Annotated in this window: 87 protein-coding genes, 2 tRNA genes and 15 pseudogenes (2 of these 104 cut by a window edge); 54 read left to right on the forward strand and 50 right to left on the reverse strand. The window is 71.0% G+C overall.

Going from position 1 to position 115,343, the window contains the following annotated elements:
- A protein-coding gene (locus IPK24_19410) for a universal stress protein (protein ID MBK8077675.1) crosses the window boundary here: on the forward strand, window positions 1–72 show its final stretch. Its footprint begins 447 nt before the window's first position; the window shows 72 of its 519 coding nt (coding positions 448–519); its start codon lies off the left edge, out of view; the stop codon is at window positions 70–72.
- Window positions 73–80: 8 nt separating this feature from the next.
- Window positions 81–1,190: an extracellular solute-binding protein gene (locus tag IPK24_19415; protein ID MBK8077676.1), complete on the forward strand. Its 1,110-nt coding sequence runs from the start codon at window positions 81–83 to the stop codon at window positions 1,188–1,190.
- A 141-nt stretch (window positions 1,191–1,331) separates the two neighbouring features.
- Here IPK24_19415 and IPK24_19420 read toward each other — a convergent pair whose 3' ends face one another.
- From IPK24_19420 to rocD, 3 genes are all read right to left on the reverse strand, one after another.
- On the reverse strand, window positions 1,332–3,377 hold the full coding sequence (locus IPK24_19420; protein ID MBK8077677.1) for an NADH:flavin oxidoreductase: 2,046 nt from the start codon (window positions 3,375–3,377) through the stop codon (window positions 1,332–1,334).
- Complete coding sequence (locus tag IPK24_19425; GenBank protein ID MBK8077678.1) at window positions 3,374–4,624, reverse strand: aromatic ring-hydroxylating dioxygenase subunit alpha; 1,251 nt, start codon at window positions 4,622–4,624, stop codon at window positions 3,374–3,376. The genes IPK24_19420 and IPK24_19425 overlap by 4 nt, the downstream gene beginning before the upstream one ends.
- A 185-nt stretch (window positions 4,625–4,809) precedes the next feature.
- Complete coding sequence (rocD, locus tag IPK24_19430) at window positions 4,810–6,066, reverse strand: ornithine--oxo-acid transaminase (protein ID MBK8077679.1); 1,257 nt, start codon at window positions 6,064–6,066, stop codon at window positions 4,810–4,812.
- A 115-nt stretch (window positions 6,067–6,181) separates the two neighbouring features.
- On the opposite strand from rocD, the gene IPK24_19435 reads away from it, so the two are divergent.
- Window positions 6,182–7,795: a methyl-accepting chemotaxis protein gene (locus IPK24_19435; GenBank protein MBK8077680.1), complete on the forward strand. Its 1,614-nt coding sequence runs from the start codon at window positions 6,182–6,184 to the stop codon at window positions 7,793–7,795.
- Between the two features lie 42 nt (window positions 7,796–7,837).
- Here IPK24_19435 and IPK24_19440 read toward each other — a convergent pair whose 3' ends face one another.
- Window positions 7,838–9,658: an STAS domain-containing protein gene (locus IPK24_19440; protein ID MBK8077681.1), complete on the reverse strand. Its 1,821-nt coding sequence runs from the start codon at window positions 9,656–9,658 to the stop codon at window positions 7,838–7,840.
- A 182-nt stretch (window positions 9,659–9,840) separates the two neighbouring features.
- Between IPK24_19440 and IPK24_19445 the strand changes: the two genes are divergently transcribed.
- From IPK24_19445 to IPK24_19480, 8 genes are all read left to right on the forward strand, one after another.
- On the forward strand, window positions 9,841–10,968 hold the full coding sequence (locus IPK24_19445) for a GGDEF domain-containing protein (GenBank protein ID MBK8077682.1): 1,128 nt from the start codon (window positions 9,841–9,843) through the stop codon (window positions 10,966–10,968).
- 119 nt (window positions 10,969–11,087) lie between these two features.
- Window positions 11,088–11,768 (forward strand): UbiA family prenyltransferase, encoded by a 681-nt coding sequence (locus IPK24_19450; protein MBK8077683.1) that lies wholly within the window; start codon window positions 11,088–11,090, stop codon window positions 11,766–11,768.
- Between the two features lie 233 nt (window positions 11,769–12,001).
- Complete coding sequence (locus tag IPK24_19455; GenBank protein ID MBK8077684.1) at window positions 12,002–14,506, forward strand: leucine--tRNA ligase; 2,505 nt, start codon at window positions 12,002–12,004, stop codon at window positions 14,504–14,506.
- A gap of 7 nt (window positions 14,507–14,513) precedes the next feature.
- Window positions 14,514–15,428 (forward strand): DegV family protein, encoded by a 915-nt coding sequence (locus IPK24_19460; GenBank protein ID MBK8077685.1) that lies wholly within the window; start codon window positions 14,514–14,516, stop codon window positions 15,426–15,428.
- A gap of 307 nt (window positions 15,429–15,735) precedes the next feature.
- Complete coding sequence (locus IPK24_19465) at window positions 15,736–16,368, forward strand: helix-hairpin-helix domain-containing protein (protein MBK8077686.1); 633 nt, start codon at window positions 15,736–15,738, stop codon at window positions 16,366–16,368.
- Window positions 16,365–19,007: a ComEC/Rec2 family competence protein gene (locus tag IPK24_19470; protein MBK8077687.1), complete on the forward strand. Its 2,643-nt coding sequence runs from the start codon at window positions 16,365–16,367 to the stop codon at window positions 19,005–19,007. Before IPK24_19465 ends, IPK24_19470 begins: the two co-directional genes overlap by 4 nt.
- Window positions 19,008–19,126: 119 nt before the next feature.
- Window positions 19,127–19,687 (forward strand): SRPBCC family protein, encoded by a 561-nt coding sequence (locus IPK24_19475; GenBank protein MBK8077688.1) that lies wholly within the window; start codon window positions 19,127–19,129, stop codon window positions 19,685–19,687.
- Window positions 19,688–19,754: 67 nt separating this feature from the next.
- Window positions 19,755–20,735 carry a DNA polymerase III subunit delta gene (locus tag IPK24_19480; protein MBK8077689.1) on the forward strand — a complete coding sequence of 327 codons (981 nt, stop codon included), beginning with the start codon at window positions 19,755–19,757 and terminating at the stop codon, window positions 20,733–20,735.
- A 164-nt stretch (window positions 20,736–20,899) separates the two neighbouring features.
- Here the strand turns inward: IPK24_19480 and rpsT are convergent, their stop codons facing one another.
- Both rpsT and IPK24_19490 read right to left on the reverse strand, forming a co-directional pair.
- Complete coding sequence (gene rpsT / locus IPK24_19485; GenBank protein MBK8077690.1) at window positions 20,900–21,160, reverse strand: 30S ribosomal protein S20; 261 nt, start codon at window positions 21,158–21,160, stop codon at window positions 20,900–20,902.
- 75 nt (window positions 21,161–21,235) lie between these two features.
- Window positions 21,236–21,787: a type II toxin-antitoxin system PemK/MazF family toxin gene (locus tag IPK24_19490; protein MBK8077691.1), complete on the reverse strand. Its 552-nt coding sequence runs from the start codon at window positions 21,785–21,787 to the stop codon at window positions 21,236–21,238.
- 212 nt (window positions 21,788–21,999) lie between these two features.
- Here IPK24_19490 and IPK24_19495 point away from each other — a divergent pair, with 212 nt between their 5' ends.
- The 8 genes from IPK24_19495 (at window position 22,000) to IPK24_19530 (ending at window position 31,788) form a co-directional block, all read left to right on the forward strand.
- Window positions 22,000–23,574 carry a circularly permuted type 2 ATP-grasp protein gene (locus IPK24_19495; GenBank protein ID MBK8077692.1) on the forward strand — a complete coding sequence of 525 codons (1,575 nt, stop codon included), beginning with the start codon at window positions 22,000–22,002 and terminating at the stop codon, window positions 23,572–23,574.
- On the forward strand, window positions 23,568–24,497 hold the full coding sequence (locus IPK24_19500; GenBank protein ID MBK8077693.1) for an alpha-E domain-containing protein: 930 nt from the start codon (window positions 23,568–23,570) through the stop codon (window positions 24,495–24,497). The genes IPK24_19495 and IPK24_19500 overlap by 7 nt, the downstream gene beginning before the upstream one ends.
- Before the next feature lie 8 nt (window positions 24,498–24,505).
- Complete coding sequence (locus IPK24_19505) at window positions 24,506–25,381, forward strand: transglutaminase family protein (protein MBK8077694.1); 876 nt, start codon at window positions 24,506–24,508, stop codon at window positions 25,379–25,381.
- 252 nt (window positions 25,382–25,633) lie between these two features.
- The gene (locus tag IPK24_19510) at window positions 25,634–26,989 is read left to right on the forward strand and encodes an FAD-binding oxidoreductase (GenBank protein MBK8077695.1); all 1,356 of its coding nucleotides are present in this window, start codon (window positions 25,634–25,636) and stop codon (window positions 26,987–26,989) included.
- 31 nt (window positions 26,990–27,020) lie between these two features.
- Entirely contained in the window at window positions 27,021–29,531 is a 2,511-nt protein-coding gene (locus IPK24_19515; GenBank protein MBK8077696.1) for a GcvT family protein, read from the forward strand.
- Entirely contained in the window at window positions 29,521–30,984 is a 1,464-nt protein-coding gene (locus tag IPK24_19520) for a trimethylamine methyltransferase family protein (GenBank protein ID MBK8077697.1), read from the forward strand. The genes IPK24_19515 and IPK24_19520 overlap by 11 nt, the downstream gene beginning before the upstream one ends.
- Window positions 30,985–31,063: 79 nt before the next feature.
- Complete coding sequence (locus tag IPK24_19525) at window positions 31,064–31,354, forward strand: type II toxin-antitoxin system VapB family antitoxin (GenBank protein MBK8077698.1); 291 nt, start codon at window positions 31,064–31,066, stop codon at window positions 31,352–31,354.
- Between the two features lie 2 nt (window positions 31,355–31,356).
- Complete coding sequence (locus IPK24_19530) at window positions 31,357–31,788, forward strand: type II toxin-antitoxin system VapC family toxin (protein MBK8077699.1); 432 nt, start codon at window positions 31,357–31,359, stop codon at window positions 31,786–31,788.
- On the opposite strand, the gene IPK24_19535 is transcribed toward IPK24_19530, so the two are convergent.
- The 5 genes and pseudogenes from IPK24_19535 to IPK24_19555 all read right to left on the reverse strand — a co-directional run bounded on the left by IPK24_19535 (window position 31,789) and on the right by IPK24_19555 (window position 38,434).
- Window positions 31,789–32,568, reverse strand: coding sequence for an IclR family transcriptional regulator (locus tag IPK24_19535; protein MBK8077700.1), 780 nt, complete (start codon window positions 32,566–32,568; stop codon window positions 31,789–31,791).
- Between the two features lie 4 nt (window positions 32,569–32,572).
- Window positions 32,573–34,633 (reverse strand): ABC transporter ATP-binding protein, encoded by a 2,061-nt coding sequence (locus tag IPK24_19540; GenBank protein MBK8077701.1) that lies wholly within the window; start codon window positions 34,631–34,633, stop codon window positions 32,573–32,575.
- Window positions 34,630–35,494 (reverse strand): annotated as a pseudogene (locus IPK24_19545) (ABC transporter permease). Before IPK24_19545 ends, IPK24_19540 begins: the two are co-directional and overlap by 4 nt.
- Window positions 35,495–35,652: 158 nt before the next feature.
- The gene (locus tag IPK24_19550) at window positions 35,653–36,606 is read right to left on the reverse strand and encodes an ABC transporter permease (protein ID MBK8077702.1); all 954 of its coding nucleotides are present in this window, start codon (window positions 36,604–36,606) and stop codon (window positions 35,653–35,655) included.
- Window positions 36,607–36,730: 124 nt separating this feature from the next.
- Window positions 36,731–38,434 carry an ABC transporter substrate-binding protein gene (locus tag IPK24_19555; protein ID MBK8077703.1) on the reverse strand — a complete coding sequence of 568 codons (1,704 nt, stop codon included), beginning with the start codon at window positions 38,432–38,434 and terminating at the stop codon, window positions 36,731–36,733.
- 312 nt (window positions 38,435–38,746) lie between these two features.
- Here IPK24_19555 and IPK24_19560 point away from each other — a divergent pair, with 312 nt between their 5' ends.
- The gene (locus IPK24_19560; GenBank protein ID MBK8077704.1) at window positions 38,747–39,706 is read left to right on the forward strand and encodes a hypothetical protein; all 960 of its coding nucleotides are present in this window, start codon (window positions 38,747–38,749) and stop codon (window positions 39,704–39,706) included.
- Window positions 39,707–39,716: 10 nt separating this feature from the next.
- On the opposite strand, the gene IPK24_19565 is transcribed toward IPK24_19560, so the two are convergent.
- On the reverse strand, window positions 39,717–40,730 hold the full coding sequence (locus tag IPK24_19565) for a phosphotransferase (protein MBK8077705.1): 1,014 nt from the start codon (window positions 40,728–40,730) through the stop codon (window positions 39,717–39,719).
- A 285-nt stretch (window positions 40,731–41,015) separates the two neighbouring features.
- Here IPK24_19565 and lepA point away from each other — a divergent pair, with 285 nt between their 5' ends.
- Both lepA and IPK24_19575 read left to right on the forward strand, forming a co-directional pair.
- A complete protein-coding gene (gene lepA / locus IPK24_19570; protein MBK8077706.1) occupies window positions 41,016–42,866 on the forward strand; it encodes an elongation factor 4 in 1,851 nt (616 codons plus the stop codon).
- 8 nt (window positions 42,867–42,874) lie between these two features.
- Complete coding sequence (locus tag IPK24_19575; protein ID MBK8077707.1) at window positions 42,875–43,546, forward strand: MOSC domain-containing protein; 672 nt, start codon at window positions 42,875–42,877, stop codon at window positions 43,544–43,546.
- A 37-nt stretch (window positions 43,547–43,583) separates the two neighbouring features.
- On the opposite strand, the gene IPK24_19580 is transcribed toward IPK24_19575, so the two are convergent.
- Window positions 43,584–44,294 (reverse strand): hypothetical protein, encoded by a 711-nt coding sequence (locus IPK24_19580; protein ID MBK8077708.1) that lies wholly within the window; start codon window positions 44,292–44,294, stop codon window positions 43,584–43,586.
- Here IPK24_19580 and IPK24_19585 point away from each other — a divergent pair.
- Window positions 44,293–45,561 carry a coproporphyrinogen III oxidase gene (locus IPK24_19585; GenBank protein ID MBK8077709.1) on the forward strand — a complete coding sequence of 423 codons (1,269 nt, stop codon included), beginning with the start codon at window positions 44,293–44,295 and terminating at the stop codon, window positions 45,559–45,561. The two genes, IPK24_19580 and IPK24_19585, sit on opposite strands and share 2 nt — an antisense overlap.
- Before the next feature lie 19 nt (window positions 45,562–45,580).
- On the opposite strand, the gene IPK24_19590 is transcribed toward IPK24_19585, so the two are convergent.
- The 4 genes from IPK24_19590 to IPK24_19605 all read right to left on the reverse strand — a co-directional run bounded on the left by IPK24_19590 (window position 45,581) and on the right by IPK24_19605 (window position 47,613).
- Window positions 45,581–46,408 carry a serine hydrolase gene (locus IPK24_19590; GenBank protein ID MBK8077710.1) on the reverse strand — a complete coding sequence of 276 codons (828 nt, stop codon included), beginning with the start codon at window positions 46,406–46,408 and terminating at the stop codon, window positions 45,581–45,583.
- Window positions 46,409–46,444: 36 nt separating this feature from the next.
- Window positions 46,445–46,882 (reverse strand): type II toxin-antitoxin system VapC family toxin, encoded by a 438-nt coding sequence (locus tag IPK24_19595; GenBank protein ID MBK8077711.1) that lies wholly within the window; start codon window positions 46,880–46,882, stop codon window positions 46,445–46,447.
- A complete protein-coding gene (locus IPK24_19600) occupies window positions 46,883–47,125 on the reverse strand; it encodes a plasmid stabilization protein (GenBank protein MBK8077712.1) in 243 nt (80 codons plus the stop codon).
- 74 nt (window positions 47,126–47,199) lie between these two features.
- Window positions 47,200–47,613, reverse strand: a complete 414-nt coding sequence (locus IPK24_19605) for a DUF4870 domain-containing protein (protein ID MBK8077713.1) — start codon at window positions 47,611–47,613, stop codon at window positions 47,200–47,202.
- A gap of 453 nt (window positions 47,614–48,066) precedes the next feature.
- Between IPK24_19605 and IPK24_19610 the strand changes: the two genes are divergently transcribed.
- Complete coding sequence (locus tag IPK24_19610) at window positions 48,067–49,065, forward strand: NAD(P)-dependent glycerol-3-phosphate dehydrogenase (GenBank protein MBK8077714.1); 999 nt, start codon at window positions 48,067–48,069, stop codon at window positions 49,063–49,065.
- Window positions 49,066–49,081: 16 nt separating this feature from the next.
- Here IPK24_19610 and IPK24_19615 read toward each other — a convergent pair whose 3' ends face one another.
- Both IPK24_19615 and IPK24_19620 read right to left on the reverse strand, forming a co-directional pair.
- The gene (locus tag IPK24_19615) at window positions 49,082–49,804 is read right to left on the reverse strand and encodes a hypothetical protein (protein ID MBK8077715.1); all 723 of its coding nucleotides are present in this window, start codon (window positions 49,802–49,804) and stop codon (window positions 49,082–49,084) included.
- Window positions 49,804–50,631 carry a DUF3097 domain-containing protein gene (locus IPK24_19620; protein MBK8077716.1) on the reverse strand — a complete coding sequence of 276 codons (828 nt, stop codon included), beginning with the start codon at window positions 50,629–50,631 and terminating at the stop codon, window positions 49,804–49,806. Before IPK24_19620 ends, IPK24_19615 begins: the two co-directional genes overlap by 1 nt.
- Window positions 50,632–50,829: 198 nt before the next feature.
- Here IPK24_19620 and hrcA point away from each other — a divergent pair, with 198 nt between their 5' ends.
- From hrcA to IPK24_19635, 3 genes are all read left to right on the forward strand, one after another.
- The gene (hrcA, locus tag IPK24_19625) at window positions 50,830–51,849 is read left to right on the forward strand and encodes a heat-inducible transcriptional repressor HrcA (protein ID MBK8077717.1); all 1,020 of its coding nucleotides are present in this window, start codon (window positions 50,830–50,832) and stop codon (window positions 51,847–51,849) included.
- Window positions 51,850–51,931: 82 nt separating this feature from the next.
- Entirely contained in the window at window positions 51,932–53,053 is a 1,122-nt protein-coding gene (gene dnaJ / locus IPK24_19630) for a molecular chaperone DnaJ (protein MBK8077718.1), read from the forward strand.
- Between the two features lie 11 nt (window positions 53,054–53,064).
- Window positions 53,065–53,820 (forward strand): 16S rRNA (uracil(1498)-N(3))-methyltransferase, encoded by a 756-nt coding sequence (locus IPK24_19635; GenBank protein ID MBK8077719.1) that lies wholly within the window; start codon window positions 53,065–53,067, stop codon window positions 53,818–53,820.
- Window positions 53,821–53,835: 15 nt separating this feature from the next.
- On the opposite strand, the gene IPK24_19640 is transcribed toward IPK24_19635, so the two are convergent.
- Window positions 53,836–54,969, reverse strand: coding sequence for a hypothetical protein (locus tag IPK24_19640; GenBank protein MBK8077720.1), 1,134 nt, complete (start codon window positions 54,967–54,969; stop codon window positions 53,836–53,838).
- A complete protein-coding gene (locus IPK24_19645) occupies window positions 54,962–55,606 on the reverse strand; it encodes a SigE family RNA polymerase sigma factor (protein ID MBK8077721.1) in 645 nt (214 codons plus the stop codon). Before IPK24_19645 ends, IPK24_19640 begins: the two co-directional genes overlap by 8 nt.
- Here IPK24_19645 and IPK24_19650 point away from each other — a divergent pair.
- The 5 genes from IPK24_19650 to era are packed head-to-tail and all read left to right on the forward strand — an operon-like array spanning window position 55,605 to window position 59,721.
- Complete coding sequence (locus IPK24_19650; GenBank protein ID MBK8077722.1) at window positions 55,605–55,955, forward strand: HIT domain-containing protein; 351 nt, start codon at window positions 55,605–55,607, stop codon at window positions 55,953–55,955. The genes IPK24_19645 and IPK24_19650 overlap by 2 nt on opposite strands.
- Before the next feature lie 14 nt (window positions 55,956–55,969).
- On the forward strand, window positions 55,970–57,040 hold the full coding sequence (locus IPK24_19655; protein ID MBK8077723.1) for a PhoH family protein: 1,071 nt from the start codon (window positions 55,970–55,972) through the stop codon (window positions 57,038–57,040).
- Between the two features lie 10 nt (window positions 57,041–57,050).
- Window positions 57,051–57,512 (forward strand): rRNA maturation RNase YbeY, encoded by a 462-nt coding sequence (gene ybeY, locus IPK24_19660; protein MBK8077724.1) that lies wholly within the window; start codon window positions 57,051–57,053, stop codon window positions 57,510–57,512.
- Complete coding sequence (locus tag IPK24_19665) at window positions 57,509–58,798, forward strand: HlyC/CorC family transporter (protein MBK8077725.1); 1,290 nt, start codon at window positions 57,509–57,511, stop codon at window positions 58,796–58,798. Before ybeY ends, IPK24_19665 begins: the two co-directional genes overlap by 4 nt.
- Window positions 58,795–59,721, forward strand: a complete 927-nt coding sequence (gene era, locus IPK24_19670) for a GTPase Era (protein ID MBK8077726.1) — start codon at window positions 58,795–58,797, stop codon at window positions 59,719–59,721. Before IPK24_19665 ends, era begins: the two co-directional genes overlap by 4 nt.
- A 56-nt stretch (window positions 59,722–59,777) precedes the next feature.
- Here era and IPK24_19675 read toward each other — a convergent pair whose 3' ends face one another.
- From IPK24_19675 to IPK24_19685, 3 genes are all read right to left on the reverse strand, one after another.
- Window positions 59,778–60,746 carry a hypothetical protein gene (locus IPK24_19675; GenBank protein ID MBK8077727.1) on the reverse strand — a complete coding sequence of 323 codons (969 nt, stop codon included), beginning with the start codon at window positions 60,744–60,746 and terminating at the stop codon, window positions 59,778–59,780.
- Window positions 60,747–60,862: 116 nt separating this feature from the next.
- Window positions 60,863–62,305 carry an aspartate aminotransferase family protein gene (locus IPK24_19680; GenBank protein ID MBK8077728.1) on the reverse strand — a complete coding sequence of 481 codons (1,443 nt, stop codon included), beginning with the start codon at window positions 62,303–62,305 and terminating at the stop codon, window positions 60,863–60,865.
- Window positions 62,302–63,651 carry an MFS transporter gene (locus IPK24_19685; protein MBK8077729.1) on the reverse strand — a complete coding sequence of 450 codons (1,350 nt, stop codon included), beginning with the start codon at window positions 63,649–63,651 and terminating at the stop codon, window positions 62,302–62,304. The genes IPK24_19680 and IPK24_19685 overlap by 4 nt, the downstream gene beginning before the upstream one ends.
- A gap of 318 nt (window positions 63,652–63,969) precedes the next feature.
- Here IPK24_19685 and leuA point away from each other — a divergent pair.
- The 6 genes and pseudogenes from leuA (at window position 63,970) to IPK24_19715 (ending at window position 70,495) form a co-directional block, all read left to right on the forward strand.
- Window positions 63,970–65,725: pseudogene (gene leuA / locus IPK24_19690) on the forward strand (2-isopropylmalate synthase).
- Between the two features lie 175 nt (window positions 65,726–65,900).
- Window positions 65,901–66,605: a hypothetical protein gene (locus IPK24_19695; protein ID MBK8077730.1), complete on the forward strand. Its 705-nt coding sequence runs from the start codon at window positions 65,901–65,903 to the stop codon at window positions 66,603–66,605.
- A gap of 136 nt (window positions 66,606–66,741) precedes the next feature.
- Complete coding sequence (gene recO / locus IPK24_19700) at window positions 66,742–67,470, forward strand: DNA repair protein RecO (GenBank protein ID MBK8077731.1); 729 nt, start codon at window positions 66,742–66,744, stop codon at window positions 67,468–67,470.
- 224 nt (window positions 67,471–67,694) lie between these two features.
- Window positions 67,695–68,348 (forward strand): acetate uptake transporter, encoded by a 654-nt coding sequence (locus IPK24_19705; GenBank protein ID MBK8077732.1) that lies wholly within the window; start codon window positions 67,695–67,697, stop codon window positions 68,346–68,348.
- Window positions 68,349–68,370: 22 nt separating this feature from the next.
- A complete protein-coding gene (locus IPK24_19710) occupies window positions 68,371–69,216 on the forward strand; it encodes an isoprenyl transferase (protein MBK8077733.1) in 846 nt (281 codons plus the stop codon).
- Window positions 69,217–69,277: 61 nt separating this feature from the next.
- Window positions 69,278–70,495 (forward strand): YibE/F family protein, encoded by a 1,218-nt coding sequence (locus IPK24_19715; protein MBK8077734.1) that lies wholly within the window; start codon window positions 69,278–69,280, stop codon window positions 70,493–70,495.
- Here IPK24_19715 and IPK24_19720 read toward each other — a convergent pair.
- Genes IPK24_19720 through IPK24_19735 form a run of 4 tightly spaced genes read right to left on the reverse strand, consistent with a single transcriptional unit; the run spans window position 70,483 to window position 73,595 of the window.
- Window positions 70,483–70,890, reverse strand: a complete 408-nt coding sequence (locus tag IPK24_19720; GenBank protein MBK8077735.1) for a transcriptional repressor — start codon at window positions 70,888–70,890, stop codon at window positions 70,483–70,485. The two genes, IPK24_19715 and IPK24_19720, sit on opposite strands and share 13 nt — an antisense overlap.
- Window positions 70,877–71,809, reverse strand: coding sequence for a metal ABC transporter permease (locus IPK24_19725; GenBank protein ID MBK8077736.1), 933 nt, complete (start codon window positions 71,807–71,809; stop codon window positions 70,877–70,879). Before IPK24_19725 ends, IPK24_19720 begins: the two co-directional genes overlap by 14 nt.
- Before the next feature lie 26 nt (window positions 71,810–71,835).
- Window positions 71,836–72,618: a metal ABC transporter ATP-binding protein gene (locus IPK24_19730; GenBank protein ID MBK8077737.1), complete on the reverse strand. Its 783-nt coding sequence runs from the start codon at window positions 72,616–72,618 to the stop codon at window positions 71,836–71,838.
- Window positions 72,609–73,595: a zinc ABC transporter substrate-binding protein gene (locus IPK24_19735; GenBank protein ID MBK8077738.1), complete on the reverse strand. Its 987-nt coding sequence runs from the start codon at window positions 73,593–73,595 to the stop codon at window positions 72,609–72,611. The genes IPK24_19730 and IPK24_19735 overlap by 10 nt, the downstream gene beginning before the upstream one ends.
- Window positions 73,596–73,666: 71 nt before the next feature.
- Between IPK24_19735 and IPK24_19740 the strand changes: the two are divergent.
- The 3 genes and pseudogenes from IPK24_19740 (at window position 73,667) to IPK24_19750 (ending at window position 76,129) form a co-directional block, all read left to right on the forward strand.
- Window positions 73,667–73,933 (forward strand): annotated as a pseudogene (locus IPK24_19740) (antibiotic biosynthesis monooxygenase).
- A 200-nt stretch (window positions 73,934–74,133) separates the two neighbouring features.
- Window positions 74,134–75,528, forward strand: coding sequence for a glycine--tRNA ligase (locus IPK24_19745; GenBank protein MBK8077739.1), 1,395 nt, complete (start codon window positions 74,134–74,136; stop codon window positions 75,526–75,528).
- A 145-nt stretch (window positions 75,529–75,673) separates the two neighbouring features.
- Window positions 75,674–76,129: a hypothetical protein gene (locus IPK24_19750; GenBank protein MBK8077740.1), complete on the forward strand. Its 456-nt coding sequence runs from the start codon at window positions 75,674–75,676 to the stop codon at window positions 76,127–76,129.
- Here the strand turns inward: IPK24_19750 and IPK24_19755 are convergent.
- The 8 genes and pseudogenes from IPK24_19755 to IPK24_19790 all read right to left on the reverse strand — a co-directional run bounded on the left by IPK24_19755 (window position 76,087) and on the right by IPK24_19790 (window position 88,386).
- Window positions 76,087–76,524, reverse strand: coding sequence for a hypothetical protein (locus IPK24_19755; GenBank protein ID MBK8077741.1), 438 nt, complete (start codon window positions 76,522–76,524; stop codon window positions 76,087–76,089). The two genes, IPK24_19750 and IPK24_19755, sit on opposite strands and share 43 nt — an antisense overlap.
- A 37-nt stretch (window positions 76,525–76,561) precedes the next feature.
- Window positions 76,562–77,485, reverse strand: a complete 924-nt coding sequence (locus tag IPK24_19760) for a DUF692 domain-containing protein (protein MBK8077742.1) — start codon at window positions 77,483–77,485, stop codon at window positions 76,562–76,564.
- A complete protein-coding gene (locus IPK24_19765; protein MBK8077743.1) occupies window positions 77,421–78,371 on the reverse strand; it encodes a TIGR04222 domain-containing membrane protein in 951 nt (316 codons plus the stop codon). Before IPK24_19765 ends, IPK24_19760 begins: the two co-directional genes overlap by 65 nt.
- Before the next feature lie 102 nt (window positions 78,372–78,473).
- Window positions 78,474–79,784: a M1 family metallopeptidase gene (locus tag IPK24_19770; GenBank protein MBK8077744.1), complete on the reverse strand. Its 1,311-nt coding sequence runs from the start codon at window positions 79,782–79,784 to the stop codon at window positions 78,474–78,476.
- Window positions 79,771–81,081, reverse strand: coding sequence for an ATP-binding protein (locus IPK24_19775; protein ID MBK8077745.1), 1,311 nt, complete (start codon window positions 81,079–81,081; stop codon window positions 79,771–79,773). Before IPK24_19775 ends, IPK24_19770 begins: the two co-directional genes overlap by 14 nt.
- Before the next feature lie 109 nt (window positions 81,082–81,190).
- The gene (locus IPK24_19780) at window positions 81,191–84,361 is read right to left on the reverse strand and encodes a 50S ribosome-binding GTPase (GenBank protein MBK8077746.1); all 3,171 of its coding nucleotides are present in this window, start codon (window positions 84,359–84,361) and stop codon (window positions 81,191–81,193) included.
- 16 nt (window positions 84,362–84,377) lie between these two features.
- A complete protein-coding gene (locus tag IPK24_19785; protein ID MBK8077747.1) occupies window positions 84,378–84,548 on the reverse strand; it encodes a hypothetical protein in 171 nt (56 codons plus the stop codon).
- A 24-nt stretch (window positions 84,549–84,572) separates the two neighbouring features.
- Window positions 84,573–88,386 (reverse strand): annotated as a pseudogene (locus tag IPK24_19790) (AMP-binding protein).
- Window positions 88,387–88,398: 12 nt separating this feature from the next.
- Between IPK24_19790 and IPK24_19795 the strand changes: the two are divergent.
- The 9 genes and pseudogenes from IPK24_19795 to IPK24_19835 all read left to right on the forward strand — a co-directional run bounded on the left by IPK24_19795 (window position 88,399) and on the right by IPK24_19835 (window position 100,160).
- Window positions 88,399–89,243: pseudogene (locus IPK24_19795) on the forward strand (tRNA-dihydrouridine synthase).
- Between the two features lie 404 nt (window positions 89,244–89,647).
- Window positions 89,648–90,964 (forward strand): annotated as a pseudogene (locus tag IPK24_19800) (deoxyguanosinetriphosphate triphosphohydrolase).
- 661 nt (window positions 90,965–91,625) lie between these two features.
- Window positions 91,626–93,522: pseudogene (locus IPK24_19805) on the forward strand (DNA primase).
- 1,492 nt (window positions 93,523–95,014) lie between these two features.
- Window positions 95,015–95,087 (forward strand) — tRNA-Asn (locus tag IPK24_19810).
- A gap of 96 nt (window positions 95,088–95,183) precedes the next feature.
- A pseudogene (locus IPK24_19815) lies at window positions 95,184–96,569 on the forward strand (NAD-dependent malic enzyme).
- Window positions 96,570–96,695: 126 nt separating this feature from the next.
- Window positions 96,696–97,211: a phosphotransferase gene (locus tag IPK24_19820; GenBank protein ID MBK8077748.1), complete on the forward strand. Its 516-nt coding sequence runs from the start codon at window positions 96,696–96,698 to the stop codon at window positions 97,209–97,211.
- A gap of 325 nt (window positions 97,212–97,536) precedes the next feature.
- Window positions 97,537–97,980 carry a hypothetical protein gene (locus IPK24_19825; protein MBK8077749.1) on the forward strand — a complete coding sequence of 148 codons (444 nt, stop codon included), beginning with the start codon at window positions 97,537–97,539 and terminating at the stop codon, window positions 97,978–97,980.
- A gap of 130 nt (window positions 97,981–98,110) precedes the next feature.
- Entirely contained in the window at window positions 98,111–98,926 is an 816-nt protein-coding gene (locus tag IPK24_19830; protein ID MBK8077750.1) for a phosphotransferase, read from the forward strand.
- Window positions 98,832–100,160: an aminotransferase class III-fold pyridoxal phosphate-dependent enzyme gene (locus IPK24_19835; protein ID MBK8077751.1), complete on the forward strand. Its 1,329-nt coding sequence runs from the start codon at window positions 98,832–98,834 to the stop codon at window positions 100,158–100,160. The genes IPK24_19830 and IPK24_19835 overlap by 95 nt, the downstream gene beginning before the upstream one ends.
- A 43-nt stretch (window positions 100,161–100,203) precedes the next feature.
- Here the strand turns inward: IPK24_19835 and IPK24_19840 are convergent.
- From IPK24_19840 to IPK24_19850, 3 genes and pseudogenes are all read right to left on the reverse strand, one after another.
- Window positions 100,204–101,182: pseudogene (locus IPK24_19840) on the reverse strand (PIG-L family deacetylase).
- 63 nt (window positions 101,183–101,245) lie between these two features.
- Window positions 101,246–102,228 (reverse strand): annotated as a pseudogene (locus tag IPK24_19845) (pirin family protein).
- 57 nt (window positions 102,229–102,285) lie between these two features.
- Complete coding sequence (locus tag IPK24_19850; protein MBK8077752.1) at window positions 102,286–102,624, reverse strand: MerR family transcriptional regulator; 339 nt, start codon at window positions 102,622–102,624, stop codon at window positions 102,286–102,288.
- A 150-nt stretch (window positions 102,625–102,774) separates the two neighbouring features.
- Here IPK24_19850 and IPK24_19855 point away from each other — a divergent pair.
- A pseudogene (locus tag IPK24_19855) lies at window positions 102,775–103,380 on the forward strand (SDR family oxidoreductase).
- Between the two features lie 110 nt (window positions 103,381–103,490).
- On the opposite strand, the gene IPK24_19860 reads toward IPK24_19855, so the two are convergent.
- Window positions 103,491–103,564, reverse strand: a tRNA-Ile gene (locus tag IPK24_19860).
- Window positions 103,565–104,255: 691 nt separating this feature from the next.
- Between IPK24_19860 and IPK24_19865 the strand changes: the two genes are divergently transcribed.
- Window positions 104,256–104,723: a hypothetical protein gene (locus tag IPK24_19865; GenBank protein MBK8077753.1), complete on the forward strand. Its 468-nt coding sequence runs from the start codon at window positions 104,256–104,258 to the stop codon at window positions 104,721–104,723.
- Window positions 104,724–104,749: 26 nt separating this feature from the next.
- On the opposite strand, the pseudogene IPK24_19870 reads toward IPK24_19865, so the two are convergent.
- From IPK24_19870 to IPK24_19880, 3 genes and pseudogenes are all read right to left on the reverse strand, one after another.
- A pseudogene (locus IPK24_19870) lies at window positions 104,750–105,392 on the reverse strand (MBL fold metallo-hydrolase).
- A 5-nt stretch (window positions 105,393–105,397) separates the two neighbouring features.
- A pseudogene (locus tag IPK24_19875) lies at window positions 105,398–106,476 on the reverse strand (S-(hydroxymethyl)mycothiol dehydrogenase).
- Between the two features lie 132 nt (window positions 106,477–106,608).
- Window positions 106,609–106,821, reverse strand: coding sequence for a hypothetical protein (locus tag IPK24_19880; GenBank protein ID MBK8077754.1), 213 nt, complete (start codon window positions 106,819–106,821; stop codon window positions 106,609–106,611).
- 416 nt (window positions 106,822–107,237) lie between these two features.
- On the opposite strand from IPK24_19880, the gene IPK24_19885 reads away from it, so the two are divergent.
- Window positions 107,238–107,735 (forward strand): DUF3145 domain-containing protein, encoded by a 498-nt coding sequence (locus IPK24_19885; protein ID MBK8077755.1) that lies wholly within the window; start codon window positions 107,238–107,240, stop codon window positions 107,733–107,735.
- A gap of 171 nt (window positions 107,736–107,906) precedes the next feature.
- Here IPK24_19885 and fabF read toward each other — a convergent pair.
- The 6 genes and pseudogenes from fabF to ppk2 form a co-directional block, all read right to left on the reverse strand.
- A pseudogene (gene fabF / locus IPK24_19890) lies at window positions 107,907–109,158 on the reverse strand (beta-ketoacyl-ACP synthase II).
- A gap of 153 nt (window positions 109,159–109,311) precedes the next feature.
- Window positions 109,312–109,560 (reverse strand): acyl carrier protein, encoded by a 249-nt coding sequence (locus tag IPK24_19895; GenBank protein MBK8077756.1) that lies wholly within the window; start codon window positions 109,558–109,560, stop codon window positions 109,312–109,314.
- 81 nt (window positions 109,561–109,641) lie between these two features.
- Entirely contained in the window at window positions 109,642–110,598 is a 957-nt protein-coding gene (locus IPK24_19900; GenBank protein MBK8077757.1) for a ketoacyl-ACP synthase III, read from the reverse strand.
- A 44-nt stretch (window positions 110,599–110,642) separates the two neighbouring features.
- Window positions 110,643–111,632: an ACP S-malonyltransferase gene (locus IPK24_19905; GenBank protein ID MBK8077758.1), complete on the reverse strand. Its 990-nt coding sequence runs from the start codon at window positions 111,630–111,632 to the stop codon at window positions 110,643–110,645.
- Between the two features lie 28 nt (window positions 111,633–111,660).
- Window positions 111,661–112,809 (reverse strand): helix-turn-helix domain-containing protein, encoded by a 1,149-nt coding sequence (locus IPK24_19910; protein ID MBK8077759.1) that lies wholly within the window; start codon window positions 112,807–112,809, stop codon window positions 111,661–111,663.
- Window positions 112,810–112,931: 122 nt separating this feature from the next.
- Entirely contained in the window at window positions 112,932–113,903 is a 972-nt protein-coding gene (gene ppk2, locus IPK24_19915) for a polyphosphate kinase 2 (GenBank protein ID MBK8077760.1), read from the reverse strand.
- Window positions 113,904–114,111: 208 nt separating this feature from the next.
- On the opposite strand from ppk2, the gene IPK24_19920 reads away from it, so the two are divergent.
- Window positions 114,112–114,837, forward strand: a complete 726-nt coding sequence (locus IPK24_19920; protein ID MBK8077761.1) for a hypothetical protein — start codon at window positions 114,112–114,114, stop codon at window positions 114,835–114,837.
- A 69-nt stretch (window positions 114,838–114,906) separates the two neighbouring features.
- On the opposite strand, the pseudogene aceE reads toward IPK24_19920, so the two are convergent.
- Window positions 114,907–115,343 (reverse strand): annotated as a pseudogene (gene aceE, locus IPK24_19925) (pyruvate dehydrogenase (acetyl-transferring), homodimeric type); it runs 2,297 nt beyond the window's last position.

The raw sequence follows: 115,343 nt of genomic DNA on the forward strand, positions 1-115,343 counted from the left end.
GACATGTTGCACGGTGGGGTGTCGGACAAGGTGATCCGGCACTCGCCGGTGCCGGTTCTGGTGGTGGCGTGATGAATGGCATGACCAGGGTGACCGGGATCAGTCGCCGTTCCCTGCTGGGGGCCGGTGGTGCCGTCGGTGCGAGTTTGCTGCTCGGTGGACTCGCCGGATGCTCAACCACCACGGCTGCGGATACCCGGGTGAGCTTCCTCAACTGGCAGGACTACATCGACCCGACCATGCTGCGCGACTTCACCACGGCCACCGGGCTGCAGGTCGGGTACGAGACCTACGAGAGCAACGACGCTCTGGCGCAGCGGCTCGCGGCGGCGGACGTGACCCGCAAGGGTGGGCGCAAGACGACCAGTTTCGACCTGATCGTGCCCAGCTCGAACCTGTTCCGCCAGCTGCGGGACGCCGATGCGCTGCGCAAGCTCGACACCGAGATCGTCACCGAGGCGCTGCTGGGCAACCTCGATCCGGCGTTGCGCCGCCTCGACGTCGACCCGGGTAACGCCTACGCCGTCCCCTGGGCGACAGGGTTCACCGGCATCGGGTACGACAGCACCGTGTTCACCACCCCGCCCACCTGGGAGACGTTCGCCGACGCCACCCACAAGGGCAAGATGTCGCTGCTGCGTGAACGCCGGGAGGCCTTCGCTGCTGCCCTGTTCGCCCTGGGTAAGGACCCGAACGCCACCTCGGCCGCCGACATCACCGCGGCCCAGGAGAAACTGCGTGAGTTCACGGCCAACGCCTCGCTCAACTCGGCCACCTACCTGGACGATCTGGCCGAGGGACGATTGGTGATGGCGCAGGGGTTCAACACCGATGTGCTGCAGGCGCGCAAGCGCAACCCGAAGCTCGCCTTCACCGTTCCGAAGGAGGGTGGAACCCGCTGGGTCGACCTGTTGTGTGTGCCGGCCAGTGCACCGAACGCCGACGGGGCCAACCGGCTGATCGCCTACTACCTGGACCCCAAGGTCTCGGCGGCCAACGCGACCTACAACCTGGTCTCGACCGGCAACCAGGCGGCCAAGCAGTTCGTGCCCTCGCAGGTGCAGAGCGATCCGGCCGTCTACCCGCCCCAGGACGTGCAGGACTCACTGCCCACGCTGCGTGATCTGGGCGAGGTCGAGAAGCTCTACGACACGGCCTGGGAGGGTGTGCTGGCCGCGATCAAGAGCTGAGCCGCTGTGGCGGGTTCCCGCCCACCAACCTCGGTGATCGTGCACGGATTGCATGATCACCGCGGTTGTGGCTTCGCCGGAAACCGCGCCGCGCCAACCGGGGTGGTCAGCGCCGCCGTCCGGCGTGACCCGGTGCGCCCGTCACAGGTCCTTGCCCAGCCGTAGGGCGTCATAGACGGCGGCGTGGATGTTGCGGCCGGCCACGGCGTCCCCGATGCGGAACAGCTGATAACCGCCCTCCGGGTTACGCACCACCTGCTGGGGGCGCCCGGCCAGCAGCGCTGCCTGGTCGACGGCGCCGCCGTTGATCGAGCCGCCACGAAGCTCCTGGTACAGCTCGTCGTTGGTCTCGACACCGACGTCGGCGACCACGTGGTCGACGATCCGCTCGCTGCGGTGATCGCTGTGATCCGAGCCCAGGACGGCGCGCAGCCGGCCGCCGTCCTGCGGGTGGCGGTGCACGGCGAGCAGCCGTTGGTTCAGCGTGATCCGGGTGTCGGTCTCGTTGAAGGCCCGGGCATACGGCACGTGGTTCATGCCGCCCACCTCGACGCCGAGCATCCGTTCCGGGGTGACGAGCTCGAGGCGGGCGCCCGAGCGGGCCAGCAGCTCGGCGGCGGACAGCGCCGAGTGGGTGCCGAAGTCGTCGTAGAGCAGGACGTCGCCGCGCAGGTGGACCTCACCACCCAGCACCTGCCAACTGGTGACCGTGTGCTGCCCGCCGGTCTCGAGCTGGACGTCGGCGGCCAGCGCGCCGGTCGCCACGATCACCACCTCGGGGTCGAGGGCGAGCACGTCGTCCGGCTCGGCGAAGGTGTTGCACCGCACCGTCACCCCGAGCCGGGCCAGTTCGCTCACGCGCCAGTCGACGATGCCGATGAGGTCGGCGCGACGGCGATTGCGCACCGCCAGACGTAGCTGCCCACCCGGGGCATCCATCACCTCGAGCAGGGTGACCGTGTGCCCCCGTTCACCGGCGACCCGGGCCGCCTCCAGCCCGGCCGGCCCGGCACCGATGATCACGACCCGGCGCGAGCGCTCGGCGCGGGGGATCTCGTGTGGCATGGTGGCCTCGCGGCTGGTGGCCGCGTTGTGCACACACAGCGCCTCACCGGCCTCGTAGATCCGGTCCAGGCAGTAGGTCGCCCCGACGCAGGGACGGATCCGGCTCTCCTGCCCCGCGGCCACCTTGCGGGCGATGTGCGGGTCGGCCATGTGAGCCCGGGTCATGCCGACCAGGTCGAGTTTGCCGGCCTCGATGGCGTACCGGGCGGTGGAGATGTCGTCGATCTTCGCCGAGTGCAGCACCGGCAGCGCGGTGGCGGCCTTGACCTGGCCACAGAAGTCCAGGTTCGGCGCCGAGGGCATGCCGTGAATCGGGATCACGTGGGCCAACTCGGCATCGGTGGCGATGGTGCCCCGGATCACGTTCACGAAGTCGATCAGGCCCTCGACCTCGAGCGCCGCCAGGATGCGCAGGCCGGTGGCGGTGCCGAAACCGCCGGGGTGAACCTCGTCGATCGCCATTCGGATGCCGACGATGAACTCCGGTCCGACCTGCTTGCGGATGGCCCGCAACACGTTCTGGGCGAAGGCGATCCGGTTCTCCAGCGATCCGCCGTACTCGTCGGTGCGATGGTTGGTCAGCGGCGACCAGAACTGGTCGAGCAGGTGACCGTAGGCCTCGAGCTCGATGCCGTCCATGCCGCCGGCCTGCATCCGGGCCGCGGCGTCGGCGAAATCGGCGGTGATGCGTTCGACGTCCCAGTCCTCGATCGGCTTGGGGATCGCCCGGTGGGCCGGCTCGCGCAGCGGGGACGGCGCCACCACCGGCAGCCAGTCACCGGTGCCCCACCCGGTGCGCCGGCCCAGGTGGGTCAGTTGGATCATGCAGGCGGCGCCCCGCTCGTGCACGTCGTCGGTGAGGCGGCGGATCCACGCCACGATGGCATCGTCGTAGGCGTGCAGGTTGCCGAAGGCCGGGGGGCTGTCCCGCGAGACCACGGCGGAGCCTGCTGTCATCGTCAAACCGATTCCGCCGCGGGCCTTCTCGACGTGGTAGAGCCGGTAACGGTCCTTCGGCATGCCGTCCTCGGAATAGGCCGGCTCGTGGGCAGCCGAGAACAGCCGGTTGCGCAAGGTCAGGTGCCTCAAGCTGAACGGGCGCAGCAACGGGTCGTCGTTCACGGCGTCTCCTCGAGGCGGGTGGACAGCAACCGGCAGTACCAGTCGATGAACTGGATCACGCCTTCCTCTTCCACCGGGGCATACGGCCCCGGCCGATACGCGGGGGAGGTGACCCCGCGCTGGGTGCGCTCGACCAGGGCGGCGTCCTGCCCGTTGGTGGTCAGCCACACCTCGGTGAGCGTCGTGAGGTCGTAGTCCATCCCCTCGACGGCCTCGCCGGGCACCAGCCAGGTGGTGCGCAGCTCACTGGTCGTCGGCGTCAGGGGCAGCAGCCGGAACAGCACCGCGTGGTCGGCCTGCACGTGGTTCCAGGTGGAGGGGTAGTGGTAGAGCAGCAGGTCGCCGACGTCACCGTTCGGCACCAGTGAGGTTGCCGGGAACCGTTGGGCGACAGCCGGTTTGCCGTTCAGAGTCATGGCCGCCGCGCCGTCCAGCAGGGCCATGCGCATCACCCGGTAGGCGTTGTCGTCGCTGCTCAGGAATTCGCTCGGCAGCCCCGCCGCCTGGCACCGGGCCACGAGTTCCGCGGTGGCCCGGGCCTCCTCGGGTGAGCCGCCGCCGGAGTGCAAGGGGGCCTCGGGGAAGGTGCGGCAGAGTTCGGGGTGGCTGGCGCGGCAGTGGTAGCACTCCCGGTTGTTCTCCATCACCAGCTTCCAGTTGCCCTGTTCCACGATGGCCACGGAGTGGGCCACGCGCGCCGAGCCCAGGTCGAACGGTGCGAGGTACGGCTCGACCAGGGCACGCAACGGCGCGGCGTCCGGTGGCGTGTCCGCGACGCACACGAACACCAGCCCGCCGATGCTCACGCAGTGGGCCGAACCCAGGCTCAGCTCGCCGTCCGGATCGCCCGTGGGCAGGTCGGGGGGCATCGCCCGGGCGCGGTGCAGGGCGCCGTCCAGCCGGTAAGCCCACTGGTGGTACGGGCAGACCAGGGTGCGGGTGATCCGTCCGGCGGGCTCACTGCACAGCTGTGCCCCGCGGTGGCGACAGACGTTGTGCAGGGCGCGCAGCACGCCGTCCAGCCCGCGCACGACGATCAGCGGGTATCGGCCGACGGTCAGGGTCAGGAAGGCCCCCGGTGCGGCCAGTTCGGCCTCGGCGCCGGCCAGCACCCACTCGCGGTGCCAGATGTGATCCAGGTCGGCCTCGAAGGCCGCTTCGCCGGTATAGAACGGGCCGGGCAACGAGTACCCCGGACGGCGCGAGCTGAGCAGATCGGCCACGGATCCCGTGCTGGTCTGGCGCATGCACCCCTCCCGGGTCGCGGTCAGGCGCCCAGGCTACGGTCACCGCTGAGCGGACACCAGGGTTTGGTATCCGGTCATCCCATCACTCATCGCGGAGGGGCCTGCGGTGCGGTGAGCCCGGGCAGCAGGTCGACAAACGTGCACGGATTGCATGATCACGGGGGATATGTGCACGGATTGCATGATCACCGAGGGGTCGAGGGGGCAGGGCCGGTGATGACCTCGTGCAGGGCGCCGATGAGCAGGTCGACATCGGCCGGCGTGGCCACCAGGGGCGGGGCGAGGCGGATGGTCGAGCCATGGGCATCCTTGGCCAGTACCCCGCGCTCGAGCAGTGCCTCACAGACGGCACGTCCGGTCGAGAAGGCCGGGTCGATGTCGATGCCGGCCCACAATCCGCGCACCCGGACGGCGAGCACCCGGTCGGTGGGCAACTGCGCGAGGCCCTCGGCGAGCTGGGCGCCGAGCTCGCGCGCCCGGGCCTGGTACTCCCCGGTGGACAGCATGGCGACCACCTCGTGCCCGATCGCCGCGGCCAACGGGTTGCCGCCGAATGTCGACCCGTGCGAACCCGGTGTGATCACCTCGAGCACGTCGGCGTCGGTGGCGATCGCCGAGACGGGCACCAGGCCACCCCCCAACGCCTTGCCCAGCACGTACATGTCGGGCACGACGTCGTCCAGGTCGCAGGCGAACGTCGCGCCGGCGCGCCCCAGGCCCGACTGGATCTCGTCGGCGATCATCAGCGCGCCGTGGGCGCTGCACACTCGGCGAACTCCCGCCAGGTATCCCTCCGGGGGGATCACCACGCCACGCTCACCCTGGATCGGCTCCAGCAGCACCGCGACGGTGTCGTCGTCCATGGCGGCCTGCAGCGCCTCGAGGTCGCCGTAGGGCACCACCCTAAAGCCCGGGGTGAACGGTCCGTAGTGGCGCTTGGCCTCCTCGTCGGTGGTGAAACTGATGATCGTGGTCGTCCGGCCGTGGAAGTTGTGGGCCATCACGATGATGTTGGCCCGCTCGGGGTCGACCTTGTGCCGCTCCTGGCCGTAGCGACGGGCCACCTTGATGGCGGTCTCGACCGCCTCGGCGCCGGTGTTCATCGGCAGCACGGCGTCCTTGCCGGTCAGCGCGGCGAGGTCGCGGACGAACGGTCCGAGCTGATCGTTGTAGAACGCGCGGCTGGTCAGCGTGAGCCGGTCCAGCTGGGCATGGGCGCGGGCCAGCAGGCGCGGATGGCCGTGCCCGAAGTTGAGGGCCGAGTACCCGGCCAGGCAGTCCAGGTAACGCCGGCCGGCCACGTCGGTGACCCAGGCCCCCTCACCGTGCGCCAGTACCACCGGCAGTGGGTGGTAGTTGTGTGCCGCGAACCGCTCGGTGAGGGCGATGTGGGCGGCGGCGTCGAGGCTGGTCGGGGCCGGGGCGACGGGCGGCGTGGTCATGAGGGGGAGCTTCTCATGGAGTGCCTCAAGTGAGAGGGAGCGCGGGTCGACAAGCCAATCGAGGCGTCTCGGCTGTTCGGCCGAGAGGACGGACGACGGCAAGGGGCTCACCGCGATGACGACACCACCGGGGACAGGTCAGGGTGCGCGGCTGCGGATCGCCGACCTTCCGATACTGCTGAAGATCGTCATCGTGGCGCTCGTGGCAGCCGCCGCCGCAGGAATCGCCGCCGCTGTCGGATTGGTGGAACTCCGATCGACTGCGGCGGTCACCGAATCCCTCTACTCCGAGGATGTCGTTGCCCTGACCGCCTTGACTGAGATCGAGACCGGGGTGGGTCAGTCCTCGAGTCAACTGCTCACCCTGTTGATCGCCCAGGAACAGGATGAGCGCGACTCGGCGCTCGCGGGGCTGAAGGCCAGTACAGCGCAAGTCGACGCCGCACTCGGGGTGTTCGAGCCCCACGCCGCCGACCCGGCACTGCTGCGCGACTTCACTGCGCTGTGGAAGCAATACGTCGCGCTTCGTGACACCAAGCTGCTCCCGGCGGCCCTCGCGGGTGATATCGAGGCCTACGACCGAGAGCGCGACGCGTTCGTCGACCCTGTAACGGCCAAGCTGACAGCTTCCCTGGTGAAGGTCGAGGCCTCCGCGGACGACGACGCCAAGCGCCGGGTGGACACCGCGGCGGTTGCCTACCGCAGCTCGCAGATCCTGGTGTCGACGCTCCTGCTGGCGGGGGTGGTCGTGGCCTTCGTCATCGCGTTCCTCATCGCCCGCCAGATCCGCAACGCGCTCAGCCGGACGGCCGCCGTCGCACAGGGGCTGGCCCACAACGATCTGACCGTGCGCAGTGGTGTGGACAGCCGGGACGAAATCGGGCGCATGGCGGCCGACCTCGACGGCGCCGTCGAGGGCCTGCAGAACGTCGTGCGTTCGGTGAGTGCCACCGCGGACGCCGTCGCGGCGTCCAGCGAGGAACTGTCGGCCACCACGAACCAGATCGCCGTCGCTGCCGCCGATTCCTCGGAGAAGGCCTCGGTGATGGCCGCGGCCTCCACCGAGGTGACCGCCTCGGTCGCCAACGTGGCCGGTGCCGCCGAAGAGATGAGTGCCTCGATCCGCGAGATCGCCGACAACGCCTCTCAGGCGGCGACCACGGCGTCCTCGGCGGCGACCGAGGCCGAGGCCATCCAGGAGACGGTCCGGACCCTGGGGGAGTCCTCGCAGGAGATCGGCAAGGTGATCGCGTTGATCAACGCCATCGCCGAGCAGACCAACCTGCTCGCGCTGAACGCCACCATCGAGGCCGCTCGGGCCGGCGAGGCGGGTAAGGGCTTCGCGGTGGTGGCCGGCGAGGTCAAGGAGCTGGCCCAGCAGACGGCGAGTGCCACCAGCGACATCTCGTCGCGGGTCGAGGCGATCCAGGCCGAGACCCTCAAGGCCGTGACCGCGATCGATCAGATCACCGGCACCGTCGCCACCATCAGCTCGTTGCAGACCACGATCGCCGGCGCGGTGGAGGAACAGACCGCGACCACGGCCGAGATCTCTCGGTCGGTGCAGGAGGCCGCGGGCGGCTCGGAGCAGGTCAGTTCCGACGTCCAGCGCGTGTCCGACGCGGCGGACAGCACCCGCACCGGGGTGGCCGAGGCTCAGCAGGCGACCAACGAGCTGGCGCGGATGGCCGCCGAGCTGCGCCAGTTGACCGGGCAGTTCATCGTCTGAGGCCGTCCGCCCCATCGGTCATCAGCGAGGCCGCGGCCCGGGTCATTCTCGGGCCGCGGCCTCCTGTGCTGGCGGGGGGTGGGCGGCGGCCCAGGTCAGGTAGGCCTCCTCGGCCACCGGCAGCGTGGGGAACAGCCGGTCCTCGCCGATGAGTTCGACCAGCCCGGCACGTCCGAGCGGTTCCAGCATGTCCTTCTTCACCCGGGCCAGGGCCATGATCACCCCTCGTTCGGTCAGATCGCCGTGCAGGGCACGCAGACCGTCGGCCGCGGTGATGTCGATCTCGACGTTGGCCTCGACGTTGAGGATGAACCAGCGCACCGGATGGGCGGGGTCGGCCCGGTTCTCGAGGTCGACGGCCAACATGGCCCGACGACGCAGGTCACTCACGTTGGCGAAGAACAGCGGCGCGTCGTAGCGGTACACGACCAGGCCGGGCAACGTCGTGGCGTCCGGGTAGTCGTCCACGTCGTGCATGCCGGCCAAGCCCTCGACCCGACCCAGCACCCCTTCGTGCGGGCGGGCCAGCCGCTGGGCCATCTCGAGCAGGCTCAGCGCGATGGCGATGCCGACCCCGGCGAGGATGCCGAACACGACAGTGCCCACACAGGCCAGGGCGGCCAGGATCAGCTCCGCCGTGCGGAACCGGGCCAACCGCACGATGTCGTGCCACGAGACCAGCTTGCTCGCCGCGTAGATCACCACCGCGCCGAGGGCTGCCGAGGGCAGCTGAGCCAGCAGCGGCCCCGCCACGAACAGCACCGCCACGATGCACCCCGCAGCCACCAGGGAGTACATCTGGCTGCGCGCACCCGCCGCGATGGCCAGAGCCGTGCGCGAGCCGGACGAGGAGACCGGGAACCCACCGAACAGGCCGCTGGCCAGGTGCACTCCGCCCAGGGCGACCAACTCCTGCTGCGGATCGACGTCGGTGTTCTCGCGCGGCCGGCCCTCCTCCTGCTGGGGCCGGAACGCCCGCCCGATCAGGGTGTTGTCGCTGTAGGCCACGATGGCCACCCCGAGACCGGCCAGCACCAGGGCGGACAGATCGTCCAGGCTGAGCACCGGCAGGTGCAGACCGGGCAGGCCCGACGGCACCTCGCCGGTGGCCTTCACCCCCCGCGCCGGCAGGTCCAGCAGCGCGCTGGCCAGCGTTGCCGCGGCGACGGCGATGAGCGGCCCCGGCCAGTTCGGCCGCAGCAGGATGACGCCGAGCAACAGGGTCAGGGTGCCGGCGGCCACGGCCAGAGTGGCCCAGTGGGTGTTCGGGACGACGTCGAGGAACGAGCCGATCTGAGCCACGATCGACTCGCCGTCGACCGTGGTGCCGGTCACTCGACCCAGTTGGCCGACGACCATGAGTACCGCGCCCCCGGCCAGATAGCCCACGAGCAGCGGCTGGGACAACAGATCGGCGATCACGCCGAGGCGGGCGAACCGGGCGATCAGGCACCACGCGGCGACCACCAGGCACAGCCCCGAGGTCAGCGTGGCCACCCGGACGGGGTCGCCGTCAGCCATGGGGGCGACCGTGGCGCCGGCCAGGAGGGCGACGGTGGATTCCGGTCCCACCGAGAGCACCCGGGACCCACCCAGGACGGCGTAGACCAGGCAGGCGGCGAGCGCCGTCCACAAGCCGGCGACCGGCTGCACATCGACGATTGCGGCGTAGGCCATGACCTGCGGGACCAGGTAGGCGGCCACCGCGACCCCGGCGAACACATCCGCGCGCAGCCAGCGGCGAGGGTAGGCGCGCAGGACGCCCAGACCGGGCGCGAGGGTGGGCAGGGTCTGCCACAGGCTGCGCCGAGGCGGGACATCGAGGTCGTAGGTGGCAGCGGGACGTCGTCGGAGACGGTTCACTCTTCTGTCACCTCTGGGCCATGGGCGGTTAACGCCGGGAAGGTCATGCTTTCGGTGCCGGGGGCCAGCGTCAAGCAGGTGTCAAGGACCGGGCGCCGGCGACCGAGAACCAGACGGTGACCGGGTTCGCACGCAGGCGCATCGATCAGCCGTCCGCCCCTGAGATGACCGGGGACGGGGACGTGCCCACCTCGCCGACCGGGGGGGACGGCGTCCGGCGTGGTCTGGCCGTGACCGTGCTGGCCGTGCTCGCCGGGTGGACCGGGCTCCACGCGGTGCTCTCGCCGCTGCTGCTGTCCGGGCAGCAGCTCTCGATGACCATCGCGGTCGACGTCCTGGCGACGGCCTCGCTGACGACGGCCGTGCTGCTGGCGCGCCGTCCGGACCCGTGGTCGCTCACCCTGCCCTTGGCGCTCGCCCCGGCCCTGGCTGCCGGGCGGGCCGTCGCCTCGGGAGAGCCGCTGATCGGCCTGGATGCGGGGATGTGCCTGCTGGTGGCAGCGCTGCTGCTGCCCCGGTTGCACCTGGTGCTGGTCTCCGCCACGGCGGTGGCCGCCTGGGCGGGGGTCGGCGCGTACGGCATCGTGGTGCACCTGGTCTCGGGGTCGGTCGCCGGTGAGCCCTCGGGGCGCGTGGCCGGAGCCTGGGCCTATGCGATGGCGATGGTGGCCGGATCGGCCCTGGTGGCCCGGTCGGTGCAGGCTCTGGTGAGCCACCACTCGCCCGCCGAGGAGCCGCGGGAGGAGCCGGACGGCGCAGCTCACGACCCTCTGACCGGCCTGGCCAACCGCGCCGGGATCGAGCTCGCGGCGGCCCCCATGATCGAGCACGCCCGGCGCAGCGGTCAGGCCGTGCACTGCCTGTACATCGACGTCGACGGGTTGCGAGCGGTGAACGAGGCTGTCGGCCTGGCCGGTGGGGACGCCGTGCTGCGCGACGTCGCCGCCGTGGTGCACGGCTGCGTCCGTGGCACCGACGTGGTGTGTCGCTGGAACGGGGACGAGTTCGTGGTGCTCGGGCCGGGCACCGGGATGTCGCCGCTGGAGCTGGAACGACGCGTGCGAGCCCGCCTGATCACCGACCCACCCGTGCCGGTGGAGGTCTGGAATGGCCGGGTGAGCATCGGGTCGGCCACTCTGGTGCCGTGGGACGACGGGGACCTGGGCGCACTGGTGGCACGCGGCGAGATGGACATGCAGATGCGTCGCTCGCTGCGCCGCCAGAGCCAGGACCGTTTGGCGGGGCCCTTGGGTCCCCGGGCGAGCGGGACGCCGTCGGGCGAGAACACCGAGGGCACCCTGCGCGGCTGACCGCGCCGGGCCGGATCACGGCCCTGTTCGCGGCCTGTCATCCGCTGCCCTGCGCGGCGGTCACCCTCTTCGCCGCCGCCTGGGCTCTGGTCGTCGCGGACGCCGGACGCGCCGCGGCGGTGGCGTTGGCCGTCCTGCTCGGGCAACTGTCGATCGGCTGGGGCAACGATGCCCTGGACGCCGCCCGTGACACGACGGCCGGACGCCGCGACAAACCGGTGGCCTCGGGGCGCGTCGGCGTCCGGACCGTGGCGGCAGCAGCCGGGCTGGCCCTGGCGGCGTGCGTACCGGCATCCCTGGCGCTGGGGTGGCGGCCCGGGCTGCTGCACCTGATCGCGGTGGCGTCCGGATGGTCGTACAACCTGGCGCTCAAGCGGGGTCCGCTGTCGCCGCTGCCGTACGCCCTCTCGTTCGGGCTGTTGCCCTCGGTGGTCGCCCCGCCGCCGGTCGCGGTCGCCTCGGCGGCGGCGCTGTTGGGGGTGGCGGCGCACTTCGCCAACACCGTCGCCGACGTCGAGGCCGACGCACTCACCGGGGTGCGCGGCCTGCCGCAACGCCTCGGGCCGCGGCGCTCGCTGCACGCCGCAGCCGGATGTCTGGCCGCTGCAGCACTCTGCCTGCTGGCCACGCCGGGGGCGCCGGGGTGGGCCGTGGTGCGGGCCGTCGTCCTGGGGGCGGGCGCGGCCGTGGGGCTGGGCGTGGCGGCGGTGGGACCGAGACTGGGGCGACAGGCCTTCGTCGGAGTGCTGGTCGCGGTGGCACTGGTGATCGCGGGCTACCTGGCCTCGGCGCCCGCCTGAGGTGGTGGCGAGGCGCGATATCGAGTCCGGGCGCAGGGTCGTCGTCCGATACCCTGAACGGGTGCGTGGCGCGCTGCCGTCCGTGACCGGACTGCTCCTTACCGGGCCGCGCTGAGTGCGGGTCCCTTACCCGTCAGCTGCTCAGCGCGGCGCCCCGTCATGTGTTCGAACGCCGCCGGCCGAGGGCTGATGTGGCGACCGAGACCCGAAGGATTGCCCCGATCATGACCCAGATGGATGTCGCCGCCGAGAACGAGGCCGCGCGTTACGACGTCACCGCGATCCAGGACCGCTGGCAGGGCGTGTGGGACGAGCTGGCCCCGTTCCGCAGCGGCCGCCCGGACGACGCCCGCCCGTGCAAATACGTGCTGGACATGTTCCCCTACCCCTCCGGCGACCTGCACATGGGTCACGCCGAGGCCTACGCGCTGGGTGACGTCGTGGCGCGGTACTGGGTGCAGCGCGGCTACAACGTGATGCACCCGATCGGCTGGGACTCCTTCGGGCTGCCCGCCGAGAACGCCGCCATCAAGCGTGGCGCGGACCCGCGAGTGTGGACCTACGACAACATCGCGCAGCAACTGTGCTCGATGCGCCGGTACGCCTGCTCGTTCGACTGGGATCGGATCCTGCACACCTCCGACCCGGAGTACTACCGGTGGAACCAATGGCTGTTCAACAGGTTTCATGAGCGCGGCCTGGCCTACCGCCGGCCGAGCCTGGTCAACTGGTGTCCCAAGGACCAGACCGTGCTGGCCAACGAACAGGTCGTCGGCGGGCTGTGCGAGCGCTGCGACACCCCGGTCACCAAGAAGAAGCTGACCCAGTGGTACTTCAAGATCACTGACTATGCCGACCGGCTGCTGGACGACATGGCCCAGCTGGAGGGTGCCTGGCCCGACAAGGTGCTGAGCATGCAGCGCAACTGGATCGGGCGCTCGTCCGGCGCCGACGTGGTCTTCGCGATCGAGGGTCGCGAGCAGCCGGTCACGGTCTACACCACCCGGCCCGACACGCTGTTCGGGGCCACCTTCTTCGTGGTCGCGGTCGATTCCGAGCTGGCGGCCGAACTGGCCGCGATGGCCGACGAGGCCACGCAGACGGCGTTCGCCGCCTACCTGGACGACGTGCGTCGCGCCAGCGACATCGACCGGTTGGCCACCGACCGCCCCAAGACCGGGGTGTTCCTGGGCCGCCACGCGATCAACCCGGTCAACGGCGAGCAGATCCCGATCTACGCGGCGGACTACGTGCTGGCCGACTACGGCCACGGCGCGATCATGGCGGTGCCCGCGCACGACCAGCGTGACCTGGACTTCGCCAAGGCGTTCGACCTGCCGGTGCGCGTGGTGGTCGACGTCCGGGGCGAGGACGGCGCGCCGCTGCCGGACCCGGCGCTGACCTTCGAGGCCACCGCGGGTGACGGCGTCCTGGTGAACTCGGGCCCGCTGGACGGGCTGCGCAAGGCCGACGCGATCGAGCGGATCATCGAGATCCTGGGCGCCAAGGGGTTGGGGCGCCCGGCGACCAACTACCGGCTGCGCGACTGGCTGATCTCGCGGCAGCGCTACTGGGGCACGCCGATCCCGATCGTGCACTGCCCGGCCTGCGGTGAGGTACGGGTGCCGGACGAGCAGCTGCCGGTCGAGCTGCCGCCCGCCGCCGGGCTGGACCTGCGACCCAAGGGCACCTCGCCGCTGGGCGGGGCCAGCGACTGGGTGAACGTCGACTGCCCGAGCTGTGGCGGCCCGGCGCAGCGCGACACCGACACCATGGACACCTTCGTGGACTCGTCCTGGTACTACCTGCGGTACACCTCGATCGGTCGCGACGACGTGCCGTTCGACGTCGCCGAGGTCGAGAAGTGGGCGCCGATCGACCAGTACGTCGGCGGGGTCACCCACGCGATCCTGCACCTGTTGTACTCGCGGTTCTTCACCAAGGTGCTGCACGACATGGGCCTGGTGAGCTTCACCGAGCCGTTCACGCGTCTGCTGAACCAGGGCATGGTGCAGATGAACGGCTCGGCGATGAGCAAGTCTCGCGGCAATCTGGTGAAGCTGAGCGATCAGCTGGACGAGCACGGCGTGGACGCCGTCCGGCTGACCCTGGTCTTCGCCGGGCCGCCCGAGGACGACATCGACTGGGCCGACGTCTCGGCGGCCGGGTCCGCGCGGTTCCTGGCGCGCGCCTGGCGACTGTCCGGTGACGTGACCTCGCCTGTGGGCGTGGAGGTTTCGGGCGGGGATGCCGCGCTGCGGGCGCTGACCCACCGCACCGTTCACGAGGCCGGCCAGCTGATCGAGTCGTTCCGGTTCAACGTGGCCGTCGCCCGGGTGATGGAGCTGGTCAACGCCGTCCGCAAGGCGATCGACAGTGGGGTCGGTGGCGCCGACCCGGCCGTGCGTGAGGCCACCGAGGCGGTCGCGATCATGCTGTCGCTGTTCGCGCCCTACGCCGCCGAGGACATGTGGTCACGGCTGGGACACCAGCCGTGCGTGGCGCTGGCCGGTTGGCCGGCGGTCGAGGCCGCCCTGCTGGTGGAGGAGACGGTGACCTGCGTCGTCCAGGTGGCGGGCAAGGTGCGCGACCGGCTGGAGGTGGCGCCCGGCATCGGCGCCGACGAGCTGCGCGAGCTGGCCCTGGCTCGGCCGGCAGTTCAGAAGGCATTGGGCGAGAAGGGGATTCGTACGGTCGTGGTGCGTCAGCCGCGGCTGGTCAACGTGGTTCCGGCCTGAGCCGTCGATGGCGCGGGTTGTTGTCGTCACCGACTCCACGTCCTACCTGCCGGAGGGGTTGGCGGCGGCGCGCGACCTGATCGTCGTGCCATTGCAGGTGGTCCTGGGCGGACGGTCGCTGGCCGAGGGCGTCGAGGTCGACAGCGCGCAGGTCGCCGCGGAGTTGATCGCGGGGCGCTCGGTGACCACGTCGCGTCCCTCGCCGGCGCTGTTCGCCCAGACCTACCGGGACGCCGCCCGGGCGATCGGCGGGGACGTACGGATCGTGTCGGTGCACCTGTCGGCCGACCTGTCCGGCACCGTGGACGCCGCCCGCACCGCCGCCCGCGAGGTGGCCGGTGAGGGCCTCGAGGTGCTGGTCGTGGATTCGCGGAACCTGGCCCTGGGGCTGGGGTTCGCCGCCCTGGCCGCGGTGCGGGCCGCGGCGGCGGGGGAGCCCGCCGAGCGGGTGGCCGAGCTCGCGGCGCGGTGCGCCTATGGCACCGGCACCTGGCTGTACGTCGACACCCTGGACCACCTGCGCCGTGGCGGGCGGATCGGCGCCGCCGCCGCGGTGGTCGGCTCGGCGCTGTCGGTCAAGCCGTTGCTGCAGGTGGTGGACGGGCGGATCGAGCCGTTGGAGCGGGTGCGCACCACCTCGCGGGCACTGGCCCGGCTGGAGGAGATCGTGGTCGGTGCGGTCGGCGCACGCCAGGTGGACCTCGGCGTGCAGCACCTGGGTGCGGCCGATCGCGCGGCCGAGCTGGCGGACCGGTTGCGGGCGCGATTGCCCGGGCTCGGGACGCTGTACCTGGGTGAGGTCGGCGCGGTGATCGGGGCACATGCCGGGCCGGGCCTGGTGGGCGTGGTGGCGGCCCCCGCCGCCCTGGCCACCCACCCCACCCCGGCCACCCACCCCGGCCCGGCCACCCACCCCCGGTGATCATGTAATCCGTGCACAGTGCACACTTCACGTCCGGGCTCGCGAAGTCGGTCTCGTTGCGTCCCCAGGTGGCCGTGATCGTCCCATCGTCCACAGGCGCTGATCGTCGGGCGGTCAGCTCCGTTGCGGCCGCTTAGCGTCACCGGTCATGGCTGTCGCTCCCACCGATCCCCGTGCCCGTCTGGCCGCGCTCACGCGTGGGGGTGGGGGGTGGGTGCCCGAACCGGAACCGCCCACCGCGGCGCTACCCGTGCCGGATCCGGCGTTCGGACCCTCGACGACGGACGACGCCCCGCGTCGTCGGGGGATGCCGCCTCGGGTGATCATCGCCGCGCTGTTCGCCGCGGTGGTGGTCTGCGGTGGGTTGCTCGCCCGGGGCGTCCTCAGCGATGCCGGGGCCGCTGTCGAGACCATTCCGGCGGGGTCACGAACCCTGACCGCGGGCCGACAGGGTGCCGCGCCCACCGGCGCGCCTTACAGCGCGGCGGTCTCGGTGATGTCCCCGGGCGGCCGGGTGGTGGTGCACGTGGTGGGCCGAGTGCGGCGTCAGGGTGTGGTGACGTTGTCGGTGGGGGCCAGGGTCGGTGAGGCGATCACGGCAGCCGGCGGCGCGGCGTCCGGCGCGGCACCGCAGCGGCTCAATCTGGCCCGGCGGGTGGTGGACGGCGAACAGATCGTGGTGCCCGGCCCGCGAGACGCCGTGGCGGTCTCCGGTGCAGCGGCGGCGGGGGGAACTGGTGGCGAACCGGCGGCGCTCGACCTCAACACCGCCACCCAGGCCCAACTCGACGAACTGCCGGGCGTCGGGCCGGTCACCGCGGCAGCGATCATCGCCTGGCGGACCCAGCACCAGCGGTTCAGCCGTGTCGAGGAGCTGGCCGAGGTCGACGGCATCGGCCCCAAGACGCTGGAACGGTTGCGGTCCCGGGTGCGGGTATGACGACGACCGAGGACGGCGCGGCGAGCGCTACGGGGTCTGTGCGTCCGGATCTGCGACTGGTCCCCGCCGCCATCGTGTCGTGGGTGGTGGGTTGGTGGGCCACTGCCCAGGATTCCGGACGAGCCGGGGGCGTCGCCGCATGCTGCGCCCTGGTCGCGGCGGTGGTGGGCCTGCGTGCGTGCCGGGCTCGCTGGTCCCTGACCTCTGGCTCGTCCCGGGCTGTCCGGGCCGTCCGGGTGGTGCTGGCCGCCCAGGTGGTACTGGTGGCGTGTTGCGCCCTGGTGGTGCTCTGCTCGGCCGCGGTCGGCACCGCACTGCGCACCGCCGGGCCGTTCCCGGCCTGGATTGCCCAACGTGCCGTGGTGCAGGTGAGCGGCACCGTGGCGACCGATCCCCACGCGGTGCCCGCCGGGCCGTGGGATTCCCCGGGTGAGGGGGCCGCGGCAAGTCGGTGGGTGGTGCGGGTGGCAGCCGACGAGGTGGGTGCTCGGGGGGCGGTGCATCGGGTGCGCGCATCGGTGGTGGTGCTCGGGGGCGACGGCTGGCAGCGCCTGCACGTGGGCCAGCCGGTGCGGCTCGACGCGCGCGCGGCACCCACCGATCCCGGCGACGACGTGCTGGCGCTGCTCACCGCCCTCGGCCCACCTCGCGTCACGGGCGAGGGCCGATGGTGGTGGCGGGCCGCGCAGACGGTCCGGACGGCGCTGCGAGCCAGCGTGCAAGGCCTGCCCGAGGCTCCCGCCGGGCTGCTGCCCTCCCTGGTGCTGGGTGACACCTCCGCCCTGCCGCCCCAGGTCGAGGCCGATCTGCAGGCCAGCGGATTGACCCACCTGACCGCCGTCAGCGGAGCCAACGTCGCGATCCTGCTCGGCGCGGTGGCGGCCCTGGCAGCCTGGTGCCGCCTGCGGATGCGGCTGCGGGTGCTGGCCTGCGCCCTCACGCTGATCGCGTTCGTGATCCTGGCTCGGCCCGAACCCAGTGTCCTGCGCGCTGCCGTGATGGGAGCCGTCGGCCTGGCCGGGTTGGTGCTGGCTCGCCGCGGCCGAGGGGTGCCGATGCTCGCCGCAGCCGTGATCGTGCTGCTGGGCCTCGACCCGTATCTGGCGCGCAGCGCCGGGTTCGCCCTGTCGGTGGTCGCCACCGGCTCGTTGCTGCTGCTCGCGCCGCCCTGGGCTCGCCGGCTCGAACGGTGGTTGCCCCGTCCGGCGGCTCTCGCCCTGGCGGCCCCGGCCGCGGCGCAGGCCGCCTGCGGTCCGGTGATCGTGTTGCTGCAGCCGGCGGTGAGCACCGTGGCGGTTCCGGCCAACCTGCTGGCCGACCCGGCCGTGATGCCGGCGACGGTGATCGGGGTGCTGGCCGCGGTGGTGGCGCCGTTCTGGCCAGGCGGCGCGCACGCGCTCGCGGCCGTGGGGTGCCTGGCCACCTGGTGGATCACCCAGGTGGCGGCCCGGTTCGCCGAGCTGCCGGGCGCCAATCTGCCCTGGTTTCCCTCGGCCCGTCCGGTGGTGGCCGCGGTGGTACTCGTCGGGTGTACCGCGGTGGTGGTGGCGATGACCCTGGTGAGGCCGGCGGCCGGTAGAGCCTCCCGAGCCGGTCGGGATGATCAGGGCGATGAGGTCGGTCGGGCCGGTCGGACGGGCCGGGCCGGGCCGGGTCGTCGACGCTCACCGGTGGGCACGGCGGCGGCAGCGGCGATCCTGATCGTGCTGGTCGTGCTCGGCTGGTGGAGCCGGGCGTGGTGGCAGTCGGCGCTCGGCTTCCGTGGCCCGGCCCCACCGCCCGACTGGGCCGTGGCGCAATGCGACGTCGGCCAGGGCGATGCCCTCGTGGTCCGCAGCGGTGAGCGGCGTGCCCTCGTGATCGACACCGGCCCCGAGCCCGCCGCCATGGCCCGGTGCCTGGACGATCTCGGCGTGAGCGAGGTCGATCTCGTGATGCTCAGCCACTTTCACGCCGACCACGTCACCGGCTTGCCCGGGGTGCTGCGCGGCCGACGCGTGGCGCAGGTGCTGACCGGCCCGGTTGCCCGTCCCCGGCAGCGGGCCGAGGCAGTGGCCGGTGAGGTGGTGCGGGCGGGCTTGCGACTCACATCCCTGACGGGCGACCTCGCCGGCAGTCTCGGAGCCGACGGTTGGCAGGTGCAGTGGTATCTCGCCGTCCCGCCGCTGCCCCCGGGCGATCTCGGGGAGGACGCCCAGGTCAACGAGGCGAGTCTGGTGACATTCGCGGCGGTGCACACCCCGGATGGGGCACGGCTGCGACTGGCCGCCTTGGGCGACCTCGAAACCGGTGGCCAACAGTGGCTCGACGCGGCCCTGCACTCGGAGCTGGGACGGGCCGCAATCGAGGCGGGGGCACTCGATGTCAGCGGGCAGGTCGACGTGGTGAAGGTGGCCCACCATGGTTCGGCCAAACAGGATCCGCAGCTCTACAGCGACCTGGCCCCTCGGGTGGCGCTGATCGGGGTGGGGATCGACAACGATTACGGCCATCCTGCCCGGTCCGCTCTGAGCATGCTGGCTCGGCTGGGGGTGACGGTGTGCCGCACCGACACCGATCGCCGCGTGGTCGTGACCGCGGAACGGCCGGATCGTCCCGACGGCCAGAGCGCTTTGGGGGTGAGCCGGGGCCGAACCTGACGCACCGTCGTGACGTGGCAGCGGCCGTGTGGTGTACTGCGATGCCGCAGGCCACGTGGCCTGCGAGCCCGGTCTGGAGCCGGTGTGGTGTCGGTGCTCTGGCGACCCGAAGGACAAGGATGAAGATCACCCAGCAGTTCGAGGTCAAGCGGCCGGTGCAGGTCGTCTGGGATTTCTTCCAGGACATCCCCGAGGTGGCGCAGTGCCTGCCCGGCGCCGAGCTGATCTCGGATGACGGCAGCGGCACCTATACCGGTCGGGTTGCGGTCAAACTCGGCCCGATGTCGGCGACCTTCGACGGCTCGGCCACCGTGACCCCGGACGCCGCGGCACGCACCGGCCTGATCGACGGCAAGGGGGAGGACCGGCGCGGCAAGAGCCGGGGAGCAGTCAAGGTCACCTACGCCCTGGCGCCCTCGGCCGACGCGAAGTCCACCAGTGTGACGGTCGATGCCGACGTCACCCTGACCGGGGCTGCCGCTCAGTTCGGTCGTGGCGGCCTGATCACCGAGATGTCCAACCGGTTGATCGCTGAGTTCGTGCAGTGTTGCGAGGGCAAGCTGGCGGCCACCACCGTCGAGGAGCGAGCCGAGATCAAGGCCGCCGAGGTCAAGCCGCTGCAGCTGTTCTTCGCCAGCCTGATCGCATGGATCAAGAAGCTCTTCGGTGGCCGCGCGTAGCCGTCCTGCGGCCAAGTCCTCGGGCAGCGCGCGGTCGTCGTCCCGGGCGACGGTCGCGCCGTCCGAGCTGACCGCTGCGCCCGTCGTCCTGATCACCGGCGGCGAGGACCTGCTCGCCGAGCGGGCCGTGGCGGCGGTGACCGCCTCGGTACGCGCGATCGATCCCGACGCGAGTGTCGAGCGGGTCGAGGCACCAGGCTACGAACCCGGCCGCCTCGTCCAGCTGGCCAGCCCCTCGCTGTTCGGCGGCGGCGCGCTCATCGTGGCCTCGGGCATCGAGGCGGCCAACGACGCCTTCGTCGCCGACGCCACCGCCTACCTCGCCTCCGACCTGCCGGAAGGCGTGTGGCTGGTGCTGCGCCATGCCGGCGGCAACCGGGCCAAACCGTTGCTGGACGCCGCCCGCAAGGCCGGTGCGCCCGAGGCCGCCTGCCTGCCCATCACCAAGGACGAGGAGAAGGTGGACTTCGCCACCGGGGAGTTCACCCGGCTGGGACGGCGAGTCTCACCCCAGGCGGTCCGCGCTCTGGTGGACGCCGTCGGCAGTGACCTGCGTGAGCTCGCCGCGGCGTGCCATCAGCTCGCCGTCGACACTCCTGAGCAGGGCGCCGACGGCGCCCCGGCCCGGATCGAGGCCGATCTCGTCGAGCAGTGGTTCGGCGGTCGGATCGAGGTGACCGGATTCCGGGTCGCCGATGCGGCAGTGGCCGGACGCCCCGATCAGGCGCTCTCCCTGCTGCGGCACGCCCTCGCCACCGGAGCCGACCCGGTGCCGCTGGTGGCGGCCCTGGCGGCCAAGGTCCGCGCCATCGCCAAGGTCTCGGCCGCCGGGCGAGGCCGGTCGGTCGACCTGGCCGCGGCGCTCGGCATGGCCCCGTGGCAGGTGGACCGGGCACGCCGGGAGCTGGCGGGCTGGAGCGACGCCGGACTGGCCACGGCCGTGACTGCGCTGGCCGAGGCGGACTTCGCGGTCAAGGGCGGCGGACGCGACCCGGTCTACGCCGTCGAACGCGCCGTGATGACCATCGCGAACGCTCGCCGCACCTGACTGACCCTCATGATCACTGTCTCGATGCAGGTTTCGAGGGTTTTCGTACCGAATCCCGCATCAAGACAGTGATCATGGCCGGGCGCCAAACGCACGAAGCGCGCCGGGGCACTGCCCTGGCGCGCGACGCCGATCACGACCGGTGGGTCACCGGTCGATCAGGTTCAGAGGGTGGCGGCCTGCTGGGCCATCGCCGACTTGCGGTTGGCGGCCTGGTTCTTGTGGATGACGCCCTTGCTGGCCGCCTTGTCGAGCTTGCGCCCGGCAGCGGCGAGGGCGGCACCGGTCGCCGCGGCATCACCGGAAGCGGCGGCCTCGCGGAAGGCGCGCACGGCGGTCTTCAGCTCGGACTTGACCGACTTGTTGCGCAGGCGGCGCTTCTCGTTGGTCGTGTTGCGCTTGATCTGGGACTTGATGTTGGCCACGTGTCGTCTCTCTGCTGCGGGTGGGTGCACGTCTGCGCGGAGGCGCAAAAGCGATCCGCGTACCGGCCGATCAGATTACCAGCCGTGGCCGAGTGCCTTCGCCACCTGCTCGAAGAGCCCCCGCTCGAGTACGGCGCCTTCCCGCCGCACGGCGTCAGGGTCCAGCCTCAAGATCCGGTCGAGGCGGACTTCGCTGGGTCGGCCTCGCGGGTCCCAGGCGCCGGTGCCGATATCCATCCAGACCCGTCCGGCGCGGTCTCGACGCGCCTCGACCGTGGTGTCGTGATCGTGATCGGTGCTGGTGAGCATCAGGGCCAGTAACCACGCGCCGTCGTGCCCGATCACCAGCACCGGTCGGTCCTTGCCCTGGCGGTGGTCCTCCTCGTACGGCACCCAGGCCCACACGATCTCGCCGCCGTCCGGCCGACCGTCGGCGTGCGGCGCGTACTCGCATCGGACGTCGGTCACCTGGCCGGCGAAGTCCCCCGGATACCCCGGTCGGTTGCGGCCGGTGAGCAACCGGCCGGCCAACCTGGCCAGCCGGCGGCCGAATTCGACGGACGTCGCGCGGGGAATCACCCGTCGATGCTGACACATCGTCCCCGTCGACTCAGGCGTGCCGTTCATGGCCCCTGAGTGTCCGCCTCGGGGCACGACCCACAGTCGACACACGGGCGTAACAGGATGCACATAGCGTTCGGGGCATGGCGGACCTCTTCGACGGGTACAAGGACCTGGTCGACGGCGGGCAACCCGAACCCGTCGCCGACGGGCCGGTCGCGGCTGCTGCCCCCAACGGGCAGGCGGCCGTCCGGCCCACTGCGCGTGCCTGGGACGAGATGCTCTCGGTGACCTCGCGCCCCCGAAAGCCGTATCGCGCCGTCCATGCCACGCTGCGCGCGCTGGACGGTGACGATCTGGTCGAGCGCGCGGATGCGCTCGCCCGCACCTACCTCGACCAGGGTGTGACCTTCGACTTCGCCGGCGAGGAGCGGCCCTTTCCTCTGGACGTGGTGCCGCGCGTGGTCTCACCCGAGGAATGGCAGTTCGTCGAAGCCGGTGTGGCGCAGCGGGTTCGGGTGCTCGAGGCGTTCCTCGCCGACATCTACGGCGCGCGCGAGGTGGTCAAGGCCAAGGTGGTGCCGTGGCGGGTGATCGCCTCGGCCTCGGGGTTCCACCGGATCGCCCACGGGTTGCGCCCGGCCAACGGTGTCCGCATTCACGTCGCCGGTATCGACCTGATCCGCGATGAGGACGGCGCGTTCCGGGTGCTCGAGGACAACGTCCGGGTGCCGTCCGGGGTGAGTTACGTGATGGCCAATCGCCGGGCCATGGCGACGGTGTTCCCGGAGTCGTTCGCCACCCACCGCATCCGCCCGGTCGACGAGTACCCCCATCGGCTGCTGGCCGCCCTGCGCGCCGCGGCCCCGGACAAGTCGCGTGAGCCCACGGTGGTCGTGTTGACCCCCGGCATCTACAACAGCGCCTATTTCGAGCACACCTTGCTGGCCCGCACGATGGGCGTCGAGCTGGTCGAGGGGCGTGACCTGTACTGCTCGGGTGGGCGCGTGTTGATGCGTACCACCGACGGCCAGCAACAGGTCGACGTGATCTACCGCCGCGTCGACGACGACTTCCTCGACCCGGTGCAGTTCCGAGCCGACTCGAAGCTGGGCACGCCGGGGCTGGTGAACGCCGTCCGCGCAGGCAACGTCGCCATCGCCAACGCCATCGGCAATGGGGTGGCCGACGACAAGCTCATCTACACCTACGTGCCCGACCTGTGCCGGTTCTACCTCGGTGAGGAGATCCTGCTGCCGAACGTGCAGACGTATCGCCTCGCCGAGCCGGCCGATCTGGCGGCGGTGATCGATCGGCTCCACGAACTGGTGCTCAAACCGGTGGACGGCGCCGGGGGCAAGGGGCTGGTGATCGGTCCGGCAGCCACCCGCGAACAGCTGGTCACCCTGCGGGCCCAGATCGAGCACGACCCGCGCGGATGGATCGCGCAACCGGTGGTGCAGCTCTCGACCGTGCCGACGCTCATCGATGGCACGCTGCGTCCTCGGCACGTCGACCTGCGCCCGTTCGCGGTCAACGACGGCCGCTCGGTCTGGGTGCTGCCCGGCGGTCTGACCCGGGTGGCGCTGCCCGAGGGACAGTTGGTCGTGAACAGCAGCCAGGGCGGTGGTTCGAAGGACACCTGGGTGCTGTCCGGTGAGAAGGCGCCGCTGCAACTGCGCCGCCCCACGACCCCGTATCGGATCGTCACGATGCCCCACCCCGACCTCGGCCCCCACGAGGAGACCGGCGGCCTACAACAGCAGCAACAGCAGCAACAGCAGCAACAACAGCAGCAACAACAAACTGAATCGGGCCGGCAACAGCAGAGGGCGGGTGAGCCGACGTGCTGAGCCGTATCGCCGAGTCGTTGTTCTGGATCGGCCGCTACATGGAGCGCGCCGACGACACCGCGCGCATCCTCGACGTCCATCTGCAGATGTTGCTGGAGGATCCGGCGCTGCCCGAGTCCGAGGCATGTCGTGGCCTGCTCGCCGTCATGGGCATGGACCCCGCCGAGGACGAGGACGTCGACCGCACGATGGTGCTCGACCGGCTGGCCTACGACGCGGTCTACCCGAGCGCGATCGTGGGCGCCCTGAGCGCGGCGCGTGAGAACGCCCGCCGCGCCCGAGAGACCATCTCGACCGACTTGTGGCAGGCGTTGAACACCACCTGGATCGGCATCGACCGGGTGCGGCTGCAGGCGACCACCGCGCACGACTTCCTGGCCTACGTGCGCGAGCGGACGGCGCTGGTGGCCGGCATCGCCGAACAGACCATGAGTCGGGACGACGCGTGGCGCTTCCTGATCCTGGGCCGCAACCTCGAACGGGCGGACATGACCGCACGGCTCGTGGCGACGTCCACCATCTCGGCGGCGGTGCCCAGCTGGACGGCGCTGCTGCGCTCGTGCGGCGCCTACGAGAGCTACATGCGCACCTATCGCGGGGTGGCCAGCGACGCGCGGGCGGCCGAGTTCCTGTTGCTGGACCGGTTGTTCCCGCGGTCGGTGATCCATGCCCTGGTGACGGCCGAAGAGGTGCTGGAGGAGTTGGCGCCACCGCTGGAGCGGGTCGGGATCGCCGATCAGAGTCGTCGATTGCTCGGCCGCATCCGGACCAGCCTGGAGTACCGCGCCCTCGAGGAGGTGCTGGCCGACGTCCCGGGGGAGATGGGCCGGGTCCAGCGGGCGGTCTCGGCCGCCAGTGACGGGGTCGCCAAACGCTACTTCCCGCGGTCGATCACCACGGCCTGGGTGGAGGACGCATCATGATCATCCCGATGAACGCCATCCCGCTGAACCCCGATCCGGCGGCGCAACGGCTGCTGATCGTGCACACCACCGGGTACCGGTACGAGACCCCGGTCACCGCGTCGTACAACGAGGCCCGGATGACCCCGCTGAACACCTCGCGCCAGGCGTTGCTGGACGAGATGGTCGACGTCACCCCGGTCACCTGGACCCATCGCTACACCGACTACTGGGGTAGCCAGGTCACCGCGTTCGACGTCCTGGTGCCGCACACCGAGATGAGCGTGGTCAGCTCGGCGACCGTCGAGGTCTTCCACCTCGACGAGGGCGACGTGCCCGGGGTCAGGTGGGAGGATCTGCGCCGAGACCCGATCACCGACGAGTTCCGCGAGTTCCTGGTGCAGACCCCGCTGTCCGAACCCCCCGACGAGGTCGTCGACCTGGCTCGGGAGGCGGCTGCCGGGTTGTCGCCGGACGCCGCGGCCCGCGCGGTCTGTGAGGCCCTGATCGAGCCGATGACCTACGCCGGCGGGTTCACCTCGGTGCGCACCCCGGCCAGTGAGGTCTGGGCCGCCCGGCGCGGGGTCTGCCAGGACTTCGCCCATCTCGGTCTGGGGGCTCTGCGCGCCCTGGGCATACCCGCGCGTTATGTCTCGGGCTACCTGCACCCCGAACCGGACGCCGGCCTGGGCGACACCGTCAAGGCCGAGAGCCACGCCTGGCTGGAGTGGTGGGCCGGCGGCTGGTCGGCCTACGACCCCACCCACACCGGCACCGTCTCGACCGATCACGTCCTGGTGGCCCGCGGCCGCGACTACGCCGACGTCCCGCCCCTGAAGGGTGTCTACGCCGGTTCCCCCGCCTCCACCCTCTTCGTCAACGTCGAGATCACCCGCCTCCGCTGACCCCACCAAACCCGCTCATGCTCCGCAGGTGCCTCGTCATGCTCCGGTGAGACCGCTTGATAACGATGTCATCGGACGTCGAGCTGTCACCTGCGGAGCATGAGCAGGTTTGTGGGTGGTGGTGGGTCGATGACCATTTTTTGGCGGCGGATCACCATATATTGGTGGCACAGGGGTCTGGCCGCCGAGCATGCGGACTGATAGAAAGCGGCCAGCGGCCGAGCGGCCGGCTCGGCGAGCTTGGAGGCAGCCATGGGCGCAGCCACCGCGGACGTGGTCGTGATCGGGGCCGGGGTGATCGGCAGCTCGGTCGCCTACGCGCTGGCGTCGTCCGGCCGGTCGGTGATCGTGATCGAACGCCACGGGGCGCCCGGGCAGGGTTCGACCAGCGCATCGTCGGCGATCATCCGGTTCAACTACTCCACCTTCGCCGGGGTGGCCACCGCGTGGGAGGCCCACTACGACTGGCTGAACTGGGCCGACGTGCTCGAGGCGCCGGACGCCGATCGCGCGGCCGGCGTGGGGCGCCTCGCCTCGTTCGTGCCCACCGGCTCCCTCTGCCTGGACTGCCCCACGCACGACCCCGCCAAGGTGCTCACCCTGTTCGACCAGATCGGGGTGCCCTACGAACTCTGGGACGCCGCGACCATTCGCGCGCGGGTGCCCGCGCTCGACCCGGCTCGCTATTACCCACCCAAACCCGTTGCCAGCGAAGAGTTCTGGGCCGACGCGGACGGCGAGCTGGGCGGCTACTACACCCCTGACGCCGGTTTCATCGACGACCCGGGTCTGGCGGCGCAGAATCTCGCTGCCGCCGCCCAGCGCCGTGGGGCGCAGTTCCGGTTCCACACCACGGTCACGGCCATCACCACCGCAGCGGGTCGGGTGAGCGGGGTCGATGTGGTCACCGGCGGGGTGAGCGAGCACGTCAGCGCCCCGGTGGTGATCAACGTTGCCGGCCCCGCCTCGGGCCGCATCAACGCCCTCGCCGGGGTGGGGGAGGACTTCGCCATCGGCACCCGCCCGATGCGCGCCGAGGTGAACACCGTGCCCGCGCCGTCCGGCTACAACGCTCCCGGGGAGGTGGGCCGGCCCAGCAATCCCGGCCCCCTGGTCGCCGACCTCGACCTGGGGACCTACTTCCGCGGCACGCTCGCCGGCGAGCTCCTGGTCGGCGGCGCCGAGCCGGCCTGCGACCCCTTGCACTGGCTGGAGGACCCCGAGGTCTACGAGCCCGGGCCCACCGCCGAGCTCTACACCGCCCAGCTCTACCGGGCGGCCCGCCGGATGCCCGACCTCACCGTGCCCAACCGCCCGGTCGGCATCGGGGCCGTCTACGACGTCGCCGACGACTGGATCCCGATCTACGACCGGACGGCGCTGCCCGGCTTCTACGTCGCCATCGGCACCAGCGGCAACCAGTTCAAGAACGCCCCGCTCGCCGGTCGCTACCTGGTGGCGATCATCGAGGCCTGTGAGGGCGGCACCGACCACGACGAGCACCCGGTGCAGTTCCCGTTGCCGCACACCGGGTCGAGCGTCGACCTGTCGGCCTTCAGCCGGCGCCGGCAGGTTCACGCCGGCAGTAGTTTCACCGTCATGGGTTGAGGCGGCGTCCACCCGAGCGAAGGAGCTCATCATCGACACCCATTACCGGGCCGTGGTCATCGGCGGCGGCGTCGTCGGCGTCAGCGTGCTCTACCACCTGGCCAAACTCGGCTGGACCGACGTCGCCCTGATCGAGCGGTCGGAGCTGACCGCCGGCTCGACCTGGCATGCCGCAGCCGGCTTCCACGCCCTCAATGCCGACCCCAATGTGGCTGCGTTGCAGGCGTACACGATCAACCTGTACTCCGAGCTCGAGGCCGAGACCGGGCGCTCGTGCGGGCTGCACCTGCCCGGCGGAGTCAGTATCGCCAGCACGCCGGAGCGCTGGGAATGGCTGCAGGCGCAGTGGGCGATCTACCAGACCATCGGCATCGACACCGTCCGGCTGATCACGCCGGACGAGGTCGAGGCGCTGTGCCCGGTGATCGATCCCAAGGGCATCGTCGGCGCGATGTACGACAGCATCGAGGGTCACCTGGATGCCTCGGGCACCACGCACGCCTACGCCGCCGCGGCCAAGCAGCGAGGCGCGACCATCGTGTTGCACAACCGGGTGCTCGAGCTGCGCCCGATCCCGGCGGGGTCGTCGCCGTCCGGTGGCGGTTGGAAGGTGGTCACCGAGCAGGGCACCATCACCTGCGATCACGTCGTCAACGCCGCGGGCCTGTGGGCCAAGCAGGTCGGGCGCATGGCCGGTATCGATCTGCCGGTGACCCCGATGGAGCACCACTACCTGGTCACCGACGCCCTGCCCGAGGTGGCTGCGCTGACCCGTGAGCTGCCGATGATGATGGACCTGGAGGGCTTCACCTACGCCCGCCAAGAAGGCCAGGGCATGCTGCTCGGGGTCTACGAACTCGACCCCCGGCACTGGAACACCGACGGTGTCTCGTGGGACTACGGTCTCGAGCTGATCCCGCCGGACGTCGAGCGCATCGCCCCGCAGCTCGAGGTCGGCTTCGCCCGCTACCCCTGCCTGGACGGCGCCGGCATCAAGACCTGGGTGAACGGCGCCTTCACCTTCACCCCCGACGGCAACCCACTGGTCGGCCCGGTGCGCGGCCTGCCCGGGTACTGGACGGCGTGTGGCGTGATGGCCGGCTTCAGCCAGGGCGGTGGCGTCGGCCTGGCCCTGGCCGAGTGGATGGTCCACGGTGAGCCCGGGCGCGACGTGTTCGGTATGGATGTCGCCCGCTACGGCGAGTTCGCCTCGGCGCGAGGGTATCTGCAGGACACGACCCGGCAGTTCTATCAGCGCCGGTTCGTGATGACCTACCCCAACGAACAGCTGCCGGCGGGCCGCCCGTTGAAGACCTCGGCGCTGCACGCCGATCTGGACGCCGCGGGCGCCCGGTGGGGCACCTCGTGGGGTCTGGAGGTGCCGCTGTACTTCGTGGGTGAATCCGATGGGGGAGCGGCGTTCACCGAGACTCCGACCCTGCGCCGCAGCAACGCCTTCGACCTGGTGGGCCGCGAGATCCGCGCCACCCGGGACGGGGTCGGCCTGCTCGACACCACGTCGTTCTCCCGCTATCTGATCACCGGTCCGGGTGCCCGCGACTGGCTGGATCGCCTTCTGGCGTCGCGCATCCCGGGCCCGGGCCGGGTGCGCCTGGCGCCGATGCTGAGCGAGTCGGGCCGGTTGCTGGGTGACCTCACCGTGACCTGCTGGGGTGAGGGCTCGGCGGGCGAGGAATTCTGGCTGATGGGCTCGTACTACCTACGCGAGTGGCACCTGCGTCACTTCACGACCCACCTACCTGCCGACGGATCAGTGGTGGTGCAGGACATCTCGGACGCGATGGCCGGGGTGAGCCTGTCCGGCCCGGCCTCGCGTGACCTGCTGGCCTCGGTGACCGAGGACGACATCGGCGCGATCGGCTTCCTACAGGCCACCACCGCCGACCTCGGCCCGGTGCGCGCCCGAGTCGCCCGGCTGTCGGTGACCGGCGAGCTCGGCTACGAGCTCAACGTTCCCGCCACCCAGTTGGCGGCGCTCTACCGCACGCTCGGTGAGGCGGGCAGATCCCTTGCCGCCCAAGGGATTCCGGTGGTCGACCTGGGCTACAACGCGCTCAACTCGTTGCGGCTCGAGAAGTCCTACGGCGTCTGGTCGAAGGAGTTCACCTGGGCCTACACCCCGGGCATGAACGCCCTGGCGGACTTCGTCGCCCACGACAAGCCCGCCGCCTTCATCGGCAGGGACGCGGCGCTGCGCGAACGTGACAACCCGCCGTCCCAGACGCTGGTCACGCTCGACGTGGGCGTCGAGGACGACGCTCCCGCCGATGCCGGCCCGTTCGAGCCGGTCTGGGACGGGCCACGCCGGGTCGGGTTCGTCACCTCCGGCGGCTACGGGCACGCCGTCCGGGCGAGCCTGGCGCTGGCCTACCTCGACCGCACGCACGCTGCCGTCGGAACCGAGCTGGAGGTGACCGTCGTCGGACGGCGCCGGCCGGCGACCGTGATCGCCGACAGCCCCTACGACCCGCAGGGGCAACGGCCGCGAGGCCAGAAGGTGGAGGCGCACCGTGTTCCGTAACCGGATGCCGCACTACGAGATCCTCTCGGCGGCAGACCTGGAGGTGATCGAGAAGGGCTGGCAGCGCATCGCCCACGAGATCGGCATCCAGTTCGACCACCCCGAGGCGTTGCGGCTGTTCGAGGCAGCCGGGCAGCGGGTCGAGGGCGACATCGTGCACCTCGACCCCGACTTCATGATGGCCCAGCTCGCCTTGGCCCCCAGCGAGTTCCACCTGCGGGCCCGCAACCCCGAGCACTCGGTGATCCTCGGCGGTGACCACATGGTCTTCACCCCGGTCTCCGGTCCGCCGTTCGTGCGGATCGGCGACGAGCGCCGGGACGGCACCCTGGCCGACTACGAGCTGTTCGCCAAGCTGACCCAGCACTTCGAGCAGCTCGACATCCCGACCATGCCGATGATCGAGGCCAACGACCGTCCCCTCGACTCGCGCCACCTGGACATGCTGTTCGCGGCGTTCACCCTCACCGACAAGCCGGTGTTCACCTCGGCGCTGTCGACCGCCAACGCCGAGGACAGCGTGCGCATGGCGGAGATCGTCTTCAGCGGCACCCCGATCGCCGCGCCACCGGACGCCGACGGCCGGCCGACCTGCTCGATCATGTCGATCGTCAACGTGAACTCCCCGCTGCGCTACGACACCCGGATGCTCGAGGCGTTGCTGGTCTACGCCGCCGCCGGGCAGGCCGTCGTGGTCACCCCGTTCCTGCTGATGGGCGCGATGGCCCCGGTGAGCACGGTGGCGGCCCTGGCCCAGCAAACCGCCGAGGCCTTGGCCGGCATCGTGCTGATGCAACTGGTGCGCCCGGGTACCCCGGCGGTGATGGGGTCGTTCCTGTCCACCATCGACATGCAGTCCGGCTCCCCGGCGTTCGGCGGACCCGAATCGGCGCAGGGCCTCTACGCCTCCGGTCAGCTGGCGCGGCGCTACAAGCTGCCGTGGCGGGCCGGCGGCGGCAGCCTGACGTCGTCCCAGACCGTCGACGCGCAGGCGGCGGCCGAGTCGTTCAACACCCTGAAGGCGGCGTTCCTGGCCGGGGCGAACCTCGTCGTCCAGGCCGCGGGCTGGCTGGAGTCGGGGCTGGTCAGCTGCCCCGAGAAGCTCGTGGTCGACGTCGAGGCGCTGCGGGTGCTGCGACAGCAGTTCACCCCGCTGGTCGTCGACGAGGAGTCGCTGGCGTTCGAGGCGCACGACGAGGTGCGTCACGGTGGGCACTTCCTGGGCGCCGAGCACACCATGACCCGGTTCCGCACCTGCTTCTACCGGCCGTTGGTGTCCTCGACGGAGAACTACGAACGCTGGGTCTCGAAGGGATCGCGGGACGCCGCGACCCGCGCCGGTGAGATCTGGCGCGCGGCCGTCGACGCGTACGCCGAGCCGACCCTGGACGACGCCAGACGCGCCGAGCTGCTCGGTTTCGTCGATCGGCGCCGCACCGAACTGGGGGACTGAGCCGCCGCGGCCGCGATCCCCGTTCCCGGGGCGACTCATCGGGGATGCAGATATCTGCATCGGCACGTATGCTGATCTGATGCGGACCACGTTGAACCTGGACGACGAGCTCATGCGGCTGGTCAAGCAACGGGCGGCGTCCGAGGGTCGAACGGTGACCAGCCTGATCGAGGAGGGCCTGCGCGCGCTGCTGGCCGCCCAGGGTGCTTCCGAGCCTTACCGTGTGGAGCTGCCGACCTTCTGGGGCGACGGCCCGGCCCCTGGGGTAGATCTCGGTGATCCCGAGCAGCTCAAGGAGCTGCTGTATGCCGAAGAGGACGCCGACCATCGGTCTCGGGCGGCCGGACCGTCTCGCGCCCCGCGGGAGTGACAGTGCTCGTCCCGGACGTCAACCTGCTGCTGTATGCCCACCGCGGCGAAGCCTCTGACCATGAGCGCTACCGCGGCTGGCTTCAGGACCTGGTGACCGGCTCGACGCCCTTCGGCATGAGCGAGTTGGTGCTGAGTGGGTTCCTGCGGATCACCACCAACACGAGGGTCTTCCGCACGCCGTCCACCAGCGACTCGGCCCTGGCTTTCGTCGCGGCGATCGTCGAGTCACCCCGCTGCGTCCGGCTGCGTCCCGGCCCCCGCAACCTGCAGATCTTCACCGATCTCTGCCGCACGGTACAGGCCACCGGCAACGTGGTGCCCGATGCCTACCACGCGGCCTTGGCGATCGAGCACGGGTGCACCTGGATCACCGCCGATCGAGGCTTCGCCCGATTCCCCGGGCTGCGCTGGTCCAGTCCGTTCGCAGACTGATCAGCCACGAACTCCCAGACGCTCGGCCACGGTCGCGCAGGCCTTCCGCAACAGCGGCAGCGCCGCGGCGCGGGCCTCGGGGGTGAACCGCGTTCCCGGGCCCGAGACGTTCAGCGAGCCCACCAGGGCGTCGTCCACCAGGATCCCCATCGAGATCGAGGCCAGCCCGTCCTCGACCTCGTCCTCGATCTGTGACCACCCGGCCGCGCGGACGGCGTCCAGCTCGGCCCGCAACCGGCTCGGGTCGGTGATCGTGCGGCTCGCGATCTTCTCCAACGGTTGGCGGAGCACCGCCTCGATCCGAGCCGAATCAGCATACGCCAGAGCGAGTTTGCCGCTGCTCGAGGCGTGCAATGGCACCGGGCGGCCGACCCAGTTGGTCAACCCGAGCATGTGCGGTCCATCGACCTGGCGGGCCAGTGACAGCGACCCATCGGGCATGACCACCGTCAAGGTGGCCGACTCGCGAGTGTGCTCGGCCAGCTGCTCCAGGACCCCGTGGCCGGCGTGCACCAGCAGTTCGGTCAGGTCCGCCGTCCGGGCCAGTCGGTGCAGCCCCGGCCCGATCACGATCCGGTCATCCGGCAGTCGAGCCAGCAGTCGCTCGGCGATCAGCGACTCGATCATGCGCAACGCCGTGGCCCGGGGCAGCTCGGCGGTGCGGGCCAGCGCCGACACCGTGGCCCCGGCGCCGTGCTCGGCCGCGGCGCGCAACAACGCCGCGGCCTTGCGCACGGACTGGTTCTCGCGAGAGGCCGAACCCGCACCGGACAGGGGCATGGGTTCAGGCAGCGCCGGGTTCGGACTGCTGGAGCTGCCGCAGTTCCGCGACCGGGATGTGACAGGCCATCTGATGCCCCGGCTCGACCTCCACCAGGGGTGGCACCGTGCTCTCGCAGATGCTGCCCAGCTTGCGGGGGCACCGAGTCTGGAACACACATCCGGACGGCGGGTTGGCGGCGCTGGGGATCTCGCCCTCCAAGCGGATGCGCGACTCCGGGGCGCCGTCGACGCTCGGCACCGCCGACAGCAGGGCCTCGGTGTAGGGGTGGTGCGGGCCGTTGAAGACCACCTCGGCCGGCCCCACCTCCATCAGACGACCCAGGTAGAGCACCGCGATCCGATCGGACAGGTAGCGCACCACGCCCAGGTCGTGCGAGATGAACACGTAGCTGGACCGTTCGTTGCGTTGCAGGTCGGCCAGCAGGTTGAGGATCGCCGCCTGGACCGAGACGTCCAGAGCGCTCGTCGGTTCGTCGCAGACCACGATGCGGGGGCCGCCGGCGAACGCTCGCCCGATCGCCACGCGCTGCTTCAAACCACCGGACAGCTGACGGGGTTTCAGGTCGAGGTGGCGCGGGGTGAGCCGGACGTGGGTGATCAGCTGATCGAGGCGGTCCTCGGCGTCCCAGCCGGTGATGCCGGCCAACTTCGCCAATGCCCGGCCGAGGATGTTGCGCACCGAATGCCCTCGGTTGAGCGCCGAATCGGGGTTCTGGAACACGATCTGGATCGCGCGCCGCGCCAACTGGGAGCGGCCCTTGGTCGAGGGCTCGAGCACGGTGCCGTCCAGGATCACCTGGCTGCCCGGATCGGCCGGCTGGATGCCGAGGATGGCCTTGGCCATCGTGGTCTTGCCCGAACCGGATTCGCCGACCAGGCCCAGGGTCTCACCACTGCGCAGGTCGAGGTCGATGCCCACCAGGGCATGGATGTCCTTGCGGTTCTGATGGAAGGTCACGTTGACGTCGCGCAACTGCAGGATGATCTCGGGTGAGATCGCCGTGGCCTGCCCGCTGCCGTGCGAGCCCGCGGCCGCGGTCAGTTCGGCCACCCGGTCGGTGTGGTGACAGTAGACGTAACCCGTTGTGTCACCGGTGCCGACCTCGACCTGGGGCGGGACCGTCGTCCGGCAGATCTCGGTGGCCAGCGGGCACCGCTCGACGAACACGCAGGCCGGTAGCTCCTCGCCGATCTGGGGCAGGAAGCCAGGGATGGTCTCGAGTCGGCGGTGGGCCTTGCGGGCGCCGTGACGCGGTAGTGCGCGCAGCATGCCGACGGTGTAGGGGTGCGACGGGTGATCGAAGACCTCACTGGCCGAACCCTGCTCGACCACCTTGCCGGCGTACATCACGCCCACGCGGTCGCACATGCGCCGGATCACGCCCAGGTTGTGGGCGATCAGCAGGACGGCGGCACCGGTGTCGGCACGCAGTGTCTCGACCAGGTCGAGCACCTCGGCCTCGACGGTGGCGTCCAGGCCCGTGGTCGGCTCGTCCAGGACCAGGAGTTTGGGGTCGTTGGCCAGCGCCATGGCGATCACTACGCGTTGCTGCATGCCGCCGGAGAGCTGGTGCGGGTAGCGGTCCATCACTCCGCGGGGGTCGGAGATCCGCACCCGGCGCAGTGCCTCGAACGCCCGCTCGGCGGCCTCGGCCTTGGTGGCGCCCAGGATCATGAAGCACTCGGCGACCTGGGTGCCGATGCGCAACGTCGGGTTCAGGGCCGCTCCGGGGTCCTGATAGACCATCGACACGTCGTCCCGGCGCACCTTGAGCAGGTCACCGGACGAGAGCGAGGTGACCTCGCGGCCGGCGATCACCGCCCGGCCACCGGCCACCCGGCCGTTCTCGGCCAGCAGGCCCAGCGCGGCGTACGCCGTCGTGGACTTGCCGCACCCGGACTCGCCGACCAATCCGTAGGACTCACCCGGGGCCACCGTGAACGACACCCCGCGTAGCACCCGCCGCGGGATGCCCCGCACCACGAAGTCGACCTGCAGGTCGTCGACCTGCAGCGCCGGTGTCGTGCCCTGGGTCTCGGTCACCACCTGGTTCTCGGTCATCGCGAGAGCACCCCCTGCAGCGAGTCGGCGATCAGGTTGACCGCGACCACCAGGCTCGCGATCGCCAGGGACGGGTAGACCACCGGCCACCAGTACCCGTTGATGATCTGGGAGTACTCCTCCGAGATCATCAGACCCCAGTCGGGGAGAGGGCGGTTGGATCCCGACGCCGAGGAACGACAGCGTCGCGATGGTGAAGATGGCGTACCCGATACGCACGGTGAGCTCGACGATGATCGGGCCGGTGACGTTCGGCAGGATCTCGCGGAACATGATGTACGGCGCGGATTCGCCTTGCAGCCGCGCGGCTTGCACGTAGTCGAGCTCGCGTTCGGACAACACCGCGGCGCGCACCGTTCGAGCCACGATGGGGGCGAACAGCAGGCCCACTACGCCGATCACGGTCCAGTTGGACGGGCCGAGCACCACCAGCGCGAGCAGGCCGACGACCGCCACGGGCAGCGACAGGAAGGCCTCGACGATGCGGCTGAGGATGTCGTCTGTCGGGCCGCGGAAGTAGCCCATCACGAGCCCGAGGATGGTGCCGACGCCCACCCCGATGACCGCCGAGATCGGTGCTACCAACAGGACGTCGCGCGCCCCGCTGATCACCCGCGAGAGGACGTCGCGCCCCAGCCGGTCGGTGCCCAGCCAGTACTCGCCGCTCGGCGCGGCGTGAGTCTGGAACGGGTCACCGGTGAAGGGGTCGTGGGGGGCGACGGCGCGGCCACCGATGGCGCAGAACACCCAGAACCACACGATGATGTTGCCGATCACGAACTCCGGACGGCGCAGCAGCAACCGGAACGTCTCGCGTCGTGCGGCCTTGCGGGCGGTGAGCGCCGCCGCGGCGGCGGACATGGCCGGGCCGGCCGGCACCGGGATCTGGGAGTCCATGGTGCTGTCGATGACTCCATGGGTGGTCGGCGGAATGCCCGGGGCCAGCGGCTCGGTGTGCTGGGGGGCCGGGGCGCTCTCGACCGGGTCGGGCCCGGGCGAGCTCGGCGATGGTGTGCTGTTCACGAGGTGGCCCCCAACCGGATGCGCGGATTGAGCCAGGAGATGAGCAGGTCGGCCAGCAGGGTGGCGATCATGTAGATCACGCCGATCACCATGACGCCGGCCGAGAGCACCGGCAGGTCCTTGGCCTTGGCTGCGGTGACCAGGAGTCGTCCCAGACCGTTGACGTTGAAGATCAGTTCCACCGCGAGCAGGCCGCCGAACAGGTAGCCGGTCTGGGTGGCGATCACCGAGATCGTGGGCAGCAGGGCGTTGCGCAGCACGTGTTTCTTCAAGACCGCCGACCGCGACATGCCCTTCATGGTGGCGGTTCGGGTGTAGTCCGACTCCAGCGCCGTGATGGTGCCGGCGCGGGCCATCCGGGCGATGTAGCCGAAGTAGACCAGCACCAGCGACAGCGCCGGTAGCAGCAGGTAGTAGATCTGCGTCCCCACGCCCGCCCCGTCCGGCCAGGTGGCCAGCACGGGCAGCACGTTGAGCTTGAGCCCGAGCAGGAAGATCAGGAAGGTGCTGGTCACGAACTCGGGGATCGCCGACCCGGCCAGACCCAGGGTGACGATCACGCGGTCGGCCAGTCGTCCCTTGCGCAGGGCGGCGAACACGCCGCCGACCACACCCAACGGAATCGTCAGTACCAGGGCCACGCTGGCGAGTTTGGAGGAGTTGAGCAGCGTCGTGGTGACCACGTCGCGCACCGGCTGACCACTCTGGTACGAGGTGCCGAAATCGAAGGTGACGATGCCCTTCAGCAACCGCAGGTACTGATTCACCAGGGGCTGGTCGGTGCCCAGCGTGTGGTTGAGCGCGGCCACCGCCTCGGGCGTCGCGAACGGCCCGAGGATGGCTCGGCCGACGTTCTGCGGCAAGACATTCGAGATCGCGAAGATGATCAGCGAGAGCAGGAGCAGGGTGACCAGTGCGAGTGCGATGCGGCGAATGACGTAGACCAGCATGGGCGGCCCCCTCGTCGTGTGCTGGTGCCGGATGACGTCGGTGGCGGTGCGGACTCGCGAGCCCGCACCGCCACCGGCGGTGGAACCGATTCCGTACGCGGGTACGGAACTCAGGCGGCAGAACTCAGGCGACCAGACCCGCCTTGGTGACGTCGACCTGTCCCAGTGCCGTCGTGGCCATGCCCGCGAACTTCTTCGAGTGGGCGGCGAGGTACTGGTAGAAGTACGGCACGATCAGCGGGGTGTCGCGCTGCAGGATGTCGCTGATGGCGCGGGCCGACTTCTTCTGCGCGTCCACGCCGATCGAGGCCTGGAAGGCCTTGAACGCCGCGTCGAACTCCGTGCTGGCGTACTGCGAGGAGTTCCAGACGCCGCTGGTCGACAGCGCCGCGTTGAGGAAGACGTCCGGCGTGCCGCGGTGACCGTAGTCGACGATGCCGATCTCGGCGGCACCCGAGCACGGCGGGTCGGCCGGGGTCTCGGGGCACCACGACTTGCCGTAGAAACTGCCGGTGTCCTCGACGGCGACGTTGAGCTTGATGCCGGCCTCTTCCGCGCCACCCTTGATCAGGACCGCGAGGTCGGGCACCTCCTGCAACTTCACTGCGTGCAGCGTGGCCGTGAGGTTGGTGACGCCGGCAGCCGCCAGCAGTGACTTCGCCTTGGCGATGTCCTTCTTGCGTCCCGGCAACGAGGCGTCGGCGTACGGGTACACCGGCGCGATGACGGTGTCGGATCCGACGTCCGCCTTGCCCTTGAACAGCGACTGCGCCATGGCGTCTCGGTCCAGGGTCCAGGCGAGGGCTTCGCGCACCTTGGGGTCCTTGAACTGGCCCTTGTCGGTACGCATCCACACCTGGCGGTGGGTCGAGGCCCGCAACGCGATGATGTTGAGGTTGGCGTTGTTCAGCAGGCCCTCGCCGCCGGTGACCGAGAACTGCACGATCGCGTCCACCTGGCCGGACTGCAGCGCGACCACCTGCGGCTGCAGGTCCTGGAAGAACACCCACTCGACGCTGTCCAGCGGGGTCTTGCCACCCCACCAGGCGTCGTTGCGCACGAAGGTGGCGCCGACCTTGGCGTCGAACTTGGACAGCTTCCACGGACCGGTGCCGTTGGGCGCCTTGTCCAACGTGGTGCCGTCCGGCAGTGCCTTGGGGATGATCGAGGCCTGGGCGTTGTCGGTCGAGACCAGGTACGGGAAGTTGCCGTTCGGACCGGTCAGCTTGAAGACCACGGTCTTGTCGTCCTTGGCGGTGACCGAACCCGCCGCGATGACACCCTTGAGGGCGGAGTTGCCGGCCTTGACCAGGCGCTCCATGGTCGAGATGACATCGGCGGTGGTGAACGGGCTGCCGTCCTGCCACGTGACGCCCTGGCGCAAGGTGAAGGTCCACTCGGACCCGTCGGCGTTCGGCTCCCACTTCTCGGCCAGGCCGGCCTTCAGCTGCAGGTCACCACCGGTGTAGACCAGGAACTCGTAGCACTGGGCGATCAGGCCGTACGCGGCGAGGTCGACCATCTTGACCGAGTCCAAGGGGCTGGACGGCGCGATGCTGGCGATCTTCATGGTGCCGCCCTGCTTGACGTTGGCGGCGGTCCCACCGCCCACGCCGACGCCGGTGGCCACCGTGGCGCTGCCACCCGACGGGGTGGTCGAGTTCGCCCCGCCACAGGCGGCCAGTGCGGCGCTGGACAAACCGAGCGCCAGACCCATGCGGACGAAGTCGCGCCGGGCGAGCTTGCCGGCGGCGAAGGACTCGATGAGGTCGAGCTGCAGCGGGCTCGCGGCCCGCCGGATCCGGTCGTATTCCCGACGATCGATCATGGGCTGGCTACCTTCCGTTGCGGATCCCACCTGGGACGCGCGGACCATCATGCAAAGTGGGGCTAAGTCATGCACCGCCCGCGGTGGGGTGTCAAGGGAATCGCGCTCACCGCAGGGTCACGATCGAGTCACCATTTAGTGGGCGGCCGTCGTCCGTGCTGGCTCACCTGCCAACCGCGCGATGCTCCGCAGGGAACAGGGGCAACGCCCCGAACATCTCCGATTGGCGTCAGCTGCGGAGTACGAGCGGTTACCTGGGGAGCGCGAGCGGGTTGTCGGGTGGTTGACCGGTGGCGAGGGCATGATCGTGGGATGGCACCTGTGCGGAGCCGCATCGGCGTCCTGATCTGTTGCGTCCTCGTCGTGGGCGGCTGCGCGGAGGACACCGCCCGCACCACGCCGGCCGCGCCTGCCACCTCGCCTGGTGCGGGGACGTCCGGGGTGGCGGCCGATCATGATCGGGGGTTGGTGCAGGCTGGGTACACCGGCCGGTTCCGCGTCGGGGCGACCGTGCTGCAGAAGGGCGATGGAGACGGCGGGCGACCGGCCCTGTGTACCTCGATGGCCACCTCGCTGCCACCACGGTGTGGTGGCCCGGCGATCGTGGGCTGGGATTGGGACGCCGTGCCGCACGAGACGCTCTCGGGCGTCCGCTGGGCCGACGGGGTGACGCTGACAGGTCACTTCGACGGCTCGGTGTTCACGCTCACCGAGCCGCCGGTGGTGCACGGGACGTCCGCCGGTCCGACGCCCTCGGCCACGCCCGAGGATCAACGCCCGTCCACCCCGTGCCCGACGCCGTCCGGGGGGTGGCGGGTGGTCGATCGCTCGAAGGTCACCCAGCAGGCGTTCGGACGGGGCGTGGAGCGCGCCCGGGGGCTGCCGGGGTTCGGTGGGGTATGGATCGACTATCGCGGCGCACCGCCGTCGGGGGAGCCGGGCGTGGAGCCCGATCTGGTCCGCGCCGTGATGAACGTGACCACCACCTCCACAGACTTCGCCGCTGTCGAGAAGGCACTGCGGGCCGACTGGGGTGGGGCGCTGTGCGTGAGGCGGGCGGCCCACTCCTATGCCGAACTTCGCCAGATCCAGGAGACGCTGACGGCCCTGATGGCTGAACAGGGATTGCAGGGCATCGGTGTGGACGAGGAGGCAGGACGGGTCGACGTCACTGCGCAGGTGGCCACCATCGATCAGCAGCGCCGGTTCGACGAGGACTACGGGGTGGGCGTCGTCCGGCTCAGCGGGATCTACTGGCCGCTGGATCAGTAGCCGGCAGTCGTCAGGCCCAGCCGCGTCGGGTGGCCAGCCAGTCCAGGAAGGTGCGGGCATACCAGCGGCGGTGTTCACGGATGACGGCGGTGCCGCCGGGGAACAGCGGATCCTCGGCGTGGGCCAGCATGAACGCCGCTACGACGGCGAGCCAGCAGTCGAGGTGGTCGTCTTCGACGTGGCGGGTCAGCGGGCTGCGGGCGAGCCACGCGTCGGCGTCCAGGCCGTCGGCCCGGGCGAGGGGAAGCACGCCGACGAAGTCGGTCCAGCCGGCGCCGATGCTCAGCCAGTTCCAGTCCACCAGCACCGCGCTGCCGTCGGGGCGGATCAGCAGGTTGTCGGCGCGCAGGTCGCCGTGGGTGGCGGTGTCGCCCGCGAGCGCGGTCTCGGCCAGGGCGGTCAGGGCGGCCAACTCGTCGAGGTGGTCGGGCAGCCACGCGGGTTGGCCCGCCGTGAGGGCCAGGTCACCTGAGGCGAGGCGGGGGTAGACGGTGTCGAGTCGTTCGGTCCCGATCAGGTCCTCGACCATCGAGATCAGCAGCTCGGCCTCGACCAGGGCTGTGGGCGGCGGGGTGAGCGCCGCGGCGGTTCGCCGACAGGCCTCGTGGACTGCGTCCAGGTCGGCCTCGGTCCAGGGCAGCGGCAGCCGCCCCTCGATCGCCTCGACGACGATCACCTGCCAGGCGTGCTCGGCGTCCCCGGGGCACTCGCCGCGCGCGTGGTGTCCCCGGCCGAGCAGGCGGGGCGCCGGGACGTCGTCCGGCAACGCGGCGAGCACCGTGGCCTCACGCGCATACGCCTCGAGGATGTGCGGGTTGCGGGTCGAGGCGGCCTTGGCGAAGACGCGGGTGTCGTCGTCCAGGTTCAGGACGGCCGCGAATCCGGCGGTGAACCCGCTGCCCACCGACGGCTCGGCCGATCGCACCGCGCCACCGGCCGTCCGCTCGATGAGGGCGCGCACGCCGTCCGGCAGGTCGTGCCATTCCGGACGCCGCGAGGTCGCGGTGTAGTCCACGCGCTGCATCGGGCCTCCCGGGCGATCACCGCTCATGGTCTCGACTCGAGACGGCGCGGGCCAACCGGGTTTCGTGCCATGAACGCGGAGGAGGGCGGCGAAGCTCCTCAGGTGTCGCGCGAAGTGCCGCAATTCAGACAGATGACGGTCATCTGCGGAGCATCGCCGGTTACCTGCGGAGCATGAGCGGGTTGGGGGTGGGTTGGGGGGTGGGTTGGGATTGGGTTGGGGGGTGGGTGGGGCGTGGGAAGATGGCGGGTCACCTACATCCTCGAGAGGTCCCGCGTGTCACCGATGGCCCGAACGGCTCTGCCGCCGTCCGCGACCCCGCCGGAGAAGATCCGGAACTTCTGCATCATCGCCCACATCGACCACGGCAAGTCGACCCTGGCCGACCGGATGCTGCAGATCACCGGTGTCGTCGACCCCCGGTTGATGCGCGAGCAGTACCTCGACCGGATGGACATCGAGCGCGAGCGCGGGATCACCATCAAGTCCCAGGCCGTGCGCATGCCCTGGGAATCCGCGGGGCAGACCTACGCGCTCAACATGATCGACACCCCCGGGCACGTCGACTTCACCTATGAGGTCTCGCGCTCGCTGGCCGCCTGTGAGGGCGCCGTCCTGCTGGTCGACGCCGCGCAGGGCATCGAGGCACAGACCCTGGCCAACCTGTACCTGGCCATGGAGAACGAACTCGCGATCATCCCGGTGCTCAACAAGATCGATCTGCCGGCCGCCAACCCCGAACAGTGCGCCGAAGAGCTGGCCGGGCTGATCGGCTGCGAGCCCGAGGACTGCCTGCGGGTCTCGGGTAAGACCGGCCACGGCGTCGAGCCGCTGCTCGACCAGATCGTCCGGCAGGTGCCGCCGCCGTCCGGGCAGGTCGACGCCCCCGCCCGGGCGATGATCTTCGACTCGGTCTACGACACCTATCGCGGCGTGGTCACCTACGTCCGCGTCATCGACGGTCATCTCTCGCCGCGCGAGAAGATCCTGATGATGTCGACCAAGGCCACCCACGAACTGCTCGAGATCGGCGTGATCTCGCCCGAGCCCGAGCCCACCCAGGGACTGGGGGTCGGCGAGGTCGGCTACCTGATCACCGGTGTGAAGGACGTGCGCCAGAGCAAGGTCGGTGACACGGTCACCAACGCCTCCAAGCCGGCGTCCGGGGCGCTGGGTGGCTACCGCGACCCCAAGCCGATGGTGTTCTCCGGGCTGTACCCGATCGACGGCTCGCAGTATCCCGACCTGCGCGAAGCGCTCGACAAGCTCAAACTGAACGATGCCGCGCTGGTCTACGAGCCGGAGACCAGCGCGGCCCTCGGCTTCGGGTTCCGGTGCGGGTTCCTGGGGCTGCTGCACCTCGAGATCGTGCGTGAGCGGCTCGAGCGCGAGTTCAACCTCGAGCTGATCTCGACCGCGCCGAACGTGGTCTACGAGGTCTCGATGGACGACGGCAAACAGATCACCGTCACCAACCCCTCGGAGTACCCCGGCGGCAAGGTGGCCGAGGTGCGCGAGCCCGTCGTCCGGGCCACGATCCTGAGCCCGACCGAGTACATCGGCGCGATCATGGAGCTGTGTCAGCAGCGGCGCGGCGTCCTGCTCGGCATGGACTACCTGTCGACCGAGCGGGTCGAGCTGCGCTACACGCTGCCGCTGGCCGAGATCGTGTTCGACTTCTTCGACCAGCTGAAGTCGCGCACTCGGGGCTATGCCAGCCTCGACTACGAGATGACCGGTGACCAGGCGGCTGACCTGGTCAAGGTCGACATCCTGCTGCAGGGCGAGACCGTCGACGCGTTCAGCGCGATCGTGCACCGCGACAAGGCCTACAGCTACGGCGTGGCCATGGCCGGCAAGCTCAAGACGCTGATCCCGCGGCAGCAGTTCGAGGTGCCGATCCAGGCCGCGATCGGTGCCAGAGTCATTGCGCGCGAGAACGTTCGGGCGATCCGCAAGGACGTGCTCGCGAAATGCTATGGCGGTGACATCACCCGCAAGCGCAAGCTGTTGGAGAAGCAGAAGGAGGGCAAGAAGCGGATGAAGATGGTCGGCCGGGTCGAGGTACCCCAGGACGCCTTCATCGCGGCCCTCTCCTCCGAGGCTGCCGACGCGAACTCCGAGAAGAAGAAATAGGTCACCGCATGGCCGAGTCCATCATCACGGCGGTCTGCATCGTGCACGAGCTGCTCGCCGAGCCGACCAACCCCGACCAGCTCACGGCGATCGGCAAGGCACCGGTGGCCTACGCCGTCCCGGTGGGTCCGTACGGCCTGGGCGGTGACCTGGTCAAGGACCACCGCCACCACGGCGGGATCGAGCAGGCGGTCTACGTCTACGCCGACGAGGACGCCGCGTGGTGGGCCGGCGAACTCGGTGTCCAGCTGCCGGCCGGCGCCTTCGGCGAGAACCTGCGCACCACCGGCATCGACGTCACCGGCGCCGAGATCGGCGAGCGCTGGCGCGTCGGCACCGCCGGCCTCGAGCTGGAACTGACCTGCCCCCGCATCCCGTGTGCCACCTTCGCCCGGCACGTTGCCCGCCGCGGCGTGCCGCAGCGCGGCTGGGTCAAGCGGTTCACCGAGCGCGGCGCCCCGGGCGCCTACTTCGCGGTGACCTCACCGGGCACGGTGGCGGCCGGCGACGCTGTCGAGGTGGTGCACCGGCCCGGGCACGGCATCACCCTCGGGCGCACCTTCACCCATGACGTACCCGAGACCTGGCAGGTGCTGCTCGACGCCGAGCAGGCCGGCACCGTGCGGCTCTACGACGACACCCGCGCCCACGCCCGGCACGTGGTGAGCTCCCGAGGCTGACCGCGCCTCGGACCACCCTGACTCAGAACACGCTGACTCAGACCAGGCTCACGTGGCCGTACCCCTGGTTGATCAGGTGGTTCGCGAAGGCCACGCGGGCCTGCTGGCCCCCCGCCATCACCTGGGCGAAGTCATCCGGCCGCACCACGGTCATCGGCACCATGGCGATCGGTCCCACCGGGGACGTCGCGTACGCCGCCCGACGCTGAGGTGTCACCCCGACCAGGCAGCCCAGCATGCCCGTGGCGGAGAGCACCTGTGGCGGAGCCTCGGGCACGGGCAGCTCCAGCGACACCACGCCGTAGTCGCGTAGCGGCTGGGCCAGCCCACCCATGTGGGCGACGTTCTGGGCGAAGGACTCGATGGCCTTGAACTGCCAGCTCGCCTGCAGCGTTGCGAGATCCGCTCCGACCAGGGCCGGGGTCTCGAGGTAGACCTCACAGCCCACCCCGGGTGCCGGCGGCACCACCTGTGGGTCTGGGTCCGCGAGCCCGTCGGAGGACAGGATCAGGGTGTGTGGGGTGCGTACCACCCGGTAGGTCTGGCGGACGCCGGGCCAGGCCGGTGCCCCCAGGAACATGGGGTTGACCAGGTACGAGATGCGGTCGGTGTCACTGCGCCCGATCGCGTCCCAATAGGCCTGCACCGCCGCCTGTACCCCGGGGGCGTACGGCGACTCGTCGGGCGGCGTCCCGGCCGCCCCGGAGTCCTGGTCACCGCCACCGAAACGGCCCTTGAAGACACTCATGGATCCCCCGATCGAGGTCTGTCCAGCCTCCCCGCGAGGCTTCGTGGCAGGGACCGTAGCCGATCGGCCTACTCTCGACGGTGTGTCCGCCCCACCGCCCGCTGCGCTCGGGATCTACCTGCACGTGCCGTTCTGTGCCCGGCGCTGCGGCTACTGCGACTTCAACACTTACACCGCCACCGAGCTCGGCGGCACCGGCGGGCTGGGCAACCAGGACTCCTATGCCGACACTGCGATCCGTGAGATCGATTGGGCGACAAGGACTCTCGAATCCAGCGAGGTGCGGCGTCCCGCCTCGACGGTGTTCTTCGGGGGCGGCACACCGACCCTGCTTCCGGCCGATGACCTGGCCCGGCTGCTGCACGCCGTCCGCGAGCTGATCGGGCTCGAGCCCGGTGCCGAGATCACCACCGAGGCCAACCCCGACTCGGTCGATGCCCGCTACCTCGCCGATCTGGCGGCGGCCGGCTTCACCCGGGTCTCGTTCGGCATGCAGTCGGCCACGCCCCACGTGCTCGCCGCACTCGACCGCACGCACGACCCGGCGCGGGTGGCCGCGGCGGTCGGCTGGGCACGCCGGGCCGGCCTGGCCGTGAGTCTCGACCTGATCTACGGCGCCCACGGGGAGTCCCTGGACGATTGGCGGGCCAGCCTGGACGCCGCGACCTCCCTACAGCCCGACCACGTCTCGGCGTATGCCCTGGTGGTCGAAACGGGCACGCCGTTGGCGCGACGGGTGGCGCGGGGCGAGTTGACCGCCCCCGACGAGGACGATCTGGCCGCCAAGTACGAGCTGGCGGACGACGTGCTGAGCGCGGCGGGTTACGCCTGGTACGAGGTGAGCAACTGGGCGCGCACTCCGCAGCAGGCGTGCCGGCACAACCTCGGCTACTGGCACGGCGAGGACTGGTGGGGGGTCGGGCCGGGGGCGCACTCACACCTGGCGGGTCGTCGTTGGTGGAACGTCAAGCACCCGCGGACCTACGCCGAGCGCCTCGCCGCCGACGTCTCACCGGCCGAGGGCGACGAAGAGCTGGACGACGAGGCCCGGTACACCGAGCGGGTGCTGCTCGGCGTCCGGCTGGCGCAGGGGCTGCCGATCGCGGCGTTGCGTCCGGCGGGACGGGCGGCGGTGGCCGCTCTGATCGGCGACGGACTCGTGGACGGCGCGGCCGCCGTGCGAGGGAACGAGGCCCAGCGTCGCCTGGTACTCACTCGGAGAGGCCGGCTGCTGGCCGACGCCGTTGTCCGCACCCTGCTGGCGTGAGAGCCGCTCGAGGCGGGCCTCAGCGGTCGAATCGCGGCGCGTCACGGTAGGCGGCTGCGGCCAGGGCGCGGATCACGCGGCGCCGCACGTGCGAGTCGACGACGCCGGTGGTGCACACCGCCAGGGCGAGGCCCGGCCCGTCGGGCGGCAGCACCAGAGCGGCATCGTGCTGGACGCCGTCCAGCCAGCCGGTCTTGTTGCCCACCAGCGACTCGGCCGGCAGCCCTGCGGGGATCTCCTCGGTCCAGAGCTGGCGGGTGAGCACGCCGCGCATCCACTCACAGCGCGCCGGGCTTGCGGCCCGGCCGTCGGCGATGGCGACCAATAGCGCGGCCAGGCTGGCCGCGTCGGTCAGGGTGTGGCGCCCGTCGGCCACCGCGGCCTCGTCCTCGATGCCCCGGGGCACGCGTAGGCCTTCGGCACCGAGTGCAGCCAGCCCGGTATGCAGCGCCTCGACGTCGAGCAAGGCGAACAGGGTGTTGGTGGCCAGGTTGCTCGACCGGGCGATCATCCGGTCGGCGAGCACCCGGATGCCGATCCGCCGGCCCAGCCAGCGGTACAGGTGCGGGTCGGAGTCCTTGGTCGGGTCGAGGGCGTAGGTGCCGGTGACGACGGAGTCGAACCGGTTGCGAAGGAGCAGGTCCGACTCCAGGTCGATCCCGCCGCGGTCGACCTGGCGGGCCAGCTCGACCAGCACACCGAGCTTCATCAGGGACGCCGCTCGGTGCACCGCATGGGCCTGCAGTTGGGCGAGGGGCGGCCCGCCGTCCAGCGGGCGACAGTCGACGCTGATCACGGGGTGATCACCGGAGTAGACCGCCACCACCGGCTCGATCACGTCGGCCATCGCCTGCTGCATTGCCTCGCTTGCGCCGATCACGAGTCAGCGCCGAGGTCGTGGCGGTAGCGGCCGCCAGGGATCGTGAACGATCAGGACCACACCGCGAAAGTCCGTGGTGTTGCGGGTGACCAGGGTTGCCTCATGCGCCAAAGTGATGGCGGCGATCTGAGCGTCGAGCACCGAGATGGGGGCACCGGCCCGCTCGCGCTCGGCAACGATCCGTCCGTACAGATCTGCAGCACGCGAGTCGAAGTCGAGTAACTGGTCACCGATGTCGGCGAAGAGGCGTTCGGCGCGACCTGTCAGCTGCGTGCGGCGCTCGCCCGATGGGAGCCGCTCGAGTCCGTAGCGGATCTCGGCGCGCGAGATGGAGGTCATCCGAGCCAACGCGGGGTCGTGACCCGCGAGCCAGTCGAGCACTGCGCGGTCGGGGGTGGGGCGCATCAACTCCGAGATGACGTTCGTGTCGAGGACGTACATCTACAGCGCAATGTCGCGCTGTTGGTCAGCGGCCCGATCCGGCACGGGGAGCTGGACATCCGGGGCGTCCTGGAAGTGCTCCCGGATCGCCGCCACGAGGTCGAACGCTTCTTCGGGGCTGCGGACTGCCTGCGCCAGGATCGCCCTGGCCTCGCTCTCCATCGACCGGCCGTGACGTGTCGCCCGCAGTTGGAGCAGGCGCTTGGTCTCGTCGTCCAAGCCGCGCACTGTGATCATGGACATGTGAAATCCACCTCCCGCCTCAGACTAGGACGCATGCAGTGCATGCACAAGGCGGGGTCGGGCGTCGAACAGTCTCAGCGGACGAACCGGATGCTGGCCGGGTAGCGGTAGTCCTCGCCGCGCGAGGCGGCCATGGCGCCCAGGATCGTGGCGGCCAGGTAGACCAGGCCCACCAACGGCAGCAGCACGAAGCCGACCAGGACCAGCATCAGCAGGCCACTGACGGCCGCGTAGATCAGCACCGACAGGTTGAAGTTCAGCGCTTCGACGGCGTGCCGGCGGACGTACGGCGAGGTGGTGCCGCCGGTCAGCATCACGACCAGCGGACCCATGAAACCCAGCGCGAACCAGGCGGCGATGAAGCCGGACAGGTGAGCGCCGATGGCCCAGGTGCGTTCGGTCTGGGTCGGGGCGCCGGGGGTGTGGTTCCACGGAACCGACGGCCGGGGCAGCTGATGCGCCGACGGCGGCGTCCCGAAGGCGGGCATACCTGACGAGGTGGGCCGCCCGGGCTCTGGCGCGGTGGGCAGCGACGGCTCGGGGAGGGAGAGCGGGTTGGCGGTGGGGGAGGAGGTCTCGTTCATGGCTCCATCAAGCCACCCGGACGCCCTCGGCCACATCGGTGCCCAACCCTGACGCCGCCCTGACCCGGCCCTGACCCGGCCCTGACCCGGCCCTGACCCGGCCCTGACCCGGCCCCTGAGTCAGCCCGGGCGACGTGTGACCAGCGACGAGCATCGACCATGCGAATGACCCTGGAGAGTCGCCGGGCGAGGGTGTGGGGCTGGGGATTCGCACCAGATTCGTCAGAACCCCTGTTTTCGGCGCCCGCGGCCCTCGCACGGCCAGTTGTGACGAATCTGGTGCGAATCCCCAGCCGCGAGTACGCCGTCGAGCCGTAGCCCTGGATACCCTCACTGCGACAGTCACCGGAGGTGTTCATGCGCTGCGCCGTGCTGGGAGCAGGCTCGTGGGGAACGGCGTTGGGTGCCCTTCTCGCAGCCAAGGGATGGCCCGTGACGGTCTGGGACATCAACACCGAGGTGCTGGACGACATCCGAACGGCGGGGCGCAACACTCGCTACCTGCCCGGCATCGACCTGCCGGCCACGCTGGCCGCCGAGGCCGACCTGGCGAGGGCCGTCGCCGGCGCCGAGCTCGTCGTCCTGGTGGTGCCCTCCCACGTCACCCGGGTGGTGGCCGAGCAACTGCGCCCCCACCTGGCGCCGGGAGCCCTGGTCTGCTGCGCCGCCAAGGGCATCGAGTTCGACACCCTGGCCACCATGAGCGGGGTGCTGCACGAGGTGTTGCCCGAGCCCACCCACCCGCGGCTGACGTTCCTGTCCGGCCCGTCGTTCGCGGTCGAGGTGGCGCGCGGTTGGCCGACCGCGGTCACCGTCGCCGGTGCGGACGAGGCTGCTCGCCGGGCCGTGCAGGAGGCCTTCTCGGGTCCGGGGTTTCGGGTCTACACCAGCGACGACGTGATGGGTGTCGAGGTGGCCGGCTGCGTGAAGAACGTCGTGGCGATCGCCTCGGGCATGTGCGAGGGACTCGGCTTCGGGGCCAACGCCCGCGCCGCGCTGATCACGCGCGGCCTGGTCGAGATCACCCGGCTCGCGGTCGCCATGGGCGCCCAACCGGTGACGCTGTCCGGCCTGTCGGGAATGGGTGACCTGATGCTCACCTGCTCGAGTGAGCTCTCCCGCAACTACCGGGTGGGCCGCGGGCTGGGCAAGGGCCGACCGCTGGAGGAGGTCGTCGCCGAACTCGGCCAGGTCGCCGAGGGCGTCGGCAACGCCCGCAGCACCATGGCGCTGGCTCGTCGTCACGGCGTCGACATGCCGATCAGCGAAGCGGTGCACGGTGTGCTCTACGAAGGTCTCTCCGCGCGTGAGGCCGCCACGGCGTTGATGACACGGGCACTCAAGCCCGAGGTCTGATCCCGGTCTGACCAGGTCAGGCGTCGGTGGCCGATGGCGGTCGTTGGGGTGGCTCGGCGAGCAGGTCATCGCCCGGCGGCGGAACGGGTTCCGGGGGAGGCCCAGGTGCCGGTTTCGCCCACGGTCCCCGGGTGGGACGCGACGTCCGCGCCGTGCGCGCCAGCCACGAAGCCAGTACCAGGAACCGCAGGATCAGCGCGCCGATCCCGAGGAACATCGAGACGATGATCCCCACGATCATCCAGCCGATCGAGATCGCCGGGTTCTCGGCGATCACGACTTCCGAACGCTGCGGGTTCGAGATCGTCAGGTGGTGGCGTCCGGTGGTGGCCACCTCGAACCGGGCGGCCTCGACCCAGACCCGGTTTCCGGTGCTGATGCTGGAGGAGCCCATCCCCGTGTCGGTGACCGGAACGCTCGCGCCGTCCGGGCCGGTGAGCGTGACGTCCTCGGCGACGATGGCCCCGGGCTGGTGGTACGGGCCGGTGACGTGGCCGTCCCGGTCGTAGGTGACCGGGCCGGTGTAGCGCTCGTAGATCGTGTACCCACCGCCGGCCAGGTCGACGTCCCGCTCGCCCGGGGTCCTCAGGCTGGGTCCGTCCAGGGCCGCCGAGATGCCCACGAACAACCAGATGAACCCGGCGATCGCTCCGCCGATCCCGGCGATCGCCAGCACGATCAGCAACCGCGAGATCACCCTCGAGGCCTCGCGGGGGTGCCTCCCACTGCCTGCGGCCATCAGCGGTCTCCGGCATCGGCGGTGACGAAGTCGATCAGCTGCTCCACCCGGCCGAGCAGTTCGGGCTCGAGGTCGGTGTAGGTCGACACCGTGCCCAGGATCCGCTTCCAGCCCAGCGCGACGTCCCGCTGCTCGGCGTGCGGCCAGCCCAGCGCCTCCAGCACGCCGTGCTTCCACGACACCCCGCGCGGGATCACCGGCCAGGCGGTCAGCCCCAGGCGGGACGGCCGCACGGCCTGCCAGATGTCGATGTACGGGTGGCCGACCACCAGCACATGAGCACTGAGTGGGCCGAGCCGCGCCACGGCGCTCGCCTCGTGCCATTCCTTGGACCCGGCGACCAGGTGGTCGACCAGGATGCCGAGCCGTCGTCCCGGCCCCGGGGCCAGGTCGCGCACCGCGGCGGCCAGGTCGTCGACGCCGTCCAGCATCTCGACCACCACGCCCTCGACGCGCAGATCGTCACCCCAGACCTTCTCCACCAACTCGGCGTCGTGACGGCCCTCGACCAGGATCCGCGAGGACCGCGCCGTCCGGGCACGCAGCCCGTGGACAGCACGTGAACCGCTCGTCGTCCGTGCCTGCTGGGCGCGCGCCGCGGCGACCTCGGGCGCCACCGGGGCCACCAGCTCGACCGGCTCGCCGTCGATCCAGAATCCCGGTCCGAGCGGGAACGATCGGGTGCGGCCGGCGCGGTCCTCGAGCACCACCAGGTGGATTCCGCCGCTCTTCTCGGTACGGATCACCGCTCCGCACCAGCCGGTCTCGACGTCCTCGACGACCAGGCCCGGAGCAGCATCGACCGTGTGAACACCCCGAATCACCATGACGACCAGCCTCGCAGGAGCACACCGGCCGGCGAGGCATCGACACCCCTGGTCCGGGTGGACGGGGGGGAACCGGGCGCGACCGGGTTCGTCACCGTAGACTGGCACTCGGCTTTCACGAGTGCCAAGACTTCACGAGTGCCAAGACTTCACGAGTGCCAGGACTTTCACGAGTGCCACGACCCGCGGGAGGTGCGTGTGAGCGAGGATCGGCGTATCGCCGTGCTGCGCGCCATCGTCGAGGACTACGTGCACACCCGCGAACCGGTCGGCTCCAAGGCGCTGGTCGAGCGGCACAACCTGGGGGTCTCCCCGGCGACCATCCGCAACGACATGGCCGCGCTGGAGGAGGAGGGCTTCATCGCCCAGCCGCACACCAGTGCCGGGCGGGTGCCCACCGACAAGGGATACCGGCTGTTCGTCGACCGGCTGCACGGCATCAAGCCGCTGTCGCCGGCCGAGCGCCGGGCGATCCAGACCCTGCTGGACGGCGCGATCGACCTGGACGACGTGGTCGACCGGACGGTGCGCCTGCTGGCTCAGCTCACCCGCCAGGTCGCCGTCGTCCAGTACCCCTCGCTGAGCCGCTCGACGGTGCGTCACATCGAGCTGGTGCCGCTGGGCGGTCATCGGTTGTTGTTGGTGCTGATCACCGACACCGGCCGGGTGGAGCAGCGGGTGGTCGAGGTCGCCTTCGACCCCACCGACCTGCTGCTCGGCGAGCTGCGCGCCAAGCTCAACGCGGCGGCCGTCGGTCGAGGGCTGCCCGCCGTGGCCGGAGCCGTGGCGGCCCTGCCCGAGACCTTCCCGCCGGCCGATGCCCCCCTGGTGCGCACCGTGCTGGAGGCGCTCGAGGACTCCCTGGCCGTCGAGCGGGAGGAACGCATCGTGCTGGCCGGCACGGCCAACCTGGCGCGATCCGGTCCGGACTTCGGTCGCAGCATCTCGCCCGTGCTGGAGGCGCTCGACGAGCAGGTGGTGTTGCTGCGCCTGCTCACCGAGATGGCCGACGAGACCGGGGACGTCGGGGTGCGGATCGGGCGCGAGACGGCTTACGAGGGGCTGGCCGAAACGGCCGTGGTGGCCAGCGGCTACGGTTCACGCGGTGAGGTGGTGGCCCGCCTCGGCGTGCTCGGCCCGACCCGGATGGACTACCCGACCACCATTGCGGCCGTGCGTGCCGTGGCGCGCTACGTGTCGCGGATCCTGGCGCAATGACACGGTTCCTGACCTGGGGCATGCCCCGCCGCACGAACCCGGCCTGGCCCCGGCCGGACAACCACTGACGTAACGGAGTTCGGTGAGCGACTACTACGAGGTTCTCGGTGTCTCACGGGATGCAACGCCCGAGGAGATCAAGAAGGCCTACCGCAAGCTGGCCCGGCAACTGCACCCGGACGTCAACTCCGGGCCGGAGGCCGAGGAGCAGTTCAAGGAGGTCACGCGCGCCCACGAGGTGTTGTCCAACCCCGAGAAGCGACAGTTGTACGACGTCGGGGGGCACCCCGAGGGCAGTGGCGGCGGGTTCGGCCCCGGGTTCGGGTTCAGCGACATCTTCGAGACGTTCTTCGGCGCGGCCGCCGGTGGAGGTGCCCGCGGGCCGGTGCCGCGTCAGCGCCGGGGTCAGGACGCCCTGGTGCGGGTCGAGATCGACCTGGCGGACGCGGTCTTCGGCGGCGAGCGTGAACTGCAGGTCGAGACCGCGGTGGTCTGCCACTCCTGCGAGGGCACGTGCTGCCAGCCGGGCACGCAGCCCACCACCTGTGCGATGTGCAAGGGCCGCGGCCAGATCCAACGCATCGCCCGGTCGTTCCTGGGCCAGGTGATGACCCAGCAGGCCTGCGCTGCCTGTCACGGCTACGGCACCGTGATCGCCTCGCCGTGTCTGGAGTGCTCCGGCGAGGGCCGGGTCCGCAGCCGCCGCTCACTCAAGATCAAGATTCCCGCCGGCGTCGACACCGGCACCCGCATCCAGCACACCGGGCAGGGTGAGGTCGGCCCGGGCGGTGGGCCGCAGGGTGACCTGTACGTCGAGGTGATCGAACGGCCGCACCCGACCTTCAGCCGGCGCGGCGACGACCTCCACTGCACCGTCGAGCTCCCGATGACCGCGGCGGCCCTGGGCACCACGATCGAGATCGACAGCTTCGACGGCTCGCAGAGCATCGATGTCAAGCCGGGCACCCAGTCCGGCGAGGTGACGACGCTGCGTGGCCTGGGAGTGACCCACCTGCGGGGTGCCGGGCGGGGCGACCTGATCGTCCACCTCACGGTGATCACGCCCACTCGGCTGGACGAGGAACAGGAGCGCCTGCTGCGCGAACTGGCCACCCGCCGCGGCGAGGAGCGACCCGTCGCGCGGATGGCCGCCGTCCCGCAGGGGGTCTTCTCCAAGCTGCGCGACCGCTTCGCCGGCCGCTGACCGCCGCCACCGTGACCGCACCGCTCTACCTGCTGGACGGCGCCGGCGCACCGCAGTTCGCCCGGCTCACCGCGGGCGACCCGTTGGTGTTGGACGGCGACGAGGGGCGTCATGCGGCCACGGTGCGTCGCACCCGGGTGGGGGAGCGCCTCGACGTCGCCGATGGTGCCGGTCGGGTGGCCCACTGCGTGGTGCAGTCCGTCGGGGCGGGTCGGCTCGACCTGGTGATCGACGCGGTCGAGCACCGGCTCGGGCACCAACCCCGCCTGGTGCTGGTGCAGGCCCTGGCCAAGGGTGGGCGCGACGAGCTGGCGATCGAGATCGCCACCGAGTTGGGCGTGGACGCGGTGATCCCGTGGCAGGCAGCGCGCAGCGTCGTGGTCTGGACCGGTGATCGCGGTCGGCGTGCACACGGCAAGTGGGGCAGCACGGTGCGTGCCGCGGCCAAGCAGTCCCGGCGAGCGTGGCTGCCCGAGGTACGGCCGCTGGTCACCACCGCCGAGCTGGCGGCGGCCCTCTCGGGCGGCCCGACCGGGCTGCTGCTGCACGAGGAGGCCCACTCACCCCTGGCGGTCACCGACCTGGTGGCAGACGGCGAGCTGTGGGTGATGGTCGGTCCGGAGGGCGGCATCGAGCCTGCCGAGGTGCAGGCGCTGACCGAGGCCGGAGCGCGCGCCGTCCGGCTCGGGGACGAGGTCTTGCGGTCGTCCTCGGCCGGTCCGGCCGCGCTCGCAGTGCTCAACACCCGGCTGGGTCGCTGGGGCTGACCGCCGGAGCGAGCCTCACCGCACGAGCAACGTCTTGGTCTCGCTCCAGCCCTCGACGGTGACATCCAGGAGATAGGTGCCCGGGGTGGGCAGTGGCAGGGTGATCTGCCAGGCCTGACGCGGTGAGTCGGCGGCCTGGCCGGTCGGGTTGGGCACCGGCGTCCCGAAGTCCGCCTCGGTGTCCACGACGGCGGGATCGGTCTGCTCGGTACCGGGGAGGCGGCGCAGCGTCCACCGCACCGGGAACACCTCGGTGGCGGCGTCGCCGGTGATCGTCGCCGTGCCGGTGCTCAATGTCTGCCCGTCGATGATGGAGTTGATCCACACCTTGGCCCGTGGATCACCGTCGGCCAGGGTGCGCTCCAGGGGCCTGTCGATCGCGAGTGCGCCGAACAGTCGGACCGGGCCGGCGGGGCTGACCAGCCGCACCGGCACCACCTGTTGTGCCGTGGCGGTCGCCGTCCAGATCAATTGCTGCGCGGCCAGCCGAGCCCACGTCTCGGACACGGCAGGTCGTACCAGCGACGGGTCGAGCCGAATGGTGATCTGCTGCGAGGTTCGGGTCGCCGAGACGCTGCCGGTCAGCTCGGCAGCGACCAGGTCGGACAGGTGCTGGGATCGCCAGACGCTCGTGTAGTCACGGTCGGCGGCCCGTCCGGCCACGGCCAGCCGCAGCGCGGCGTCCAGGCGAGCTGACGGATCGGTGAGTGTGGTGGGGACGAACTCGCGCACCAGAGCCCGCTGGCCGTCCTGTTGGGCGACGAAGTAGACCGGCAGTGGCGGCACCCGTGGAGTGTCCGCGGACTGCTGCTGGGCCACAGGGACCGGACCCTCGTGGGTCCATGAGGTCCACGACGGGGCGACCAGGACCAGGGCGAGCACCGCCGCCGCGGCCAGCGCCGGCACCCAGAGCCGCGGCGACAGTGGGGGTCGGCGCAGCGCATCGAGCCGTCGCGGTGTCCTCATCAGGGGGATGACCGGGGTGCTCGACGGCATCCGTGACCGGGTGCGGATGGATTCCAACCGGTCACCGGGTGTCACCTCCGCGGCTTCACGGGCCAGCGCGCGGCGCAGCAACAGCTCGAGATCGGTCTCGGACGAGTTCAGGCCGAGGTCGATCTCGGCCCGGTCCTCGGGGCGCTCATCCACGGTCTGCCTCCAGTGCGGCACGCAGGGCGGCCAGGCCTCGGTGGGCGTGACTCTTCACCGCGCCCCGGCTCATGCCCAGGGTGGTGGCGATGTCTGCCTCGGACAGGTCCGAGTAGTACCGCAGCACCAACACCTCCTGCTGGCGTCGGGACAAGGTGCGCAACGCGGCCATCACCTGGGCGTCCTCGGTGGCGCGTACGGCGAGCTCCTCGGGTCCGGCCGGCTCGGGCGCACCGGCAGGGCGGTGCCGTTCGGTCACCCCTCGGTGGCGCAGCGCCGAGCGAGAGCGGTTGACCACGCTGGTGCGCAGGTAGGCATGTGCGGCGCGGCGGTCGCTGAGGCGACCCCAGCGTGCGTGCAGCGCGACGAAGGCGTCCTGCACGATCTCCTCGGCCACCGAGGCATCCCGGGTGAGCAGGGTGGCCAGTCGCACCAGCCCGTTCCAGTGCGCGGCGTAGAGCACCGCGATGGCCTCGTCGGCGGCGGCGGGGATCGCGGCCCCGGTGGTCTCACCTGCGCGGCCGGGCACCCAGCCCTCCAGAACCGTCAGCGTCGTCACGGGATGAAGACGCACCGGATGGTTGTCGGGTTGACAGTAGATGATCGGCCATCTCGGGTGGATTACGCTGCGCCCCATGGCCGAGCGCAGTGAGTGTCTGTTCTGCCGGATCGTGGACGGCGACATCCCCGCCGCGATCGTGCACGAGGGTGAGCGCGTGATCGCCTTCCGGGACGTCGCCCCCAAGGCACCCACGCATGTGCTGATCATCCCTCGCGAGCACCATGTCAACGTCACCGCCCTGGGGGCGAGCGAGCCCGAGGCGCTGCTCGAGCTGGTGGCGGTGGCCGACCAGATCTCGCACCGGGAAGGTCACACCGGCGCCTACCGGCTGGTGTTCAACACCGGCGCCGAGGTGGGTCAGAGCGTGTTCCACGTGCACGGCCACGTGTTGGCCGGCCGGGACTTCACCTGGCCACCGGGCTAGCATGGTCGCAGCCCATGACAGATGAACCCGTGACAGATGCGCCCAGGACCGAGCCCCCGGAGCCGACCGGCACGAGTGCGGTCCATCGCATCGTCGTCCCGCCGCAGGTGCCGATGGTGGCGCTGCTGGGCACCCGCGACGAGATCCTGCGGGGTATCGAGCGGGCCTTCCCGCGCACCGACATCCTGGCCCGGGGCAACGAGATCACCCTGACCGGCCGGCCGGCCGACATCGCACTGGCCGAGCGGCTGCTCGATGAGCTGATCGCCGTGGTCTCGGCGGGCCAGCCGCTGACCCTGGACGCCGTCGAGCGCTCGTTGTCGATGCTGCGCCAGCAGACCAAGGAACGTCCGGCGGACGTGCTCACCGTGAACGTGCTGTCGAACCGGGGGCGCACGATCCGGCCGAAGACGCTCAACCAGAAGCGCTATGTCGACGCCATCGACGAGCACACCGTGGTGTTCGGCATCGGCCCGGCGGGTACCGGCAAGACCTACCTCGCGATGGCCAAGGCGGTGCAGGCGCTGCAGTCCAAACAGGTCACCCGCATCATCCTGACCCGTCCGGCGGTGGAGGCGGGGGAGCGGCTGGGGTTCCTGCCCGGCACGCTGACCGAGAAGATCGACCCCTATCTGCGCCCGCTCTACGACGCCCTGCACGACATGGTCGACCCGGAGTCGATCCCGCGGTTGATGGCGGCCGGCACCATCGAGGTAGCCCCCTTGGCCTATATGAGGGGTAGGACCTTGAATGATGCCTTCATCATCCTCGACGAGGCGCAGAACACCTCGGCCGAGCAGATGAAGATGTTCCTGACCCGGCTCGGGTTCGGCTCGAAGATGGTCGTCACCGGCGACGTCACCCAGGTCGATCTGCCCAGTGGCACCACCTCGGGGCTGCGCGTCGTCCAAGAGATCCTGGACGGCATCGACGACGTCCGCTTCCACCTGCTGACCAGCGCCGACGTCGTCCGGCACCGACTGGTCAGCGAGATCGTCGACGCCTACGGTCGCTGGGACGAGGCCCGCCTGGCCCCTGCCGTCACGGCTCGGCGCGAGGCGTCGTCCCGACGCAACCGGCGGTGAGTCGCTCCAGGTGAGCATCGAGATCAACAACGAGAGCGGCGTGCCCGCCGACGAGGCCGAGATCGTGGCGCTGGCCCGGTTCGTGCTCGGCGAGCTGAAGGTGCACCCGCAAGCCGAGCTGTCGGTGATCCTGGTCGACGAGGCGGCGATCAGCGCGCTGCACCAGCAGTGGATGGACGAGCCCGGCCCGACCGACGTGCTGTCGTTCCCGATGGACGAGCTGCGCCCCGGGCGAGACGGCGAGGAACCCGTACCGGGTCTGCTCGGTGACATCGTGCTCTGCCCCCAGGTCGCCGCCGGGCAAGCCACCACCGCCGGCCACTCGACGTCCGAGGAACTGTTGCTGTTGACGACCCACGGCATCCTGCACCTGCTCGGCTACGACCACGCGGAGCCGGCCGAGGAGGCCGAGATGTTCGCCCTGCAGCGCACGTTGCTGCTCAGCTACCTCGCCACCCGGGGGCGGGCGTGAACCTGCCTGTCGGGCAGCTGGTGGTGACGGCTCTGCTGTTGTTGACGGTGGCCGGGGTGCTGGCTGCCATCGAGGCGGCGTGCACGAGAGTGTCGCGCGGGCGGGCCGAAGAGCTGGTCGAGGCGGGGCGCCGCGGGGCCGTCGCGCTGCAACGGATCGTGGCCGACCCGGCCCCCCCGATGCTGGTGGCCAACTTCGTGCGCGTGTTCTGTGACCTCGGCTTCACCGTGATCGTGACTGTGCTCTACCTCCGGGCCATGCCGGTGTGGTGGCATGGTGCCCTGGCCTCGGTGGCGCTCTGTTCGGCGGCTGTCTTCGTGGTCGTCGGGGTCGGGCCACGCACCTACGGCCGCCAGCACGCCGACGCGGTGGGGCTGGTGGCGGCCCCGGTGCTGCTCGCCCTGACCCGCGTGCTCGGCCCCTTCGCCCGGTTGCTGGTGCTGATCGGCAACGCGATCACCCCGGGCAAGGGCTACCGCGACGGCCCGTTCGCCTCGGAGGCCGAGCTGCGCGAGCTGGTCGACATGGCCTCCGAACGCCAGCTCATCGAGGCGGACGAACGCCAGATGATCCAATCGGTGTTCGAGCTCGGTGACACGATGACCCGTGAGGTCATGGTTCCGCGCACCGACCTGGTGTCCACCTCGATGACCCTCACGTTGCACGACGCCATGGGCCTGTTCCTGGGATCGGGCTACTCGCGCGTGCCGGTGATCGGTGAGGACCCGGACGACGTGCGCGGCATGCTCTACTTCAAGGACGTCGCCGGGCGGCTGCACCTCGAGCCCTCCTCGGGCCACCAGCTCACCGTGGCCGCCCTGATGCGCCCGGCCTACTTCGTGCCCGACAGCAAGCCCGCCGACGACCTGCTGCGCGCGATGCAGACCCAGGATGTGCCGCACGTCGCGGTGGTGGTCGACGAGTACGGCGGTACCGCCGGACTGGTCACCCTGGAGGATCTGGTCGAGGAGATCGTCGGCGACATCTCCGACGAGCACGATGCAGACGAGAAGGACGTCGAGGATCTCGGGGACGGCAGGATCCGGGTCACCGCGCGGATGAACATCGAGGACATGGGCGAGCTGTTCGACCTCGAGCTCGAGGACGACGACGTCGACACCGTCGGGGGTCTGCTCGCCAAGGGCCTGGGGCAGGTGCCGATCGCCGACGCCAGCACCGTGGTCGGTGGTGTGCGGTTGACCGCGGACCGGTTCGAGGGACGCCGCCGCCGGCTGGCGACCGTGATCGTCGAACGAGTGCACCGAGCCGCCGAGGAGACCGTGTGAGCTACCGCAGTGGATTCGCCTGTCTGGTGGGACGACCCAACGCGGGCAAGTCCACCCTGACCAACGCCCTGGTCGGTGAGAAGGTGGCGATCACCTCGAGCCGCCCCCAGACCACACGGCACACCATCCGCGGCATCGTGCACCGGCCCGACGGGCAACTGGTGCTGGTCGACACCCCGGGCGTGCACAAGCCGCGCACCCTGCTGGGGGAGCGGCTGAACGACCTGGTGCGGGCGACGCTGCTCGAGGTCGACGTGATCGGCCTGTGCATCCCGGCCGATGAACCGGTCGGGGCGGGGGACCGCTTCATCGCCGCCGAGCTCGCCGAACTGCACCGGGTCGCCGGGGCCGGGCGGCGGCGCCGTCCGCCGGTGGTGGTGATCGTCACCAAGACCGACCGGGTCGCCAAGGCAGCGTTGCCGCCGCAGCTGATCGCGGCGTCGCAGCTGCTGGAGGCGGACGACGTGGTGCCGGTCTCGGCGGTCGAGGGGTACCAGGTCGACGAACTCACCGAGGTGCTGTTCGGCCACCTCCCCGCCGGGCCACCGCTCTACCCGGACGGCGAGCTGACCGATGAACCCGAGCGCATCATGATCGCCGAGCTGGTGCGTGAGGCGGCGCTCGAGGGGGTGCGGGACGAGTTGCCGCACAGTCTGGCTGTCGTCGTCGAGGACCTGGAGCAGCGTCCCGGCCGCTCGGAGGACGACCCGCTGCTCGACGTCCGGGCGTTCGTCTATGTCGAGCGGGACAGCCAGAAGGGCATCATCATCGGCCGGGGCGGGTCACGGCTGCGCGAGATCGGCATCCAGGCCCGCAGCGGCATCGAGGCGCTGCTCGGCCAGCGGGTGCACCTGGAGTTGCGCGTGAAGGTGGCCAAGGACTGGCAACGCGACCCGAGCCAACTGCGCAAGCTCGGCTTCTGAGCCACGCGACCGCCTACGGGGTGCCGAACGAGGGCTATGTCCCGCGTTCGGCACCCTCAGGCGGTCATCAGTTGGCGGTGCGCTCGGGCCACCTGCTGCATGAAGCGCTCCGGGGTCAGTCGTAGACCGAGCACCGGGATCCGCAGGACCCGAGCGTCGCCGAGGGTGATCTCGTTCTGGCGCCACGCGTCATCCACGGGGTTGAGGGCCACTGCGTGATGACCACCGTCGATCTCGACCACCAGGGTGCGTCCGGACGGATGCTCCCACGCGACGTCGAGATAGACGCGGCCGGAGGGAAGGGCTCGCACCACCTGACGGCTCGGCGGCGGGAGGCCGTATCGGCGGCACAGGCGCGTGAAGTCCAACTCGCCCAACGACTGAGCGCCGTCGCAGACGTCCCTGATCGTGGCGTCCAGTAGTGCCCGCCGAGGGCTGCGGCTCGTCTGGGACCAGGCACTGAGCACCCTGGTCGGTGGCACCAACCGTTGCTGGATCGCCAGACAGAGAACGAGCATCGCGGTCCGGTCGGTTGCCGCCCACTGGGCTGCGTGGAGCACTGCGTGCTCGGGCCGGACGCGCGGGATGCCGGCGTTGATCACCGGGTCGGGTTCGACCTGGCGATGCATCACCACCCCTGGCAGCCGGTGTCGGCGGCTGGTGCGAGGCAGCGCGACGTCGATGTGATCCGTCTCGAAACCCCGCAACCCGGCGGCGATCAGGGCGCTCACCCCGTCGAGTGCGGCACCGGAACCGCTCTCCCAGACGGCCCACCACAGGCACGCTCGTCCTGTGGGGACGATGCCGTCGACCACCACGGTGTGACGTCCGGCCCGATGCCATCGTCCGGCCTCGATCTCGGTGCGCACGTCCTCGCGGGTCACGCCCAGTCGGCGTAGGTCGGCCCGATGCACCACGCCGTCATGGGCCGCTGCCAACTCGCCGGCGATGCCGGCACGGATCGCCCGTCGTGGCTTCCCGTGCCGCTGCGCCGACGCTGTCAGGTCACAGTCCGGTGGATTCATGGCCACCCACCTTGACCTGTTCGGGCCGTCGCCGCTGCTGATGCCTCAGCGCCTGTGGACAACGGGTCCCAGGGGTGCCGAACGAGGGCTATGTCCCGCGTTCGGCACCCGGGCGATCAGAGCCGCTCGACGACGGCGACGAGCAGTGCCTCACGCAGCGGGACGGGGCAGGCGGCGAGTAGGGCGTTGACCGGGGCCATCCGTGACGGCAGGGTCACGCCTCCGCCGTCGCTGTCGGCCAACCCGGCAGCGGCCAGCAGCCCGGCGAGGGCTGCGTCGTCCAGGGTCGTGGGGTCGAGCGAGCCCAGCAGGTGGGCCAGCCCGGCGTCGACCTGCACCGGCCCGGCGGTGACGGCTGCCCCCACCGCCTCACGCAGGGCGTGGATGAACTCCTCGACTCCTGCGGCCGTGGCCGCGCTCAGGCTCAGGTGCAGCGAGGCGGCCCCGTCACCGAACGGCAGCTGGGGCTGGGCGTACCAGCCCCTCGCCAACAGGTCATCGGCGATGGTGTAGACGTCGCAGCTGCCGTCAGCGGCCAGGGTCACCAGGGTCGAGTCGGGGACGGCGAGCAGCCGCACTCCGTCGATGTCACCCACCGCCTCGGCGATGCGCAGCGCCGCACCCCGAGCGGCGGCGGCCAGCTCGGCATAGCCGTCTCGGCCGAGCAGCTGGACGACGGCCCAGGCCGCCGCGAGCGGGCCGCCCGACTTGGTCGACTGCAGCGTGGAGTTCACCACGCCGTAGCCCGGCCAGCCCGCGGTGGCCCAGAACTGGTTGTGCCGCAACGCCATCGAGCGGTGGATCAGCACCGAGGCGCCCTTGGGGGTGTAGCCGTACTTGTGCAGGTCGGCCGAGATGCTGGTCACCCCGGGCACCGTGAAGTCCCAGGCCGGAGGGCGCGGGTCGTCGAGGAATGGCAGCACCAAGCCCCCGATGCAGGCATCGACGTGGCATCGCACGCCGCGGGCTGCCGCCGCGGCCGCCACCTCGCTCACCGGGTCGATGACGCCATGGGCATAGGACGGCGCGCTCACCACGACCAGCGCGGTGTCCTCGGTGATCGCGGCCACCAGGGCAGCCGGGTCGGCCCGGAACGTGCGCGGGTCGACGTCCACCAGCACCAGATCGAGCCCGAACAGGTGCGCCGCCTTGTGGAAGGCGGCGTGCACCGTGGTCGGCGCCACGATCCGAGGTCGCGCGCCCGGCGCGCGTCCCTGTGCCCAGGCCTCCCGCGCCGCGAGCACCGCGAGCAGGCACGACTCGGTGCCCCCTGAGGTCACGGTTCCGGCGAAACCCGTTGGCGCGTCCAGCAATTCACCGACGAAGGCGACGAGCTCGCGCTCCATCACCGCCAGCGACGGGAAGGCCGTGGGGTCGAGGCCGTTGGTGCCACCGAAGGCGGCGAGTGCCTCACGCGCCAGGGCATCGACGTCCGGACGGCCCGCGTCGTAGACGTAGGCCAGGGTGTGGCCGCCCTGGGTGGGCAGGTCGTGGGCGCGCAGTGCGTCCAGCCGAGCTCGGATCGACTCGACCCGGCTGAGGTCATCGGCGGTGGTCATGACTCGAGACGGTAGCGTCGCAACACCAGCAGCGAAGCCAGCACCAGCGCCGCCGGCAGCGCGGAGAATCCCACCACGATCGCCGTGATCGCCGAACCGGGCTGGGCCGCGGTGGCGTCGGTGGAGGAGACGTATCCCCCGAGAGCGAGCAACCCGCCGTACAGGCCCGGGCCGAGGGCCATGCCGAGGGTCTCACCCGCCGTCCAGACCCCGGTGAACACCCCGACCCGGTTCTGCCCGGTGCGCGCTGCGTCGGCAGCCGCGACGTCCGGCAACATCGACAGCGGGAAGAGCTGAGCGCCGGCGTACCCCACGCCGACCACGGCCACGGCGAGCAGGATCAGCGGCATCGACAGGCCTCGGGCGAAGACCAGGGCCAGGGCGCCGGTGGCGAGCACCAGAGCAGCGGCGGTGTAGCCACGGCGTTTGCCGACCCGACGCCCGAGGCGTTCCCACAGCGGGGTGAACAGGATCGCGGGGGCCACGAAGCCCACGAACAGCAGCGAGCCCGCGCCCGCATCGTGCAGCACCTGTCGTGCGACGTAGTCGACCCCGGCCAGCATCGATCCGACGGCCAGTGCCTGGATCACGAAGGTGCCCAGCAGCGCCCGGTAGTCACGGTCGGCGGCGACCAGCGCGAGCTGACTGCGCAGGCTTCCGGTGGCGGCGCGGACGGCGCCGGTCGGGGCGGCGCGGGTGCCCCACCAGGCGCCGAGCGCGCCGGCCGCGATCAACGCCGCGACGAACACCCCCATGACCGTGTAGCCGTGGTCCGGCCCCACCTGGTTGCGGATCAGCGGCGCCAGGCCACCGCTGACCAGGATCGCCACCGAGAGGATGGCGACCCGCCAGGTCATCAGCCGGGTGCGTTCGTCCGCGTCGTCGGTGATCTCGGCGGGCATGGCGACGTAGGGCACCTGGAAGAAGGCGTACGCGGTGGCGCAGGCCAGGAACAGCACGGCCACCCAGCCCGTCGCCAGCGCTCGGGGGGAGGCCGGGCCGGCGAACAGCAGGGCGAAGGCCACCGCCAGGGTGAGCCCGGCCCGCAGCAGGAACGGTCGTCGTGGCCCCTGCGGGGAGGTCGAGTGGTCGCTGATCCGGCCCGCGATCGGGTTGAGGACGACATCCCAGGCCTTGGGAGCGAACACGATGACCCCCGCCAGGGCGGCCGGGACGGCGAGCCGTTCGGTCAGGTAGGGCAGCAGCATCAGTCCGGGCACGGTGCCGAACGCCCCGGTGGCCACCCCGCCGAGGGCGTATCCACTGCGGACGCCGCGGGGCAACGCGGAGCCGGGTCGGGAGTCGCGCGAGCGGTCGAGCCGCGCGGCGTCGTCCGGAGCTGCCATGCGCCCGGAGCCTAGCCATGCAACCGCCCGACCAACCGGCCGACCAACCGCCCAACCAACCTGCTCATGCTCCGCAGGTGTTGCTCCACACTCGATAGGCAACGTTGTCAAGGGTCACTGGGGGAGCATGAGTCGGTCTCTGCGGAGCATGAGCGGGTTTGGTGGGGGCGTGTTGTACCGTGGTGGGATGCGCGTGACGGGGCTTCTCCTTCGTCGCCGCGGCGGGGGCCTCTAGGCCGGTCCAACCGCCGCGGGGGATTCGCGCGTGCCGGCCGCCGTCCTGATTCGACCGAATCACGCACCCGTGAGGCGAAGACCATGAACAACACCCAGCAACCGTCCGGCATGCCCATTCACCGCTACCAGCCGTTCCACGAGCAGATCACCGTGGAGCTGCCCGACCGCACCTGGCCGACGAAGAGGATCACCCGAGCCCCGCAGTGGGCGGCCGTCGACCTGCGCGACGGCAACCAGGCCCTGATCGACCCGATGAGCCCCGGAGCGCAAGCGCCGCATGTTCGAGCTGCTGGTGCGCATGGGCTACAAGGAGATCGAGGTCGGCTTCCCCTCGGCCAGCCAGACCGACTTCGACTTCGTCCGGCAGCTGATCGAGGACGACCTGATCCCGGACGACGTGGTCATCCAGGTCCTGACCCAGGCGCGTGACCACCTGATCGAGCGCACCTACGAGTCGGTCAAGGGTGCGAAGCAGGCGATCGTCCACCTGTACAACTCCACCTCGGTGCTGCAGCGCCGCGTCGTCTTCGGCATGGACATGGACGGCATCGTCGACATCGCCACCGAGGGTGCCCGCCTGTGCATGAAGCTGGGTGATCAGGCCGAGGCCGAGGGCACCCGGGTGTTCTTCGAGTACTCGCCCGAGTCCTACACCGGCACCGAGCTGGAGTTCGCCGCCCGGGTCAGTAACGAGGTCCTGAACATCTTCGAGCCGGCGCCGGACCGCAAGGTGATCATCAACCTGCCGGCCACGGTCGAGATGGCCACCCCGAACGTCTACGCCGACTCCATCGAGTGGATGCACCGCCACCTGGCCCACCGCGAGAACGTCACCCTGTCGCTGCACCCTCACAACGACCGGGGGACGGCGGTGGCCGCCGCGGAGCTGGGCTTCATGGCCGGCGCCGACCGGATCGAGGGCTGTCTGTTCGGCAACGGCGAGCGCACCGGCAACGTCTGCCTGGTGACCCTGGGCCTGAACCTGTTCAGCCAGGGCATCGACCCGATGATCGACTTCAGCGACATCGACGAGATCCGCCGCACCGTCGAGTACGTCAACCAGCTGAAGGTGCCCGAGCGCCACCCCTACGGCGGCGACCTGGTCTACACGGCCTTCTCCGGCTCGCACCAGGACGCGATCAAGAAGGGCCTGGAGGCCCTGAAGCGGGACGCCGACGCCGCCGGGGTGCCCGTCGACCAGCACACCTGGGGCGTGCCGTACCTGCCGATCGACCCCAAGGACGTCGGGCGCAGCTACGAGGCCGTGATCCGGGTGAACAGCCAGTCCGGCAAGGGTGGCGTCGCCTACCTGATGAAGCACGAGTACAACCTGGACCTGCCGCGCCGGCTGCAGATCGAGTTCAGCCAGGTGATCCAGCAGCACACCGACGACGCCGGTGGCGAGGTCGCCCCGGCCGACATGTGGCGGATCTTCGCCGATGAGTACCTGCCCTCGGACAGTGAGCCGTGGGGTCGGTTCCGGGTGCGCGGCATGCGGGTGACCAGCGACGACGCGGGTATCGATCACCTGTCGGTGGACGTCGAGGACCACACCCGCCCGGACGGCGATCAGCTGGTGCACCTGGAGGGCCATGCCAACGGCCCGATCAGTGCCTTCGTGCAGGCGATCGCCGGGCTCGACATCGACGTCCGGGTGCTGGACTACACCGAGCACGCCATGAGCGCCGGTGGGGACGCCACCGCGGCGGCCTTCGTCGAGTGCGCCATGGGTGAGCGGGTGCTGTGGGGCGTCGGCATCGACCCGAACATCGTGCGGGCCTCGTTGAAGGCGATCGTCTCGGCGGTGAACCGCTCGATCGGCCGGCAGGCCGGCTGACGTCGCGCCGGATGCACGGCCTCCGCGGCGAGGTCGTGCATCCGAGCGTCGGATCGCAGCAGCTGTCCTGCCCGGGCAGCCGCTGCTTGCACGACCCCACCGGGACGCGGTCTACTCTCTCGTCACACATGATCCCTTTTGTGCGAGTTGGTCGAGAGATCGAGGAGGTACCGCCGTGGTGGGTCTGCGATCGGCAGTCCGTACCCTGGCCATCGGCGCGCTGACCGTCGGCACGCTCGGCGTCGCGACTCCGGCTCGTGCGGCCGACGGTGTCCCGGTGCCGTCCCTGGCCTTGGCGCTGTCGCAGGCGGCTCCGGTCGGTGGCCCGAGTCAGCCCGCCGGTTCGGGCCTGGCCTGGTCCATCCCCAAGACCGCCGACCCCACGCAGGCACCGGTCACCGGAGCGCTGACCTCTGATGGTCGGGCGATCGGCACCATGACGCTGTACCAGGAGAGTTCGGGTCGGTCCGCCGTGGTGGCGGTCGCCGGTGATGAGGGGGCGTCGTTCATCTACCAGGTCGTCGACACCTCGAGCGAGAACGGGCAGATGACGTTCTCCGGGGCGGCCGCCGAGAACGGCACGATGCGGGGTTCGGCGTACATCACGCTGGACTTCGGCCGACCAGGCATGATCGTCATGACGACGATCCTCACGTTCCCCGACGGCAGCCAGACCCGGGAGACGCTCTACGTCCCGAATCCCGACCCGCCTGCCGACCTGCTGGGCAGGCTCATCGACGACGCCGCTGATGAGGAGGCGGAGTCCGGTGGCGAGGGCGGTGGCGACGCGGACACCAACGTCAACGTGCTGGATCCGAACAACCCGGGTGCGTCCTGCCAGTTCTCGTGGTGCAACCCCTCGGACTCCAGCCAGGCCTGACGCACTGCCCGTCAGCTGCACCCCTCGGCGCCTGTGCGGGGGACCCTTCCGGCCGAAACGTGCACGGATTGCATGATCACGGCGAATGGTGGGGCGCGGCGACGGTGTGCGCGTCGATCGCAGGGGACAATGAGGCATGCCGCTCTATCGTGACGAGGCGGTCGTCCTGCGCACCCAGAAGCTGGGCGAGGCCGACCGCATCATCACGTTCCTGACCCGCGAGCGCGGGCGGGTGCGCGCCGTGGCCAAGGGCGTGCGAAAGACCAGTTCGCGCCTCGGCGGGCGGGTCGAGCCGTTCATGCAGGTCGACATCCAGCTGTACGAGGGCCGATCGCTCGACATCGTCAACCAGGTCGAGACGATCGGTGCCTACGGGCTGGGAATCGCCGGCGACTACGGCCGCTACACGGCCGGGACGGCGATGCTCGAGACCACCGAACGGCTCACCGAGACCGAGGGCGAACCGTCGTTGCAGCTCTATCTGCTGCTGGTCGGCGGCCTGCGGAGCCTGGCCACCGGCGAGCACGATGCCGGCCTGATCCTGGATGCCTTCCTGCTGCGGGCCTTGGCGGTGGCCGGGTGGGCGCCGTCCTTCACCGACTGTGCGCGCTGTGGCGAGCCGGGGCCGCATCGGGCCTTCGCCATCGCCTCCGGTGGCTCGGTGTGCCCGACTTGCCGGCCCTCGGTGGCCACCGCACCTCACCTGCTGACGCTGGAATTGCTCGCCGCGCTGCTGTCCGGTGACTGGGAGATCGCGGATGCCGCCGACGAGCGGCACCGCCGCGAGGCCAGTGGGATCACCGCGGCCTATCTGCAGTGGCACCTGGAACGACAGGTGCGGTCGCTGCGTCTGGTCGAGCGCTGACCTGGATCCGACGGTCGGGTCAGACCTGATGTCTGTTCTGCACCGTTCGTCCCGCGGTGTGGACCGTTGATCGTCACCACGGTCACGCGGGCGCCCGGTCACTGCGGCCCAGGCGCCGCTCGCCGCGGACTGGGTCTCTGTACCCAGGTGATGGGTGGCGGCGGGGGGGAGTCTGGTGGGACAGGTTTAGTCCATGAGAGGCCGTTGAAATGCCAACTCCCACAATGTCTTCCGCTGAGCCGCAGGTGGTCGACAAGCCCCTAGACGTCCGGGTCTCCGCTCTGCCGGAACAGGTTCCGTTCACCGCGCGTGTCGCCGATCCGGGCCCGCTCGGCCTGGCGTGCTTCGCCCTCACCACGTTTGTGTTGTCCTGCTTCAATGCAGGCTTGCTGCCGGCCACCGTCAAGCCGGTCATCTTCGGTCTGGCGCTGTTCTACGGCGGCGCCGTGCAGGTGATCGCCGGGGTGGTCGAGTACGCCAAGGGAAACGCCTTCGGAGGCCTCGCCTTCTGCTCCTACGGCGCCTTCTGGATGGCGTACTGGTACCTGAGCACCCACCTGAGCCTGATGCCCAAGGCCACCCCGTCGGACATCTCGCGGGGGATCGGCCTGTTCCTGTTGGCCTGGACCATCTTCACGGCGTACATGTTCATCGTGTCCTTCCGGACCAACGCCGCCCTCGTGATCACCTTCGGCGTGCTGACCGCAGCCCTGACCGCGCTGACCATTGCCGACCTGACGGTGAACCCCGAGATCACCAAGATCGGCGGGTGGCTGGGAATCGTGACGGCCTTCCTGGCCTGGTACACCTCGTTCGCCGGAGTGATGAACGCCACCGCCGGGCGCGTCGTCCTGCCCGTCATGCCCCTGAAGAAGTAACGCCGCGTGCAAGGCTGGGCGCGTGAGACGACGCGCCCAGCCGACCACCTCGCCGACCGGCCCCACCCCGGCTCGCTCTGAGCCGATCGCCCCGACGCCACATCCCTCGGGCGCCCGGCCGCCGGGTATCCCCCATGAGTTCGTGCCGCGGCATGTGGCGATCGTCATGGACGGCAACGGACGGTGGGCGAATGCTCGGGGCTTGCCGCGCACCCAGGGGCACGAGATGGGTGAGGCCGCACTGCTCGACGTGGTGGCCGGAGCCATCGAGATCGGCGTCAAGCACATCTCGGCCTATGCCTTCTCGACCGAGAACTGGCGGCGTTCGCCCGAGGAAGTGCGCTTCCTGATGGGCTTCAACCGAGACGTGATCCGACGCCGTCGCGATCAGATGCACTCCTGGGGCGTGCGGGTGCGCTGGGCGGGACGACGTCCGCGGCTGTGGCGCAGTGTGATCAGCGAGCTCGAGCGGGCCGAGGACCTGACCCGGCACAACGACGTCGCGACCCTGACCATGTGCGTCAACTACGGCGGACGGGCCGAGATCGCCGACGCCGTGCGCGGGATCGCCGCCGAGGCTGCCGCCGGCCGACTCGACCCGGGCCGGATCGACGAGCGCACCATCGCGCGTTTCCTCGACGAGCCGGATCTGCCCGAGGTCGACATGTTCTGGCGTCCCGGCGGGGAGCAGCGCACCTCGAACTTCATGCTCTGGCAGGCCGCTTACGCCGAGTTGGTGTTCACCGATGAGCTCTGGCCGGACGTCGACCGGCTGGCGTTGTGGCGTGCCATCGAGCTCTACGCCGCCCGGGACCGGCGTTACGGCGGTGCCCTGGACACGCCCGAGGCCGGTCCGGTGGTGGGCTGAGGTGGGCCGCCATCGGGACGAGGTATCCCAGCCAACCACCCCCGACCACCACCGTCACCACGTGCACGCACACGGTGGTGGCTCGCCCCCGCCGCTGTCCCGCCGCGTGACGACGGTGCTGGCGGCCGTGGTGGGTGCCGTGATCATCGCCACGATGGCCGGCCTGGTGATGCTGTGGCCGCCTGACGTGGAACCGGTCGTCGGGGTGGGCAACCCCTATGAATCGGTCGACTTTCTCGCCGGTCGGATCGAGTCGGTGCGTCGAGCGACGTGCGAGGGCACCTCGGCGGACCGGCTGCCGGACGGCTCCATCCCGGCGAGCGTGCAGTGCGTCACCGCGCGGGTGAGCACCGAGCCGGGTCACGTGGCCGGGGTGCCGGCCGAACTGGACATCGCGCTGCCACCGTCGGTGGACCGGGCAGGCGTGGGCGTCGGCGACCGGATCCGCATCGCCCGGTACCCGGCCGTCGACGGCCAACCCCCGGTCTACGCCTGGTCGGACGTCGCCCGTGCCGGGCCGCTGGGGGCTCTGGCCATCGGCTTCGCCCTCCTGGTGGTGGCTGTCGCCCGGCTCAAGGGACTGGCCTCTCTGCTCGGTCTGAGCGTCGCCTTCGTCGCGATCGACCGGTTCGTCATCCCGGCCCTGCTCGCCGGGGAGAACCCGGTCGCCGTGGCACTGGTGGCCGGTACGGCCATCATGACGGTGCTGCTCTACTCGGCCCACGGCGTGAACGTGAAGACCACCACCGCGCTGCTGGGTACGTTGGCCGGTCTGCTGGCCACCTCGGCCCTGGCGGTGTGGGCGACATCCGCAACCCACCTGACCGGTCTGGACGACGAGCAGGGTGGGCGGCTCAGCCAGCTGACCACGCAGGCCGGTCTCGGTGACGTCATCCTGTGTGGAGTGATCATCGCCGGTCTGGGTGTGCTCAACGACGTGACGATCAGTCAAGCCTCGGCGGTCTGGGAGCTCCATGCCGCGGCGCCGCACCTGTCGGCCCGGCGGCTGTTCGCCGGGGCGATGCGGATCGGTCGCGATCACCTGGCGTCGGTCGTCTACACGATCGCCTTCGTCTATGCGGGCGCGGCGTTGCCGGTGCTCATGCTCGAACGCATCTACGGCCGACCGCTGAGCGACCTGCTCGTCAGCGGCGGCGTCGCCGAGGAACTGGTACGCACCCTGGTCACGTCCGCCGGGTTGGTGCTGACCATCCCCCTGACCACCGCGGTCGCGGCGCTGCTGGCGACCGCCACGGTGCAGCGTCGTCAGCCGGCCTGAGACCCCGCGGCACAGTCCCGGCAGGTGCCGAACACCTCGATCACGTGCTCGACATCGCCGAACCCGTGCTCGTTCCCGACCTCTCGGGCCCAACGCTCCACGGCCGCGGAGTCCACCTCGACCGTGCGTCGACAGCGCCGACAGGTGAGGTGGTGGTGGTGCCCCGTGCTGCAGCGCCGGTAGAGCACCTCGCCGTCGACGTTGCGCACGACGTCCAGGGCACCGTCCTCGGCCAGCGCCTGCAGCGTGCGATAGACGGTGGCCAACCCCACGCCGTCACCGCTCTCGCGCAGCCGAGCATGCAGCTGTTGCGCGCTGGTGAAGTCGCTGCTGTCCTGCAGCGCCGCCCAGACCGCCGAGCGCTGCCGGGTCTGAAGCCGCCTAGTGGTCGTCATAGTGCGCTCCGTGAACGGCGTGGCGGTGTCCGTCGTGCTCGTAGTCGACGTGGTCGCCGTGGTCGATGGTCGGGTGACCACAGCCCGGGCCGTGTTCGTGGGCATGCTCGGCATGGTCGTGAGCACGGCGGGCGTGCACCGCACGCCGCGCCGCCACGGCCACACTGGCGAGCAGGAACACGGCGATCGCGAGCAACACGATGGTGCCGCCGGAGGGGGTGTCGAGGTAGTAGGACGCCGTGGTGCCGGTGACACTCACCCCGACCCCCACGGCGATCGCCGTCACCAGACTGCCCCGGAAGCTGGTCGCCACCACCTGCGCCACCGCGTTGGGCAGGATCATCAGGGCGCTGATCAAGAGCAACCCCACCACCCGCATCGAGATCACCACGGTGGCTGCGGTCAGGCTGGACAGCATCAGGTTCAGCGTGAGCACGTTCATGCCGCTGGCCCGGGCGTACTCCTCGTCGTTGCTCACCGCGAACAGGTGCGGGGCCAGACCCAGGGCGACGAGCAGGACGACGACCGACAACGCGCCGAAGATCACCAGATCGGCCGGGGTCGTCGTGGTGATGGCGCCGAACAGATACGCGTTGAGGTTGGCCGGGGTGCCCGACGGGGACAGCCCGATCATCACCACGCCCCCGGCGATCCCGCCGTAGAACATCACGGCCAGGGCGATGTCGGCGCTGGCCCGCCCGGAGGCACGGATCACCTCGATGGCCCCGGCGCCGAGGACGGCGCAGACCAGCGCGGCGCCCACGGGTGCCGCGCCGGTGAGGAAGCCGAGCGCCACCCCGGTCAACGCGACGTGCCCGATGCCGTCGCCGATCAGGGCGAGGCGCCGCTGCACCAGATAGATCCCCACCATGGGAGCCGTCAATCCCACGAGCAGCGAGGCGACCAGGGCCCGTTGCATGAAGTCGTACTGCAGGAGCTCCACGGTCAGGCACCTGCGCTCTCGGCCAGCCCGAGGCCACCGAGCCAGCCGGACGGCGCCTGTGGGTGGTGCGCATCGGTGCCGGCGTCGTGACCCGCCCCGGCCAACTCGGCCACGGGTCCGTCGGCGACGATCCGGCCCTCACGTACCTCGACGGCGCGCGTGAGCACCGAGCGCAGCGGCTCCAGCTCGTGGGTGACGATCACGAGGGTCAATCCGTTCTCGACCAGTCGCTCCAACGTGGCGACCAGGCGGACCTGACTCTGGGAGTCCACCCCGGCCGTGGGCTCGTCCATGATCAGGATCTCGGGTTCGGAGGCCAGTGCCCGGGCGATGAGCACCCGGCGTTGCTGGCCACCGGACAGGGTGGACACCGGCACGGCACGGCGTTCGGTCAGGCCGACCAACTCGATGGCCCGGTCCACCACGGCGCGGTCGGTGGCCGAGGTGCGGGAGAACCAGCGTTTACGTGGCAACCGGCCCGAGCCGACCACCTCGAGCACGGTGGACGGGACCGCACCGACCACGGTGTGGCGCTGTGGCACGTAGCCGATCCGCCAGCGTTCGCTGAACTGGGTCGACGGGGTGCCGAACAGCCGGATCTCGCCGTCCATCACCCGAGCCAGCCCGAGGAGGCCGCGCACGATCGTGGTCTTGCCCGAGCCGTTCGGCCCGATCAGGGCCAGGACGTCGCCCCGGTGGACCCGCAGGTCGACATCACGCACCACAGGGCGCTCGCCATACCCGATGGCGGCGCCCTGTAGCTCGATGACGGGTTCTAGCTGCACCGTTGCCCGGTGCGCAGCGTGGCGAGATTGGCGCGCATGACGCCAAGGTAGTCCGAACCAGCCGAGGAGTCAGCGAGCCCTTCGATCGGGTCGAGAACCGCGGTCTGCGCCCCGGTGCTGCGGGCAACGGTCCGGGCCACGTCCGGGCTCACCAACGTCTCGTAGTAGATGGTGGCGACCCGGTTGGCCTTCACGAAGTCGGTGACCTTCGCCAGGGTGCCGGCGTCGGGTTCGGCCTCGGGAGACAGGCCGGCGATGCCGAGCTGGGTCAGCCCGTAGCGCTGGGCGAGATAGCCGAAGGCCTCGTGGCTGGTGACCAGGTTCTTGTCGGAGCAGCTCGCCAGTCCGGCCCGCAACTCGCCGTCCAGCTTCTCGAGGTCGGTTCGCAACGTCGTCGCGTTGGCTCGCACGGTCTCGGCCAGGGCGGGTGCGGCCGTGGCCAGACGTCCGGCGACGGCGTCCGCCACGTCGGCGAGCCGGGTCGGGTCGAGCCAGAAGTGCGGATCGACCGCTCCGTGGTCGTGCTCGGCCTCCGGGCTCGCGCCGGGGCTCGCACCCTGCCCTTCGGCCTCGTGCTCCTCGTGGCCGGCCAGGTCGAGGCGGGCGGCTGCGGTCACGTCGAAGGCCTTGGCCCCGGCCTGACTCTTCGCCGCATCGTCGACCGCCGGCTGGAATCCCGCCAGGTAGATCACGAGCGAGGCGTCGGACAGTGTGGCGACGTCCTTGGGGGACAGCTCCAGGTCGTGCGGTTCGGCGCCGGGCGGGGTCAGGTTGGTGACCGTGCCCTTGTCGCCGAGCAGGCGCTGGGTGACGTACTGCAGCGGGTAGAAGCTGGCGACCACCGAGAGCCGGGCGCCCTGGTCGGACGACGAACTGCCGGACGATGAACTGTCGGACGACGAACCACAGCCGGCCAGGGCAAGGCTGCCGGTCAGCAGGACGACGGCCAGGTGCGAGCGCTTCAGCATGAGAATCATTCTCAACTGAGGAAGGGTGGCTGTCAAACCCTCGACGACCGTCCCGCCGGGGGCCCGGTAGCGTGACCCGCGTGCTGGTGCTGACCCGATACGTGGTGCCGATCGAGGACGCCGCAGAGTTCCAGGCGCTCGGCGTCCCGGCTCTGACGGTGCTGACGGCCCAGACCGGGTGTACCAGCGGTCATCTCGGCCGCAACGTCGACGACCCGACGCTGTGGACGCTGACGACCACCTGGCGCACGGTGGGGGACTACCGTCGCGCGCTGTCCGCCTACGACGTCAAGCTGCACGCCGTCCCGCTGATGTACCGGGCGATCGATGAACCGACCGCCTATGAGGACCTGCAGACCTGGACGCCGCAGGACGGCCTGCGCGCCCACGCCACGGATCGAGCCGACGGCACGCGCGAGTAGCCTTGGCCGTGTCGTCCTCATGATCCGACCACCCGAGCCGTCCTGAGCCCAATACCTAGCCCACCACCTGAGCCCACCACCTGATTCCGACCACCGACACCCAGCCGGATGGAGCCCTGTTCCCCGTGTCCGCCAAGCAGTCGTCCGAAGCTCGTCTCGATGCCGTCGTCAACCTCGCCAAGCGCCGGGGATTCGTCTTCCCCTGCGGCGAGATCTATGGCGGTACCCGCTCGGCCTGGGACTACGGACCGCTCGGCGTGGAGCTGAAGGACAACGTCAAGCGGCAGTGGTGGCGCAACATGGTCACCGGTCGCGACGACATCGTCGGTCTGGACTCCTCGGTGATCCTGCCGCGTCAGGTCTGGGTGGCCTCCGGCCACGTCGAGACCTTCTCGGACCCGTTGGTGGAGTGCCAGTCCTGTCACAAGCGGGCCCGGGCCGACCAGCTCGAAGAGGAGTACGCCGAGCGCAAGGGCCGCCCCGCCACCGGGCTGGCCGAGGTGCCCTGCCCGCACTGTGGCACCCGGGGCGCCTGGACCGAGCCCAAGCAGTTCAGCGGTCTGCTGAAGACCTACCTCGGCCCGGTCGAGGACGAGTCCGGTCTGCACTACCTGCGCCCCGAGACCGCCCAGGGCATCTTCGTCAACTACAAGAACGTGGAGTCCAGCGCGCGCAAGAAGCCGCCGTTCGGCATCGGCCAGATCGGCAAGAGCTTCCGCAACGAGATCACCCCGGGCAACTTCATCTTCCGCACCCGCGAGTTCGAGCAGATGGAGATGGAGTTCTTCGTGCCACCGGGCACCGACGAGGAGTGGCACCAGTACTGGATCGACCACCGCACCGACTGGTACACCGGCCTGGGCATCGCGCGGGACAACCTGCGCCTGTACGAGCACCCCAAGGAGAAGCTGTCCCACTACTCCAAGCGCACCGTCGACATCGAGTACCGGTTCGGCTTCAGCGGCAGTGAGTGGGGCGAGCTCGAGGGCATCGCCAACCGCACCGACTTCGACCTCAAGGCGCACAGTGAGGCGTCGGGGGTCGACCTGAGCTACTTCGACCAGACCACCGGTGAGCGCTGGACGCCGTACGTCATCGAGCCGGCGGCCGGGCTGACCCGCTCGATGATGGCGTTCCTGATCGAGGCCTACGACGAGGACGAGGCGCCGAACACCAAGGGTGGGGTCGACAAGCGCATCGTGTTGCGGCTGGACCACCGCCTCGCCCCGGTCAAGGCCGCGGTGCTGCCGTTGTCGCGCAACGAGGCGCTCTCACCCAAGGCCCGTGACCTGGCCGCCGAGCTGCGCCGGTACTGGAACGTCGACTTCGACGACGCCCAGGCGATCGGACGGCGCTACCGCCGCCAGGACGAGATCGGCACCCCGTTCTGCATCACCGTCGACTTCGACACCCTCGAGGACCAGGCGGTGACCATTCGCGAGCGCGACTCCATGACGCAGCAGCGGGTGGCGCTCGACCAGGTCACGGGTTGGCTGGCAGGGCGCCTGATCGGCAGCTGACCCAGCAGACTGTCGCCATGCGCAGGACATTCGGGGTGGGCCTGGTCGGGGTGATGTTCGGGATGGCCGGCTGTGGCCTGCCGTTGCCGGGGTCGGCGAGTTCGCCCACCCCACCCGCCGCGAGCGGCGCCGGACGCTGCCGAGTGTGACGCTGCCGAGTGCGACGGTGCCGGGTGAGGCCGTGACCTCACCCCCCGTGAACCGTTCGGCCACCACCCGGACGCCGTCGTCCGGGCCGGTGTCGACCACCATCACGCCACCGGCCGGGGACTACTACCGATTCCAGTCGGGTACTCGCAACATCGCCTGTGCCATGACCTCGACCGAGGTCCGCTGCGACATCGCCGAGCACTCCTGGACGGCGCCCCCGCAGCCCGCCGACTGTGAGTGGGACTGGGGCAACGGACTGAGCGTGCGTGCTGGTGGGGCGACCTTCACCTGCGCCAGCGACACCGTGCTCGGCGAGGGCGCGGTGCTGTCCTACGGCACGAGCGTGACGCACGGCCAGTTCGGGTGCACGCTGCTCAGCACCCACGTGGAGTGCCGCAACGCCGCCGGTCACGGGTTCGTGCTGTCCCGCCAGATCGCGAAGACGTTCTGACCACCCACCCGGACGACGCGGGGCCCGCGCCGGGGCCGTAGCCCGGTCGCCGTCTCGCGCCAGCCGAGCAGCACTCGGGCCACGGCGACGGCGAGCTGTGGGCTGGAGGCGAGGTCGCGTTCCGCGGCGAGCCACCGCGCGAACCGATAGCCGTCCAGCCGCGGGCCGGCCGGCGCGTGGCCGCCTGCCCACGCACTGAACCGCTGCCGCCACTGGGCGCCGCATGCCCCGGCCAGCCGCGGCCAGGCCCGGGCCACCGCGCGGCTGCGCTTGTCCAGCAGCTGATCTCGGGTGGCGCGCACCGCCTCAGGGTCCAGGCCCGGCGGGCAGGCAGCGCCGAGCACCAGGGCGGCCACCAGCGCCGACTGCTGCTCGGCCAGGCCGTGCTCGCTCATTGCCCGCTCAGTGCTCGCTCATGCGCCCATTCTTCGCTCACCGGGCGGTCCCGATCACCCGCACGCTGGCGGCCCGGGCGATGACGTCCAGTTCGGCGGTCAGCTCGTCGGCCGGCGGGTAGTTTCCGTCCCGCTCGAGCAGCATCGGGGCCGGTGGCAGGGCGGCGTCCGATCGGGCTCGCGTCAGGTCGGCCACCAGGGCGATCACCGCGTCCGGCACCGGGTCGAGGTGGGTGTCGCGATAGCGGCCGTCGATGATGCGGCCCCCGGCCACGTGGGCGTAGGCGACGTGCTCGAGCGGCCACCGCCGGAGCTGGTCGGCCGCCGAGCCGCCGTGGTTGACCGCGTTGGCGTGCAGGTTGGCGACGTCCGGCAGCAGCCACACCCCGGTGCGCTCGACCAGCTCGGTCAGGAAGTCGGCTTCGTCGTACTCGCCGCCCAGGTCGAGCAGCGCGGCGACCGGCTCGACGGCCAGCGGCACCGGCAACTCGGCCTGCACCAGCCGGATGTTGCGGGTCAGCACGTCCAGTGCCTCGGCGGTCCGCGGCACCGGCAGCAGATGGCCGGCCTCGACCACGCGCCCGTCGATCTCGGCCCGGACGAATGCCACATGTTCGCTGACCAGCGGGGCGCCCAGGGCCTCGGCGCAGGCGGCGAGGTGGGCCACCCGTCGCGGATCGGGCTCGGCCACTCCACCCAACGAGAGCGTCACCCCGTGCGGGACGACGGGCAGCCCGCGGTGCACGAGCGCGGCCACCGTGGCCGGGATCCGGGTGGGGGAGAGGTTCTCGGCGATCAGCTCGACGAACCCCAGCCGGTCGACGAGCTGCGCGACGTAGTCGGCGATCTCGGGCCGCCAGCCGAGGCCGAGCGGCGGCCGGACGGCGAGGGGTGGGTCAGCCACCGCATCCGCCGCCACCACAGCCTCCACCTCCGCCGTCCCCACCGGAGGAGCCGCCATCGCCACCGGAGGAGCCGTCAGCACCCGACCCGCTCGATCCACTCGAATCGGTGCCGGTCCAGACCCATGGGGTGTCGGCCGCCGAGAAGGCGGCGATGGTCCCGGCAGCCGCCAGCCGCTCGTGCTCGATGTCGGTGAACAGCCCCCAGCTCTCGATCCCCACCCATCCCGCCAGGGCCACGGTCAGCGCCGCGGTGGAGGCGAGGGCGGGGCCGGTCAGGTCGGGCCGCCCCGAGACGGCATGACGATCCCGGAGCCGGGTGAGGCTTGCTGCCAACCGTGGATGCTGGCGGCGCACCACGAGCAGGCGCACCGTGCCGCCCGCGACCACCGCCAGGATCAGCAGCAACCAGCCCACCGGCTTGTGGTTGGCCGCCCCGGCGATGAGCCGGACCACGCCGAGGGCCAGGATCGCCACCATCGGCCACACCCCGGCGCGCGCCCGGCGGCGCACCATCTCGGGCAGCAGTGCCCCGGTTCGCTCGGCGGTGTCGTGCAACGCGCGGAGCTGCGTGGCGACCGCGGGGTGATCGGGCAGCCGGTCGTACGGCTCGCCCGCGGCCATCGCCCCGAGGACGGCGTCCTCGAACGGGCCGGCCTCGTGGGTCGGGGCGGAGGTGGTGGTCAGTACCCAGCGGCCGGGTTCGATCGTGGGCTCGATCCGGCCCGACAGCCGCAGTCGCACCACGGCCGTCTGCAGGGCACGGGCCGGACCACCGCTGAGATAGGCCAACAGCGTCGGGTCGTTCTCGTTCAGGCTCGGTTCGGACGGCCGTTCGGCCAACGCCGAGCCGCGCAACCGGAAGGCGATCACGGCGACCAGGGCGGCGAGCACGGCGTAGCCGAGCAGGAAGGTCGGCCCGCTGATTCCCCAGGTGTTCGTCATGACTCCCTCACCGTCCGATCCCTCATGATCCCCGATGGTCGGGCCGCGCAGTACCCCCGTGCAACGCCGTGATGGGCCAGCGGGTTTCCGCTGACCCGCGGTTCAGTGCGACAGCGGCGGCAGCTTGCGGTGGGCCAGCCAACGATCGGCGACCTCGGCCACCGGGGCCTTGGTGAACCGGGTCAGGTGTTTGACGAACCTCGGGGTGTCGACCAGGCCGTAGCGGTGCTCGGTGGTCCACCCGCGCAGGGCATCGAAGAACGGGCCGTCGCCCATGGCGGCCCGCAGCGCGTGCAACGTCAGCGCGCCGCGCTTGTAGACCCGATCGTCGAACATGAGCTTCGGCCCCGGGTCGGCCAACAGCAGGTCCTGGGGCAGCTTGGCCAGGCGGGCATGGTGGGTCCGCGCGTGCTTGTCGGCGCTCGGCCCGCCGCCGGCCTGCGACCACAGCCACTCGCTGTAGCAGGCGAAGCCCTCGTGCAGCCAGATGTCACGCCAGTGCGAGGCCGTCAGCGAGTTGCCGAACCACTGGTGGGCCAACTCGTGGGCCACCAGGCGTTCGTTCTCCCACCCGGCGACGGCGTGGTTGGCCCCGAAGCTCGACAACCCCTGCGCCTCGAGCGGGATCTCCAGCTCGTCGTCGGTGATCACCGCGCGGTAGCTGCCGAACGGGTACGGCCCGAACAGGTCCGCGAACGTGGTGAGCATCTGCCCCTGCCGCGCGAACGCCGTCCCGGTACCGACCTTGACCCGGCGCGGGTGCACCAGCTGCACGCCCACCTTGGCGCCGGAGGCCTTCACACACCCGAGATCGGTCACCGTGTAGCGGCCGATCTGCACGCTCATCAGATAGCTCGACGTCGGCTCGCGCTGCTCGTAGGTCCAGGTCGTGGACCCGCCGCGGGTGCGTCGTCCGGTCAGTTCGCCGGAGGCAGCCACGTGGTAGGCCTCGGCGGTGGTCAGGGCCAGCCGGTAGCTCGCCTTGTCGTCCAGCCGGTCGTTGCACGGGAACCAGGACGGCGCGCCGTGCGGTTGCGAGCCGACCAGGACGCCGTCGGTCAGCTCCTCCCAGCCGGCGGCACCGTCGATGCCCATCATCGGTGTCGGCTTGCCGGAGTAGGTGATCCGGACGGCGAACTCGGCCCCGCTCTGGCGTTCCTCGCGCAGCCGGACGACGAGCCGCCCGCCCCGATGCGTGTGGCGGGCCGGGGGTTTGCCGTCGACGAGCACCTTGCCGACGTGCAGTCCGGCCAGGTCGATCGCCAGCTCACGCACCGCCTCGAGCGCCCGCACGGTCAGCGTCGCCGTGCCCGCGAGGTGGTTGGTGGGCACCTTGTAGGTCAGCTCGAGGTCGTAGTGCCGGACGGCGTAGCGCCGGTCCCCGTGGCCGGGGACGTAGTCACGCTGGGGCATCGGTACCTCCGGATTCGGCGAATCCGCTGCCGCCCCACAGTGCGCTGACGGGTGTGGCCCAGACGCGGTCGCCGAGCCGTGCGGAGAGTTGCCCCGTGTAGAGCACCAGACCCATGGCGAATCGGTCGCCGAGGCGATCGCGTAGGAAACGCAGTCCCTTGCCATCGGTCTGGTTGACGCTGGTGGCCGACTTGACCTCGATGCCGATCACGCTGCCATCGGATCGCTCGAGCAGGAGATCCACCTCGATGCCAGAGCGGTCACGGAAATGGGCCAGGTTCACGGGTTCGTCGATCAGACCAGCCTGTTGGGCCACCTCCGCCAGGACGTAGCTCTCCAGGAACCCGCCAGCCAGGGCGCTCCCGGCCAGACGCCGACCATCGAATCCGAGGGACGCCACGGCGAGACCGGTGTCGCCCACGTGCATCTTGGGTCGACGTCCAACCTCTTTCGAGACGCCGATGGTCCAGCTGGGTAGCTCACGCAGCAGGTGGACATGGCGCAGCAGGTCGAGGTAGGCCGCGGTCGTGGTGGTCGACAGCCCCAGCCGCTGCGCGATCGTGGACCGCGCGATGATGTCCGATGTCTGTTCGGCGACAAGGCGGTACAGGCGCGGCAGCACTCCGGGGTGGCGTACATCAGCCAGCTGAGGGATGTCGCGTTCGGCCACCGAGGCGAGATAGCTGGCGAACCAGCGTCGTCGTGCGGCGCTTCCGCTTCGGCGGAGCGCCGCCGGGTAGCCGCCGGCGGCCACCAACTGAAAATAGTCGGCGCGAGTGAGTTTCGAGCGGGTGGCAGGCACCGCGTTGCCGGCGAGCAAGGCGGGGATGAGCCGAGTGGGAGCCCTCAGTAGCTCACCTGCGCCGAGTGGCGGCAAGACCAGGCGGTGAACGCGACCGGTCAGGGTTTCGCTGCCGGTCGGTAACAGGGAGGCACTGACCGAGCCCGCGAGCAGGAATCGTCCGGGGGAGGGTCGGGCATCGACCGCTCGCTTGATCGCCGACAGGACCGCGGGAGCTCGCTGGAACTCATCGATGACGACGAGGCCGTCCTGGGCCAGGGCGAACTCCGGGTCCTCCCGGACCACCGAGGCCACGCCGTCGTCGTCCAGATCGATAACGTGCGCGGATCGAGTCTGGGCGATCTGTCGAATGATCGTCGACTTACCCGAGCCGCGGGGTCCCTCGATCAGGAGGGCGGGCTCCTCGGCGAGCAAGGTGTGGAGGACGGCCTCGGCGTCCCGGCGGATCAGCGTGCTGATAGCCGGCTCGATGTCAACGCACCGCCCTCCGGCCATCCCGTGTCCAAGAGAGGAATCGTCCTGAAGTTAGTGTATGAATCGTCCGATGTCTAATGGCAGAATCGTCCGAGGTCTAGTGCGCAAATCGTCCCATGATCGTTTGAGCTCACAGTCGCTCCAGCGCGCGGCGCAACTCGCTGAGGTAGCCCAGTTCGCTGGTCACGGTCAGTACGACGTCCTCGTCGATAACGGACGCCACGTGCTCGGCGAGCGAGGCCCGGGCCAGCCTCGCGCGGCGCGCGGCCCCCACGGCGGTGAGCCGGCGGCCCAGGACGGCGAGCAGCGCACCGATCGCCGCGCCGCCGACCGCGAGCAGACTGGGCAGCGGGATGTCGCGCCAGCGGGGGGTGGGCGGCGGCGGGAACTGCAGCCACGCCAGACCCCACAACACCAGCAGCCAGACCAGACCGGCCAGCAGCGCCGCGGCGGCGGCCCACTGCACGCCACCGATCACTCGCCACCAGCGCGGCGGGTCGAGGTGCAGATCGGTGAGTCCGGCGGCCTCGTCCAGGGCATCCGGCAGACCGGTACGGGTGCCCTCGACCACCGACTCCAGCCGCAGCCGCGCCACTTCGGGTAGGCCGCGGCCGACGTCCTGACCCAGGTGACGCAGCGACTCCTCCAGCCGGGCCACGGCCAGCGGGTTGGCGGCGATCGCCGTCCGGCGGACGGCGACCCCCTCGCGCAGTCCGGCACTCGGCGCCGGCGCGGCGGCGTCCGGACGCCGGGTGCCCAGCCCCAGCCGGGCCAACGGGTCGGGCTTGGCCTTGCGGATCCAGCGCAGCACCGGCCAGCCGACGGCGAGCGAACCGCGGTGCCGGTACGAGCCGGCGACGGCCGCCTCGAGCTGGGCGCCGCCGGCGGCCTCGGTGGCCGCGAGGACCACCCGGTCGCGCGCCGCCGGGCTCACCGAGCGATCGGCCAGCCCGGCCAGGGACGAGGTGAGATCCGTGGCCAGCCAGTCGATGTCGGCATCGATGCGGGTGACGATGGCGCGGCGCTCGGCGACCCGGGCGGTCAGTTCACGGCGCAATGCCTCCACGCCCTCGCCCGTGGTGGCCGAGGTCGGGATCACCCGGACCTCGCTCAGGCCGTCCTCGGCGAGCAGCCGGCCGAGGTGGGCGACGGTGCCCGCGCGCGCCTCGGCGTCCAATCGGTCGATCTGGTTGAGCAGCACCATGGTGACCGCGCCGTGGCCGCCGAACTGACGCAGGTAGCCCTCGTGCAGCGCGGCGTCGGCGTACTTCTGCGGGTCGACCACCCAGGCGAAGACGTCGACCACCGCGACCAGCCGGTCGACCTCGGCCCGGTGGGCGATGACCTTGGAGTCGTGGTCGGGCAGGTCGAGCAGCACCAGTCCGGTCAGGTCCCCACCCTCGTGGCGCTGCCGGTTGGGGATGTCGAGCCAGTCGAGCAGGTCCTGCGCGCCGTCGCCGTAGACGGCAGCCAACGGGGACGACGTGGTCGGTCGACGCATCCCGGTGGTCGCCCACTCGGTGCCGGTGATGGCGTTGAACAGCGAGGACTTGCCGCTGCCGGTGGCCCCGGCCAGCGCCACCACGGTGTGGCTGGTGCCGTGCCCGAGCCGCTCGGAGGCGGTCTGCGTGGTGGTGCGGATCCGGGCCAGCACGGCCTCGTCGAGCCGGCCCTCGCCGAGGTCGGCGATGTCGTGCAGCGCCCGCAGCCGACGGCGAAGCTGGTCGACGTCACCGGTGGGGGAGCCCTGCGGTGTGGGGGTGCGGCGGATCATGCCCGGCCTCCTGCGGCGCTGCCCCGCGCCAGGGCATCGGCCAGCGCGTCCAGCCGCGCCGGAGCTTCGGCGTCGATGCCGAGTGAGGCCACCGCCGTCCGGTAGCGCTCGGCCTCGTCGTGGTAGACCGCCGCCACCCGGGAGTCCAGCGCTTCGCGCGCCTGGTTCGCCAGGGTGCGGATCGCCTGGTCGCCGAGCAGGGCCTCGAGCAGGGTGTGACCCACCGCGCTGGCCCCGCCGGCGACGGCGGCCTCGGCACCGGTGAGCCCGCCGGTGTGGGCGAACACCACCATCATCACCACGGCGGCCACGCCGTTGACACCGAGCGAGAGCACCCGGGCGGTCGACTTGCGATCGCCACCGACGTTGCGCACCAGCTCGAAGCAGCTCGCCCTGCCAGGCCCGGACGGCGGCCGCGGCCCGGGAGTCCAGCTCGGCGGAGGAGCGGGCGAGCCGGCCCTGGACGTCTGCGGCGATCAGCCGGTCGCCACCCGGTCGGGCGCGCCAGCGGGATGCCACGTCCGCGGCGGCGGCGTCACCATGGGTACGGATCAGGGTCTGGACGACGTGCTCGACCGCCTCGGTGAACTCGGCGTGGGTGCGGCGGCGTCCGGTGAGCAGGCCCGCCACCTGGTCGCGCAACTTGCTCAGCCCGGTGCGCAGCTGGCGGAACAACTCGCCGGTGCCGAGCAACTCCTCCCACCGCGCCAACACCTCGCCGCGCAACAGCGCGCCGGCGTCGATGTCCTTGCGCACCGTGGTCAACGCGTCGGCGTAGGCGGCGTCGACGTCGCCGAGCAGCTTCTGGCCGATCTGCACCTGCTCGTCGACGGCCGCGGAGACCGCGTGGGTGCGGGTGGCGAGGTCGGCCAGGGCGCCCTGCAACGAGCGGCGGATCGAGGCGGCCCGGGCCTCGTGATCGGCACCGAGCCGGTCGAGCCAGTCCCGCAGCGGGGCGACCTCGCCGGCGGGCAACCGGCCTTCGACCAGCGGCTGCTCGGTGACGGTGATGACGGGGGTCTCCGGCAGCCCTTCCTCGGCCAGCATCTGGCTCAGATGCGCGGCGAGCGCCTGGGCGCCCTCCGGCGGGGTCCGGTTCATCACGATCACCAGTGGGGTGCCGCGACGGCGTGCCGAGCGCAGGAAGTCCCACGGGACGGCGTCGGCGTAGCGGGCCGCGGTGGTCACGAAGATCCACAGGTCGGCGGCGGCGAGCAGGTCGGCGGCCAGCTCGCGGTTGGCCACCGAGACCGAGTCGATGTCGGGGCTGTCGAGCAGCGCCACCCCGTCCGGGACGGCGTCACTGGCGACCAGCCGCAGCTCGCGGTGCCCCTTCGCCTCGCCCTCGAGCACCCGGGCCAGGTTGGGCAACACGTGGCCGGCCTGGAACCACGCGGCGTCCGCCGGGTCGTGCACCAAGACCGGGGCCATCGTGGTGGGGCGCAGGTAGCCGGGGCGGGTGACGTCGGCGCCGAGCACGCTGTTGGTCAGCAGCGACTTGCCCGATCCGGTCGAGCCGCCGATCACCACCAGCGCCGGGGCCTCAGAGGTTGCCGAGGCGGGGCAGCACGTGGTCGTCGAACTCGCGCACCATCGCGGCGGCGTCCCGGCCGGCAGCCGTCGCGCCGGGCAGCGCGGTGTCCAGGTGCAGCGACGCGAGTGCGCCGCGCAGCTCGACGGCCGTCTGCTGCAGGCCTGCGATGTCGGTGGTCATGATGGTGCGACGCTATCCGATCGGCTACCCCGCCCAGGGGGCGATCGGGTTGCCGATCCAGCGGGTCTTGTCGGGCACCGACTCACCCCGCATCACCAACGAGACCGGGCCGACGGTGGCGTGGCGGCCGATCACGGCGGCAGGCAGGCACCACGCCGTTCGGTCCCAGCGTCGAGCCGACACGCAGCGTCACGGTGTCCATGCTCAGCCCGGTCGTGGAACAGGTGGGTCTGGACGACGCAGCCCCGGTTGACGGTCACGCCGTCCCGCAGGTCGATCAGGTCGGGCTCGGGCAACCAGTAGGTCTCGCACCACACCCCGCGCCCGACCTTGGCACCCAGGGTGCGCAAGCCAGGCGTTCAGCACCACGGTGCCGGCGGTGGCCCGGGCGAACCAGGGCGCCGCGAGCACCTCGATGAAGGTGTCCGGCCAACTCGTTGCGCCAGACGAAGCTGCTCCAGAGCGGGTGGTCGCGCCGCGGAACCCGGCCCACCAAAGCCATTTCGCCACGGTGGCGATGAGCGCCGCGAGGCCCGGCGGTCATCAGCACCAGGCCGCCGGCGGCCAGTGCGATCCACCACCCGGCGTCCTGCACGATCGACGTCATGACCGCCACCACGGCGACGACCAGCGCGGCGTGCAGCCAGAGCGGCACCAACCGGCACAGTTCGACCAGCGCCCGGGCCACCCGCAGTCGGGTCGGCGGATGGAAGGTGCGGGCGTCGTCCTGGCGTGAGACGCTGCGCCGCAACAGGGCCAGGGGCTGCCGATCCAGGAGGTGCCGGCCTTGGCCACCGTGCGCTGCGGGGCGGCCGGAGAGCACCGCCACCAGACCGTGCCTGGGCACCTTGCGACCGGGGCGGCCATGCCCGGAGTTGCCGACGAAGGCGTGTTTGCCGACCTTGACCGGTTCGACCCGCAGCCACCCGCCGCCCAGTTCGTAGCCACCGATCAGAGTGTCGTCGGCCAGGAATGCGCCCTCGGCGACGCTGGTCAGCGCGGGGATCATCAGCACCGTCGACGCCTCGACGTCCGGGCCGATCCGGGCGCCGAGCGCCCGCAACCACACCGGGGTCAGCGTGCTGGAGTACAACGGGAACAGCCAGGTGCGCGCCTCGTCCAGCAGCCGCACCGTCGACCAGGCCTGCCAGGCGATGCGGCCCTGCACCGGGTAGGCCCCGGGCGCAACCCGACGCCGAACCCCCGGGTGAGCAGCCAGACCACCAGGCGCCAGCACCGATCGCCACCAGGACGCCGAGCGGCAGCCAGGTCAGCGCCGTCCGGACCGCCTCACCCCAGCTCTCGCTCGCCCGCAACGCGGGCCAGGCCGGGATCACCCCGGCCAGGACGGCGAGCACCGGCAACAGCCCGATCACGAGCGAGGCCACGGTGTAGGCCACCAGCCACGTCGCGCGGTTGGGCGGGCGGGTGTCGTGATACGGCCCGCGGGCCGGGCCGATCCGTTGCGCCGGAGCGCCGGACCAGAACTCGCCCCGCGGCACGATGCCGAACACCGCGGAACCGGGGGCGATCTCGGCATCGGCGCCGACGTGGGCGCCGGGTGCCAGGGTGCTGCGGGCACCGACCCGGGCTCGCTGACCGACCGCCACTCGGCCGATGTGCAGCCGGGACCCGTCCAGCCAGTACCCGGCCAGGTCGACCTCGGGTTCGATCGCGCAGCCGGCGCCCAGGGTCATCAGGCCGGTGACCGGGGCGACCGAGTGCAGGTCGACGTCCTTGCCGACCCGGGCCTGAGCAGCCGGGCATACCAGCGCATCAGCACGGCGCCCGTGAGGTTGGCGGCGCCGAGTTCGTCGACCAGTCGCTCGGCCAACCACAACCGCAGGTGTACCCGGCCACCGCGCGGGTAGTTGCCCGGCCCGATGCCGGCGAGCACGATCCGGGCGCCGATCCCGGCCAGCAGCATCCGCCCCGGCGGCAGCAGCAGCAGCGCCTAGCCCAGGCCGATCCACCACCAGGAGGCCACCGGTGCCCAGGTGACCCCGGGGCCGTGGGCCAGGGTCGTCCCCGGCGGCGATCCAGACCAGCCAGCGGGCGCCGGCGATAGTGCGCAGTGGCCAGGTGGCCACCACCTGCCCGACCTGGGTCTTCAACGGCACCGGGGCACGTCGGCGTTGAGCCGAGCGGTCGGGGTGGCCATCTCGTCAGGTGACGGGCCATGGCCGCCAGCGAGGGGTGCTCGTAGATGTCGGCGACGGTGATCTCGGGGTGGGTGCTGCGCAGCAGCGGGACCATCTGCGCCGCGGTCAGCTGCCGCCACCGAGGTCGAAGAAGTCGGCGTCGACGTCGGCGATCCTGGCCCCGAGCCCGCCCCAGAGCTGGGCCAGCGGGCCTGGGTGCCGCGCAGGTCAAGACCGTCATCGTCGTCGTCCGCCTCGCCAGAGGCCAGGGCAGCGCGTCCCGGTCGATCTTGCCGCTGGTGCGGGTGGGCAGATCTCGACGACGGCCAGGCGCGGCACCAGGGCTGCGGGCATGTCCCGGCGCAGCACCGCCGTGGCGGCGGCGACGTCGAAGGTGTCGTCGACGGTCAGGTAGCCGACCAGGATCGCGTTGCCGGACGCCGTGCGGCGGACGGCGGCGGCGGCCGCGCTGACCCCCGGCAGGCCCAGCAGTGCGCTGTCGATCTCGCCGAGTTCGATCCGCCGACCGCCGACCTTGACCTGTTCGTCGGCGCGGCCGCCGAACAGCAACCCGGTGCCGTCGAACCGCACGATGTCCCCGCTGCGGTAGGCGCGTTCCCAGCCCAGGGAGGGCATCGGGGCGTACTTCTCGGCGATCCTTGGCGGCGTCGAGATAGCGGCCAGACCGACCCCGCCGATGATCAGTTCGCCTCTCGCCGTCCGGCACCGGGTTACCTCGCGGTCGACGACGGCCAGGTCCCAGCCGTCCAGCGGCAGCCCGATCCGTACCGGCGGTTCACCGGTCAGCTGGGCGCGCGGGCGACCACGGTGGCCTCGGTGGGGCCGTAGGTGTTCCCACACCTCGCGGGTCGGGGTGGCCAGCCGGGCGGCCAGCTCGGGCGGCACGCCTCGCCGCCCAGGATCAGCAGCCGCACCCGGCCAGGGCGTCGGCCGGCCACAACGCCACCAGGGTCGGCACCGTCGAGACCACGGTGATGTCGTTGGCCGTCAGCCAGGGGCCGAGGTCCATGCCACTGCGCACCAACGAACGCGGCGCCGGCACCCAGGCGGCTCCGTAGCGCCAGGCCAGCCACATCTCCTCGCACGAGGCATCGAAGGCCACCGACAGCCCGCCATCACCCGGTCGTCCGGGCCCGATCGGGGACTGCTGAAGGAACAGGTGTGACTCGGCGTCCACGAAGGCAGCCGCGTTGCGGTGGGTGACCGCCGCGCCCTTGGGCTTGCCGGTCGAGCCGGAGGTGAAGATCACCCAGGCGTCGTCGTCCGGCGTGGGGTCGGGATCGATCAGGGCGGCGTCGGCCGGCGCGGCGTGATGGTCAGGTCGTTGCCGATCACCGCGGCCACCTCGGCCTCGCCGAACACGGTACAGGCCCGCTCGTCCGGGTCGTCGGCATCCACCGGCACGTAGGCGGCGCCCGCCAGCAGCGTGCCCATGATCGCGACGTACAGATCGGTGGTGCCCGAGGCGATCCGGATGCCGACCTTGTCGCCGCGGCCGACCCCGAACGCGGCCAGTTCGGCCGCCAGGTCGTCGGCCTGCTCGGCGAACTCGGCATGGGTCAACACGGGGGCGCCGTTGTCAGGGCAGGCTCGTCGGTACCCTCGGCCACGGTGCGCCGGAAGATGTCGACCAGGGTGCGGGGCGCAGCCGCTCGGTCAGCGCGACGCAGGGGCATCCCCGGTCCGGTATGGCGCTCGGAGGGGAGACCGGCAGGTGCCCCTGCGAGAATGCCCCGGTGACCCCGCTGACCATCGGCCCGCACCGGCTGCGCACGCCGGTGGTGCTCGCGCCGATGGCGGGTATCACCAACCAGGCCTACCGGCGGCTGTGCCGCGAGCAGGCGGCGCTGGGCGGCGGGGACGGGGTCTTCGTCAGCGAGATGGTCACCTCGCGCGCACTGCTGGAGCGCAACGACGAGTCGATGCGGCTGATCGCCCACGACGCCGACGAAGTCGCCGCGGTCGGTGCAGCTCTACGGGGTGGATCCGGGTGTCGTGGCGGCCGCCGTCCATCTGCTCGTCAGTGAGGACCGGGCCGACCACATCGACCTGAACTTCGGCTGCCCGGTGCCCAAGGTGACCCGCAAGGGTGGCGGTTCGGCACTGCCGTGGAAGCTCGGCCTGTTTCGCGAGATCGTGGCACGGGCGGTGGCGATGGCCGCCCCGGCCGGGGTTCCGGTGACGGTCCCGATGCGCACGGGGATCGACCCGAGCACCTGACCTACCTGGACGCCAGCCCGGATCGCCGAGGCCGAGGAGTGGCTGCCGTGGCGCTGCACGCGCGCACCGCCGCCGACTACTACGCGCCCAGTGCCGACTGGACGGCGATCGCCCGGCTCAAGGAGGCGGTGACGAGCATCCCGGTGCTCGGCAACGGTGACATCTGGTCGGCGGCCGATGCCCTCGACATGGTGCGCCGCACCGGGTGCGACGGGGTTGTCGTGGGTCGGGGCTGCCTGGAAGCCGGCCGTGGCTGTTCGCCGATCTGGCGGCGGCCTTCGCCGACCCGTCTGCCGAGCTCGCCCCCACCTGACCGAGGCTCGGCCCGCCCTCGGCGTGGTGCTGGCGACCATGCGCCGCCACATCGAGGTGTTGATCGAGCACTACGCGCAGGTCTGCGGACGACGCCGAGCGGCGGGCCTGCCGCGACATCCGCAGACACATCGCCTGGTGCCTCAAGGGATATGCGGTCGGACACGACGATGCGCGGTGCCCTGGCCCCTGGTGTCGACGTCGGCCGGGTTCGACCGGATCACCGCGACGCTGGACGGCGTGCAGCCTCACCTAGGCGGACCGGCCGAGGGCCGCTTGGGCACACGGGTCGGCGCGGCAGGTCAGCCTGCCGGACGGCTGGCTCGACAGCCGCCAGCTCGACGCCGCCGACGTCGCCGCGGTCAGCCAGGCCGAGTTGTCGGTGTCCGGTGGTTGAGTCCGAGCATGGTTGAGTCCATGTCGGGCTACGGCCCGGACGACGTCGCGCAGTGGGCGAAGGAGAGCCAGAACCCCGGGCGCGGCGCCTTCGCACGCGATCGGGCGCGCGCGTCATCACTCGTCGGCATTGCGCCGGCTGGCAGCAAAGACCCAGGTGGTCGAACCCGACACCGACGACTTCGTCCGTAACCGGCTCACCCACAGCCTCGGTGGCTCAGGTCGACCGCGAACTCGGCCAGGCCTTTCAGGTCGCGACGGCGACGTGTTCGACACCGCGTGTCTGGCCCACGATCTCGGCCACCGCCGTTCGGGCACAACGGTGAGGACGCCCCTGGACGCCATCGCCGCCGGCTTCGGCGGGTACGAGGGCAACGCCCAGACGCTGCGCGTGCTCACCCGGCTCGAACCGAAGGTGATCGACCAGGAAGCGGCCGGCGCGGGTCTGAACCTGACCCGAGCCACGCTGGATGCCTGCACCAATGCCCGTGGGGCCGCGGCGAGCGCCCACCGCCGGCTCCGGGAAGTTCGGCGTCTATGCCGACGACGACCGGGCGGTGTTCGCCTGGCTGCGGGCCGGGGCACCCGCGCCCCACCGCCGCTACATCGAGGCCCAGGTGATGGACCTGGCCGACGACATCGCCTACAGCGTGCACGACCTCGAGGACGCCGTGGTCGGCCGCCGCCTCGACCTGGGCCGGCTCCGAGGTCGACCAGGTCGATCGCCTCGCCGAGCAGGTGCGGTCTGGTACCTACCGGATGCCGCCGACGGCGAGGTCGCCGCCGCCCTGCACCGGCTGCGGGCGATGCCCACCTGGGTGAGTTCCTACGACGGCAGCCGACGGGCGTCGGCCGCCTGAAAGACCTGACCAGCCAGCTGATCGGGCGGTTCGCCCGGGACGTCGACAGGCCACCCGGCGCAGACCGCCCCGGTCACCGGGGGCGGCCGACTCACCCGGTACGCCGCCGACGTCGTCGTGCCGCGCGAGACCTGGTGCGAGATCGCCACGCTGAAGGGCATCGCCGCGGTGTACGTGATGACCACGGCCGAGCGTCAGCCGCTCTACGCCCGTCAGCGTGAGCTGTTGGCCGAGCTCTACGAGATGGTGCTCGACCGGGCCCACAGGCGCTGGAACCGGCGTTCGCCGCCGACTGGACCCAGGCCGCCGTCCAGCCCCCGCTGCGGACGACGTGCGACGACGGGTCGTGATCGACCAGATCGCCTCGCTCACCGATGCGGGGCCGTGCGCTGGCACGCCGCGCGTTGCGGCGAGAGACACGGGCAGGAACCTGAGGGTGAGCGCGCTCAGCTGGCCAGTTCGGTGAAGGCTCGGCCGGGAAGTCCGTCGATGGCGTCCAGGTCTTCGGGCTGCAGGCCGTACCGCGAACTGGGCGCGACCAGCAGCGCCAGCATGCCGGCGGCGTCGATTCGCGCGCGAGCGCCGGGCCGTCGTCCGGAATGGCGTCGTCATCGGTCCAGATCAACGGGCGCTGCTCGACCTCGACCACGTGCAGCGCGCGGCGAGCCCTTGCGGGCGACGGAGGCCTCGGCGTCCACCACGTCGACCACGCCAGACGCGGTGGTCAGCGGCGGCAGGTGCAGCAACCGTTCCGACCTGGGCGATGGTCGACCCAGGTGGTCGCCCACCGCCACCTCGACGCGCCCCACTGTGGTGCAGTGCGGCGATCCGGCGGGCCAGCGTGGGAGCCCAGCGCAGCGGAGTAGCGGTGCCGTGGACGAACGCCTGACCTGATCGGGCGTCTCACCTCCAACCGGGCATCGCGGCGTTCAACACGCCGTCGACGTCCGACAGCGACCAGCCGGGCGAGGTCAGGGGGCAGATGTCACGTAAGAGGGGGAGTCTGTCCTGTTTTTCCTCGGTGGGCTCGTGCGAGCAACTGGGCATATCGGCGCGGTTCGTGTCGGGCGTGAGACCCTAGAGAACTCACGCCCGTGAGCTACGCGCGTCGTCAGGAAGTGCCGCCGGTGAAGATCCGGCGCGAGGACGTCGAGCACGTCCGCGAACGGTCGCGCATCGAGGACGTCGTCGCGGAGCATGTCACGCTGCGCGCGCGGCCGGGTCGGCTCCATGAAGGGGCTGTGCCCGTTCCCGACGAGAAGACCCCTCGTTCCGTGCGGCCCCAGGTGGGCATGGCACTGCTTCGGCTGTGGCGGGGCGGCGACGTCATCGACTTCGTCCAGAAGGTCGATCATCTGGCCTTCGCCGGAGTCGGTCGAGCGGCTCGCGCGCCAGCTCGGTTACGAGGTGCACTACGAGGACGACGACGGCCGGGCCTCAGCGCGCCGCGCGAGGTGCCGGGCAGCGCCAGCGACTGGTCGAGGCCACCGGGTGGCGATGCAGTGCCACGCCGGACAGCTCGCGACGTCCCCCGATGACCCATGGCCGGGCGGACGTTCCTGATCGAGCGGGGCTTCGACCGGGCGCAGCCGAACAGTTCGGCATCAGGTTCGCACCGCGCTCGGGCGAGGCGCTGTTGCGCCACCTGCGCGGGCTCGTTCACCGAGGGCTCGTCGCCTCCCGGGGCTGGCCGGGCGAGGGCAGCGGGGGTTGTACGACCGGTTCCGGGGGCGGCTGCTGTGGCCGATCCGGGACGTCGCGGGTGACGTGGTCGGCTTCGGGGCCCGGCGGCTGTTCGACGACGACCGGATCGAGGCCAAATACCTCAGCACCCCGAGACACCCATCTACAAAGTCGCACGTGCTCTACGGGGTCGATCTCGCCAAGAAGGCGATCGCCCGTGACCGGCAGGTCGTGGTGGTCGAGGGCTACACCGACGTGATGGCCTGCCACCTGGCGGGCGTGGGCGGGGGCGGTGGCCACCTGTGGCACGGCCTTCGGCGAGGACCATCTGCGCATCGTGCGGCGGCTGCTGGGGGACGAGGCCGGCAAGGGCAGTATCGACCTGATCAGCAAGACCTTCTCGCGCTCGGTGGTGTTCGTCTTCGACGGGGACGAGGCCGGGCTCAAAGCCGCCCAGCGGGCGTTCGGCGGTGACCAGAACTTCGCGGCCCTGACCCTACATCGCCGTCGCCGGATGGCATGGACCCGTGCGAGCTGCGCCAGGCCCACGGCGACGAGGCGGTGGCGCGCTGGTGGCGCCGCGCGGCGTCCGTTGTTCGAGTTCGCGATCCGGGCCACGCTTTCGAGCATCTGGACCTGTCGACCGCGGAGGGTCGGATCCCGGGAGCTGCGGGCGGCGGCGCCGGTAGTCGCGCAGATCCGGGACGCCTCGTTGCGTCCGGGTACGCCCGTCAGCTCGCCGGATGGCTCGGCATGGACGTCGAACAGGTGACGCGGGCGGTCCGCCGGGGCTCCAGCTCCGGCCCGGGCGCTCGAGGTCGCGGGACCTGCCGGACCGCAGCGGGGCGCGTCCCGGCCCCGACCCCCGCGACCCGGTCGCCATGGCCGAGCGTGGGGCGCTGGAATGCATGTTGCAGGTGCCGAACCTGGTGCCCGAGGACATCGCCGACGGGCTGGGGAGAACGCCTTCCAGGTGCCGGCCTATCGGGCGGTGCACCACGCAGTGCGCTCGGCAGGGGGCATCGCGGCAGCGAAGACGCTGTCGGTGCACGCCTGGCTCGACCGGGTGCGCGAGGAGGCGCCCTCGGTGATCCCAACCTGATCACCGGGATGGCCGTCTCACCGGTGCCGTCGGACGGTGAGGAGAGGCTGGCCCGGTACGCCGCCGATCTGGTGATCCGGGTGGCCGAGGTCGACATCAGCCGTGTGATCAGCAACCTGCGCAGCCAGGTGCAGCGGATGACCGAGGGCGATCCGGCGCATGCCGAGGCGTACCTCGAGCTGCTGGCGGCCGAGTCGCGGCGCCGGGCATTGCGCGATCTGCGTTCGGGTGGTTCGTAGTTCGGGCGGGTCGTAGCCACAGAAGATCATGGCCGCCGGCTCGTAGGCTGACGGTATGCGTTTGTTGCCTCGCCGCCGCCCCACGATGCCGGACGACGCCCGGCAGGCCGTCGGTCTCGAACCGGGGGAGCGGGTGCTCGCCTGGTCGGAGCTGGTCGGCCGGGGATACGCCGCGGCGACCGCCGCGCGGCTGCACGTGCTCACCCCTACGGCAAGCGGTTCGTGCGCACCTGGGTCGGGTCGACCACGTCGCCTGGGACGACAGATCGCGCACCCTGGCGGTCTGGTGGAGTGGGTTCGAGACAGGCGATCGGCCTGGAACCGGTCGAGGCCTCGTTCCTCCCGGAGACGGTCTACGAGCGGTTGCGGGCCTCGATGATGCTGACCCGTGGAGGTCAGGCTGCCCGGAGGCCGTCGAGCCACCCTGGCCCTGCGCCGCGATGCCGCAGGCGTCGTGACCTGTCAGGACCTCCCAACCTGCACCGCAGATGCCTCGGCCGACGACCCCGCGGTGGCGCCGCTGCGAGCGGCCGAGGCAGGACTGCGGAGGAGGCCGGCCTGGACGCTGGGGCAGAAATTTTGGCCGGCGCGACGTTCCCGGGTGTGGGGTTCTCGCTGATCTCAGGCGGCCGACAAAGGTCTGGTCACCCGCGATCGTGTTCGAGAAGGAGCAGCCGCAACGGCTGGCGGGTCGACGAGCAAGATAGCAGGTGGGCACCGGCAAGGTGCCGAGGTGGGGCCAACCCGCCCCACGCCGCCGCCGGGGCAGGCGCCTCGTTGTCGTACGGCGGCCCGAACCACAGATAGGCGCCGCGCGTCTCGACCCTCCAGTCCCCAGCGCGCACCGCAGTACCCGTTCCCGGTAGTTAAGATCCAGCGGAAGGCACGGCTGTTCGGACCTCGATCTCTACGCCGCGCGGTGGGCCCGACCTCCGCGAACGAACTTAGTGCCGCGACGTCCTCGTCTTCGGACCACCACGACGTCCACGGCGAGGAGGACGCCGTTCAGCCAGCGCGCTGTTCCGAGAGAAAGGGCATCGCACTCAGGCCCGCCCTTTGACGCCGCAGACCCGATCTCGCCGTCCGGACCGGGAGGCGGCGCGGCGTCCACGAGAGGACGCTGCCCGTGGACGCGACGACCCGGCACAGGGGAGCGGCAAGTGCCAATTGAGCATCGGCTAACGAAGTGGCCGGCGTTGCTGTGGGGGACCAGCACCAGGCTCTGCGCGTCGGCGTCCCCGACTGTGGCGAGGACGCCGTCACGCACCCGATGCCAGTGAGGGGCCGGACCTCGAGCAACGCCGGCCTCAGGTCGAGGTCGGGGATGACCACCTCGTGCCCGGCGCCCCGCAACTCCTCGGCGACGGGCCGCCAGGTCGCCGGACCCACGGCTGGACTGTGCAGCAGCACGAAGCGCGTCACGCCGTCCAGCCTGGCGCGATATGCATGCAGGAACCACTCCGCAGACTTAGTAGAGTTCTGCCCGCGCCAATCCCGCATAGCTCAATTGGCAGAGCAGCCGGCTGTTAACCGGCAGGTTCTTGGTTCGAGTCCAAGTGCGGGAGCCCTTCAATCGTCGCCCTCGAGCGGTTGTGCACGGCAACCACCCTGTTCGGGCGTATCGTGACTGCCTTCCGAGTCCACCTCCACGGAGTAGGCGAATGGCGTCCCCGAGCCCCGGTTACACGATCACCCTGCGCGTTCAGGCCCCCATCCACACCCGCATGCCACGGGTGATCTCACCACGGCCATCGGCAAGGCCGCCGGCGTGGTGACCGCGCTCGACGTCGTCGAGTCCAGTTACGACTGGATCGTGCTCGACGTCTCGGTCAACACCTCGGACGCCGAGCACGCCGACGAGATCACCGAGGCGGTGCGCGACCTCGGCGGCTTCGAGGGGCGCAAGGTCTCGGACCGCACCTTCCTGATGCACAGCGGCGGCGAGCTCGAGGTGGTGCCCAAGGTCGAGCTGCGCCACCGCGACGACCTCTCGCGCGCCTACACCCCCGGCGTCGCCCGCATCTGCCAGGCGATCGCCGCCAATCCGGACGACGCCCGCCGGCTCACGATCAAGCGCAACACCGTCGCCGTGGTCAGCGACGGCTCGGCCGTGCTCGGCCTGGGCAACCTCGGTCCGGCGGCGGCGCTGCCGGTGATGGAGGGCAAGGCTGCCCTGTTCAAGCGCTTCGCCGGCGTCGACGCCTGGCCGGTCTGCCTGGACACCCAGGACACCGAGGAGATCATCTCCATCGTCAAGGCCATCGCCCCGGTCTACGGCGGCATCAACCTCGAGGACATCGCGGCGCCCCGCTGCTTCGAGATCGAGGCCCGGCTGCGCGAGATGCTCGACATCCCGGTGTTCCACGACGACCAGCACGGCACCGCCATCGTCGTCCTGGCCGGACTGATCAACGCCCTGCGCGTGGTCGACAAGACGCTGGACGACGTCCGGATCGTGGTCAGCGGCGCCGGCGCGGCCGGGCAGGCGATCATCCGGCTGCTGCTCTCGCAGGGCGCGAGCCACGTGGTGGCCTTCGACACCCAGGGTGCGGTGCACACCGGCCGCACCGACCTCGACAGCTTCAAGACCTGGATCGCCGAGAACACCAACCCGGCCGCGTTCGACGGCCAGTTGCCCAGGGTCTGGCCGGGGCCGACGTGTTCATCGGGGTCTCGGCTCCGAACCTGTTGAACGGCAACGACATCGCCACCATGGCCGACCGCGCGATCGTGCTGGCGCTGGCCAATCCCGACCCGAGGTCGACCCGATGGCGGCGATCGAGCACGCCCTCGTCGTGGGGACCGGCCGCAGCGACTTCCCGAACCAGATCAACAACGTGCTCGCGTTCCCCGGCGTGTTCCGCGGGCTGCTGGACGCCGGCGCGCACCACATCAGCGACGCGATGTTGGTCGCCGCAGCCCAGGCGATCGCCGACGTGGTGCCGCCCGAGCAGCGCAACCCGAGCTTCATCGTGCCGAGCGTGTTCGACCCCGCGGTGGCCCCGGCCGTCGCGGCCGCCGTGCGCGCCGTGGCCCGTCAGGACTGACCAGGCATCGATGTGGCCCTGGGCCGAGGTCATCGCCCGGTTCGCGCTGTCCGGCGACGTCCGTGAGCTGGTGGGGAGCGGACCGCGAATGCGGCACTGATCGACGCCTCCGGGCACGCGGTGGCGGTGCTCAAACTGCACCCGACGAGCGAGGCCGACGACATCGGGTTCGAGTCGGCGGCGCTCCGGAACACCTGGCAGCCCACCCGGCGCTGTCGGGCCAGGTGCCCCGTGCTGCGCACTCCGGACGGCGAGGCGGTGATCGAGCAGGTCACGCCGGACGGCGTCCGGCTGGCGCGCGCGCTCACCTGGCTGCCCGGGCGCACCTGGACGCCGTCCGACGCCACCGCGGAGGCGCTGCGGGCGCTGGGCACCACCGTGGCCGAGGTGGACACCGCGCTGGCTGCGTTCGAGCATCCGCACGCCGGGCGCCTGCTGCGCTGGAACCTGGTCGAGGCCGGACGCGCCCTCGACCTGATCGGGTATGTGCCGGACGCCGACCGCCGCGAGGTGGCGCGCGCCGTCCTGCAGGAGTTCGTCGATCAGGTGGCGCCACGATGGGCGAGGCTGCCCTGGCAGGTGATCCACAACGACGCCAACGACGCCAACATCGTGCTGGACGACACGCGCGCCCGGGCCTGATCGACTTCGGGGACCTGTGCCGGGCACCGCGGGTCTGCGGGCTCGCGGTGGCATGCGCCTACGCGATCGCCGGCCGGAGCGCCGAGGGCGTGGATCCGTGGGCGCCGGCGGCCCCGCTGATCCAGGGTTACCAGGCGGTCGCGCCGTTGGACTCGGTGGAGCTCGAGCTCCTGCCCGCGCTGATCCGTACCCGGCTCGCGCTGAGTGTGGTGATGGCGGGCTGGCAGCACTCCGCGACCCCGGCAACGACTATCTCCTGGCGAGTCAAGACGCCGTGGCCCCTGCGCTGCAACGACTCTCGACCACGCAACCCTCGAGGTGACCCATGGGTGAGGACGCCGCCACGGCGGTGCGACAGCACCTGGCCGCCTCGACCCCGTCGCCGGTGCTGGGACGCCCCCTGGCCGAGCTCGACCGGCAGGTCATGGACTGGTCGATGCCCGACCCGCCTCCGGTACAGGTGCGCGACGGCATGGTCTTCATCGGCCGCTATCTCGAGGAGCGCAGCGTCTACCACACCGCCGCCTACGAGACGCCCTCGGGTGAGCGGCGCACCATCCACCTGGGTGTCGACCTCTTCGTACCTGAACGCCCGTCCCTGACCCCACCCCTCCGCGGTGATCATGCAATCCGCGCACGTTTTGCCCGTGATCATGCAATCCGCGCACGAAACGTGCACGGATTGCATGATCACCGCGGGGCAGGGTGTGCGTGGGGTGTGCGGGGTGTGTGGGGGTGGTGTCGGGGAGATGTGAGGATGGGCGGGTGAGTCGCGCCGTCTTCGACCTGCCCGCTCCTGCCGTCGGGGTGGCCGAGGTCCTCGCGTTGGTCCGCACCTCTACGGTTCGGACGCCCTCCAGGCGAGCCCGCTCCCGAGCGAGCGCGACCAGAACTTCCTGGTGGAGGCCGTGGTCGCGAACCCCCACCGCATCGTGCGTCGGTTCGTGCTGAAGATCGCCCACGCGGCCGAGGATCCCGCCGTGATCGACATGGAGAACGCTGCGCTGCAGCACCTGGCCGCGGTCGCCTCCGACCTGCCGCTTCCGCGGCTGGTCCGCACCCTCGCCGGCGAGCCGACCACCACGATCGACGGACCGGCGGGCACTCACCTGGTCCGGGTGATCACCGCGCTGCCCGGCCGGGCGTTGCAGAGCCGGGTCCACGAGGGGCAGCCCGTCAGCCAGATCACCGCCGAGGCGGTGGGTGCCAGATGTCCCCGACTCTCGGTGGCGTTGCAAGGGTTCTTCCATCCCGCGGCCGGCCGCGAGCTCGACTGGGACGTGCGACGGCTCAGGGAGCTGTCCGCCCGTCGTGGCGCGCCGCGGATCCCGTCTCGAACGGCTCATGCCCTGGCGCGGCTCACGGCGCTGCCGGCGGGCGTGCAGCACGGCGACGTCACGCTGACGAACGTGCTCACCGACACCGATGGTGTCCTGACCGGCATCGTCGACCTCGGCGACATGCACCACACCGCCGCGGTGTGCGACCTGGCCGCCACGCTCACCTCGGTGCTGCGTGGGGTCGAGGCGAGACGCTCTGGTCGCTCACCGCCGCGGTGTTGCGCGGCTATCAGCGTCACCGCCCGCTGCAACCCGCCGAGGTGGACGTGCTGGGGAGCTGGTGATCGCCCGGTTGCTGATCACGCTCGCTGTCTCGGCCCACCGGGAGCCGCAGCATCTCGACAACACCGACTACATCACCCAGTACGACGCTGATTCGCAGGCTCTGCTCGACCGGTTGACGGCGATCACGCCCGGTTCGCTGCGTGGTCGGCTGCGCCGGTTGGCCGGGCTGGGGGCGCCGGGCCTTCCGGGCGCCCCGGCGTCGTCCTCGCAGGATCTGCTCACCCGGCGACGCGCCGTCCAGGCCAGGGGTCTGTCACCGCTGTTCTACGCCGAACCGTTGGACATCGTGGCGGCCGAAGGGGTCTGGCTGACCGCCCGCGACGGTCGGCGCTATCTCGACGGCTACAACAACGTGGCCGTGGTCGGCCCTGATCACCCGAGTGTGGTCTCGGCGATCACCCGGCAGGCACCGGTGCTGCACACCCACAGCCGCTACCTGCACCCCAATGTGATCGAGCTGGCCGAGCGGTTGGTGGCCTCGATGCCGCCCGGGTCGGGGCTGGACACCTGCCTGTTCACCGCCTCGGGCACCGAGGCCAACGAACTGGCCTGGCGACTGAGCGTCGAGTACACCAGCGCGGTCGCGGGCCGTCCCTGCCGGGTATCCCGCCGGGGACGTCGGGGCGATCATCGGCTCGAACGCCTATCACGGGTCCTCGCGGTGGCTGGCCGACCTGTCGTCCATGGAGTGGCCCGCCGGGTATCGGCCTGCGGGCGTGGCCACCTTCGACGGCCCGGTGCAGCACGACGCCCTGCTCACGCGCGCCGAAGGGCTGGCCCGCATCGAGGCCGCTGCGGCCGAGCTGCGCGCGGCAGGGCGCCACCCGGCCATAGTGATCGCCGACTCGATGTTCACCAGCGAAGGCGTGCGGACCGTGCCGCCCGAGTTCATGGCGGCTCTGGTGGACGGCGCCCACGCGGCCGGCGCGCTCTACGTCGCCGACGAGGTGCAGATCGGGTTCGGGCGCAGCGGACCCAAGCTGTGGTGGTTCGCCGAGCTGGGCGTCAGGCCGACGTGGTGACGATGGGCAAGCCGATGGGGGCCGGCTACCCGATCGCTGCCACCATCACCCGGCGCGAGATCGCCGACGTGCTGGCCTCGCGGTACGAGTTCTTCTCGACCTTCGCGGGCAATCCGGTGGGCACGGCGGCGTCCCTGGCGGTGCTCGACATCCTCGAGGACCAGGTGATCGACGGGCTCCGATCCCGGCGCACGCCGTCCGGTTGGGGCAGCAGGTGCGTGAGCGAGCGGCGGCGGTGCGCGAGAAGCACCTCGGGGCGAGCGAGGCCGACGAGGCGAAGCCAGTGCGCGGCCACGGGCTGATCGCCGGAATCGACCTCCCCTCCGACACCGGTCGCGACGGCGGTCAAGGAGGGCTGAAAGCCCGGGGCGTCCTGGTCGGCACCACGGGACGCACCGGCGCCACGCTCAAGGTCCGCCCGCCCCTGGTGTGGCAGGACGAGCACGTCGAGCTGTTCGTGACGGCCTTCGACGAGGCCCTGGGCGTGGGGTTGGGCGCCGGGCTTTGACGCGTTGACCACCGACATCGGTGGTCAACGCGACGAAGCCTGCGGCTCAGTCGCCGAGCGATCGGTGGCGGGGCCTGGAGGTCGATGGCGCGCAGTAGCACGGCGTTCGCCACGCCCATGGCGCGTCCTGCATGCTGGTGATCATCGTCAGCATGGCGCGTGCGGGGGGATGCCCGGGGATGGCGGCGAGGTAGTCGGCATGGGCCTCGAGTGAGGCGATGCCGCGCTTCGAGGGGTTGCCCGGTGACGTCCACGCCGTGCGTGGGGCGGGTGTCGCCGCTGACCAGCACCCAGCGTGGTGCGTGGGGTTCGAGGCCCTCCTGCTCGAGCAGATCGCGGAACACCCAGCGGTTGCCGGCATCCCGGACGGCGTCCAGCGCCACCAGGCCGGCCACCCGATGATCGGCCTGGTTCAGCCCGGCGATGAACTCGACCTCCCACGAGCCCAGCAGGACGGCGTCCGGCCGGTATCGGCGGATGGCTCGCGCGATGTCGCGGCGCAGGTCGAGGAGTACTCGAGCATGCCGTCCGGGTACTTTCGAGGAACTCGACCTGCTGCACTCCGACCAGGTGCGAGGCCGCAATCTGTTCTGCGGTACGCAGTTCGGCGGTGCGCGCCGTATCCAGGCTGTCGATCCCGGCCTCGCCGCGGGTGAGCAGCAGGTAGGCGACGTCGATGCCGGCCGCCGTCCAGACCGCCACCGCGGCAGAGGTGCCGTACTCGACGTCGTCCGGGTGGGCGACGACGCACAGCACCCGATGGAAGGCGTCGGCGGGCAACGGCGGCAGTGGTGCGGCCGATGGCGGTGTCGTCATCGTCGCAGCGTAGGGGCGCTGGGCCGGCCCGGCGAGCGCGGTGGGTCAGCGCCGATCGTCGGGTCAGAGCACGTCGTGGCCGGGGTGAGGTTCGGCGGGGATGCTGCCCATGCGCCCGGCCTGGAAGTCCTCGAAGGCCTGGATCAGCTCGTCGCGGGTGTTCATCACGAACGGGCCGTAGGCCGCCACGGGCTCGCGGATCGGGGCACCGCCAAGGATCAGCACGTCCAGGTCGGGGCTGCGGCTCTCCTGGTGGGGTCGGCGGCGATGGTGAGCGCCGCCGGCGCCGAAGGTGGCGAGCTGGCCCATCCGCACCGGACGGCGGTCCATGCCGGCCGAGCCGACGGTGCCGCTACCGGACAGCACGTAGACCAGGGCGTTGAAGTCGGGACGCCACGGCAGATGCAGTTCGGCACCGGGGGACAGGGTGGCGTGGGCCAGCGAGATCGTGGTGTGGGTGATGCCCGGGCCGGCGTGGCCGTCGAGCTCACCGGCGATCACCCGAACCAGTGTGCCGCCGTCCGGGGACGACAGCAGGGCCACCTGGCTGCCGCGGATGTCCTGGTAGCGGGGCGGGGCGAACTTGAGCGTGCGGGGCAGGTTCACCCAGAGCTGGATGCCGTGGAAGAGCCGCCCGAGACCACCAGGTGCTCTGGCGGAGCCTCGATGTGCAGGAGGCCGGAGCCGGCGGTCATCCACTGGGTGTCGCCGTTGGTGATGGTGCCCCCGCCGCCGTGGCTGTCCTGGTGGTCGAAGATCCCGTCGATGATGTACGTGACGGTCTCGAAGCCGCGATGCGGGTGCCACGGGTGCCCTTGGGTTCGCCGGGGGCGTCCTCGACCTCACCCATCTGGTCCATGTGGATGAACGGGTCGAGCCTGGCCAGGTCGACGCCCGCGAAGGCACGACGGACCGGGAAGCCCTCACCCTCGAACCCGCTCGGCGCGGTGGTCACCGACACGACGGGGCGCTCGGGGGGTGGTCGTGGCGTCCGGCGCGGTGATCCGCGGCAGGGTCAGGATGTTCTCGACGGTCACGGCGGGCATGTCGGCTTCTCCTCAGTGTCGATCGGCTGATGCTCTCCGGACAACATAGTTTATCATTTAACTATTTCCACGACTCGGACTCGGACCCATCACCGACTGCATCCAGGCGCCGCAACTGGCGGCGTCCGGATGCTGGCACACGGCAACGTGCTCGAGGACTCGAACGGCGACGAGCAGAACCTCGAGGCGTTCGCGCACCACGGGCAGTGTGCGCTCGGCATAGGCGGCTCGCACGGCGGGATTCGGTGCGTCCAGGATCAGCTGCACCTCCTCGGTGGAGCAGCCGAGGGCCTGGCACATGCGCACCATCTCCAGCCGGGCCTGGTGATCCGGCCCGTATCGCCGGTGTCCGTTGTCGAGTCGGCCCGCCGGGGAGCAGGCCGATGTCGTCCCAATACCGCAGGGTGCTCGCCGGGACGCCGCTGCGTGCGGCGAAGTCGGCGACGGTCCAGCGAAGGTTCACGACGGCTCCCTCGGCGCTTGACTTCGAGTGAACTCGAAGGTGTGTCATCGCTCATCATCACGCCTCGCGAGAAGGAGAACGTCATGAACACCCACCTCGAGACCACCCGATCGACCACCCGATCGATCACCGTCCTGGGCGCCACCGGCCGGGTCGGCCGCCTCGTAACGGCTCAGGCACTCGACCGGGGTCTGTCGGTCACGGCGCTGGTGCGTGACCCGTCACGGCTGCCGGCGGAACTGACCGCCCGCGGCGATGGCCTGCTCCGCGTCGTGCACGGCGAGCTGGACGACGTCGCCGCGATGCGGGCCGCCGTGTCGGGCAGCCAGGCCATCGTCGTCGCGGTGGGGGTGCGTTACCGCGGCCGCCATCCGTGGAGTGGGATCAGCGGTCGCCCGGATGTCGCGCCGACGGCCGTCCGCTCGCTTCTCGCGGCGGGCGAGCCCTGGCAGCGTGTGGTGCTGCTGAGCGCCTTCGGTGCCGGCGATTCCTGGCGGGCCCTGCCCGCCGTCGTCCGGGCGGTGATCTCGACCAGTGCCCTGAGGATCTCGTACTCCGGCCTCACGCAGGCCGAGCAGCTCGTGCGCTCGACGGGATGGCGGGCCACCGTGGCCCGAGCGGTCACGCTCACCGACGGCCCGGCCACGGGCCGCCGGGTCCAGACCGATGACCGCGCCGTGCGCGGCAACCCAGGTCTCACGCGCGGACGTCGCCCGCCTGCTGCTCGACCTGGCGCTGGCCGACGATGCACCGGAGGTGGTCACGGCGGCCTGAGGCGTACCCAGCGAACTGGATCGAGTGGGGCGGGTGGGGCTCGAACCCACGACCGAGGGATTATGAGTCCCTTGCTCTGACCGGCTGAGCTACCGCCCCCGGGGAGAAGCGTAGCCAGTGACCGCTGGTCGGTGTCGATTGTCCGGCTCGGTGGCTCAAGACCCCACCGGTGGCGTGTCGATGAACACCGTGCACGGGCGGACGCATCGGCGTCCCCGATCGACCATGGCGGAGGGCAGATGGGCGGGCGCTACGCCGCACCTCGACGACGACGCCAGCCGATGAACTGGGCCGCGACCCTTGCCGGGTGCCTGGTCGCAGCTGTCGTGACCCAGATGACCCCGCGCAGGCCGAGACGACGGTCCCGCCAGTCGGGTCCAGGGGATCGTTCGGCTCGGTCTCGGTCGGCAAGGCTCCCCGGCCACCGCGTGTGCCGGTCTCGGGCGTCGCTCCGAAATCGACCACGCCGGACACGCCGTCGTCCGGCTCGCGGACCCTGCAGGTGCACTATGCCGCCCCGGTGCGAACCGCCTCCGGCGTGATCGACATCGTGCGCACACTTTCGAGCGCGTGACCGCACGGGGTCGCGCACCTACTCCTACCTGATCTACCCGCGGGCGGGCTACCGGCCGGCGCAGGACTGGCGGACGTTCCCGGCCTTCCTGGCGGCGGCGCAGGCTCGTGGCATCGCCGTGCACATCACGCTCACGCCGCCGTTCACCACCTCGACGGACGACGCCCGTGCACGGCCAATCGACTGCTGCCCTTCAAGGGCAACTACGACACCTGGATGCGTGAGATCGGCAAGCTGGCCAAGCGGTTCCCGAACCTGACGGCCGTGGCCATGGACGACTTCGCCTACGACACCACCACGCGCCAGCCCAATCGCTGCAATCTGTTCGCACCCGGCACGATCACGCGGTGGAAGAACATCCTGCGCGCCGAGGCCGGCCGACCGATCAGTGTGATGCCGGTGCTCTACTTCCGCGACGTTGCCGGACGGCGCTCGATCTACCCCTCGATCAAGGCCGAGACCACCGAGGTGATCTGGCCCTTCACCCAGATCGGCTCGGGGCTGCTGGAGCAGCAGTACCGCCTGATCCTGAAGGAACAGCCCAAGCTGAAGGTCTACGTGATGGTGTACGCCAACGGCTTCAAGGGCGTCGTGCCCACGCAGGCGACCATCCAGTCGGAGGTCGCCGCGGCCAAACGGCTGAAGGCGGCCGGAGTGATCGTCTACCAGGAATCGCTGAACTGACCCGGCTCGGACCGGCTCGGACCGGCTCAGTGACCCCGGGCCACCCAGGCGTCGTAGTCCACCGCTTCGGCGCCGATCGTGGTCTCGTCGCCGTGTCCGGTGAGCACCCTGGTGGAGCCCTTCAGCCCCAACAGCCGCTCGCGGATCGAGTCCAGGATCGTCGGGAAGCTGCTGAACGAGCGTCCGGTCGCCCCCGGCCCGCCGCGGAACAAGGTGTCCCCGCTCAGCAACACCCCGTCGGGTGCGGCGTCCGGTGCGTACAGGCACACCGCCCCCGGGGCGTGCCCCGGGGTGTGCAGCACGGTGAGGTGGAGCCCGGCCACCGTGATCACCTGGCCGTCCGCCAACGGCGACGGTTCGCGGTCGGGGTAGACGACGTCCCAGAGCATCCGATCGGCCGGGTGCAGCAGGATCGGCGCCCCGGTGGCGTCGGCCACGGCGGCGGCCGCGTTGATGTGGTCGTTGTGGCCGTGGGTGCAGACCACGGCGACCAGGCGCCGTCCGCCGATGGCACTGAGGATCGCCTGGGCATCGTGGGGAGGCGTCGACCACGATCACCTCGTGCTCGTCACCGACCAGCCAGACGTTGTTGTCGACCTCGAAGTCGCCGCCGTCGAGGCTGAAGATGCCCGAGGTGACCAGGCGCTCGAATCGTGTGGTCTCGGTCATGACGCTCAGAACACCACGACGGAGCGCAGCACGTCACCGTGGTGCATCTTGGTGAAGGCCTCCTCGACGTCGCCCAGACCGATGGTCTCGCTGACGAACCGCTCCAGCGGCAGCCGACCCTGCAGGTGCAGGTCGACCAGCGTCGGGAAGTCCCGCGAGGGCAGGCAGTCGCCGTACCAGGAGGACTTGAGCGAGCCGCCGCGGCCGAACACGTCCAGCAGCGGCAGGTCGAGACGCATGTCGGGCGAGGGCACCCCGACCAGGACGACGGTGCCCGCCAGGTGCGCGCGTAGAACGCCTGCTGGTAGGTCTCCGGCCGGCCCACCGCGTCGATCACGACGTCGGCGCCGTGGCCGTCGGTCAGGGCGCGGATCGCCTCGACCGGGTCGGCGTTGCGCGAGTTCACGGTGTGGGTGGCGCCGAAGTCACGCCCTCCAGCTTCCGGTCGTCCACGTCGACGGCGATGATCGTGCGGGCACCCGCCAGGCGCGCCCCGGCGATGGCGGCGTCCCCGACACCGCCGCAGCCGATCACGGCCACGGTGTCGTCCCGCCCGACGTTGCCGGTGTTCACCGCGGCCCAGGCCGGCCATGACGCCGCAGCCGAGCAGGCCGGCGACCTGGGCCGGAGCAGTGGGGTCGACCTTGGTGCACTGACCGGCGGCAACCAACGTCTTCTCGGCGAAGGCACCGATGCCGAGGGCGGGGGACAGCACCGTGCCGTCCTCGAGGGTCATCTTCTGGGTGGCGTTGTGGGTGGCGAAGCAGTACCAGGGGCGTCCGCGCAGACAGGCGCGGCACTGGCCGCACACGGCCCGCCAGTTCAGGATCACGTAGTCGCCCGGGGCCACCGAGGTGACGCCCTCGCCGACGGCGTCGACGATGCCGGCGGCCTCGTGTCCCAGCAGGAACGGGAAGTCGTCGTTGATCGCACCCTCGCGGTAGTGCAGGTCGGTGTGGCAGACGCCGCAGGCCTGCACGTTCACGGTGGCCTCGCCGGGGCCGGGGTCCGGGACGATGATCGTCTCGACGCTGACCGGTGCCCCCTTGGCCCGTGCCACCACACCCTGAACTCTGCTGGCCATTGCCGACCTCCGTGCTCCCGCGTGTCCCGTGGACCTGTCGGGCTGACCTTACGGGGTCGGCTGCACAGATCGCTCAGAAGCGGAACGGTTTGGGCGGGGTCTTGAGTTCGGCGCGCGGGCACTCGCGCAGGCTCAGGCCGCCGAGCCCCAGCGCCTCGTCGGTGAGGACTCGACGGACCAGCCCAGCTCGTGACCGCGCCGGGTGATGATCACGCGATAGATGGTCAGCTCGTACTTGGTCGGGGTGCCGTAGGCGACCTGGATGCTGCCCACCAGCGACGGTGCCGGGCGAATCCGTGCTCTGCCACGGCTGTCGTAGCGGTTCCACCGGCTCGGTTCGGCCATCCACAGGCCGCCGGTGGTGGCGCTGTTGAGGACAGCTCGATCAGGATGGCGTTGGCGGCTTCCTCGGGCACGATGGCGGCAGGTCGGATCACCTGCGAGATGACGTCCTGGTCGTAGGCAGCGTCCATGGCGTCGGCGTCCTGCACGTCTCACGTCCCCTTGTCGCCGGTCCCGGATCCGTGGCCCTCGCGGGGATGAACAGGCCGCTGTGGCCGCACGAGGTCCTGATCATTCATCGGCGCGCCGTACCCCATCTGGACCCCTGGACGGGTGAAGATGGTCCCTGTGCGATCGGTCCGTCCGGCGAGGTGGTGCGCGGGCGGCCGGTGGTGCAGAATAAGCCCCGGTTCATCGGCAGCCCTGCGCAAGTCGAGGTCGTTGGGGAAGACGCACCTCGGTCGGCGAAGGAGGCACAGATGGCCGGTGTGACCACGCGCGGCGTCCTGTTCGTACACTCGGCGCCGCGTGCGTTGTGCCCGCACATCGAGTGGGCAGCAGGCGGCGTACTCGGCGTCCGTTTGTCGTTGGACTGGATCGTTCAGCCCGCGGCGTCCGGCATGCTGCGCACAGAGCTGTCCTGGCAGGCGAGCCCCGGTACCGGGGCGAAGCTGACGTCAGCGCTGCGCGGCTGGGCTCACCTGCGATACGAGGTGACCGAGGAGCCGAGCTCCGGGGTGGACGGCGCCCGGTGGAGCCACACTCCCGAACTGGGGATCTTCCACGCGGTGACGGACGCCCACGGCAACGTGCTGGTGCCGGAGGACCGGATCCGCTGCGCGATGAGCGCCGAGGACTCCACCGGCATGCTGGCCGAACTCGACCTGGCCCTCGGGCGGGCCTGGGACGACGAGCTCGAGCCCTTCCGGTACGCCGGCGAGGGCGCCCCCGTCCGCTGGCTCCACCGCGTCGGCTGACGCCGCGCCCGACCAACAGCGCCCGACCAACACCCCCAAACCTGCTCATGCTCCGCAGGTGTGCAGCTCGTGCTCCGCTGAGACCGGGAAATCCGGGTCCCAGCGGAGCATGAGCGGTCACCAGTGGAGCATGAGCAGGTTTGGGGGTGGTTCTGAGCGGGGTTGGTGGGGTCAGACGGTGCGGAAGAGGAGGGCCACGTTGTGACCGCCGAAGCCGAACGAGTTGTTGAGGGCGGCCAGGTCGCCCTCGCCCAGGGCGAGCGGTGCCTTGCGGACGACGTTCAGCGTGATCTCCGGGTCCTGGTCGTCGAGGTTGATCGTCGGAGGGATCTGCCGTTCGTGCAGCGCCAGCACGGTGAACAGCGACTCCAGCGCGCCGGCCGCCCCGAGCAGGTGGCCGGTCATCGACTTCGTCGCGGTGACCGCCACCGAGTCGGCGGCCTCGCCGAGCACCGAGCGGATCGCTGCCGACTCGGCGATGTCGCCGGCCGGGGTGGACGTCGCGTGGGCGTTCACGTGGCAGATGTCGGACGCCGTGAGCCCGGCGGCCGTGAGCGCGGCGGCCATGGCGCGACCTGCCCCGGTGCCGGCCGGGTCGGGGGCGGCGATGTGGTGGGCGTCGGAGGTCAGCCCGGCCGAGGCGGCCTCGGCGTAGATCTTCGCGCCGCGAGCCCGCGCGTGCTCCTCGGACTCGAGCACCAGCACGGCCGATCCCTCGCCGATGACGAAGCCGTCCCGGCCGGTGTCATAGGGGCGTGAGGCCGCCTGCGGATCGTCGTTGCGGGTGGACAGCGCCTGCATGGCGGCGAACCCGGCGATCGGCAGTGGGTGGATGCACGCCTCGGTGCCCCCGGCGACGACCACGTCGGCGCGACCGTTGCGGATCATGTCGATGGCGTAGGCCACCGACTCCGCGCCCGAGGCGCAGGCCGAGACCGGGGTGTGGACGCCGGCGCGGGCGCCCAGCTCGAGGCTGACGGCAGGCGGCCGGTCCGTTGGGCATGAGCATCGGCACGGTCAGCGGGAACACCCGCCGCGGCCCCTTCTCCTTGAGCGTGTCGTAGGAGCTCAGCAGGGTCCACACCCCGCCGATGCCCGACGCGATCACGACACCGAGGCGGTCGCCGTCCATCTCGGGGGCGCCGGCGTCGGCCCAGGCCTCCTTGGCCGCGATCAGCGCCATCTGGCCCGAGGGGTCGAGCCGCTGGCGCTGTCCGCGCGAGAGCACCTGGTCGGTCGAGACCGCCAGTTGCGCGGCGAAGGTCACGGGCATGTCGTACTCGGCGACCCAGTCCTGCTCCAGCGGACGGGCACCCGAGGTGCCGGCCAGCGCAGCAGACCACGTGCTGGCGACGTCACCACCCAGCGGGGTGGTGGCGCCGAGTCCGGTGACGACGACTCGACGGGATGTCTCGCTGGCCATGGTGGTGCTCCTCATGCGTGGGTGAGTGCTGTGATGAGTGCTGTGGTGGGTTCCGGTGCCCGGTGGGCTGCGGTCGCCGCCGGGGTTCGGTGCGGGTTCGCCCGACACCGGCCCCGACGGCAGCGCAGCCTCTGAGCAGGGTCTGGGACGAGCTCAGCCCTGGTTGTTCTTGATGTAGTCCACCGCGTCCTGGACGGTGACGAGCTTGTTCGCCTCGTCGTCCGGAATGCGCACCCCGAACTTCTCCTCGGCGTTGTAGACGATCGTGATCATCGACAGGGAGTCGATCTTCAGATCGTCGGTCAGGCTCTGCTCGGCGGAGATGGTCTCGGCCGGGATCTCCATCTCGGTGCTGATCAGCTCGGCCAGACCGCTGAGGATCTCCTGCTCGCTCAATGCCATGGTGTGTCTCGCTCCTTCGGGGGGGATGGGGTGGTGCGGGGTGTGCGTGGTGCTATCCGTGATGCCCGGGTCGGGGGCGACCTAGGGCAGTTCGACCACCTGGGAGGCGTAGGCCAACCCGGCGCCGAAGCCGATCAAGAGTGCCAGTCCGCCGGAGTGGATCTCGCCGGAGGACAACATCCGATCCATCGCGAGCGGAATGGAGGCCGCCGAGGTGTTGCCCGACTCGACGATGTCACGGGCGATGACGACGTTCGAGGGCAGCCGCAGCTGCTTGACCATCGCATCGACGATCCGGACGTTCGCCTGATGGGGGATGAAGGCGTCCAGCTCGGCCGCGCCGATGCCCGCCGCATCGAGCGCCTTCTGGGCCACGGGGGACATCGCCCAGACCGCCCACCGGAAGACCGGCTGACCGTCCATCCGCAGCCACGGCCATTCCTGGTGACCGCCGTCGCGGTAGTCGATCCACGAGGACTTGTTGCTGATCGTCTCCCACTGGGCGCCGTCCGAGCCCCATACCGTGGGGCCGATGGCCGGGGTGTCGCTCGGCCCGACCACCACCGCACCGGCTCCGTCGGCGAACAGAAAGGCGGTGCCCCGGTCGTGCGGGTCGACGAAGTCGGACAGCTTCTCGACGCCGACGACCAGGACGTGCCGGGCCGAGCCGCCGCGCACCATGTCGGTGGCCAGGGCCAGGGCGTAGCAGAAGCCGGCGCAGGCGGCGGAGATGTCCAGCGCGGCGGCGGGGGTGGCGCCGATGCGGTGGGCGAGCAGCGTGGCGGCCGAGGGGGTCTGGTAGGGGTGGGTGACGGTGGCGACCAGCACCGCGTCGACATCGGACGCCGCGATACCCGCCTTGGCGATCGCCGCGATCGCGGCCTGCTCGGCCATGTCGGTCACGGACTCGTCGGGGGCAGCGAAACGTCGCGTGACGATTCCGGAACGCTCGCGGATCCAGGCGTCGGAGGAGTCGATGGTCCGGCAGATCTCCTCGTTGGTCACCACCCGCTCGGGACGGTAGCTACCCACCGACATGATCCGGGCGTGCGGGGATCCGGTGGCCGCCGTCAGCCGGCCGCTCACGCGATTGCTCCGGAGGCCGCGGCGGCGGTTGCTCCGCTGTGCCGGGCGACCAGGTCGCGGGCCGCGTCCAGATCATCGGGGGTCTTCACCGCGAGCAACTCCACTCCGGGTAGGGCGCGCTTGGCCAGACCCACCAAGGTGCCGGCCGGTGGCAGTTCGATCAGTGCGGTCACCCCGAGGTCGGCCAGGGTCTGCAGGCAGCGGTCCCAGCGGACGGGGTTCGACACCTGGGTCACCAGCCGTCCCAGCGCCTGGGTGGGCGAGTCGAGCACCGCGCCGTCCGCGTTGGACAGCAGCCGGGCCGTCGGCGCAGCCGGCGTGACCGCCGCCGCGAGCTGGGCCAGGACGTCGACCGCCGGGGCCATGTGGTGGGTGTGGAACGCACCAGCGACCTGCAACGGAATGACGCGGGCCCGCGCCGGCGGGGCAGCGGCGAGCTCGGCCAGTTGCTCGAGGGTGCCGGCGGCGACCACCTGGCCGGACCCGTTCACGTTCGCTGCCGTCAGGCCGAACTTCTCGATGACCTCGCTCACCTCGGTCGGGTCGCCACCGACCACCGCACTCATGCCGGTGGGGGTGACGGCGCTGGCAGCGGCCATGGCGCGACCCCGTTCGCGGACCAGCACGATGGCCTGTTCGGCGCTCAGGACGCCGGCCAGCGCCGCGGCGGCGAACTCACCGACCGAGTGCCCGGCCACCACGGCGTCGGCCGGGGCTGCACCGGTGGAGCCGCCGGAACCCGTTGGGCCTCCGGCTCCGCCGAGGATCGCGGGGGCCACGGCGAGCGCCGCGGCCACGATCAGCGGCTGGGCGATCGCGGTGTCGCGGATCGTGTCGGCATCGGAGGTGGTGCCGTGGGTCAGCAGGTCGACGCCGGACACGGCGGAGAGCCAGCCGAGTCGTTCGGCCACCCCGTCCACGTCGAGCCAGGGCTGGAGGAAGCCGGGCGTCTGGGCGCCCTGCCCGGGGCAGGTGATGGCGAGCACGGTCTCAGCGTGCCGTGTCGCGGGGGTGTCAGGTGGCCGAATCGCCGACGAAGCCGGGACCAAAGACTTGGAGGTTTCCTCTAAAGAGTCGATCGGGGGGGCCGAGCCGCCCGAGCGCGATGGCCACCTGCAACACGAAGGCATCGCGGGCGTCGGTGGGATCCCATCCGGTGATCTCGGTGGTGCGTCGCAGCCGGTAGCGCACGGTGTTGGAGTGCACGAACAGATGGCGAGCCGTCGCCTCGACCGAGGTGCCCAGTGCCAGATAGGTGGCGGTGGTCTCGAGCAGAGAGGTGCCGGCTGCGGCCAGCGGCCGGTACCCCCGTTCGATCAGCGCCGCTCGGGCATCGGGGTCGCCGGCGAGCACCCGTTCGGGCAACAGGTCGTCGGCGCTCACCGGGCGTGGTGCGTCGGGACGGGCGCGTGCGGCGGCCAGGCCGGTGATCGCCGCGCGGGCGGAGCGGCTCGCCTCACCCAGGGCCGCCACGACGGGGCCGGTCACCACCGGGCCGTCGCCGTAGTGACTGGTGAGGTCGGGGGCCAACGCCAAGGGATCCTCCGGGTGACCCAGGACGACGACCAGCCGCTCGCCCTGCACGCTCACCAAGGCGTCGGCCCCGAGCTTGCGGGCATGCCGCCGGATCTCGGCGGCGACGTCCTCGACCGAATCCTGGTCGGCGACCGGTGGCACCCGGCCGGCGAGCACCGCCACCTGATAGCCCTCGGCCCAGCCGAGCGCGGCGGCGCGCGAGTGCAGCGCCTCGTCCGGCTCGCCGCGCACCAGCGCGTCGACCACCAAGGCCTCGAGCCGAGCGTCCCAGGCGCCGCGCATCTCGGCCGCGTGGGCGTAGATGCCGGCGGCGGCGAAGGCGACCTCGCGCGAGAAACGCAGCACCGCCTCACGCACCGCCTGCTGGGCTCCGGGGGCGGCGTGCAGGCTGGCCCGTTCCTCGACCACGTCGACCACGGTGCGCAGCAGGTCGAGGGTCTGCTGCAGCGAGATCGACCGGGTCAGCTCGCGCGGTGCGGCGCCGAACACGTTGGCGGTCAACGCAACCGGGTCACTGGGGCGGCGATACCACTCCACGAAGGCGGTGATCCCGGCGTGGGCGATCACCCCGACCCAGGTGCGGTCCTCCGGGCGCAGCGCGCGATACCAGGCCAGCCGCTCGTCCATCCGCTGGACGGCGGCGGTCGACAGGGCGCCGATGCCGCGCTCCAGGCGGCGAACGGTCGGATCCCCGGCGCGCTCACCTGGTGGTGGCGTGCCGGGGACCGGCTGATCGTCCGGGCCGTGAATCAGGCGCCGGCCTGCTTGGTGGCGGGCTTGGCGGCCTTCTTGGTCTCCTTCTCGGCCTTGCGATGAGCCTTCTCGGCGTCGAGCTTCTCGAGCATGCCACCGGCGTAGTCGGGCACCGCGTGGAAGAGCTCGCGCGGCGGGCGCTCGTAGTCCTGAGCGGCAGGCCGTGGCGGCAGCTGAATCGGGGGCGCCTGCACGTGCTCGTAGGGCACGGTCGAGAGCAGGTGGGCGATCGTGTTCAGCCGGGCGTGGCGCTTGATGTCGGCCTCGATGACGTACCAGGGCGCCTCGGGCAGGTCGGTGTGGACGAACATCTCGTCCTTGGCCCGCGAGAAGTCGACCCAGCGGTCCCGGGTCAGCAGGTCGTTCGGCGAGAACTTCCACCGCCGCAACGGGTCCTGCACGCGGGACTGGAACCGGCGCTCCTGCTCTTCGTCGCTGACCGAGAACCAGTACTTGCGCAGGATGAACCCGTCCTCGACCAGCATCCGCTCGAAGGCGGGGCACTGGTGGAGGAAGCGGCGGTACTCCTCGGGGGTGCAGAAACCCATCACCCGTTCGACGCCGGCGCGGTTGTACCAGGAGCGGTCGAACAACACGATCTCGCCCGCGGCGGGCAGGTGCTCGATGTAGCGCTGGAAGTACCACTGGGTGCGCTGGCGCTCGGTGGGGACCGGCAGCGCGACGATGCGGGCGACACGGGGGTTGAGGAACTCGGTGACCCGCTTGATGGTGCTGCCCTTGCCGGCGGCGTCACGGCCCTCGAAGATCACGACGAGGCGTTGCCCGGTGGCCTTGACCCATTCCTGCAGTTGGACCAGCTCGTTCTGCAGCTTGATCAGTTCGGATTCATACTCGATCCGGGAGAGCCGGTGGACCTTCGGCTTGTTGTCTTCCGCCGCCCCCGGGGCGTGACAACGGCGCGACGGGTGGAGGAGGCGCTCTTCGCCTTGTCGTGTGCCATGCGCCAAACCTCAGCGTGCCGACATCGCCCAGCGCAAGTGGCTGGCCCCAGTTGTTCATCCGGAAGGTGTTGCAGACGCCACCAACGGCCATATCGGCCCGTTCGTGTGACGACGGCGGACCCGTCCAGCCCTCGCCCGGTCTCGCGGCAAGGGGTTAGGGTCAGTACCGGGTCGAGTCATGACGATAGGGGCCGATATGGGTGTTTTGGACCGAATGCGTCGAGGCCGTGCCGGCCCTGAGACGAACCCGGCGACATCCCCTGGGCCCGAACGTGATCCGGCCTCGGGTCCCCAGGTCGAGGGGTCGCCCGATGCCGCGGCCGAGGCGGCGTTGTGGCAGATCCTGCGCGAGGACCCCAACGACGTAGCGGCCTTCCACCGGCTCGCCGACGTCGTCCGACGTCACGCGGCCGATCGCCATGTCGACAGTCCGGGGGTCGACCGGCAACGCGCGATGGACGACGCGGTGTGGTCGCTCGCCGAGGAGCTGGCCCACTCGGGCAAGGCCTGGTACCCGTTGGTCGAGCTGGCCCGGTTGTCGCTGCACGATGACCGGGACGCCGCCATGCGCCGGCTCGGTACCGCAGCCGAACGGGATCCGGTGGGCTTGGGCCTGGCGACCTCGCTGCAGATGCTGCGCGAAGCCGGGTTGCCGGGCGTCGCGCTCAATCTGGGCATGGGCCACTGGCGTCCGCGCGAGCACACCCTCGAGGTCGGCCGGCACATGGTCGAGTCGGCGATCGAGTCGGCCCGGCTCTCCGAGGCGCGTCGCCACCTGGAGGCGTTGGGGGCGCATCCCGAGACCGGCCCGGCCCAACAGCTGCACGACGAGCTGCTGCTGCTCATCGAGGCTGCTCAGGCGGCCCCACCGCCGCCCACCCCTGGCGGCGGGCTGCCGCTGATCGACCTGCGGGAATTGCGCGCCGCGCGCGAGAGCTGAGTGGCGCAGGGCGGTGTCACCCCGACGTCGGGGTGACACCGCCCTCGCGTTCTGCTCGGGTCGTCCGGCTCAGGCGTCGCCGCCGGAGCTGCCCGTCGTCCCCGCGGTGACGTCGAGCAGCTTGTAGCGCTGCACCGCCTCGGTGGCCAACGCCGGGTCGAGTTCGCCGCGCCGGGCCAGCAGCCCGAGCGCCCGGGCCGCCACCGACGGGCCGTCGACGGTGAAGAACCGCCGTGCGGCCGGCCGGGTGTCGGAGAACCCGAACCCGTCTGTACCCAGCGAGACGAACGTCTGGGGCACCCACTGCCGGATCTGGTCGGGCACCTGGCGCATGTAGTCGCTCACGGCGACCACCGGGCCGGGGGCGCCGTCCAGCCGCCCGGTGACGAACGGCACCGGGGCCGGCTCGTCGGGGTGCAGGAAGGCGTGCTCCTCGCAGCGCAGCGCGTCGCGGCGCAGCTCCGACCAGCTGGTGACGCTCCAGACGTCCGCCGATACCCCCAGTC

Source organism: Kineosporiaceae bacterium (assembly GCA_016713225.1).
Taxonomy (GTDB): domain Bacteria; phylum Actinomycetota; class Actinomycetes; order Actinomycetales; family Kineosporiaceae; genus JADJPO01.

Bases quoted from the DNA above. Each gene is read 5' to 3' on its own strand.
- IPK24_19755 (MBK8077741.1), bottom strand. From the start codon at position 76,524: ATGAGCGAGCACGGCCTGGCCGAGCAGCAGTCGGCGCTGGTGGCCGCC.
- IPK24_19535 (MBK8077700.1), bottom strand. From the start codon at position 32,568: ATGCCCCTGTCCGGTGCGGGTTCGGCCTCTCGCGAGAACCAGTCCGTG.
- IPK24_19885 (MBK8077755.1), top strand. From the start codon at position 107,238: ATGGCCGGTGTGACCACGCGCGGCGTCCTGTTCGTACACTCGGCGCCG.
- IPK24_19895 (MBK8077756.1), bottom strand. From the start codon at position 109,560: ATGGCATTGAGCGAGCAGGAGATCCTCAGCGGTCTGGCCGAGCTGATC.
- IPK24_19735 (MBK8077738.1), bottom strand. From the start codon at position 73,595: ATGATTCTCATGCTGAAGCGCTCGCACCTGGCCGTCGTCCTGCTGACC.
- IPK24_19900 (MBK8077757.1), bottom strand. From the start codon at position 110,598: ATGTCGGTGGGTAGCTACCGTCCCGAGCGGGTGGTGACCAACGAGGAG.
- IPK24_19590 (MBK8077710.1), bottom strand. From the start codon at position 46,408: ATGGCCGACGTGATCGAGCCGGTGGTGGCGGTCTACTCCGGTGATCAC.
- IPK24_19525 (MBK8077698.1), top strand. From the start codon at position 31,064: ATGCGGACCACGTTGAACCTGGACGACGAGCTCATGCGGCTGGTCAAG.
- IPK24_19460 (MBK8077685.1), top strand. From the start codon at position 14,514: ATGGCGCGGGTTGTTGTCGTCACCGACTCCACGTCCTACCTGCCGGAG.
- IPK24_19785 (MBK8077747.1), bottom strand. From the start codon at position 84,548: ATGACCACCGACATCGCAGGCCTGCAGCAGACGGCCGTCGAGCTGCGC.
- IPK24_19645 (MBK8077721.1), bottom strand. From the start codon at position 55,606: ATGGGGCGCAGCGTAATCCACCCGAGATGGCCGATCATCTACTGTCAA.
- IPK24_19920 (MBK8077761.1), top strand. From the start codon at position 114,112: ATGCGTCGAGGCCGTGCCGGCCCTGAGACGAACCCGGCGACATCCCCT.
- IPK24_19470 (MBK8077687.1), top strand. From the start codon at position 16,365: ATGACGACGACCGAGGACGGCGCGGCGAGCGCTACGGGGTCTGTGCGT.
- IPK24_19555 (MBK8077703.1), bottom strand. From the start codon at position 38,434: ATGATCGATCGTCGGGAATACGACCGGATCCGGCGGGCCGCGAGCCCG.
- IPK24_19685 (MBK8077729.1), bottom strand. From the start codon at position 63,651: ATGGCAGCTCCGGACGACGCCGCGCGGCTCGACCGCTCGCGCGACTCC.
- IPK24_19455 (MBK8077684.1), top strand. From the start codon at position 12,002: ATGGATGTCGCCGCCGAGAACGAGGCCGCGCGTTACGACGTCACCGCG.
- IPK24_19620 (MBK8077716.1), bottom strand. From the start codon at position 50,631: ATGGTGATTCGGGGTGTTCACACGGTCGATGCTGCTCCGGGCCTGGTC.
- rocD (MBK8077679.1), bottom strand. From the start codon at position 6,066: ATGACCACGCCGCCCGTCGCCCCGGCCCCGACCAGCCTCGACGCCGCC.
- IPK24_19510 (MBK8077695.1), top strand. From the start codon at position 25,634: ATGGGCGCAGCCACCGCGGACGTGGTCGTGATCGGGGCCGGGGTGATC.
- IPK24_19865 (MBK8077753.1), top strand. From the start codon at position 104,256: ATGCGTGAGATCGGCAAGCTGGCCAAGCGGTTCCCGAACCTGACGGCC.
- recO (MBK8077731.1), top strand. From the start codon at position 66,742: ATGCCGCTCTATCGTGACGAGGCGGTCGTCCTGCGCACCCAGAAGCTG.
- IPK24_19770 (MBK8077744.1), bottom strand. From the start codon at position 79,784: ATGCCCCAGCGTGACTACGTCCCCGGCCACGGGGACCGGCGCTACGCC.
- IPK24_19910 (MBK8077759.1), bottom strand. From the start codon at position 112,809: ATGGACGAGCGGCTGGCCTGGTATCGCGCGCTGCGCCCGGAGGACCGC.
- IPK24_19540 (MBK8077701.1), bottom strand. From the start codon at position 34,633: ATGACCGAGAACCAGGTGGTGACCGAGACCCAGGGCACGACACCGGCG.
- IPK24_19560 (MBK8077704.1), top strand. From the start codon at position 38,747: ATGGCACCTGTGCGGAGCCGCATCGGCGTCCTGATCTGTTGCGTCCTC.
- IPK24_19490 (MBK8077691.1), bottom strand. From the start codon at position 21,787: ATGAACGGCACGCCTGAGTCGACGGGGACGATGTGTCAGCATCGACGG.
- IPK24_19585 (MBK8077709.1), top strand. From the start codon at position 44,293: ATGGATCCCCCGATCGAGGTCTGTCCAGCCTCCCCGCGAGGCTTCGTG.
- IPK24_19680 (MBK8077728.1), bottom strand. From the start codon at position 62,305: ATGACCACCGCCGATGACCTCAGCCGGGTCGAGTCGATCCGAGCTCGG.
- IPK24_19775 (MBK8077745.1), bottom strand. From the start codon at position 81,081: ATGGCCGGAGGGCGGTGCGTTGACATCGAGCCGGCTATCAGCACGCTG.
- IPK24_19605 (MBK8077713.1), bottom strand. From the start codon at position 47,613: ATGCCCGCCTTCGGGACGCCGCCGTCGGCGCATCAGCTGCCCCGGCCG.
- IPK24_19720 (MBK8077735.1), bottom strand. From the start codon at position 70,890: ATGACGACCACTAGGCGGCTTCAGACCCGGCAGCGCTCGGCGGTCTGG.
- IPK24_19610 (MBK8077714.1), top strand. From the start codon at position 48,067: ATGCGCTGCGCCGTGCTGGGAGCAGGCTCGTGGGGAACGGCGTTGGGT.
- IPK24_19765 (MBK8077743.1), bottom strand. From the start codon at position 78,371: ATGACGAACACCTGGGGAATCAGCGGGCCGACCTTCCTGCTCGGCTAC.
- IPK24_19615 (MBK8077715.1), bottom strand. From the start codon at position 49,804: ATGGCCGCAGGCAGTGGGAGGCACCCCCGCGAGGCCTCGAGGGTGATC.
- IPK24_19495 (MBK8077692.1), top strand. From the start codon at position 22,000: ATGCTCTCGGTGACCTCGCGCCCCCGAAAGCCGTATCGCGCCGTCCAT.
- IPK24_19825 (MBK8077749.1), top strand. From the start codon at position 97,537: ATGGGTGAGGACGCCGCCACGGCGGTGCGACAGCACCTGGCCGCCTCG.
- IPK24_19760 (MBK8077742.1), bottom strand. From the start codon at position 77,485: ATGGCGGCTCCTCCGGTGGGGACGGCGGAGGTGGAGGCTGTGGTGGCG.
- IPK24_19655 (MBK8077723.1), top strand. From the start codon at position 55,970: ATGACAGATGAACCCGTGACAGATGCGCCCAGGACCGAGCCCCCGGAG.
- lepA (MBK8077706.1), top strand. From the start codon at position 41,016: ATGGCCCGAACGGCTCTGCCGCCGTCCGCGACCCCGCCGGAGAAGATC.
- IPK24_19705 (MBK8077732.1), top strand. From the start codon at position 67,695: ATGTCTTCCGCTGAGCCGCAGGTGGTCGACAAGCCCCTAGACGTCCGG.
- IPK24_19580 (MBK8077708.1), bottom strand. From the start codon at position 44,294: ATGAGTGTCTTCAAGGGCCGTTTCGGTGGCGGTGACCAGGACTCCGGG.
- IPK24_19600 (MBK8077712.1), bottom strand. From the start codon at position 47,125: ATGTCCATGATCACAGTGCGCGGCTTGGACGACGAGACCAAGCGCCTG.
- IPK24_19465 (MBK8077686.1), top strand. From the start codon at position 15,736: ATGCCGCCTCGGGTGATCATCGCCGCGCTGTTCGCCGCGGTGGTGGTC.
- IPK24_19425 (MBK8077678.1), bottom strand. From the start codon at position 4,624: ATGCGCCAGACCAGCACGGGATCCGTGGCCGATCTGCTCAGCTCGCGC.
- IPK24_19725 (MBK8077736.1), bottom strand. From the start codon at position 71,809: ATGCAACGGGCCCTGGTCGCCTCGCTGCTCGTGGGATTGACGGCTCCC.
- IPK24_19505 (MBK8077694.1), top strand. From the start codon at position 24,506: ATGAACGCCATCCCGCTGAACCCCGATCCGGCGGCGCAACGGCTGCTG.
- IPK24_19575 (MBK8077707.1), top strand. From the start codon at position 42,875: ATGGCCGAGTCCATCATCACGGCGGTCTGCATCGTGCACGAGCTGCTC.
- IPK24_19415 (MBK8077676.1), top strand. From the start codon at position 81: ATGACCAGGGTGACCGGGATCAGTCGCCGTTCCCTGCTGGGGGCCGGT.
- IPK24_19675 (MBK8077727.1), bottom strand. From the start codon at position 60,746: ATGAATCCACCGGACTGTGACCTGACAGCGTCGGCGCAGCGGCACGGG.
- IPK24_19595 (MBK8077711.1), bottom strand. From the start codon at position 46,882: ATGTACGTCCTCGACACGAACGTCATCTCGGAGTTGATGCGCCCCACC.
- IPK24_19880 (MBK8077754.1), bottom strand. From the start codon at position 106,821: ATGGCCGAACCGAGCCGGTGGAACCGCTACGACAGCCGTGGCAGAGCA.
- IPK24_19475 (MBK8077688.1), top strand. From the start codon at position 19,127: ATGAAGATCACCCAGCAGTTCGAGGTCAAGCGGCCGGTGCAGGTCGTC.
- IPK24_19650 (MBK8077722.1), top strand. From the start codon at position 55,605: ATGGCCGAGCGCAGTGAGTGTCTGTTCTGCCGGATCGTGGACGGCGAC.
- IPK24_19565 (MBK8077705.1), bottom strand. From the start codon at position 40,730: ATGCAGCGCGTGGACTACACCGCGACCTCGCGGCGTCCGGAATGGCAC.
- IPK24_19435 (MBK8077680.1), top strand. From the start codon at position 6,182: ATGACGACACCACCGGGGACAGGTCAGGGTGCGCGGCTGCGGATCGCC.
- IPK24_19550 (MBK8077702.1), bottom strand. From the start codon at position 36,606: ATGCTGGTCTACGTCATTCGCCGCATCGCACTCGCACTGGTCACCCTG.